Below are 115343 nucleotides of genomic sequence, written 5' to 3' on the forward strand. Positions count from 1 at the left end.
CAACTTCACCGCGGCGATGGCGGCTTCGAACTTGGCCCACTGGGCATCAGTCAAGACTTGCAACATCTACCCCTGCGAAAGCCGCAGAAAGACAGCACGTGCGCCGATTCGCCAAGTGATGAAATGCGAACAGGCCCTAGATCAGAGCTGGAGCGATGCAGCCTACTGGTTTCACGAGGGATTAGCGGAGCCCATCGACACCATCGCCATCACGAAATTCGAGACGGCGATAGAAGTGCTTCTCTCGGCTGAAAGTTCGAAGCAGAGCGCTAATCGCCTTCATCTGGCGTTTTCAGCGTTTTACGGCATGCCTCCTGACAGCTCCTACCCATCTGGAAGCTCGCGGACCGTTAAGGATTTAGTGAAAGCCATCGTAGAAAGTCGATCCCGTATTCTCCATGGGACATTGTCAACATTGACAGCGGACTCTCTAGCTACCGATGAGCATGGCGGAAGAAAGTTAGTCGAATTTTTATCGATGGACCTGCTAATAAGCTTCTCGTTGAGGCTTGATCAGTACGCAGTAGAAGGCGGAGTGAAGGATAACGTGGCAGCTTTTTTGCAGTTTGTTTCCGCGATGCGAGAAGCTGGCACAGCCCGCCAACCGTAACGCCTCCTTTTTATTTGCTGCCCGGTCAACGGCCGCTTCTGACGGTCTTGCCGAGTCAAGGGGGCGCCAGGAGCCTTGCCGCGCCGCCACAGCCGACACATGTCTTGCCGACCCGCTATCCGAGCGATCCGCCATGTCCCCGCGCGCGCCGCAGACGACCTCAGAGACAGCATTTGAAGCCTGGTGCAGTCATCCGGGCTTGGACTTCGTGCGCATGCGGGAAGCGCGAGCAACCGGCCAAAAGCGGCCAGACTATGCCCACTCGATTCTCTCAACGCATCGTAACGCGCTGATTTTTAAGCGCAAAATATTTCTTCTGACGGTCAAAGCCCGACCATCGAGCCGTCGAAATTTTTCGCTTATGATTTCAAAGGAAAATTCGCGCGCTTCGAATTCAGCGACGTTTCAGCGTCTATCGACAACGATCGGTCGATTTTTTACGCCATCGACTTTGTAGCGCATCATGCGCCGACAAAAGGAAAAGACCGTCAGCGTTCATAGCACAGCGCGTTCGTGCTCGCTATGCTCATCGCTCATTGAGCTTGATGGAAAGCGGGCAAGCGAATAGACAAACGCCTCTGGCTGCGGCGGTGTGGAAGGACACATGGCCAGCAAAGGTCCGAGATGGTGACGAGAAGGCAGCGGCGTAATGGCTCGGTGCGCTAAGCCCATCCACTAGCCGGTTTCGAGTCCGGTCCGCAGCACATCAAGGCGGCTTATCAAATCGGCGGCAGTGCAGCGCGAACCAACAAGTCGTTGAGGCGAGCCAGACACTCATGGCGACGACGTTCAAGATCGCATCTGAGACGATGATCCCGTACGTCGAGGTATCCGTGCCGTTGTTCTAGACGACCGTCCTTGATCCCGGCGACGAGCAACCCCCGCAGCTCGGTCAACTCATCGTCAAGGTCTCTCAGACCCGCTCTCCAAACCGGTTCCTCAAGATAGCGCCAACCGCCAACGGCCTTGCGGATTACGTGACGACTCTGACGGTCGACGAGCTCCCCCGTCCGAAGCGCCGCCTGAGTGTCCTTCAAAGCTTGCAGGAAATCATCGAAATGTTCCTGCCCGAGCGGATCAGTAAACGCAGGGCGATGGAAGGCCGTTGCGATTGTCTCGAGGATCAGGCGATCCTGGTCGTGTGCGTTCCGGATACCAATGATCTGGTCGTAGTATCTCTGCTGGAGATCTGAATACGCATTTAGCCACGTCACGTAGTCGTCCCAAAACCAGAGCTGCACCTGGAAGTGGCCTGCCGCTCGATGCTCCTCGTCGAGCAATCGGGCTTGGCGCTGTATCCCAGCGTCCCGCTTTGCCGTCGTCGCTAAGACCCAGACGTCGAGTTTCGGCCGAAACGCGAGCGCTTTGTCCGCTTCCAATCTGAGCAGCTTTCGGTCGATCGGTCCCCCGGGAAGAGGATTATTGTTCGCATCCAAGTCGTCGAGCCGCTTGCACTGCACGCCGATTGCGCCGGCGCGAGTTCTGGCGGCGTAGACATCGACCCCATTCTGGGCCTGTCCAGGCCGGCCGATCTTATCCGCCATCGCGATTCCATAAGCGAGTTCGACGACCGATTGGGTCAAATCCTCGAACTGCTGCCAATAAAGTGGCGGCTGGAAAAACTGAGTGACCTGCCCCATTAGCGAGATGTCTCCGATCGATCGAGCGGCGGCATCTCTCCGGTCGCTGCAGACACAACTCCGTGAAGCTGAAACAAGCGATCGAAGAAGCGTTCGATCAATGCTTGCGCTCCGGCGCCCACAAGTTCGTTCGCGCCAAACCGAAAAATCTCATAGCCCGCCAACCGTAAGTCGCGATCTGCGGACACCATCTCCGAATAAGCGGAAAGCGATGGCTTGTCGTTACGAGTAAAGTGATGCTGGCCGTCGACTTCGATCACTATCCTTGCGCTATTGGAGAGCAGCAGGAGGAAATCCATGCGCTGTCGCGGAAAGGACGCACGGTGCCTCAACGTTCGCACCACTGCCGGATCGTAATGTAGATAGACTTGGGGAATAAGCGCAGGCAGATTGGACTTCAGCATCGGTCGATAGCGGCGGAAGTAGGTGTCGAAGAGCCCCTGCTCGGCCAAAGAATCCAGCGAGGCACGCAGACGATGACCAAGCGATTTGGCCGCGTCGGCTTCATCCGGGTGCTGGTCACCCCACCAACCCACGAGCTCTGACCACAAAAGGCCATCTCTCCGTATCGGACGGTCGTAGATCAGGCAGTGCTCGGCGCCGGCCAGGATGACGACGTCGTTGTTGACAGCGTCGGCGAAGCCCAGCTCGGGCTTTGGCCCCGTCGAGGCGAAGATCAGGTTTTTTGGCGCACCCGCGACCCCTCGGTGAATGCGCGAAAGAGCATAGACCGGATAACCGGAGGCTTCGCCTGTCGTTTCAAGTTTGTAGCCGTCGCGCCGAAGTATCTCGTTCAGTTCACTGGCAAGGCGCTGGGCCTCAGGGCCTCGGCGCGCCAGCGGGTGCATCACCGCTTCGAGAAGTCGCGCAAAGCGCGAGCGCGAGCAGGTAAACGCGCCGAGCTCAGCGAACAGATGCTCGGCATCCCAGTCCATCGGATTGAGGATCATGTGCTGCACGATCTGCTGCGCGAGCGAGCGGCTGGAAAAGAAGCCGTCGCTCATGTTGTCGATCGGCCACAGCGGTTTGAGAACGTCGTCGATCGCACGTTCGCCGGCGAGATCGTACCCGAACAATTTCGCGATATCGCGCCGCGTGATCTCACTGATCGGCGAATCCCCTTCTTCAAGAACAAGGCATCCGGTTTCTTGCAGATCGAAATCGGCGAACCGTCGTCCAACGCGCTCGGCAATTGCACCAAGGGTTTTGCGGTCGACAATCTTAAGGCCGGCGAGCGCGCGATCTCGCTTTGAGGCTGCCTCGCCAACGCTGAAACCTACATCCTCGGCTACGCCAGGCAACGTTTCATGGGTGCATCGGTTCTTCAGCATCTCGGCAATGCGAAGCGCGAGCGCGTTGTTTCCCGGAGTCAACATGCCACCTCCGGCACGCCAGCCGCAGTCAGCAAGGCATAGAGGTCGGCGACGCGGGCGCGTTGGCCGCGCTCGCGGCAGAAGGTGAAGACTGCGCGCTGCTTGGCGCGCGACAACGCTACAAAGAAGGTCGCGATCCCTTCAGGATTGCCAGCGCTATGACTCCACCACATTGCATCGTCGAGACCGACGAAGACGATAGTGTCGTATTCCAGCCCCTTGCTCTTGTGGACGGTCATCAGCGGCACCTGATCGACACCCGCGAAGCGATCGAGGCAAGTCACCCAATCGGGGCTGCCGTCCGCACACGCAACGAGGTGCAGTCGAAAAGCTTCAAGCGCGATGGCGAGCGCTTCACCCGTCGCATATTCCGAAAAGGGCCTGGCAAGCGCGCGCGGATCGACGAAGCCGAGCACTTGATCAGCAAGCGCTTGCGCCGCTGCGGTCGAAGGCGGCGCTGCCGCCATGGTGGTGCGCAACCACCGCAAAAATGTGCTCAGACCTTCTTCCGCGCGCAGACAAGCCAGCTCGTCGTCAGGATCGACGTCGCGCAGCCGAAGCACTGCGTCCGACGCCACCTGCCATGACTCTGGCGCGCGACGGATAGCGCCAAGGCGCAGCAAGGCTTGCGCAATTCCGGCATAGGCGTCCACAAGGAGATCCTGCAGCGTAGTCCGCCCTAGCGCACGGCTTTCGTTCCGCAGGCGAAGGTTGAATGCCGCCAACGCAGGCGCAAGCTGCTCCTCGAACCGATCGGCGGTTTGCCGCACGAGGATCGCGTAATCGCGGGGCCGTGTGCCGCGAGAGGCCATGTCTTGCGCCAACCACCGCGCCAGGTGCTGCGCCTCCCCGGCCGCGGTGGGGCATGTCCAGACCTGAGCAACATCACCATCCACGCGTCGACCAGATTGGGCGACGGTTGGGATTGCGCCGGCGTCGAGCGCCTGCGCGACGACGTGCTGAATACGCACCAGATCGGGCGATGATCGGAAATTGAACAATAGCGGCACGCGCTGGGCGGCGAATTCCGCTTCGAAACGATCGAACGCATCGGTACGCGCGCCCGCCCAGACCATGATGCGCTGCTTGTCGTCGCCAACGGCGGTTACGGTGATGCGCGGTTCGCCAAAGGCGGAAAGTAGAAAGTCATACTGCGCGTGTGTCGTGTCCTGGAACTCGTCGACGAACACGAAGGGATAGGTCGCGTGCAAGGCGCGCGCGATTTGCGGTCGAGCGCGCAGGAGCAACTCCGCCAATCGGTTGAGCATGATGAATGTCAGGAGCGAGCGGCCGGGCCGGCGCAGCAGCTCGGTCCACCAGCGCTCGACCACAAACTCGATCGCCGTCGCAGGCGCCATCGCCTGAAGCGGCAAGCGAAAAGAGCCGACAATTTTGGATTCGAAGTCGGCCGGGCCGAAGCCGGCGATGGTCGCCTGCGACGGTTGAGGCGCGGCAAGGCGCGCGCGTATCAGGAAATCTTCCACCTGGCGGCGTTTGGGGAAGTCGATCTCATAGGGCTTGGTCGGGCGCCAGTCGACTGGAAGCGCCAGCAAGAAGCGGTCGACAAGGCTCTTGGTGAACGCGTCGAAGGTCATCGACACGAACCGATCGGCTTGTGCGCGGTCGCAACGCTCGCGCACACGGGTTGCGAGGTTTTCGGCGGCGTCCGTCTTGAAGGAGATAGCCAAAACGCGGTGGGGCGCTGGACACGTGCCGGTTTCCAGAAGGTACGCGGCGCGTTGCGCCAAAAACTCGGTCTTGCCAGCGCCGGGGCCCGCAACCACGCACGTATTTCCCTGACGGCGGAGAACATGCCACGCGTTGGGCTCGAGATCAGCGATGCCACGTGGCCGCCACGCATTCGTTGCGACGAGCGGCATTGTTACCTCACCGGCGCGACGCCGAGCGCGGCGATGACATGATTTAGAAGTGCTCTCAGTTCTTCCGGGATGCCGGCTTTCAGGGTTTCCGTATCGAGTCGGGCCAGAACGCGCACATGGGTGCTGGGCTTGCCGCGGCCCAGAAAGAGATATCGATACCAAAGCAGCACCGCATCATATTGCGGATCGTAAAGCGCGGGCAGACCTTCATCGCCGAGCACCGCCGGCCGCGGCTCACCTGCGCGCGGTCCGCGCATACCGGGCTCGAGTTGCTGGTAGGCCGTAAAAAACGCCGTGAGCATGGAATAATCGAGATCAAGTGGCGCAGAGAAAAAGACGCCGAAGGGCCGAAGCGCATTGATCGATTGCAGCAAGCTTGCGGTGTCACGCGGATCGCGCGCTGCGATTTGGGCAAGGCGCGCCGCAATCTCGGCAGCCCCGAGTTCGGCTCCGAACACTTCGGTTGCGGTCCGCCCAACCGCCAGCAACTGCTCGCAGGTCGTCTTGATCCGGCCCCAACCACCGCCGTCGCGCCCCCAATCGAGATCCAGGAGCGTGGCGTAGGGTATCGCGAGCTCGCTCAGCAATTGCCAGAGATGATTCACATGGCGGCCGCCCAGCGGCACCATCGCGACGAACGACCGATCGATCGGAAGGTCCAGCGCCTCCGCGAGGCGCGGCAATACCACCTCTTCCGACGCTCCCTCACCGAGAATGACGAACCGCGCGAAATAGAGTTCGGGATACGTGCGGACAGCTTCCCGCACGAACTTGGCGGCGTCTTCGTCATTCTCGGGTAGCCGAATTCCTCTGACGCGCGCGGTTCGATCGGCGGGCTCAAGCCGGAAGTGCCGGACCTGGCCGGGATCGACGCGGGCGAGGATGCTCGCCGAATGACTCGAGATGAAAGCCTGCGCCCTCCCCGCAGCGGTCAGTTCCTCGATCTGGCGCACGATGCGCGACAGATAGAAGGGCGCGAGATTATTCTCGGGTTCTTCGACCGCTATGAGGGTCAGCGCCGGCAACGGGATGCTACCGGCCTGGAAAGCAGCGCCGGCAGAGCCATCGGCGATCCGCCCCTCAACGTCGAGGGTCGCCGCGGTCATCGCGAGATGGAACAGCGAACGCTGGCCGTCGCTCAGATCCTCCAGCCCGCGATCGCGTCCTTCCTCGTCCGGATGAAATACGACCTCAACCTTGCGGATGAACTCTTGGAAACGAAGATCAACAGGCCGGAATACCGGCTTTGTGTCTGTGCCGGCGCTGTGGACCTGCTGCCAGCGCCACTCCACAGCCTTGGAAACCAAATCGACGGCGGCCTCGTTGCCAAACGCGCCGTTGAGGCGTCCACCTGCGTCCAGGAAGACGTCCTTCATACCCTGCGACCAGGTAATCGCGCGCCACAGGCGACCGCGTAAAAAAGCGCTTACCTGCGAGGAGCCGTCCCGACTCGCTGGGACGTAGATCATCTGGATGCGGGCGCGATCAGTCGGTCGCAGGTCCGAGCGATCCCCATCCTCGAAATTGCCGAGCGCGCGGATGGCCTGATATTTCTGTTCGATCACGCCCTCGAGCGAACCGTCATCCGTCCAGCGGCCCTCAAGTCTCAGCCGGCATTTCAGCCGCCCGTCTTCCTCGCAGGCCATTTGGTGAAAGAACTCTGGCACCGCAGCAGCGTGGCCGTCTGCGCCGTCGAGTTCCGGAAAAGACAAGATTGCCTCGACCACGAACTCGCGCTCGAGCGGCGCTCCCGCTTCAGCGCTGGGCACATGAAAATCTTGCCGGCGCAATCGTCGATGCTCCGGCGTGACACCGAACAGCCTCAGCATCGCCTGCATCACCGCAGTCTTGCCCGAACCGTTGACGCCCACGAACGCGGTGAGACCACGCGCCATATCGATCGTCGTCGTCTGTGGTCCGAAACACCGGAAATTCGTCAGAAGAAGTCGTTCGAGATACATAAGTAATCCACAAATTTTGGAGCCGACCGGCGATCCATTACTTGCCAGAAGCGCACAATCAGGAGGCGAGGAACGCCTTCCTCTGCTATCAAGGCGGTTCGGAACCGCGTACCCGGCCAGGATGACCCCTCGCCGGCGCTGTTGGGCGAGACCGGGGGCAATGGAACCGGAAGGAGAGAAACCAGAGGAGACGGTGATCGGCGACTTCGATGCCGCCGACGAACTGCTTTTTGCAGCCGAGAGCGGCGATTTGCCCGGTCTGGGGGCCATTCGCGTGCAACGGTCGGGGCAGATCGGGCCCTTGGTCGAACTGGTGCGCGCGCGGCTGCGATACCCCGAAGCCTTCGCATCCGTGGTTCTCGAAGCGCCGTTCGTCGCGACAATTGAGGCCGCGCTCGATCGTGACATGGTGACCGGCACCGAAAAGAACGCGCCGGCGGGCGTCTTTCCACTTCAGCGGCTCGGCGCAGATGGCGAACGATCGGACCTTTGGCAGCTTTGGGCGAGCCGAGCCGATCAGGCTGCTCTCGCCGCTGGCTTCCCAGCGCAGATCGCGGCCGAAATTGTCGGCGCGCTCGGCGAGCTCCAAGACAATGTCTTCCGCCACAGCGATGCGGCGCGCACAGGCATTGTTGCGTTTGCCGCGCGGCCGGGCGCGTTCGAAGTCGTCGTCAGCGATAACGGCATCGGCGTGCTCGCGAGCCTGCGCTCGCATGCGGACTATACAGGCATCGAGGACGCCGGCACGGCCTTGAAGGTCGCGGTGGCCGACGGCGAGTCCCGCTTCGGCCGCGACTGCGGCTGCGGCTTCGGTATGGGACAGATGTTCCGCGCGCTGGCCAACCATGACGGCGATCTACGTTTCCGCAGCGATGATCACGCGCTTGAGGTCCGCGGGCATAGCCCGAGCCTCCAAGGTCGCGTCCAGCTCCGCCAGAAAGCTCCCCTGCCCGGGTTGACCGTCAGCGTGCTGTGCCGACCGACGAGCGTTCCGGGCCGGACGCTCTGACTGCGCCGTTGGCGCGAAGTCAGAGAGCAACAGCGCCGTGCGCTTGGTGGCGATGTTGTGGGCGAGCAGATCGTCGATTGGCGCCCCTCTGGGGGTCGCTATCCGCGGCCAACGCAGGCGGCCAGCCTCGGTGAATTCCGCCCGGCGGCGCTTGAGAGTGCGGGCGAAGGCATCGGTCTCGATCAGAATGACGTGGCCAAAGTGACGCTTGAGGCGGCGGAGAACCTGGGCGCCCCCGCGCACCACGAGCGTGAGCGGGCGTTCCGCTGCGTCGGCGATCCGGCACAGACGATCGACGTGCCAATCGATCCGGCTCGGCACGCCAGCGCCGGTGCGGAACTCGAAGGCGACGATCTCGACTTCCGAGCGCTCCCGCACGAAACGCATCCAGCGGGCATAGTCTTGGTCAGTCCGTGCGTTGAGGTGCAGCGCCGCCGGAATCCCGGCTGTCATCAACTCTGCCCAGCCGAGCGCGATGCGCTTCATGCTGTGCAAATTGTCAGGCCGCGGCACGTTCAAGAACAGGCTGAAATTCGGCACGGTCACCAGCGCAATCCCAAGATCGCGCAGCGTCGACATGATCAACGCGCGATCGGCAAACGCCCACCAAGCCTCGAGCTTGATGTCCCGATCGACGCCCGAGGCGATCACTGTCGCGGTTTCGGGGATGCGGAAGCGCTCGGCGAGCTCGGCACGGGTGCGAACATGCGGCTGGCCGCTTCGCATGTGGAATAGCTCATACAAGGGAACGGCGACAGCCGATTCTTTCAGGACCGATTTGCGGCTGTATTTGTGCCCGATGAGCGGGATGACCGACGGCAGCTCCAGCGTCAGAAGAGCGTCGACCCGAGGCGTCGACTCGAGCTCAAAGCCGCCGATCTCAAGATAGCGCTCGAAGAACTGGTCGGGCTTGTTGCGGCACACGGAGTCACAGGCAGCGCGGTCCTCGCACGAGCAGAAATCGTTGCAGTCGAACACGCCAGCATCGGTGTGAAGGCCTCCGCAGGTCTCGAAGTCCGGGCAACCGCCGCAGCCAAGCGACGGCGCATAGAGCGCGGCGTCGTCGCGAAGCCGATGGGACGGCTTGAAATCGCGTGTGGGCTCCTGCGGGGCGCGACGGGTCATTTGAGTTTGATCTCCGCAGTCGCTCCGAGAATTCCTACACGCTCCACGACGGCCGGAGCCATGCCCTGTCGCGCGTCAACGGCGGCTCGCACGGAGGGTGGCGCGTTGGTGATACTCGCCACCTGCCGAAGCCCGTCGAACACGACCAGATCCGTCCCCTTCGACTGGATCAGCACCGTGGCGCCCTGACATGCCGCTCCCTTCGTGGTGAGCTTCGCCGTGAGCGTGCGGCTCTCCTCCGACGTGCTGACATCCATCAGGCTCGGCGCCCTGATGCGGTCGATGCCCCTCGCCCAACGCTTAGTGTAGGGCTTGCCGCTAGCATTCCGGATGAATTCGATTCCCATCACGCGACCTCCAAGACAGGTGCAAAGGTTTTGGTTTTCCCCGATCGGCGTTCGATCAGAAGACCGCGCGCGGCCAGATTGGATAAGCGGTTGTTCCAGGCCGTCGGCGCCAGGCTCTCTTGGCTCTGCGCCGCAAGGCTCGGCGCGCTCGCCGTACCCAGGCGCGCCACGAGATCGAAGGTCGAGCGGTGCGCCTCGTCGAGCTCCCCCAGAATCTTGGGGTCGCGCACCTCGCCCGTCGGCGTCAGGTGGCAGACCCACATCGCATCCTTTCGATGCCGCAGAAAAAATTCGAGCTCTTCGGTCACCGCCGGCGAGGCATTGGCGATGACCGGGTAGAGTCCCGGCAAGGTGGCGCGCGCATAATCGCGGAAAGCGATCACACCCTCGCGCAGGAAGGAGGCGGTCGCGACGGTGACGCCATCGAAGTCCAAATAGACGGGCTCCGGTTCGGCCGGCGGACGCGCGGCGGCGACCAGCTTTCCGAGAAGCTGACGGCCGGCTTGCACCCCGCTGAGCACTGGCTGGCCACCGGCCAGAACAACAATCGACAACTTCACTTTTCCATCCTCATTGAGTTCAGTGAAGATGGAGAGCACGCCGCCTGTTGTCAAGGGCCGCCGATTTTATCCCAATTTTCCCCAGCGCCGGCCAAAGACGAAAAGCTGGGTGACCGACGGTGATATGTTGTTAACCTTTCGGTTCTCTAAGAAATGTAAGCTTCGTGCTACACAATCGTCCAATCTGTAGAGCGACGGTGCCAAATTCTCACCCCACGCCCCGGCCGCCGTTCGGAGGGGCCCTGCGCAAGTTCGGCGCCGACATCCACGACGCCCGCCGGCGTCGGCGGCTGCCGATGCGGCCGTGGCCGAGCGTGCCTTTACGTCCGCTCGACCCTGCAAAGAGTCGCGGCTGGCGACACAGCCGGTTTCGGGCCCGGTCCGCAGCCCCACTTTGCTTTGGTTTTTGGACTAACCAGCCAGCGAGCCCATGTCATTCGCCTAGTACCATCTCGAAGGCGTAAAGGCATGATCATCGTCGTCGCCGAACAAATGCTCGGCCGCGAACCGATCCTCTATCGCCTGAGCAGAAAGACGCGCTTCACGCCTTGCCAAATGATCCCGTGCCCAGGAGAGGAACTCCAAGAGGCGCGGTGTCGGTTCGGTCGGGACTTCTGTGGTGAGCATGGCCATGAGCCGGCGCAGCCGACCGAGCTCGTCGAGTTCCGCCAAGATTGCCTCAAGTCCAGCAATTCGACGATCCTCGATATGCTTGGCACGCTCTACGAGTTCGCGCCGGCGTCGCTCTTCATCCCTTCTCCGCTCCTCGGCTTCCCTTTTTAGGCGTTGCTCTGTCTTTGCGGCGGCTAGGACCGCGAGTCCCACGCCGATCTCGCTCGCCATGTTCTCGAGCCGTTGGATCTTGGCGTCGCGGAAGCTGCGACGAGGTGCCGTGCCTCCTCCGAACACATAGACCTGCTCAAACTCGAACGAGAGCTGACCTGTCGGGTGGTAGTCCCATTCGGGAAATTGCGGCCTATCGAAGAATGCTGAATCCCAGCCGTTGCGCCGTGTCACTAGGTCACGCTTATGTTGCCAGGCCTCTTCCTTGGCGCGCTCAGCATCCGTCAGCACATGCTTTTCGCGCTTGACCAGCTCAGAGATCGAAAAGCCGATCACTTCGGTCTCAGATTTGAAGTGAGCTGAACCCTCACCGCCCACAAGCTGAAATCCCTGCAATGAAGCCGTCTGTACAATCCGCGGCAGGATAACTGCGAGGCGATCGACAGATCGCGGTGCGACCTCGCACTTGATGAGCCCACCTTCGCTGACGGCGATCAAGCCGATATCGGATGGTTTCTCCTTTCTGAGCTTGGCGATGGTGCGATCCGCAATCGGGTGCGGCGGTACAGCTACGTTGTCGTCGCCTTCGGATGCCACAATGCGTGCCTGTTCGCGTGCGGCCGCGAGATTGGTGGATTCACGACCGAAATCACCATCAGTAATCGTGATCCTGTCAGGAGCGCCGGGCTTTGCTTCCGGCAGCGGTATTTGCGTTACCTTCTTTCCAGCCGCCTTCTTCGCCCACCACCCGAGCGGCGGGTTCGGAATGCCATGCTTTCTGCAGATCTTGTGGAGGGCGACATCGGAGATGGCGAACTCTTTCGCGAGGTGCGTCATCGGCTTGGACCAGACGAGCTCGTAAAATTGCTCCCGCGTGAATACTCGAGCCACTGATTGTTCTCTCTACGAGGCCAGGCTGACTCTTCGCGCGCGCTCCCGGTGGCGTGCAAGCCGACGCCGGTGCTCATCCGTCAGCGGAATGGGGGTGCTCCAGCGCAGTTCGGCACGCGCTTGCTCGCTCAGACCGGACGAAAACTCCGGCTTGCCCTCGTCGTCGAAGGTCACGAGTGCGCGGTCGAATGCGGCGTCCCACAGTGCTGACAGCAGTAGGCCGTTGTGCACGTTGAGCCGATCGGCATCGCTTCCGCAGTCGGCCCACGGGATGATGTGCGAAGCGCGTAGCAGGGCTGGTTCGGAGATCCCCGTCAGGGGACAACGCCGTTGCCAGTAATCCATCAGGCGGTCGCGGAAGATGTCTTGCCCTATCCTCTGCAGGATCAGCCGCTCGGCCTCCGTACCGCCAGGCAAACCATTGACTTTAGCTTGGAACTCTCGAAGCGGAGCGTCAGGTAAACTGGCTGCCAACTGATAAATGCGCGACAATGCGGCGTAGAGTGAGCCAAGTGAATCAAAGCTATAGTGTGCAAGCCCAGGTCCGGGCATGTCGACCAAAGGACCGCCGAGTTCCCTGATCGCGCCAGCATGATCGGCTGCGAGAAACCATGGGCCGGACGTGCCTTGGGAAGCAAGCCAAATGGTTCCTGGCACGGTCGTTGATTGAAATGCCGCCCAGCCGCCCACCTCACCCAGTGGGCGGCGAAAACCATTCTGTTCAGCCGCCTTTTGGCATTCAGTCGAGACAATAAAGGACTGAGGGGTTGCGATCATCAAAAGTCCAGAGCGAACAGCCGTACCTCAGCAGGCGTGGATGAAAGTTCTAAGCGCATCGCGTCATGATTGCGTGCCCGTTGAGATGGAGCAGTAGTAGTCGTAATTATGTATTGAAACAGAGGCAGGGTCGCCTTGTCTTCCAGGCCCAGAACGAAGTCGAATAGATTGGAGTATATCTCGGCATCCAGATCGGCCTCCCGTGGGCTGTCATGCACGAGCAAGGGTGGCATCCTCGCTTTGCCGTTTACAGAAAGGATCATCGCCGCCAGATCGAAGGCTACGATCTTGAATGACTCAACTGCGGCCGTTGATAGTCCGACGCCACGGTCCATCAGTATCTCTGTGTGCAGTCCGTTTCCGTCGAGACGGATTTTTCCATCACATCCCTTGGGCATCAGGCTCGCGACCAGTTGCTGAAATACTATCTCCAAGTCTCCGATCGTTGATGCAACGCTTTCGCGCTCCAGTTTGATCGAATCTCGTCGTCCTTCGATCCTGGCCTCAATGTCCTTTAGCCGCCTCGTTTCCTCATCTCGATCAGCCATCTTGCGATCGAACCAGCGGACTTCTCTCACAAGCTCCCTTGCTTCCTCTACTTTGCGACCCGCGACCGTAAGCTGTTGTTCGAGGCTCTCGAATTCGCGATCAATATTCGCCAGCTCGCCACTAATCTGGTCAATCTGCGAGGCAAGTTCGTTGATAGTGCCAGGCAGAGAGGCTTTCTGGGCCTCAAATTCCTTTATCCCTTCTTCTGATTGCTGGATTCGGCTTCGCACGGCATCGAGATCGCATCGCTCCGTGCTGATACGGCAACCCTTGGCAAGGACCTCGTCAATGTTCACTTGGCAGATGGCGCATCTAACGACCACCCCGCTTTCGAGGCGCGCTTGTTCAACGCCCTGTTCTGAGCGGGCGGCAGAAATTTGTGCCGGCAAGGTTTTCAGAAGAGCCTGCGCGTCGGCATGCCTCTTTACTGCTTCATCCTTCTCCGCCTGGAAACGCATTCTCTTCGATGTTAGATCGACTCTAAGCGGTTGCCCCTTCGTGTGTGTAACGCCGATTGCCTTCGCCACTTCTTCATCGGCTTTGTCTATCAATTCCTTTCTGACTATTGTGTCGGACGGATCACGATCCTTGGGCAGTGAGAGCTTCTCGCATAATTCGTCGAAGCGGTTCTGCTGAAACCAATGGAGATGCCCGAGCTCTTGTCGCAATTCATCCCTTTGTCGGACAAGACTCCGGACTTCCGATGCTATGGAAATTTCGTTAGCCGATAACGCCCCAATGGCAAGGCGAACGACCGCAAGCTTTGTATCGAGAGAAAGCTCTTGTGCCGGAGATCCGGACCCCGAACGTTTGGAGCGCCAGTCGAAAACGTCATCCAAGCGGCATTCCTGATCACGCGCGAGCCAAGCCAGGATGACGTCCCAAACCTGGTCCGGCGACAAGTTGTCCGGCACTTGGTTTCGGTACTCGGTACAGAATTTATCCGAAATTACTGGCGCGATCGTAGACGGATCGGTGTCTACCAGCAGCTGATCGAATGTGTCCTCGATCCGCTCCGCCTTGGAACTACGAGAGGGAACATTCATTCCGATCGGGCGTGTTACCACCCAGCATTCACCGTCGATAATGATCTCGGCTCCGACGAAGCCGTGGGGCAGCTTTTGCTGCATCAGTGGTCGTTGCTCCTCATTGGCGAAATGACGCTCGCCAAGGCAGTACCGGATCAGTCGACAGAAGGTAGATTTGCCACTTCCGTGCGGTGTGGAGCCCTTTCCGTTGGTTGAAAGATCTGGTGACCAGATAATGTTTACCCCTCGACGCAACGAAATGTCCCGCAGCAATGTTGAAGCGTCCTTCCAGATTGCGAGGCGCCTCACCCAAAGCCGCGGTCCAAAATCTTGGTGACGAACAATGAACTCGATCTCCTGCGGCTCGAAAAGTTTAAGCTGCAAGGCGGCCCTCCCTTATGAAAGGGATGATCTCCGCAGTGACTTGTGTCAGCCCCTGGTCCAGATCGACCGACTGCAGCCTTGACCAGGCGAATAGAGCACGCCCGACAGAGGGATCCTCAACATGCAGGGTGGATCTGTCCAGCCTCGGTCCCGCGCTCCATTCACTGCCATCTGCCGAAACATCCAGGACAGCCGCCGAAACCAATTCATTATAGGCGGCGCCCCAAGCAGCATTCGTTGGCGGCGTCATCGTAGCGACACTCTCATTGGGCCTTGCTTGCTGCCCCACGACACGTTGCCATTCGGCCAGGTCCGACGATGACAAGAAGTTACCAAGAAGGCGAGGATTCAGACACGCGAGTGTGGCCAGCCGAACGCGGCGAGCATCTGCAGCACTCGGAAGAATGCCGACCATTGCTCGAAGTTGGGCGCGGACACGGTCCCGTTCATCCAATCCATGGGTCCAAGCCCAAGCGCCATTCGACACGTCTTCGAGAGACGGCAATTCGACTGGGACGGGAAGCGCATCAGAGGGCCGCTCTGCCTCCATCCGCTTCCACGCCTCCATGACCAATCGCCCGGTGCGATATTCGCCGTAGAGCCGGACTTCCTTTTCCTTCAGGACGCGGAAGGTCTCGGAGGGGTAGTCACCGCCTTTGACCTGGGCTGGGTCTAGGACGTATCGCTGTTCTTCCTCGGTCAGGCCGTATTTCCGTGCGAAGAAGACATCAAGGTCAGCGCGCAATTGAGCGCGACGATCCTCGTTCCACACAAAGGGCCGACCGGAATATCCTAGATCCTCCGCCCAAGCCTTCATGGCGTGGCTGGTATAGGTCAGCTCCAGCAAGCGTGGCCGGATGAAGGCAAGATCGTCTGTGGAAAAGGCCGAAGGTGGAAGCATGGGAAACTGGTTCAAATAGCCAAAAGTCAGATGCGTGCCGCCGATCTTTTGACGAGCGATGAAGTCAAGCACAACGGACGACAGGTTAGCGAGAAACGCGCCACTGAGCTCCGCGTCAGCGTTAAGAAAAAACTGGGGCGATGTATGCCCCACCGCCACCTTCGGGATCACACTCGCGATCACCGTCCGCTCATCAGTCGATCGGCAGATATCGCGCCACCCCATGAGCCAACGAGGCTGTTTGGCTGCAATCAGCAGTTCAGCGAGGGCGAGCGCATCGCTCGGTCCCTCGGCAATGTAAGTGAGATCGACTTCCAGCAGCGGTGTCTCGCGCTGCATGTCGGCTCCGGCGGCAAGTGTCTTGGGATCTAGCAGGAAGCGTTCGGGCGACGCCTTGAGCGCTCCACGCCAATCCTGAGCACGGCCGAGGAAACGGACGATTTCGGCCTCTCGCGCTGGCTTTCCTTCAAGGGCGGGAATAGCACCAGCCAGCCAGATCACAAGCGCCTTGAGTGCAACCGCGCGAGCGCCTTCCTGCGCATCGGTGTCTGATTTCCGGCGCCCCTTTCCGCCTTCGTCTCGCGCCAGCCTGATGGCACTTTTCAACGCCGACGGCACGCGGGCGGCGCGTAAGATGACCTCTTCCTCTGGCACCCAGTAGCGCGGCGAGGGTTCGAAGTCTGGACTCTGCTTTTCGGCAAGAGTGCAGTCGCGTGCGGCTTCTTCATCATCGCTTGCGCTCATGCCATAAGTGGCCCAGCGATGATCGAAGTGGTGGATCATCTTTGCTTCATAGAGCGGCACACGGCGTTCGGCGCCCGTCGCCGTCTCCAGCACCCAGTCGGGGCCGTCGCGCCGCCAGCCCTCGGCTGCCAACTGGTCTGGTGCCTGAAACCACGCGGCGTCTTCCGCCATGTGCCAGATTCGGCTGTAAAACGTGGCACCCCAAGGATTCCCCTCCGTCCCCTTCGCCTCTTCGATCAGCACGGGTGTACGCGCGTAGAGCTTCGCCGTCAGCTCCGCGTCCGCTCGCGAGCGGAAGACGGGCGCCGTCTTCGTGTTCGGATTGATGCGGGCGATCTCTTCCGGCGTCAGCGTGAAGTGCCGTTCGCTTTGCGCAAGCTGGGGCGTATTGGTGATGAAGAAGGCGAAGGAAGCTCGATCTGCTGGCCCCATGCTGAGGATGCAGAACTTGTAGCTGCGATGAACACTGGGGAAGATGGCTTCGCGGTTCTCGAAGTCGATAAGTTGCGCGAGCCGCTTGCTGGTGACGAGATTGCCGAAGAAAAGCGATGTGGACGAATCGGTCGCGATGCCAGTCGGCACGATTACACCCGCTCGACCGCTGCGTTTCGCGAGGCACGAAAACAATTCGGCGAAGAGCGCATAGGTGTTCACGTCGCCGCGGCCGGTGAACGGATAGCGGCTCGATGAACGGGCAAATTCGCTCGCCGCCTCAGCCGTGCGCTTTGCGAAGACGAAATCCCGCCACAGGCGTCCATCTGCGCTGTCAGGATCGGCCTTTTCGAGAGCGTCGATTAGCTTCTGGCGCTCTGCCTTGTTGGGCGCGCCGGCGAGCGCTGGCGAGCGCGCGGCGAAGAACTCCTGCTCTTGGAGCTTTATACGCTCCCACGGCGGATTCCCGATGACGACATCGAAGCCGCCATCACGCTCCATGATCTCTGGGAATTCGATGAACCAGTGGAACGCGCCGACTTTCTCGGAGGTTAGGCTCGCTCCCCGGCGAAGATGCTCGGCGGGCGCATGGCCTCCCGCCGCCTGCCATACATGCTCGGTGAGCGGCATGACGTCCGTCCCTGCGACGCCGGCTGATTTCGGCGTGAAGAAGGCAGCCATATAGAAGTTGGCCGAGATATAGAGGTCGCTAGCCGTCTTCAAGCGCTGCCAATCATCCGATGCGCGTATCGCCTCGAAGCCACGCGCCTTCGCCTCGACACTACTCAGATCGTCCTGTGCGATCTCCTTGAGCCTGTGATCCTGCTCGGCAAGGATTTCCGGCGGCGACCAGTTCTTGAACAGTAGCGGATGACCTTTCGCCCGATCGCGCTGTTCCTTGTTGAGGCGGGCGTAGCGGCGGGAAAGTTCCTTGTCGTCACCTGTCAGCGGCTTGTAGGCCTCGTCCGGCAATCCCTCTCGCAGCATCGCGCGATCAAACACGCCGATCAGGCTGTCACCGCAGCGGATCTGCGCATCGAAGAAGGCGAGCGGCCGACCCGGCTCCAACGCCTCAATCCAGAGTGCAACCTTGGTCAGCTCGACCGCCATGGGGTTGCGATCCACACCATAGAGGCAGCGGCAAGCGACATCGCGCAAAGCGTGGCGGCGGTCCTCCTCCGATGGGAGGCCGCCAGTACGCATTCGGGCGACACGCTCAGCAATCCTGTGCGCTGCCGCCAGCAGGAAATGGCCCGATCCGCAGGCCGGGTCGATGACAGTAAGCTTCAGGAGGTCTTCTGCCGGATCGCCGGCTCGAGCCTCTGTCTCGTCGAGTATCGGATCGAGCGTCCTATCCAGCAGGAGCTGAACCAAGCTGTCCGGCGTGTAGTACGAGCCGGTCGTCTTGCGCTGATTGCCCCGTTGCTCGGCAGCCTCCGATGCGAATAGGAGGGTCTTGCCGTCGTCACCGAGTTGCGGCTGCAGTTCGAGTAGAGATTCATAGACCGACCCCAATTCCTCAGTCTTCATGAGGCGCCAATTTACCGGCACCATTCCGGCTTTGTCGGAGAGCCAGGCAAGGCGGTAGATCGCCTCCATGAAGGCACGGTTGCGCAGGCGAGCGGTTTCGAGATGCGGCAGCTTGTCGGCGCTGAAAAGACCGCCAAGCGCCGGCAGGGCAAGCGCCTCCTGCCCGCGGGCAAGACCGCGGAAGACTACCTTGATGCCTTCATAGCGGTCGTGGTGCTTGTCCCAGGTGGCTGCGCGTACCGCTTGCGCCCGCAGCGCGGCGAGGCCGTAGCCCTCCGCATAGAGCTTGCGAGCAGCAAGCTTCTTTGCGCGCTGCGGATCATCTTCCTTGATGGGCGGGTGCAGTGAATCCCGATCCTCAGCCACCATCAGGAAGATGAGGCGGTAGACGAGGCGCAGAAGCTCGTTGAACCACTCGGTCAGATTGACTTCGCCCGATTTCAGGCGTGCGGCGAGAGCCGGATTAGCTTCGAGGAAACCAGAGCCGAGCACTTTCAGTGCGGTTTCGACCTGCGCCGCCAGCCGGTCGCGAGCCGCTTCGCCTTCGCGCGAGCCAGCTTCGCGCCAGCGTTCGAGCGCGCAATCGGTGACGGGCGTGCCGGCGAGCCCAAAGCGGGTCCGGTGGATCAGAGACCAGAGGACCGCGAAGGAGGCGGCATCCTCGTTCGTGAAGATTTGGGCCAGATCGGCTTCGATGTGGGCAGGTCGGGTCAGCGAGGCGTTGTCACGCATGAGGCGGAGGACGGCGCCGTTTGTGACCAGGCCCCACAGCGCATCATCGCTATCGTTGAGACAATCCTGAAGCGCGAAAGCCGGAGATCGCGAACGATCGGTCGACAGCGTCGCGCTGCGCCTGTCGAGCTCCTCTTCGGAAGGCGGTACAACGACGATGGGGACGCGGCCGCCAGCCAAGAAAGAGATCACACGATCGGCTGGAGCGAGATCGTCGAAGCCGAAGGTTTCCGCGAGGAAAGCTCGGACGAAGCGCTGTGTCGCCTCGACCGAGGGATTCTGAAGCTTCGCGAATTCATCGAAATGCGACTGACCGACACGGAAGGCGGTCGAGATCTCCTCGCGGATCGTCAGTCCCTTGCGGATCCTGTAGTCCTCCTCCGTCTGCTCGGAGGCTTGTCGGCGGTCGATGCTGGCAACCATGGCTGGCGCGATGAGGTTGCCCTCGAGGGCAAGTGAGGGCCAGGCCGACATGTCAGTGACGGGCTTGCGCGCCATGGCTCACGCCTCTCCCGGCATGAGCACGAACAGACCTATGACGTCCGGTGGCATCACGGGCTCCACGGTGACACGCGAGGCAGACCCTGACGCGGCGCGAAGACGAGCATGATCCGACATGAGCTCGTGCGCGCGTGACCGGACGAATTCGGCGATCGTCCCTTCGAGCAGGCCCAGGAGATCTTCCTTCGCTCTCGCGATAAACCTGTCGCGTGCGACAGGCGCGAGGTCCGACGTGGCTGGTGCACTGAGCCATTCCCGAGCGATTTCCCCAACTGCCACGATCCGACCGCTCTGGATCGCGACAAGGGCTGCCTCCTCCGCCAGCAGCAGCCGTTCCTTGCGGGCGTGGACGGTCAGCTTGAAACGGATACGCAGGAGGGCCAGGCGAGTCATTTGTTGGACGCCGGCGGTCGGCCAGGCGCCAACCCGGCCGATGCCGAGACCAGAAAGGGACTCCGGATCGAGCGAAGCCTCGACCAGCGCCTCGGCGAGAGTCGATGTCAGGGGATGTGTCCTGGTCAGCAGCGCGGTCCCCGACGGCGCCGGCTCGGTCGTCGCTAGGCGCACCGATCCGCTGAGATCGTGCTCCGCCAAACGCTCTCGCAGACCGGCATCAAGGGCGTCGACATGAGCCAGGAGCACCGCTTTCCGGCTCTCCAGGGGTACGCCGAAGCGTGCCATCGCCCTTTCGACAAAGAGCCTGGCATCCGCTGGAGAGCCGAGAAGCGTGCGGACCTTCTCCCATTCCGGGGCGACTTCCTCTGGCTTCATCGCGTTCTGGGCGAAACGCGCGCGAGACTTCTTCTCGTTTTCGGCCGTGTCGCGCCACCGCGCCTCCATGACCTTGGCACCGTCGTCGAGGCGAAGATCGAGCGTGAGCTGACGGGACACGCCTCGGCGCAGCATCATCGACGCCATCAGCGCATCCGTCACCGGCCCTCGCTCCTCGGGGAGCGGTACAGTCACGCCTGTCGCTTTTCGGATCTCCTCGGCTTTCCGGAGGATGACTTCGAGCACTGCGCCATCGATCGCGCTGTCCGGTGAGAACATCATGATCGATCGGACGAGTTCTGCCGGCTGGCCGAAGCGGTCCACTCGTCCTTCGCGCTGCTGGTGACGCGTCGGATTCCAAGACAAATCGTAGTGGACAACCGTGTCGAAGAGCTGCTGGAGGTTGATACCTTCGGATAGGCAGTCCGTGGCGACGAGGATGCGTTGGACCGGCTTTTCGTCGTCGAGCGTCGCCATGTCGGCGACGCGATCGCGGCGCTCATCCGGCGTAAGAACGCCCGTCACCGCTTCGATCTCCAGTTTCGGGAACGCCTTGCGCAGGCCATTACGGACATGCTCGGCCGTCGCCAGATAGCGGCAGAAGACGACGGGGTTGACGCCCTTCTTAATAAGTGGCGTCAGTGCGTCGACTAAAGCGGATAGCTTCGGGTCTGGCTTGCCGACGACGTCCTCGGCCTGTTTCACCAGAGCGAGAAGCTCCGGGTCGGCGTCAAAGGTCGTACCTGGTTCGATGTCGACCGCGTCCTCGTCGTCGCTGTCCTCATCGTAGATTTGTGGCTCGAGCCGATCGCTATCGGTCGCCATGCGGTTTCGCAGGGCGCTCAGCGCCGCGGCCGGCGACGAACCAACGCAGCGCATCAAGGCGAGCGTGCCCCAGAAGGCCAAGCGCTGCTCCCGCTGCCCCGATCCCACACGCGAGACGATGCCAAAGCAGTAATCGAGCACCGCCTCCTGAAACCTGCGATGGGCCTCGGATAAGCGATATGCGAACTCCGTCGTCTCATGCTTCGGGAAGGCGCGATCTTCGTGCCAGTCCCCCGAAACGAGGTCGATACGGCGTCGCTGCACGAAGTGCCGTGCAAGGCGCTCACGGTAGCGAACGTCGTCGAAGTCCATCGACGCATATGACGGCTCGATCAAGGAGAGCAGGCGTGAGAAGGCGTCTTCGTCTCCGGAGTGCGGCGTTGCAGTTAGAAGGACCATCCGCCGCTCTGGATTTCGGGCGAGCCCCGACAGAAGCTCGAAGCGCTGCTGTCGTCCCTGATGCGTGCCGACGCAGGCATGCGCTTCATCCACGATCACGAAGTCCGGACAAGCGCGCGCAAAACCTTCGCGGCGCTTCTCGGCCTTAATGTAGTCGAGGCTGACGACCGTGAAGGGATAGGCGTCGAACAGGGTTTGGGCGAGCGGCAGGCCACGCTCCAGCCGGCTCGCTGTGCCGGATGTGACTGCGACAGCATCGATCCCGAAGCGACCCTTCAGCTCTCCCACCCACTGCTCAACAAGATGCGGCGGGCAGAGCACCGAGAAGGCTTCCACCTCACCCCGATCCATCAGCTCGCGCAGGATCAGGCCAGCTTCAATCGTCTTGCCAATTCCGACATCGTCCGCAATGAGAAGGCGCGGCACCGACAGGCGAAGGGCCATCAACAGGGGCACGAGCTGGTAGGTCCGCGGCTCGAAGGCGAGCTGCGCGGCGGACCGGAAAGGTCCGGCACCTCGCCGCAGCGTCAGACGCATCGCATCCGCCAGCAGTGCTGCCTTGGCCTGAACCGTCGCGGCAGCATCGGCAGGCAGATCGAAACGAGCAGGCTGGACCGGGAAGATCTCGAGCTTCGGGTCGAGGATCACCGCATCATTCTCGCTGCCCGAGAGGGGGCGAAGCGCCAGAACGCCATCCTGCGGCGACGGCAACGCAACCCACTCACGCCCGCGGGCACGGACCAGATCTCCGGGGGCGAAATTCACCGTCATTGGGACGTCCCCTCAAAGATCGAGATCATCGCGTCGGGCACACCCGTAGCAATCGATCCCGGCAACTCAAACAGCGTCCACCCCTTGGATTCAGCTTCCTGGCGGGTGACGTTCGTCAGAGAAGAGACGCAAGCAGCGACGAAGTGGCTGCGCCAAACGAAACTCATCTCCTGATCAGAAAAGCTGATGCTGGACCCATCTGGAGGCGGAAGCCCGGCGTCCTTGAAGGCATTTATCCAGCCCCCGCCCTCGACCGAATGACTCGGCACTGGGGCAAGCACTACCTGCCCCCGCGCCAGATCGATCAGCATCTGTTTCGCTTCATCGCTCGTTCGATCGATCAACTCGTGATCGGGCTGGTTAAAGTAGGAGAGCAAACAGCGATAACACCCGCGAACACAGGCTTCGCCATCACGGTTCACGAGCAGCTTGGCATTGCCGGCTGTAATTGCTTCATCGACCTTCTCGAAATGCATCAGGGTTAGCGCTTCGCGGGCAACGTTGCCGAGCGCTTGCGGATCTTCGATCAGGCGGCTCAACACCCCGGCGCCGCCTTCTGTGGCTTCATAGGCCAGGACGGCCCGACGGTTATCGCGGTCGGGCAACGGCTCCCCAAGAACCTCGCCTTCCTCGAGCTGGAAGACGACTCCGACGCCCCTCATGAGGGCATGCTGGACCGTCGCAATTGTTGTTGGCGCATACGCGGTAGGGTCATTGAAACGTAAGAGCAGCGCGTTTTTATGGTCACGGACGATGGGGACAATCCGAACTGGCTTGACGACATCCGGCGGTACATCGACATCGGGATCTTCGTCATCCGATTTCGCCCAGTAGCCGCTGCGCGGATCTATATAGAAGCCGAAAACGGTTTGATTTGCGCGCCGCTTCAGTCCCTTGTTGATGCGGCTGATCTCGGCACTGTTTGCATATTGCAGATTAAAGATCGAAGTGTCCTCGCAGCGAAAATCAGCCTCGATGATCTGCACGCGGCCGTCCCGTTTCGGCCAGGAAAAGACGGTCTGAATGTCAAATCCCTGCCGGACGCGCTCTTCGTCATTTGCCGTGATCCGCTCAGCAGGGGCAGCTTCAACGTTGTCGATCCTGAGAGTCCGCTGTACTGGCATCTCGTCTGCCATTGGACTGTTGCACGCGTGACAGCGCTCCACCTCGCTGTCATGACAGGCGCCGCAGTTCGAGCAAATGTAGATATCTCGGGTCGCAAGTTCCGCTCCGTCCCCAGTTCGGACTTCCGGTGGCAATTTCGCCTTCATGACTCTGTAGGCACGGCCTTCGTGGTAGATCAGACTCCGTGGCCCGAATTCTGAGATGGCAAGAAAACGGGCGCGCTGGAGAAACGACCCAGTCTTTCCTTCGCCCGGAATGAAGGCATAGAGAGGCAATCGAGGGAAATTGTAACCTGGAAGGAAGCCTTCCGTTGCGAGATAGCGATAGGAGTAGAAGTCGGAGCCGTTTGAGGCCTTCCCCTGCTCCAGGATCGTGATCTGGTCGCTTGCCTGCATCTGCGCAGCTTTGATTCGACGACGGTCGGCACCCGAGAGACCTGTGATCTCTGATCGCGCGTTAGCTTCCATCAGTTGCGTTCGGGCTGAATTATAGAGCTCCCGCCAACGACCGAAGGCACGATCAAACTCCAGAGGCGCGCGCTGGGCCACCTGGGCGACAAACTCATCGGGCTCGATCATCCACGCCGGCTTCCGGCCCTCCATAGAAGCGAGAATCTGATCGAGAATCCGCTTCATCGGGGCGTGCGCTGCTATTGCTAGCTCGGGCCGGTCGATGGCGTCGTGAATTTCCGGCTTCAGCGGGTAGCCGGTCTGAGCCAGATCGAGGATCTCCGGAATGTCCGGAGACAAGGCGAGTTTCGTCTCGGCAAGCCAGACTGCGTGTAAGTGCGAACGCACGAGCTCTTCATTGGTGATGTCCAGCGCCGGCGGACGGACAACGCCGGCCACCATCTCGTTGCGCCGTTCGAAAAAATACTGGTCGTGCGGTGATTGAGCCGCGCAATAGGCCACGATAACAGCGGCCTGCCCGGAACGCCCGGCGCGACCAGCGCGCTGAGCATAATTCGCTGGCGTAGGCGGCACATTTCGTAAGTAGACGGTATTGAGCGCCGAGATGTCGACGCCGAGCTCCATGGTCGGCGAACAGAACAGTGCGGGCAGAAACTGCTCCGACTCGCCAGCCGCCTTGAGATCGGCGGCATTCTTGGCGAGATTCTGCTGATCGTCCCTTTCGAATCGAAAGCGCCACTCGCGCCATTCACGTTGTCTCTGGGACACTTGCGCTGTGTGTTCGCGCCCCTCGAGGCCCCAAAAGCTGCTCTGGCCAGCTTTCAGATCGGCAGCGATCTCATGATAGAGATCGTGAAAATAGCGGTTGCCCTGCGCTGCACCGCTCCGAATGGCTTCGCCGGGCACAATACGGACGCCTGATGGCGACAGGCGCCACCCTTGCAGGTCTTCCTCCAAGTCGACACGCGACACCAATCCTTCTCGTGCGAGGAGGCCCATTAGCCCGGTCATGACCGTCAGGTAGTCGGCCCTGCCGAGTTTGATCCCGATGACACTCTTGCGATTGATGAGGCGTCCAATACGGGAATTGTGGCCGGCGCGAACAATCGTCTGTTCCTCTCGCAGGCTGACCTGGTCTTTGCCAGGGGCCTGAAGGAACAGAGTCGTTCGGCTCCGGGGCGTCTCCTTAATGTCGATTGCCCACGGGGCGCGCAACAAGTTACGGGACTTCTGGGCAACTCCCTCGAGAACCGTCGGATCGAGAGCTTCCGTTCCGGCGGCCAGGCCGTCGAGCATCGAGGCGAGAAGGAGTTTGAGCATTGCCTTGCGCGCGCTCGCGTCGAGCGCGCCGAACTCCGGCCGTATGGCTGTCAGGCGCGCGGTATCTTCCGCGATTTCATCGAGGCCGATGAACTCGACATCGATCAGCTTGAGAACGGAGAGGCTCGGGTTTGTGTAGCGCCATCCTCGGCGTAGATCCGTCCAGAGCCGATGAGCAAGGACCTTTTGGAGGGAACGTTGAGCGTCCTCCCGAACAACTGCTCCAGCCTCGGGATCCTGCATCCAATGGACGCGTGCATCTCGATTAGCGGCGGTGAAGCCGAGCGCCCTCACGGTCCGCAAGCCGAATTCGTCCTCGGTCAAGCCCTCGTCGCCTGCATCTAAAACGGCCCGAAGGATCGCGCCACGCAGGAGGCTGACAAACAAGAAATCGTTGAAATGCCCGGCCTGGAGGGCGGCATCCTGACGATTGTCCGTGAACCCGAGGAGCTTGCGCTTTTCTTTAGGGACGCCACTGTCGCGCCTGTTCATCCATTCGAGTGCGGTCGCAACGAGAAGCGTCGTGGCCGAGCTTCGACCCTCGCCCGACAGGCCCGCCAGTTTAGTGCGCTCCCGCATATTGGGATGCGGCTGATCGAGACAGCATGGGCAGAACCCAAACTTGCCGGGTATGAACCAGAAGCTCTTCCCCGATGAACCGTAGCGTCCGTCGGGCAAGACCGTCACCATCTGAGGCGCCCGGCGTTTTCGGTTCGCGCGGAGCCGTTCGACGCCGTTGCGCTCCTCGCGCCAGTCCTCGGGATAGGATTCGATCTCACCCGTGAACGCATAGTCAGGATCGCCGTCGCCCGTGGGCGTCAGATAGCCCGCAGCATCTCCCTCCTGATCATCGAGCGGCGCATCGTCGATATTCCTTGGCAGAAATAAGGTGCCTTCGGCGTCCTCAGACTTGGTGACAACGTGGGCCTCATGTCCGCATTCCCGGCAGAAACGGGTCGGATAAAGACGGTGGCCGGGCGCGTTGGGATCTTCGAGCTGACCTTCAAACAGAACATTTCTGGGCTTTTCGGCCAGCGTGGTGAAAACCTCGCCTGCACCGGAGATGAACTGATGGAGTTTGAACGCCAGGAACGCGCCTGTTCCCGAACCGCCTCGTTCAGTTTCCGGCAGGCTGATGCGCGTGAGGAATGCCTCAAGACTGCTTCGGCAAGTTTCGCTTTCCACGCCACTATCTTTTGACAGCAGCGCTACAGCTTCTTCAAAAGGAATTGGCTTCTTGCGCTTGAGCTCCTGCGCGTCATCTAATCCGATCGCCAATTCAGTCCAAACTGCGAGCGGATGCTCTCTCAGAATCTTGTCGGTCAACACATCGGGGAGTACAGAGGTCAGTATGGGCGCAAGCTTCGGGCGTACGTCATCGAGTTTCAGCCGATCATCGGTCGCCCGTTCAAGCGACTCATCGATAACGGACTCTGGCCCGATGGACGTCCCGAAAAGACGCGATGCGACGTCCGCCACGGCTTGCGTTCGGTTACTATCGGATCCTTCGCTGGCCATGGTGGCCGAAGTCCCGATGCAGATTGGCGCCTTGTCCGGAGTGCAGCGATTGCGAAGGCGACGAACGAGAATGGCGACATCGGCACCTTGACGGCCGCGATAAGTATGCAGCTCATCAAGAACGATGAAGTTCAAACCTTTCGCGTTCTCTATAACTTTTGTGTCGAGGCTATCCTGCCGCGTCAGCAGCAGTTCGGCCATCATGAAGTTGGTGAGCAGAATATCCGGTGGGTCGTCCGCAATCCGCTGCCGTTCCTCCTGACTTTCCTGCCCGGTGTAACGTCGCACAACCGGCCGTAGCTCGGCGGGCAGGCCGGACTGGGAGATGAATTTCTCGATCTCGTTGATCTGACTGTTCGCCAGTGCATTCATCGGGTAAACGATGATGGCGCTGGTTCTGCGAGCCTTACCTGTCTTTCGCGCGCGAACGATTGTGTCGACGACGGGGATGAAAAAGCAGAGCGACTTGCCCGAGCCGGTTCCGGTCGTAACCACATAACTTTGGGCTGCCTGAGCCTTGGCGACGGACTGTGCTTGGTGGCGATGTAACCGCAGCGGAGCCGATCCAAACCGGAATATTTTGCCTGTCGCTTCGTCGAGAACGCCTGAAGCGACGAGATCGTCGACGGTTGGCCCCTGAAGGTATCGAGGGTTGAGCGACAGAAGCGCCTCCGGCCAGAAGCGTCCGGCATCGTACTGTCGATCAATCTCTGACTTCAGATCATCAGATCGAACAGTGCTGAAAGACCGCGAAAAACGGGCATAGGAATCGACGAGACGATGGTCGAATTCAAATGCCTTCATTTCTGAGCCCCCCGCTTCTCTCTGTTTCTTTAAGACGCGTACAGCATTGCAGCATTAAATTAATCGAACAGCCGCCGGATATCAGTCATCGGCCGAAATAGCTTCATAGGTTGATCCGGAAACGGCAAAAAACTCTCTCGTTCGTAGAAGCGGCGGGCGTTTTCATCCTTTGCATCCACGATCACCGCGAACGACGCAATCTCACTGCGGGCCGCCCGGTGTAAAGCATCGCCCAAGAGAAACCGGCCGTAACCTTTTCCTTGGTGGCGCCGGTCTACAGCGAGGCGGCCCAAAAGCGTCGCCGGGACCAGCGGATATTTCGGCAGCTTCCTCACCGTTTGCGCCGGCAGCTCGGCGAGTTGCGCCGACGTAGAGGACAGCGTGTAGTAGCCCGCGATTGTCCCCTCAGGCAGGACCAGTACAAATGGCGCGGCCATATTCTTCCGCGCGTCCTGTCCTGCCTGCGTCCGAAAATATCGGTCGAGCGATTCTACGCCGCTCTCAAACTCTGATCGGTCGTGGCTCGAAACCAGCGGCTCGACGCGGAGACTCTCTTCAATGCCACCGGCCACGCGTCAAACGCCGGCTCGCTCGCGATAACGGCGCACCGTGTCACGGAGACGATCATTGACTGGTTTCGGGTTTAACAGCGCATCAACGAAAGCCTCGCTGTCACGCACCGAGAGAGTGAGTTGGCTGTGTTCCTCGATCGCGCGCCGGGCAGCATCCTGCACGCTTGTCAGCACGAAGTCGGTCACGGTCCGCCCCTGCAGTGCCGCAGCGCGCTCAATGAGATTCTTCTGCTCGGCGGTCACGCGGGTCTCGAGACGTTCGCCACGAACCCGGCTGCGAGCCGACTTCCGTATAGCTTCTGTCATCTGTTCAGCTCTCCCCTCGGTTGTGTATAATGTACGGCCAATGGCCGGGCGTTTCAAGTGCTGCCGCCAAAGCAGCGGCGGGGCGCTCCTTCCCGGTAGAGAATTTGTAAGCTTCATGCTACATAAATAGCGTCTTGGTAGCATAAAGAACACAAAATGCCGACGCCACACCATCCTCCTGCCGCCGTGCGGCGCGTCCTGCGCAAGCTTGGCGCGGACATCCACGACGCCCGTCGTCGCCGACGGCTGCCCATGGCGGTCGTGGCCGAGCGCGCCTTTACGTCCCGCTCGACCCTCCAGAGGGTCGAAGCCGGCGACGCCAATGTCAGCATCGGTATTTATGCCGCCGTCCTGCAGGCGCTTGGCCTGCTCGAGGGCCTGGGCGAGATCGCCGACATCGCCCGCGACAGCGTCGGCCAAGCCCTGGCCAGCGCGGAGCTGCCGAAGCGCGTACGTCTCAAGCGCCCCCCGAGGCCGACCGATCATGGCTGACATCGAAGTCCATATCGACCTCAAGGGACGCACACGTCCGGTCGGCCTGGCGCGCAGCAACAAAGTGCGCGGCACTGAGACTGTCGTCTTCGAGTATGCGCCGGAATGGCTCGCCGATCCGGAACGCTTCTCGATCGAGCCTGCCCTCGCGTTGACCCGCGGCGGCTTCGCGCCGCCGGCCGGACAAGCCATCTTCGGGTCCCTCGGCGACTCAGCCCCCGACACCTGGGGGCGCCGCCTCATGCAGCGCGCCGAGCGGCGTTCGGCCGAGCGCGAAGGCCGCGCGGTCCGAACCCTCGCCGAAAGCGATTATCTTCTCGGCGTCGCCGATGAGACCCGTCTTGGCGCGCTACGATTCCGCTGGGCAGGCGATAACGTGTTTCAGGCGCCGCTTCGCGCGGGCGTGCCCGCCCTGATCGAGCTCGGGCGTCTCCTCGCCGTGACGGAGCGCGTTCTTCGCGACGAGGAGACGGACGAGGATCTCCAGCTCATCTTCGCACCCGGATCATCGCTTGGGGGTTCACGCCCCAAGGCATCGATCATCGATCAGCATGGCCACCTCTCCATCGCGAAGTTCCCCAAGGAAACCGACGACTACAGCTTGGAGACCTGGGAGGAGATTGCCTTACGCCTGGCGGCGCGGGCCGGCATCGCCACGCCCTCCCACGAATTGCTGCGGGTCGGCGGCAAGGCGGTGCTCCTGTCTCGGCGCTTCGATCGGCACGGCGCCATTCGCATTCCCTTCCTCTCCGCCATGGCGATGACGGGATCGAAGGACGGCGAGCGCGGCCGCTATCCCGAAATCGTCGATGCGTTGACGCGGGACGGGGCGCAAGCGAAGACCGACGCGCAGGCGCTGTATCGTCGCGTCGCCCTCAACGTGCTGATCTCGAATGTGGATGATCACCTGCGCAATCACGGCTTCCTGTGGCTCGGCAAGGCGGGCTGGTCGCTCTCCCCGGTCTATGACCTCAACCCCGTCCCGACCGATCTCAAGGCCCGGGTGCTGACGACGAATATCGATCTGGACGAAGGCACCTGCTCGATCGATCTCCTCGAGGCGGCCTCCGAGTACTTCGGCCTCGGCCTCGCGCCAGCGCGCGCCATCATCAAGGAAGTTGCGGTCGTGACGGCGACCTGGCGGGAGATCGCGAAAGAAGCCGGCGCCCGGCCCGCCGAGATCACCCGCATGGCCAGCGCTTTTGAGCACGACGATCTCAAGCGGGCGTTGGCGCTGTGACGCGAACCTTTATCCATAGCTTCGACCCTGCATCTGCCAGCCCCGTCGCTGGCCCAACCGTCGATCTGGAGGTTTCTGAGATCGAGGATGCTGGCATCCGCGAAGTGCTTCAAACTCCCGGCGCTGCTTATGGCGCCTGGTCCATTCTGGATGCCCTGCTCGCAGCGACTGGTCCGGGCACGCCCTTCATCTTCAAGGAACCTCTGGGACAAGCGCGCGAGGTGAAGGTCGCGCTGTCAGGTCTGTTCGGGCGCTTTGTGGCGCGCGCGTATCTCGAGCGCTATCTCAACCTTTCCATCTTCGCGCACCTCGCGAGCCGATCGCTGCTTCTTGATGGTCGGCGCCGCATCGACATCGTCCGCCGCTTCCGCGGCGATCTGCCGGATTGGGTGGCCTGCGCCGCCGATCTCACTTCCCTGACGGTGGCCGAGGCCAAAGGCTGCCATGACCCCAGCGGTCCCGGCAAAGCGCTTACGAGGGGATGGACGCAGGCCCAGCGCATTGACGTGACGGCCAGAGGACGGAAGGTGACGATCAAGCGCGTGGCGATCGCGACGCGCTGGGGCGCAGCGTTAAATGGGCCGGCGCAGGCATATCTGTCGGTCCGCGATCCGGTCGACGAGGGTGAGCCGATCGATGCGGAAGACAAGGACGCCGTCTTCATCGGGCTCCTTCGTCACCACATCGCCAACCTCATCGACCCCCTCGGCCATGCCGAACTCGCCGGTGCGCTTCGACGCCTCGCTCGCGAACGCATGCAAAGCGGGCTTCAGCGCGACGTCGCGAGCGCCCGAGTTCTCTTGAATGCTGCGCCCATACGGGAAGTGGATGGGCCGAGCGCTATTGACGGGCTCGTGGGTGGAATCGTGACACGGGCGGGACCCCTGACCGACGCGACGGCAGGTCCTGTCGATCAGGACGTGCTCGCCCGCCTCAACCTACGCCCGGTCTTTGTCGGCATAGAGCGGAATCTCATCGACGCGGCAATCGAGGGCGAGACTAACACGGTGCGCGAGCGGTTAGTCACCAGCACGCACGATGAATTCGCGCGTCCCGATCGCGCCGGCGGATGGGTGATCCCGCTTGGCGCGGGCCGTCGCATCATCGGAAGCGCTTAGCGACGTTCATCAATGGCAGCGCCGAGCGTAGACGCAGCCGTTTTTGATCCTGTTGCCTCGATCGATATCGGTCGGCCAATTCTCGGCAAACGTCACCCGCGAATGAGTATAGGCAGCTTCTAACAACGGAGGTGCAGCATGGAGATGGCGTATCGAGAGCGGTGGCAAGCTGAGATTGCCGAGCTGCAAAGGATATTGTCCAAGTTCGATCTTCGTGAGGAATGCAAGTGGGGAAAGCCCTGCTACGCGCTGGATGGAAAAAACGTCGTCATTATTCAGGACTTCAAAGAATATTGTGCGTTGGGCTTCTTTCAGGGTGCGCTGCTGAAGGACACGAAGAAGCTGCTGGTGCAACTCGGGCAGGTTCACGCGGCGCGGGTGATGAAGTTCACCAGCGTCGGGGAGATTGCGGCCAAGACAGCCACCATCAACGCCTATGTGCGCGAGGCCGTGGCGGCCGCGCAGGCCGGAATGAAGGTCGAGACGAAGCCCCCCAAGATTCCCGTACCCAAGGAGTTAAAGGAGAAGTTCCGCGACGACCCGCGATTCAAGCGCGCCTTCGAGGCGCTGACGCCAGGTCGGCAAAGGGGATACCTGCTTCACTTCGCCGGCGCGAAGCTGTCTGGGACACGGGTCGCGCGAATTGAGAAGGCGATGCCGGCGATCTTCGAAGGACGGGGGTTCCTGGAGCGGCGATAGACCGAATTGTTTGATTTTGTTGCCGCTGTCGTAGCTCAACTACGATAACTCATCCTTTCTCAAATGGGGAAAGCCCTTTCCCTGCGGTCGAGCCTCAAGAGGTCTCAGCCAACCCTTCAGCGGCGATACTCTCGCGCCGCCGAGCGGGAGCGTGAAGAACCGACCGACGCTATCGGTCGTGGCGTCCGCAATCCTGAAGTGTTCACTTCGGTGGAAACTCCGGCACGCTTTCCATCAAATGAGTCTTATGTTCGAGCACGTCATCAGCCACGAGCGCGAGGCCAGCATTGTATTGGTCGCTCGTTCGCCACTCATCAAGCGCGCCGCGATTCTCCCACTTGGCAGGCGACCAGAAGAAGCTGGCCTTCTCGACGTCTCGATACACCGTCATCTTCCCTGGCCCTAAGGCACCACAATTTTTCAAGAAGTGTGCTTCTCTTTCTGGCTTCACAATCCAGGTATCGACTGTCCAGATGGGCTCGCCTGCATCTAGCTGTGGCATCGTTCCGACCTCGTCGACATTAATCTATCCGGGGTAAAAGTTCGATCTCTTGACGCCGTCTGGCAAGGGCCAGGTCCAGAACAGCCGAGCACAGTTGATGGCATCCATGTGCCTCTAGTTCCCTTGCCTGATAGGGGAAAGCCTTCCCCTGCGGCCGAGCCTCGGTCTCGGCCGACCCCTTCTGCGGGGAGACCCCCAGGCTGTGCAAGAACTTGATACCACGTGATCGACTGCGGCGGCTGCAAAGCGGGCTTGCGGTTCAGCTCGGCGTGATCGCCGCAGCGCCGAAGGCATTCGCGGCGTGGAGGATATTGAACGCGAGGACTGAGAGTGCCGCTTCGGCCTTCACCGCCCTCAGTCCTCTAGTTAGGAATCTTCCGCCACCTGACATACGCTTGATTGTCCCGAACGGGTGCTCGACCGTGCACCGGCGGATCCTCATCAGGCTGGGGTTGGCGTAGATTCTCGCTTCCATGCGATCGAGCGCCCCCTGATCGACCAGGCGATGGATCGTGCGCTGGGCGCCTGGCGTACATCGCGGTTTCAGGCGGCAGCTCGCACAAGCCGGCGTGCGATAGCGGATCGCCCGGTTCCGTGTATGGAGGCCGGACGGTCGCAGCGTCTCTCCGGCCGGGCAACGGATAGTGTCGCTGGCGTCGTCGTAGACGAACTGGGCCGGTCGGAAATGATCGGAACTCATAGCGCCGCGTTTGATCGGAGCGGCCACCTCTATGCCCTCTCGCTCGCAGCGGGCGATCTCCTCAGCATTGGAGTAGCCACCGTCCGTCAGGACCTGGATCTCATCGACCTCCAGCACTTTCTTTGCCGCCGCCGAGACGGGATGCAGCATGTGGCTGTCGTTGGCGTCGTTGTAGACGTCATGATGGACGATCAGTCCGCTATCGACGTCGACCACGCTCTGAAGATTATACGATGGCATCTTGGGCGCGCGGACGTAGCCCATCGGCTTCGCCTCAGGCTCGCCGAAGACCAGCACCTTTTCTTCGCGGCGTTCCAGCTCCTGCTGCCGTCGGACCAACCGATCCTTCCGTCTCCGCAGGGAAGCGATGGCTGCGCTGAAGCTCTCCCGATGCAGCGGCTGATCGTCGAAGCCCTGGGCCACCGTCTCGTCGATGATGTCGAGCCGGTCGAGATAGTAGGCGATCTCCTTTTCGGTGTGCGCGATATCGCGGCCGAGCCGTTCAGCGCCCGCGATGTTTTTTGGGCTCGCCACTGCCCGCATCTTCGTGCCGTCGATCGCCACAACGCGGCCACCCACAAGCCCATGCTCTCGGCAAAATTGAACGAAAGCCGCACTGGCTGCGACGATCGCCTCCGGGTTGTCATGCCGAAACGCGGCGATGGTTCGGTAGTCGGGAGCCAAGCGCCGCAGGAGCCACATGGCCTCCAGGTCGCGCACGCAGGCTCTTTCGAGATGACGGGATGAACGGACTTGGTTGAGGTATCCCCAGATGTAGAGTCGGAGCACGTCACCGGGCTGGAATCCCGGCCTGCCCGTCGCGGCCGCGATGACCCGGTCGAAGCCCAGTTCGGCCAGGTCCAGACTCGCGACGAAAGCATCGACGACGCGGACGAGAGCGTCTGGCGCTACGTAGTCGTCGATGCAGGGTGGCAGCAGGCTGATCTGATCTCTGCTATCGCCCTCGATGAAGCCCACAGCGCACCTCCACCACCATCAAGGCGTTGATTCTACGATGATTTGCGAGTTTGGACCAATCTAGTGAATGGGGTGCCGCGAACGAAGAGAGGCAAGCGCTACGAACATCCAGTTTGCGGAAGGATGGCCGGCGGCACTATCGACCCTAGTGGGCTGTCGGGAGCGGCTGCTTGCAGGCATAGGCCGAGAAGCTAACCTCCCTCGGAAATGAGCCGTCGGGCGTTGCAATGAACCGGAGCGTCAAACACTGGGATGGACCGGGCGTTGAAGCTTGGTGCGGAGCATGGACCCCCGCCGAAGTGGCTCAGAAGCTCGTGGGTGTGGAAGTTCCCTGGTGCGTGGTTGGTGGTTGGGCCATCGACCTGTTTCTGGGCCGCCAGACCAGGCCGCATGGCGATCTGGAAATCGCCGTGGCCCGGTCTGACTTTCCGGCAATACGAGCCTGCCTCGATGCCTACGCGTTCCACGCTGTCAAGTCAGGTGAGGTGAGAGCGCTATCCCCAGAAGAACCGCTACCCGCGGAGGTGAACCAAGCTTGGGCCCTCGATCGCGAAGCTCAGCTATGGCGCGTTGACGTCATGCAGGAGCCTGGGGATCGCGACACATGGGTTTTCCGCCGCGACGAGCTCATCACTGCGCCACGGCGCGCCCTTGTCTCATCGGACGCCGCCATCCCACATCTCCGACCGGAGGGCGTTCTCCTGTACAAGGCCAAGGCGTGCCGCCCGAAGGACGAAGCTGATTTCGCAGCATGCCTTCCGAGCCTTGATTCCAGCGCGCGTAGATGGCTAGCACAGGCGATCGAGAAGTCGCACCCAAACCACGCGTGGCTGGCTGCGCTAGTCTAGAGCGTTTTCCGGTCGAGTTGAATCGTTGAGGATTCTCAAGAGGCGCGTGTTCTGATTCAAACGGTCTGCCGGATCGGAGGCCGGCAGGCATGGCTCGCAGCTTGTCTCTGGATCTTCGCGAACGGGTCGCTACAGCGGTTTCAGGCGGGATGTCGCGGCGCCAGGCTGCGGAGCGTTTCGGGGTGAGCGTATCGAGCGCGATCCGCTGGTGCGCTCGCGACAATCAGATGGGCAGTCCGGCTGCGAAGCCGCGCGGCGGGGACCGGCACTCGGCGCGGATCGAGGCGCAGAGGGAGCAGATCCTTGCCCTGGTCGATGAGCGCGACGACATCACGCTGGCCGAGTTGCAGGCGCATCTGGCCGAGCGGGGACATCGCTTCGGCATCGGCACGCTATGGCGCTTCTTCGCCCGCCATGGGCTCACTTGGAAAAAAAGACCGCGCACGCGGCGGAGCAGGAGCGCCCCGACATCCTGAAGCGGCGCCGGGACTGGTTCGAGAGCCAGCCCGATCTCGATCCGCAGCGCCTCGTCTTCATCGATGAGACCTGGGCCTCGACCAACATGGCCCGGCGCTACGGCCGCAGTGCTCGCGGCGAGAGACTGCGCTCGGGCGTGCCGCACGGCCATTGGCGGACGACGACCTTCGTGGCCGGCCTGCGGCTTGCTGGCATGGTCGCGCCTATGGTGCTGGACGGTCCGATCAATGGTGCAGCCTTCCAGGCCTATGTCGATCAGGTGCTCGTGCCGGAGCTGAAGCCCGGCGACATCGTCATCATGGACAATCTCGGCTCCCACAAGGGCGCCGGCGTGCGCGCGGCGATCGAGGCCGCAGGGGCGAGCCTGCTCTACCTGCCGCCCTACAGCCCCGACTTTAACCCGATCGAGAACGCCTTCTCGAAGCTCAAAGCCCTGCTGCGCAAGGCCGCAGAGCGAACGCGCGACAGTCTCTGGAGCAGGATCGCAGACATCATCCCGCTCTTCTCATCAGCCGAATGCGCCAACTTCTTCAAAGCCGCGGGATATGACCCAGAATGACCGGAAAACGCTCTAACGTCCGCTTGCCACCCCGACAAATGTTCGACTTGTCTGCCTAGCGTGCAGTGGCTCTGCGTTCGGGTTTTCGCACAGCCTGCCCCGCAACGCCCCCTTTAGAGTGAGAGTGCGGACCGGCTTTGCCGTGACGGGTTGAGGGCTGGAGGAGAGGCCTCCGGCGCCCGTCGCGGAGAACCGCGATGTCCAGGCATGAACGCAATGCTCGCTCCGGCGCCGACCGGACGAGCCTTTACGACGACATCACCAACAAGATCATCGCCGAGCTGGAGGCCGGGCGCGTACCCTGGTCCAGCCGTGGGGCACGGCGGCGGCGAAGGCGCCGCTCGCCATGCCGGCGAATGCCGTGACCACGCGGCAATATTCCGGCATCAACGTGCTGATCCTCTGGGGCACCGTGATCGAGCACGGCTTTCCGATCCAGAGCTGGCTGACCTTTCGCCAAGCGCTGTCGGTCGGCGGTCACGTGCGCAAAGGCGAGCGAGGCACTACCGTCGTCTATGCCGACCGGTTCATTCCCGATGAAGAACGGCGACGCGCGGAGGAGGCCGGCGAGGAAGCGCAGGCAATTCCGTTCCTCAAACGCTTCACCGTGTTCAACATCGCTCAATGTGAGGATATGCCCGGCGACCTCGCGGTCGCGCCGCCTGCGCCCGAGCCTGGCATGATCGAGCCACGGGTCGAGGCACCGATCAAGGCGACCAGCATCGACTTCCGCATCGGAGGCAATCGCGCCTTCTACATGCCGGCGGCCGACTATGTGCAAGTACCTCCCCCGCAGGCGTATTTCGAAACCATCAATTGGCATCGCACCGCGCTGCATGAACTCGGCCACGCGACAGGCCATGCGTCCCGTCTCGGCCGCGACCTTTCCGGCTCCTTCGGTTCGAAAAAGTATGCCTTCGAAGAGCTGGTCGCCGAAATGAATGCGGCCTTCTGCTGCGCCTCCATCGGCATTGTCCCGACCGTGCGCCATGCCGATTACATCGGCTCGTGGCTCGAGGTGCTGCACGAAGACAATCGCGCGATCGTACGTGCTGCATCGCAGGCCAGCAAGGCGGCCGACTGGCTGCTTGCGTTTCTCCCCGAGGCCGCAACAGGCAGCGTATCCGCGAATGACAGGAGGGCGGCATGATCCTCCTCACCGATGACCTGCGCGAGCGTCTGCTCGCCAACGGACGTGATCGCGGGGCCGACCACCTGCCCGTGGTCAAGTTCTTCAACCCGCTGGGCGAAGGCGTCTGGCTCGCGACCGAGCTGGACGCAGACGGGGACACGCTCTTCGGCCTCGCCGATCTCGGCTCGCCCGAGCTAGGCAGCTTCTCGCTCGAGGAAATCGCTTCGATCCTCCTGCCGTTCGGCATGGGAATCGAGCGTGACATTCTCTTTATCGGCGACTTTCCGATCTCGGTCTGGGCGGAGGCCGCCCGCGAGGCGGGAAGCATTCGAGCGGCCGAGCGCATTCTCTACCGAGCTGCTTCGCCACGTCGTGGCGGCGCGTGAGGCGCACATCCAGAAATCCGCAAAGCCGGAAACGCACACTTCCGTATCTCCGCCTCTGCGGAAAACCGGATCATCTGCTGGCGGCGCCGTCCTCAGAGGTAGAGGGCGACGCTTCGCTTCGTGACGGGTTGGAAGCCGAGAGAGAGGCTCTCGGCGCCCGTCGCGGAGTAACCCGACATGGCAAAAGCTGCCAAGAAGATCGTCTTCTCGCGCTCGCGCGACATCCCCTTCAACAAGCTCGTGCTCTCGGAAGCCAACGTCCGGCGAACCCGGCCGGAAGCCGACCTCGACGAGCTGGTCCACGACATCGGGAGACGCGAGGACCTCGTCCAGGGCCTCAACGTCCGCGCAATTCTCGACGAGGACGGCAACGAGACCGGCATGTTCGAGATCCCGGCCGGCGGGCGCCGCTATCGCGCCATCGAGCGCCTGGTAAAGGCCAAGCGCTTCCCGAAGGACGGACTCGTCCCCTGCGTCGTCCGGAAGTCCGACACGAAGATCCTCGCCGAAGACGACTCCCTCGCCGAGAACCTACTGCGCGCGGGTCTTCATCCACTCGACCAATTCCGCGCGTTCCAGGACATGCTCGACAAGGGCATGACCGAGGAGGAAATCGCCGCGGCTTACCTCACGACCGTGCAGGTCGTGAAGCAGCGGCTGCGTCTCAATGCGGTCTCGCCCGTCCTGCGCGACGCTTATGCCCAGGAGAGCATGACGCTCGACATGTTGATGGCCTTCACCGTCAACCCCGATCATGAGCGTCAGGAACAGGTGTGGGAAGCCGTGCAGCATTCGTACAATCGGCAACCGTTCCATATCCGCCAGTTGCTGACCGAGACCACGATCCCGGCCTCCGACAAACGCGCACGCTTCATCGGCGTCGACGCATATGTCGCTGCCGGGGGCGCGGTGCTGCGCGACCTGTTCGAAGACGATAACGGTGGCTGGCTTCAGGACCCAGCGCTGCTTCATCGCCTGGTCGGCGAGCGGCTCAAGACCGTGGCCGAGGAGATCGCCAACGAAGGCTGGAAGTGGGTGAAAATCGACCTCGACCTTCCGCATGGCTACGATCAAGGCTTGCGCCAGATCACCGGCTCTTTCGTCGATCTCAGCGACGAGGAACGGGCCGAACGCGAGACGCTGCGCGCGGAGTACGATCGGCTCGAGGCGGAGTATGACGGCGCCGACGAGCTCCCGGACGAGATCGATCAGCGGCTGGGCGAGATCGAGGAGGCTCTCGACGCCTTCGAGAAGCGCCCGGTCGTCTACGATCCCGCCGAGATTGCTCGCGCCGGGGTCTTCGTCAGCGTGGATCGCGACGGCGACATCGTGGTCGACCGTGGCTATGTGCGGCCCGAAGACGAAGCGCCCGTTGCCGTCGGCGGGGGCGACGCCGAGATCGATGGCGAGGACGGCAGGATTGATGCTTCCGCATCACCGTCCGTTCAGCGCGCTGTCATCACCATCGGCGGACAAGACCCGGAGAGCGACGACGATGAGGACGATGCTGGCGTCAAACCGCTGCCCGAGCGCCTGGTCATCGAGCTCACCGCGCATCGCACGCTGGCGCTGCGTGAATCAGTCGCCAACAACCCGCACGTCGCTCTCACGGCGCTCCTGCACAAACTGGTGCTTGACGCCTTCAAGCGCAACGCGCACGGCTCCGCCGTTGAGGCAGCGGTTCGGGAGGTCCACTTCCCCGTTCAGGCCACCGACCTGAAGGACAGCGCTTCCGCCAAGGCCATCCAGGCCCGTGTGGAAGCGTGGAAGGCTGACATGCCGCTCGAGGACGACGAGCGGCTGTGGGACTGGATCGCGGCGCTTGACGATGCGAGCCGTCTCGCACTGCTCGCGCACTGCGTCAGCTACGGGATCAACGCTCTTTATGAGCGCCCGAATCCCTATAGCGGCAACGGGGTCTCCCAGCACGGGCTCGACCGGCGGATGCGCGACGCCGATCGGCTCGCGCGCGCCACGGGCCTCGACATGGTGGAGGCTGGCTGGCGTCCGACCGTTGGGAACTATCTCGGCCGCGTCACCAAGAGCCGGATCGTCGAAGCCGTGCGGGAAGCGCTCGGCGAAGAGAAGGCGCAGCTCATCGACCACCTCAAGAAGGCCGACATGGCCAAGGAGGCCGAGCGTCTGCTCGCGGATACCGGCTGGCTACCGGAGCCGCTGCGTCCCGCCGATCCCGACGCAACGAGCACGGCGGACGCGAGCCAGGCCGACGGTGACGATGCGCTGCCGGCCTTCCTCGCCGACGATGAGGACGAGCAGCCGGGTGACGGCGAAGTCGACGCCGACGACCCGGCGATGATCGCCGCCGAGTGACGCGCCCGCGGCGGGGGCGGCTTCGGTCGCTCCCGCCATTTCTCAACAAGGAGCATTCCGATGACCAAGCACAGCTCGGCCACGCCGCGCCGCGTCGTCTTTCAGTATCTCGTGCCCGTCCATGTCGAGGTCGAAGACGGCCTCGTCTGCGCCGTGACGGTGATCGACGAAACGCCCGTCGAGAACCCGACCTTCGTCGAAGGGCACGCCGACTATCTCGATGAAGCGGTGAAGGCCGCGGATGACGGTCAGTCCTGGCCCTCGTGGGAGTTCGGCTACTAGCCAGCTCCCTCCCCAATCAACCCTCAACCGCCCGGCCCTCGCGCCGGGCTTTCTCGTTTCAGGAGTCTCTCATGCCCACTTACACGATCGAGACCACATACCGTGTGCCCGTCTACAGGCAGCGGACTTATGACGCCGCGACACCCGCTGAAGCCTGTCGCCAGGCCATCGAGGACGATGACTGGTCCAACGACAAGCTCGACTACGAGGCCGCTGGTGAAACTTACGTCACCGGCATCTGGCTCGGTGCCGACGCGGCCTATTCGGGTGAGACCGTCCCGACCCCATCGCACTTCGATGAGGCCATCCAGCGCAAGGCCGCGCACTTCGAGGTGTTGTTCGGTCTCCTCAAGATCGTCGTTGCAGACCAGACCGCTGAGCGACGGACAGACGCCTATTGGCTCAGGCGAGCCACCGCGGCAATCGCAAAGGCCGAGGCGATCATCGAGGGCGCCCGCGATCCTGACGAACCCGTCGCGGCGCCGCGCCCCTCTCACGTGCTCGCGCAGCTCCAGGAGGATCGCGTTCGCGACCAGATCGGGTCGATCATCGAGACCGATTCCGACTTCGCAGGTCTGACGGCAGACGCCGTGTCGGATGACGACGTTCACGCCGCTTGCCTGTCCGTCGCCGCCAGCATCGACCTCACCGAGGAAATTGGCGCAGCGGAATTCCGCGCGGCGCTCGCCGCCCTGCGAGCGGCCCAGCAGGCGAACGGAAGCTGAAATGTACGGCACCTATCTCCGCCTCGACGTCACGGTCTGGGCCAGCAGCCGAGCAATGATCCGCGCTGCTCGGCGCAAGCTCACGCGATCGGCGCGACGTGATCCGGCGAAGCGGGAGGCACGCAAGCGCTTCTACCGCGAGATGCTCGAGCATCACGCCAACGCACAGCGGCTCGTCGCCGATTTCCGGCTCTGACGCTCCAGCCGCAATCCCAACCCCTCAACCAGCCCGGCTACCGCGCCGGTCTTTGTCATTTCAGGAGCCTGTCATGGCTGACTTCTTCACCCACTTCTCCTGTCTTCTCGACGTCGGCACGCCGAAAAACGCCGCCCGTGCGCTCGATCTCTACAATCGCATGATGGAGGAGAACGCGGCGGAGGACCCGCCCTCCGAAGCGTTCCTCCTATCCATCCAGCCCGAGCACGGCGGGACACAGCTCTGGATTCGCGATGACACGACCGGCGATCCGCAGGCCGTCATCGACTTCGTGCTCCGCTGCGCGAAGGAATTCGGCCTCAGCGGACGCTGGGGTTTCCAATGGGCGAACACCTGCTCGCGCCCACGCGTGAACGCCTTCGGCGGCGGCGCGCATGTACTCGACCTCGGTCGTCGCAAGACCGTCGCATGGGTCGCGACCAATGGCTGGCTCGATCGCACAATATCCGCCCGGCCGGGAAAGCGAGGTGCGCTATGAGCATTCCCCGTCACGCGCGGGCGAATCTCGCGACGCTGCTGCGAGCCGCGGCCGGTGGCAACCTCGCGCTCATGGAATGCGCCGATGCCGTCACCGGCGAGCCGCGCTACGTCATCTGCGCCTTTGGCCGCGACGGCACGGATTTCGTGTTCACGCTGTTCGGCCTCTCACCGACGGCAATCCCTTCGACGCCTGCGTGCCGCCGTCCGCAACCCAGCCAAACGAGCCGACTCTCTGATCCCTTGCGTCGTCGCCTGTCTGGACGCGGCGGCTCGACGGTCAACGGACGAGCCGTTTCCGCATCGCGCGCGATGTGACCTGCCGAGCCTCAACCGCGTCCCGTCGCCAGTCCGCCGCAACGGGATCAGGAGACAGTCGGATGTGCAGGGTTCTCAACAAGCATCACGCAGGCGTACCGACAGGCGCCGTCTACATTGGCCGCGGCAGCAAATGGGGCAATCCGTTCCGGATCGGCCCCGACGGCGATCGCACCGCCGTCATCGCGAAATACGAGCGCTGGATCGCGGATCAGCATCACTTGCTGTGCGCGCTCGACGAGCTGCGAGGTCGCGATCTCGTCTGCTTCTGCGCGCCGCGTCCTTGCCACGGTGATCTGCTGCTGCGGCTCGCCAACGCGACGCGCGACGAGCGCATCGCGTGGTGGCGCGCGGTGAAGGCAGCGGCGTGACGAGAGGGAGAGCCTGGCCGGGACGGGTTTGAGCCGGTGCGGTCCAGAGAGAGCGCCGGCCGGCTCGCCCGTTCCTGCTCTCCCGAGGTTCACCGACATGACCGCATCCACCGCTCTCGCGGCCGCGCCTGCGGCGACGCCGCCGCTTGCGTCGCTACCTGACATCGCCCGCCGCATCGGCGCAGCCGCGCACCATCTCCTTTCGCATCTCGAACAGGGCCGACAGGTCGACGCGGCGATCCTTCGTACCGCGATGGAGAGAGCCTTCGGCGCCTCCGATGCGTCCGGCGCCTGGGACTGGAAAACGGCCTACGACGTCTGCGAGGTTGCCACCGTCCTGTTTCTCCGCAAATACGGAAAGGCGCTTTTGCGCAAGGCCGGCTCTCCGGCCCTGGCCCTCCCCATGCTGGAGAAGATCGTCGGCCTCCTGCCCACGCACACGCGCCGCTCGACCGAGAGCGAGGCTCTCCAGCAGTTCTCGACGCCGATCCCGCTCGGCCTCGCGGTCGCGGCGGCCGCGGCCGTCACGCCAGCCGATCGCGTTCTCGAGCCTTCTGCCGGCACCGGACTGCTCGCCATTCTCGCGGAGATCGCGGGCGGAGCGCTCGTCCTCAATGAGCTGGCCGAGACCCGCGCCGGCATTCTCTCCTTGCTGTTTCCGAACATCGCCGTGAGCCGCCACGACGCCGCGCAGATTCACGATCACCTCGACGCCGCCATCGTGCCGAGCGTCGTCATCATGAACCCGCCGTTCTCGGCGATGGCCAACGTGCAGGGGCGCATGGCCGACGCCGCGCTCCGCCATATCGCCTCGGCGCTGGCGCGCCTTGCCGACGGCGGCCGCCTGGTCGCGATTACGGGCGCCAATTTCGCGCCCGACGCTCCGGCCTGGCGCGACGCCTATGTCCGGCTGCAGGAGCGTGGGCGCGTCGTCTTCTCCACCGCCATCGACGGGCGGGTCTACACCAGGCACGGCACGACGTTTCCGACGCGGCTGACCGTCATCGACAAACGCCCGGCCGACGATCCCACCGCTTTCCCGGCTGCGCCCGGGGTCGCGACGGACATCGCCACGCTGCTGGCCTGGATCGTGGGGCAGGTTCCGGCGCGGCTGCCGGTCCACGCCTCTGTGGCTGTGCCCACCGTCACCACGCCGCGCACCGTTCGCGGCTACCTCGCACACGCCGCATCGCGTCCAGCAAGCGTTGCTGAGCCGGAAGGCATCGAACTCACCTATGAGACGGTCGACTGGACGCCGCCACAGGGCGCGCGCCTCACCGATTCCATCTACGAGGACTATGCACTCCAGAGCATCCGGCTTCCGGGCGCCCAGGATCACCCGACGCAGCTCGTCCAGTCGGCAGCGATGGCCTCGGTCACGCCGCCGAAGCCGAGCTATCGTCCGCGCCTTCCGGCGAACATCCTCAGCCTGCTCTCCGGCGCGCAGCTCGAGACCATCATCTACGCAGGAGAAGCGCACTCCGATTATCTCGCCGGCGCCTGGACCGTGGACGACACGCTCGACGTGGTGACCGCCGCGGCGGAGGACGCCAAGGGTGCGGTCCGCTTCCGTCGCGGCTGCATGATCGGTGACGGCACCGGCGTCGGCAAAGGGCGCGAGTCCGCCGGCATCATCCTCGACAACTGGATGCAGGGCCGACGCAAGGCGGTGTGGATCTCCAAGTCCGACAAGCTCATCGAAGATGCGCAGCGCGACTGGTCGGCCCTCGGCATGGAGCGATTGCTCATCACGCCGCTCTCGCGATTCCCGCAGGGCAAGCCGATCACGCTTCGGGAAGGCGTCCTATTCACCACCTATGCCACGCTACGCTCCGACGACCGTGGCGAACGCCTTTCCCGCGTGCGGCAGATCGTTGAATGGTTGGGCTCCGACTTCGACGGAGTGATCATTTTCGACGAAGCCCATGCCATGCAGAACGCGGTCGGCGCCAAGGGTGAACGCGGCGATCAGGAGGCCTCGCAGCAGGGCCGCGCCGGCCTGCGCCTGCAACATGCGCTGCCGGATGCTCGGGTTGTGTACGTTTCCGCCACCGGCGCGACGACCGTGCACAACCTCGCCTATGCGCAACGCCTTGGCCTCTGGGGCGGCGAAGACTTCCCGTTCTCGACCCGGGCCGAGTTCGTGGAGGCGATCGAGGCTGGTGGTGTCGCCGCCATGGAGGTCCTCGCCCGCGATCTGCGCGCGCTCGGCCTCTACACCTCGCGCTCGCTGAGCTTTGCCGGCGTCGAATACGAGCTGGTCGAGCACGAGCTGACGCCCGAGCAGACCCGCATCTACGACGCCTACGCCGACGCGTTCGCGATCATTCACAACAACCTCGACGCCGCCATGCAGGCGGCCAACATCACGGGCGGAGGCGAAGGCGGATCGGGCACGCTGAACCGGCAGGCGAAGTCCGCCGCACGCAGTGCGTTCGAGTCCGCGAAGCAGCGCTTCTTCGGGCACCTGCTCACCAGCATGAAGACGCCGACCCTGATCCGTTCGATCGCGCGCGATCTTGAAGACGGCCATGCCGCCGTCGTCCAGATCGTCTCGACGGGCGAGGCTCTGATGGAGCGGCGTCTCGCGGAGCTGCCGACCGAGGAGTGGAATGACGTTCGCGTCGACATCACGCCGCGGGAATACGTCCTCGACTACCTCGCCCATTCCTTTCCGGTCCAGCTCTACGAGCCGTTCACGGATTCGGAAGGCAAGCTGTCATCGCGCCCGGTCTATCGCAACGACCAGCCGGTCGAAAGCCGGGAGGCCGTGCAGCGGCGGGATGCGCTGATCGCCAAGCTCGCGAGCCTGCCCCCCGTTCCCGGCGCGCTTGACCAGCTCGTGCAGCATTTCGGCACCGACATCGTCGCCGAAGTGACTGGCCGCTCGCGCCGCATTGTCCGCAAGTCGGGCTACGGCGCCAGAAGCGACCGGCTTGTCGTCGAGACCCGGGCCGCCTCGGCCAATCTCGCCGAGGCGCAGGCGTTCATGGACGACCAGAAGCGCATCCTCGTGTTCAGTGACGCGGGTGGCACCGGCCGCAGTTATCATGCCGAGCTCACGGCCAAGAACACGCGCCTTCGCGTGCATTATCTTCTCGAGCCCGGCTGGAAGGCGGATACAGTCATCCAGGGCCTCGGCCGCACGCATCGGACCAACCAGAAGCAGCTTCCGCTGTTCAGGCCCGTCGCCACGAACGTCAAGGCCGAGAAACGCTTCCTCAGCACGATCGCGCGGCGTCTCGATACGCTAGGCGCGATCACGCGCGGTCAGCGCCAGACTGGCGGCCAGGGCCTGTTTAGGCCGGAGGACAATCTGGAGTCCCACTACGCACGCGACGCCTTGCGCCAGCTCTATCATCTGCTCGTGCGAGGCAAGATCGAGGGCTGTTCGCTGCAGCGGTTCGAGGCGGCGACAGGCCTCAAGCTCATGGACGTGAACGGCATCAAGGACGAGCTGCCGCCGATCACCACGTTTCTCAACCGCATGCTCGCGCTGACCATCGAGCTGCAAGGCGTCCTGTTCACCGCCTTTGAGCAACTCCTGGACGCGCGCATCGAGGGCGCCATCGCCGCCGGGACCTACGACATGGGTCTGGAGACGCTGCGGGCCGAAAGCTTCATCGTCACGGACCGCGAGACGATCTACACGCATCCCGGCACCGGCGCCGAGACCCGGCTGCTGACCATCAAGCAGCGCCAGCGCAACCGGCCGCTCACGCTCGATGAAGCGCTGAGCCGTCTACGCGAGCGCGGATCGCGGCTTCTCATCAACGAACGCTCCGGGCGCGCCGCTGTGCAGGTCCACGCGCCTTCCGTCATGCTTGACGATGGCGAGGTCGAATATCGCGTGCGCCTGATCCGGCCGATGGAAGCGCCAAACGTGCCCGTTCGCATGATGGCGGAGAGCCATTGGCAGGAGGCGGACGAGAAGGCTTTCGCCGCGGCCTGGACCGCAGAACTGAATGAGGTGCCGCCGTTCGCAGACTCGACCATTCACATGGTTGCGGGTCTGCTCCTGCCGATCTGGAAGCGGCTGCCGAATGAGTCGACGCGCGTCTACCGGCTGCAAACCGATGACGGCGAGCGCATCATCGGCCGCCGGGTCTCGCCGGCCTGGGCGGCCACGGCCACCGCGACCGGCCTGCCTTCGCTGACGCCGGAGGACGCCTTCGCGGCCCTTCTCGAAGGCAAGACCATCATCGACCTCGCCGAGGGCCTTCAGCTCCGCCGCGTCCGGGTCATGGGCGGCTATCGCATCGAACTGTCGGGCTTCACCGACACGATGCGCGAGCGGCTTTGCGCCTACGGTCTCTACGCCGAGATCATCTCCTGGAAGCTGCGCCTGTTCGTGCCGACCGGCGCCAGCGGTCCCGCGATCCTCGCCAAGGTGATGGAGCGCTATCCGGTCGAACGCGTCGGCGAGCGGGAGGCGGCATGATGTCCCGGCTCGACGCTTCCGAACTGGCGCACCGTCTCGCGCGCAATGCCGAGGCGGTGTGCCGTCACTATCTGCCCAACGGCCGCCGCGAAGGCCGCTACTGGATGGTCGGCGACGTGCGCAACACGCCCGGCCGCTCGATGTTCGTGCGCCTGACAGGCGCGGAGAGCGGCAAGGGCGTGGCAGGCAAATGGACCGACGCCGCCACCGGCGAGCATGGCGATCTGCTCGACGTGATCCGAGAGTCCTGCGGCCTGGTCTACTTCGCCGACGTCGCCAACGAGGCACGCGCCTTCCTCAGCCTGCCGCAGCCCGAGCCGCAGGCGAGCGAGCGTCGGCGCACGATCCAACCGGCGCCCACTGGCTCCCCCGAAGCGGCGCGGCGGCTGTTCGCCATGTCGCGGCCGATCCATGGCACGCTCGTCGAGGCATATCTCCGCAGACGCGGCATCACGTCTTTGCACGGAACCGGATCGCTCCGCTTCCACCCGCGCTGCTACTACCGTCCCGACGAGCATTCCGCGACCGAGACCTGGCCCGCCATGATCGCCGCCGTCACCGATCTCGACGGCCGACTCACCGGAGCGCATCGGACCTGGCTCGATCCCGACGGGTTCGATCCCGTTCGGCTCGGCAAGGCGCCGATCGACACGCCGCGCCGCGCGATGGGCGATCTTCTCGGGAACGCTGTCCGCTTCGGCATCGCCGGCGAGGTCATGGCCGCGGGGGAAGGCATCGAGACGATGCTTTCGCTCAGGCTGGCGCTACTCGACATGCCGATGGTCGCCGCTCTGTCGGCCGCCCATCTCTCGGCCATCCTGTTCGCGGACACGCTGCGCCGCCTCTACATCGCGCGCGACGACGATCCGGCCGGCGACGGTGCGATGGCCGCGCTGATCGAGCGTGCGTCCCAAGACGGGATCGAGGCGATCGTGCTGTCGCCGCGGCTGGGCGACTTCAACGAGGATCTCCGCATGCTCGGCCCCGACGTGCTGGGTGCAGACCTTCGGGCCCAGGTCGCGCACCGGGATGCCGCCCGCTTCATGGCCGACGCCGCATAGAGCACGCGACCGTGAACGCAGGGCCGGAACGAAGGTGAGGTCCGGAATCTCGCCTGCGACCAATGCTCCGAAGCGCCGGAGAGAGCCGCACCCTCGGCCTTCAAGAGGGCGATCGGGACGGCAAACGGCCCGGCCCGGCAACCTTGGTGGCCGACTATTTTCCGTCGGCGGCAGAGCCGCCTTTACATCGCGAGGCAAAATAGTCGGCCCCCTGCGGTCCTCCGCTGCCGCTTCGGCCCTGCGCTTCGCTCCGGGTGCAGGGCCGGCCCGCCCGCCGTCTTCCGTCGCCATGAAGGCCGCGAGGGTCGCGGCCAATCCAGCGACGGAGCATCCCATGTCCACCGACGACGACTTCGAACCCCACCACACCTCATCTCCGACCGACCACGTTCTCGCCGAGCTGCAGCTCTACGGCTTCCGTCCCTTCCAGGACGAACCGGACCCCCGACCGCTTCCCGAAGGCAACCTCGTTGCCGGCGCCATCGCCGACATCTTCGATGCTCTCATCGCTACGCTTGGCGACACGCGCCTCGAACCCGATCTCGAAGACCTGCTCTGGTCGACCACCAACGTCTTCCATCGCGCCGCCGACCGCATCGCGCGAGAGCTCGACGACAACGAGCAGGCGCAACGACGCAGCCAGCGCGAACAGGACGGCACCGAGGTCAAGTCCGTCGAACTCGAGCGACTGATCGCGGAAGGACAGACGCTCATCGAACGACGCGACGCATTCGAGCTGATGCGCGATCAGGCCTGCGAGCATTTCGAGCGCCACACCGGCTCGGCCTGGCGGCCGCGCAACGGCTCACTCGTCAACCACCGGGCCATGACCGCGGCTATGATCGACAGCCGGGACTTCCTCGCCGCGAAGAAGCGGTCCGAGACTGAGGTGATGTTGCCGCCCGGACCGAAGGTCGCGCTCAGCGGCGGTCTCGACTTCAACGATCATCGGCTGATCTGGGATCGCCTCGACCAGGTGCACGCGAAGCACCCTGACATGGTCCTCATGCATGGCGGCTCGCCCAAGGGCGCCGAGCGCATCGCTGCCCGCTGGGCCGACCACCGCAACGTGCCGCAGATCGCCTTCAAGCCCGACTGGACCAAGCACGCCAAGGCAGCACCGTTCAAGCGCAACGACGCCATGCTGGCCGTCCTGCCGATCGGCGTCATGATTTTTCCGGGCACCGGCATCCAGGAGAACCTCGCCGACAAGGCCCGCAAGCTCGGAGTTCCCGTCTGGCGCTATGGCGACGGGCCGAAGTAAGCGCCGTCAACACCAGCCGGAATCAGAGCGCCGCGGCGATTTCAACTCGCCGCGGCCTTCGATTTTTTTGCTATAGTGCCGTCCGCGCCGTGGTGGTGGTGGTGATGGAAGGCGCGACCGTCAGATGCTTCTCACGGAGGCCACCATCATGATTGTCGTCAGCATTCTCGCAAGCATCGCCGCCATCGGCGTGATTTGCTGTCTCTTGTTCTACCTCGCCGTCTATGCACTACCGCTGTTCGCGGGCGTGACCGTCGGCGTGTGGGCGTATGGCAGCGGCGCCGGCTGGCTTGGAGGCATCGCGGTCGGGTTCATTGCCGGCCTCGCGACGCTCCTGGTGGGGCACCTCCTGCTCACGTTCGTCAAACCGCTCTGGCTACGCATCACGATCGCGGCGGTCTTCGTCGCGCCAGCGGCCGTCGCCGGCTTCCATGCGACCCACGGCATCGTAAAACACACGATGCCCTCGGAAACCTGGCAGATGGCCTTCTCGGTTGTCGGGGCCGTCGTCGTCGGCATTACTGCCTTTGCCCGCCTCGCAACTCTGGCCCCGCCCGGTCAAGCCGGCCAGGGCGTGGTCCGCGCCTGACACCATTTCAGCGCGGTAGCATGACCAGACCACGCCGCCTGCGATTTCTCCTCGTCAGTTGGCACTTCGGTGCGCGGAAGAGCGCCCGAGCGCGTCGAGCCATTGGTCGCAGGCCACATCGGAACGCAGGGCCGGGTCGCGCAATGAACGTCAACGCCCAAAAGGGCAGCGGCTCGGATCGTTCGCAAATCTCTACACATCGGGAGCGTTGATGCGGGGGGCTGCTTGGTTCGACCTGGTGAAACACTGGCCGCCGCCGCGGTCGGATCTCTCTGGCTGCACGACGGGATCGCGAAATTCTCCTTGACCCTCTCTGTCTGATCGAGCGCTCCAAGCGGCCTCTTTGATGGGCTGATCTGGCCGAACGCCGGCTTCGCCTCGATCGCCTATGCCGCAATGGCGCCGATCGACTTTCTTCCCCTGGGCTGCGCCCATTCCTCGCGAAACAAGAAAGTCTCACGGCTGCCATCCTCCGCTACGCTCCGGCCTGCACGCAGGTGCGGCGTCAATCGCCTCCGGCCAGCCGATCGCCATCGAGGCCGCAATGGTGCGGGCTCGAAACAGAGATCAAGGAGAACTACCATGGCGACCATCGGCACCTTTAAGAAGTCCGGCAACGAGTTCGTCGGCCAGATCGTCACCCTCAGCGTCCAGGCCAAGAACGTCCGCATCGTTCCCGAGGCCAGCCGCTCGGGCGAAAACGCCCCCAGCCACCGCGTCTTCGCGGGCCGCGTCGAGATCGGCGCCGCCTGGGCCAAGCGCTCCAACGAGGGCCGCGACTATCTCGGTCTCAAGCTCGACGACCCGTCGTTCACGGCTCCCATCTACGCCAACCTGTTCGACGACGAGGAAGGCGAAGGCTACAGCCTGATCTGGTCCCGCCCCAACCGCCGCAACGGCGAGTGAGGCGAGAGCCCCAGGCCCCGCCCGGGAAGACCGGGCGGGGCCTGGCCCGTTCGGAAGGGCCACTCGTCGAGCGACCGAATCAGTTCGCGCCGATCCGACCAATATCCCGTCTTTGTCCGTCATTTTCGCTCGCTTCCTTGACCAAGAACGACTATTTTAGTCGTAGTTCTGGCGCGCTCGGTCGGCCCGGTGGGAGGTGATCATGCATGATCACCGCCCGACAATCGCGGGCCGCTCGCGCGTTGCTGGGATGGACGCAGGAAACGCTTGCTGACCGGGCCGTTGTTTCGCTGACGGCGCTGAAGCGCCTCGAATCCGGTCATCGCGCCGTCTACGAATCGACGGAAGATCAGGTCCGTCGGACGCTCGAGACGGCGGGCATCGTTTTCCTGTCGTCCGACCAGGGCGAAGGAGTGATGCTTGTCCGCGCGAAAGTCGAGGCGCGCAGCCGACGTTGACGCCGCACGATCGGCCGGCCATCCCAGCTTCGTCCAGGCTCCCTCCTTTGCGCTTTGCGTCGGACCGCGTAGCGTTAACAACTCGTTGAGGCGCCGATGCGTCGACCGGCGGGTTTCGATTTGACACACGATCCGTTCATGGATGAGCCGCCGCAGAGCATGGTCCTCACCAGCTACGACCGCACTCACGTAAAACTCTACCTGCGTCTCCTCGACGCCGAGAGCGACGGCGCCAACTGGCACGAGGCGGTCGAGGTTCTATTCGGGATTGATCCAACAAAGGAACCCGAACGCGCTCTTCGCGTGCATCGCAGTCACCTTGCTCGAGCTCGCTGGATGACCGAGCACGGCTATCGACAGCTCGTCCGCGAAGGCGGAGCGTCGTCGCAATGACGCAATGATGGTGCCGCCACGGCATCACCTGTTGCCGCGACTTGGACTTCCCGGAAATCGCTCAACTGGCAATCGTGTCGTTCCTTCGCGTTCAGGATGTTGCCGAAGGGAGGAAGGGGCATGCGACCTGACACGACGCGGTGGCGATCATCCTCATCATACGACTACGTGGACGACCTCTATGCTCCCGATGTCGCGTGGGAGGCGCTCAGGCGTAACAGGCGCTATCAACAAGACTACGGACAAAGCGCACATCGCACCGCCGACGCTGACCGTCTCGTAGAACTCGTGCGCCAGCGCTGGGGGTTACGCTTTCCCGGTTGACCCGTCGCTTGCCGCGACCGACACGACCGTGTTTTGGGCGCCTGAGGTAGATCCAGGCACCGTCATCGTCGCGTCGGTGGTGCAGCTTCCGCCCGTCGAGCCAAGACCTCTCGGAGACCTCGCAAACCGCGCGCGTAGCAGCCCCGATGGCCGGAGTATATTGTACGGCAATGGTCCCACATCAATCCGCGTCTTTCTGACGCCGAATACTTCACCCGAACAACCCATCGTTGCTGTCGTGCCACTTGGCCCCGATGGCCATGATCGAATCGACGCCGTCATGCGCCTCTGGCGAGCGATGAACAATCGCCGCATCCCGCCCGATGCTCCTCGACTGACAACTCAGCAGCGACGCAGGCTCAAACGCATGCTGCAGGCCGTCGACGGTCACGATGACGGCGCCAGCTACCGCGAGATCGCGGAAGCCATCTTCGGAACTGACCGCATCGCTGAAGGACCCTGGAAGACTTCGGCCCTGCGCGACGTGACGATCGATCTCGTGAAGGACGGCCTCTCGCTGATCGACGGCGGCTATCGCGCGCTCCTGCGTCGGCGCCGACGTCAATAGCTTCGGCGTCCACCTTATCCTTCGGGGGTGCGATTTGGGCATTCGCATCTTCGCCATCCCCCACGCTGCTTTTCCTCCGCCACTGTGGCCTTCGCTCGCCGGCGCCCGCCGGCAACTTGAGCGAACGCCCGGAGGTGCGACATGACGAATCTCGCCGGCTTGCCGCCACGCTTCTTGCGGACGCCGGAGGCCGCCGACTTTCTCGGACTCTCCAGCCGGACGCTCGAGAAGCATCGCACCTACGGCACCGGTCCGGCTTATCGAAAGCTGGGCGGCCGCGTCGTCTATGCCCTCGACGACCTCAGGGCCTGGGCCGACCGCGGCGCGGTTACCTCGACATCCGACCCGCGCGGCTCCGTGCTGCCGGCCAAGCGTCACGACCCGGCCTCCGCACAAGCCGGCCGCAGCCGTCGTTGAGGCGCGGCGCATGTCCCCGGCGCAACGCAATAGTGAACGCGAGCAGCTCGACCTCTTCCGGGCGCTGCCGGGTGATCTCGCGCCGCGCGACGCGCAAGACCTCATGGCCTATCCGTTCTTCTCGCTCGCCAAATCGAAGCGGCTGACGCCGATCGACTTCAAGGCAGGCACGATCGTTATTCGCGTCGAGGCGGTTGCAGAACACGGCATGGCGACCATCTGGGACGCCGACGTGCTGATCTGGGCGGCCTCGCAAATCGTCGAGGCGCGCGATCTCGGCCTACGGCCGTCACGCCTGATGGCGGCGACGCCATACGAAATTCTCTCCTTCATCGGCCGCGGCGCGAGCGTACGCGACTACGACCGTTTGAAGGCCGCCTTCGATCGCCTGCAATCGACCACCGTCGCGACCTCGATCCGCCAGCCAAGCGAGCGGCGGATGCATCGCTTCTCCTGGATCAACGAGTGGAAGGAGCGCGCGGACGCGCACGGCCGTCCGCTCGGCCTCGAACTGATCGTGCCAGACTGGTTCTACGCCGCCGTCCTCGACGACGCGCTCGTGTTGACCATCGATCGCGCCTACTTCCGTCTCACCGGCGGGCTCGAACGCTGGCTCTACCGCCTCGTGCGCAAGCATGGCGGCCGCCAGCAGCACGGCTGGAGCTTCGACGTCGCCTATCTCCATGCGAAGTCCGGCAGCCTCTCGCCGCTCAAGCACTTCGCCTACGACCTGCGCGAGATCGTCCGCCGGCAAACGCTGCCCGGTTATCGGCTGACGATCCAGCAGCCGCCGGATGCCCCCGAACGCCTTTCATTCGCACCCATCGATCCCGCTGCCCTCGCTTCGCTGGGGCAGCGCAGGACCTCGCGCGCTGCGGATAAGCTGTGAATCGTCTCGTGCTATCGGGGACCGGACCTATCGTGCCATCGGGGACCCGATCCTCGTGCTATCGGGGACCGGAATCATCGAATCCCGGTGCCGATTCAAAGCGTTGCGCGCGGCGTAACTCTTCTAACCAAGATTCCTTCGGAATCTTTCTAACGGCCGCTCCGAAAGCCAAACCTGTGCGTGAGCGCCGCCGAAAACGGGGCGCGCCATGATCGTCGCGCTGCTCAACCAGAAAGGCGGCGTCGGCAAGACGACGCTCGCTCTGCATCTCGCCGGCGAGTGGGCGCGGCGCGGCCAGCGCGTCACCGTCATCGACGCCGACCCGCAAGGCTCCGCCCTCGACTGGTCGCAGCAGCGCGCACGCGAAAGCCTTCCCCGCCTGTTCGGCGTGATCGGCCTGGCGCGCGACACGCTTCATCGCGAAGCACCCGAACTCGCGCGGAATGTCCATCACATTGTCATCGACGGCCCGCCGCGCGTCGCCGGGCTGATGCGCTCGGCGCTGCTGGCGGCCGACCTCGTCCTGATCCCGGTCCAGCCATCGCCGTTCGACGGCTGGGGCTCGGCCGAGATGCTCGCTCTGCTCGGCGAGGCGCGCGTCTACCGGCCCCAGCTCGTTGCCCGCTTCGTTCTCAATCGATGTGCCGCCCGCACCATCATCGCCCGCGAGACCGCGCTGACGCTCGCTGATCACGATCCGCCACTGCTCACTTCCAGGATTGGCCAGCGCGTCGCCTTTGCCGACGCCGCGCAATCCGGCCGCCTCGTCTGGGAAGCCCACGCAACGAGTGCGGCGCGCGAGATCACTGCCCTTGCGAGCGAAGTTGGGAGGCTGTCGCGATGAAAGAGCGCTCCGCCAAACGCGCCTTCATCGCGCGGCCGGCCGATCCCGAACGCTGGATCAAAGCGCCGGCGCCGCGCTCCAACAGCAACGGCGACGCGGCCACTTACACCGCGCGGCTGACGATCGACATCACGCCGGAACTGCGCGGCCACATCAAGATCGTCGCCTTCCAGCGCGGCCTGACCGTCGCCGACATGCTGCGCGACCTCCTCGCCCGCGAATTCCCTCCAGCCGAAGGAGACCTGCCATGAGCAGCGCATCCCACCTGCGCCTCGTGCCGCCGCTTCCCGTCGACGGCCTGACGCGCGTCGAACTGACGTGGATCGAGAAGAAGGTCGAATACTGGATTCGCTTCGGCAAGGAGAAGGAGGAGCAGATCCTCGACCGGCGCCGCCGCGTCCTGGGCTTCACGCCCAACAGCATCTTCGCCCTCGTTCGCTGGGCGTCGAACGACCACGGTACGGTCATCTCGCGTATCGACATCGTGCGCGCGATCACACCCGGCGAGCATTTCCAGACCCTCCCGTTCGTACGTCCCGGCGGTGACATCCTCCTCAAGATGGAAGGCTGGCCGAAGGTCGAGCGTGTCCTTCAGATCATCGATGCGATCGAGGCGATCGGCATCGATCCGGCTGAGGTGTCGCCGCATCACTGGCGGCACGTCCACAACCGCCTGACCGCCGGCCAGGAGCCACGCAGCTACACCGTCGAGCAGCATCGGGCGATCCTTCTGCGGCAGAGCGTCGAGCCGTGACGCGCTTCGGCTACGTCATGACGGCGTACTTCGCCGTGCTGGCGGTCGGCGTCTTCTCCTTCCTTCCGGTGGCGCCGAAGCTCATCTGGAATGCATCCGCCAGCGTGCCGCTCGGCCTCTACTCCATCGAGCCGGCGCGTCACCTAGAAGTCACCGACCTCGTCGCCGTCCGCACGCCCGAACCGCTCGCGTCCTTCATGGCCGAACGCCGCTATCTGCCGCGCGGCGTGCCGCTGATGAAGCGCGTCGCCGGTCTTCCGGGGCAGCGCGTATGCCGTGACGGTGCGCATATCACGATCGACGGCATCGATATGGGCGAGGCGTTGGCGCGCGACCACGCGGGCCGCGATCTGCCGACCTGGCACGGCTGCCGCCGCATCGCCGACGGCGAAATCTTCCTCATGAACTGGGCCGCTCCCGACAGCATGGACGGCCGCTACTTCGGTCCGCTCCCCGCCAATTCGATCATCGGCCGCGCGATCCCGCTGTGGACCGACGAGGAGGGAGACGGCCGGTTCGAATGGCGCGCCGCAACGCGGTGACGGCGCACCAAACGCATCCTCCTCACCGCACATAGGAGCTTTCAATGCCACAAATCGGAGAGTTCACACGCACCAAGAACGGCTACGCCGGTCATATCCGCACGCTCTCGCTGAATAGCGAGACGGTGCTGATTCCGGCCGAGCATTCCGATGCCGAGAACGCACCGGACTATCGCGTGCACCTTGGTGACAGCGACGGTCCCGAGATCGGTGCGGGCTGGAAGCGCACCGGCGAGAAGGCCGGCGACTACGTCTCCGTCCAGATCGACGACCCGACGCTGGGCCAGCCGATCCGCGCCAACCTGTTCCAATCGGGCGACGCAAAGTCCGTCTGGGGACTGCACTGGAGCCGCCCGCAAAAGCGGCCCGAGCGGGACTGAGGAGATGCTCATCCGCTCGATCTCGCGGAGCAGTCGTGAAGCCGCCGGGCGGGCCACGCTCGCCCGGCGTCTTTCCGCTCTTCTCCTTTCCGGCCTGCTGATCGCGGGTCCGTTCCCTGGCGTTGCGCTTGCGCAGAGCGCGCCAGCCGCACGTCTGCAGCGCGCGCATCCGATCTCCGACTCCATCGCGGAAGCCGCACGGCGCTTCGGCGTGCCGGTCCCATGGATACGGGCCGTCATGGGCGCGGAAAGCGCCGGAGATCCGCGCGCCGTCTCGCGCAAGGGCGCGATGGGCCTGATGCAAGTCATGCCCGACACGTGGTCGGAGCTGCGCGCCCGGTATGGCCTCGGTCGCGATCCGTTCGATCCGCACGACAACATCCTGGCGGGCGCCGCATATTTGCGCGAGATGCACGACCGCTACGGATCGCCGGGCTTCCTTGCGGCCTACAATGCGGGGCCTCAGCGCTACGACGAATATCTCGCGGGCGTTCGCGCGTTGCCAGCCGAAACGCGCGCCTATGTCGCTGTGCTCGCGCCCCTTATCGGCGGCAAACCGCTCGATGACGCGGCCACGATTGCACCCGATCCACTCGCGTGGACCCGCTCCCCTTTATTCGTCGTGCGCGCGAACGGCAACGCGAATGCAGCACTGCCGCGAGAACAGCGCACGCCCGGTGACAACGCGCCGACACCACGAGCGCATGACGCGGCGGCGCTTTCACCGCGCTCCTCCAGCCTCTTCGTCGCGCAGACAGGTCCGGACCCGCAACAATGACGCGCCTGTTGCCAGATCGCGGTATGGCGGACCCCAGCGCACGAAAGAGTGTCGTGAGACGGGAGGGCGCAACCACAACCGCACGATGGCAGGATAAAGGGGCGCGATGTGCGCGCCATGACGGTTGTGCTTTTTCAATGGGTTACATGCCGAAACCGCGAGGTGCGCGATCCCCGCGCAGCCTGCGGCTTCGGCACTTTCTCAGCAATTTCCGTCGCTTGGCGCGATGTGCGGGGCGGCAGCCATGAGCACCGAAGACGACTTCCGCATCCGGCCTGGCCGCATCCGCTCCACCCGCGCGCAGCGGGCGCGGTCCTTCATCGCGCAGGCGCTTGCCGCCGCACAGCGGGCGGGCGGCTCCGTCTCCCGTAAGGGGACGATCGGCCCCGGCCATCGTTCGTGCTTCGGCCGCGGCCAGCGCGCCTCGGTGCAGGCCAACCGGCTCATTACTTCGCGCTCGCGCGGCGCCGTCGTGAAGGCGCGCGTTGTCCGCCACAGCGCGCGCGGCGCACCGCTCGCGACCCATCTCGGCTATCTGCGGCGCGAGGGCGTCACCCGGGACGGGGAGAAGGCGCGGCTCTTCGGTCCCGGCACCGACGAGGCCAACCCCAAGGCCTTCGCCGATCGCTGTGCGGACGACCGTCATCATTTCCGCTTCATCGTCTCGCCGGACGACGCGATCGAGATGTCCGACCTCAAGCAGTTTACGCGCGAGCTCGTCGGCCAGATGGAGAAGGATCTCGGCACCACACTGGACTGGGTCGCCGTCGATCACTGGAACACCGAGCATCCGCACGTCCACCTGATCGTTCGCGGCGTTCGTGATGACGGCGAGAACCTCGTCATCTCGCGCGACTACATCAAGGAAGGGATGCGCGACCGCGCGCGTGACCTCATCACCCAGGAGCTCGGCCCGCGCACCGACCACGACATCCGCACCACGCTGGAGCGCCAGATCGATGCTGAGCGCTGGACAAATCTCGACCGTCAGCTCGCGCGCGATGCTTATCGGACTGGTGTGATCGATCTTGCGCCGCACGTGGACCGCCAGCCGGACGAGTTTCATGCGCTGAAGGTCGGGCGCCTGCGCAAGCTAGAGGCTCTCGGGCTCGCCGATCAGATCGGGCCGGGCCAATGGGCCATTTCCGAAACGGCCGAGAAGAGTTTGCGCGCGCTCGGCGAGCGCGGCGACATTATCAAGCGGATACATCACGGTCTCGCGGAGCGCAGCCTCGAACGTAGCGCGGCCAGCTACCTGCTGGCCGGCGAAAGCCTGGATGAACCCATCGTCGGCCGCCTGCTCGCGCGGGGGCTCGACGACGAACTGAAGGGCAGCGCCTTTGCGATCGTCGACGGCGTCGATGGCCGCACCCACCACATCAAGCTCGCTGACCTCAATGCCGCCGGAGACTCCGCCCCCGGCTCGATCGTCGAGCTGCGCCAGTTCGATGACGCCCAAGGCCGGCGACGTGTGGCGCTCGCTGTCCGATCGGACCTTCCCCTCGAGCAGCAGATCACGGCGAACGGGGCTACCTGGCTCGACCGCCAGGCCATCGCACGCGAGCCGGTCCCACTCGGCGGCGGTGGCTTCGGCGCCGAGGTCCGTGACGCGCTTGACCGCCGCGCGGAGCATCTCATCGGCCAGGGCCTAGCCGAGCGGCAAAGCCGCGGCGTCAGCTTCAGCCGCAACCTGGTCGAGACACTGCGGCGTCGTGAGCTCGACACGTTGAGCGAACGTCTCGCGGCCGAGACGGGACAAGCGGCCGTCAAAGCCGGCACCGGTGAATACGCCGCCGGCACCTATTGTCGCCGCTTCGACCTCGCCTCCGGCCGGTTCGCCATGCTCGACGATAGCCTGGGTTTCCAGCTCGTGCCGTGGTCGCCGTCCCTCGAACAGCATCTCGGCCGCCATGTCTCCGGCATCACGCGCGGCGACGGCGGGATCGATTGGAACTTCGGCCGCAAGCGGGGAATCGGCCTGTGACATAGCCATTTGACAAGGAGCGCGGGTGATGTCCGCAACCAAGATTCTCTGGGGCCAGATCCTCGTCGTCGCGCTGATCATCCTCGCCACGTCGTGGGGTGCGACCGAGTGGACCGCGTGGCGACTGGGCTTCCAGGCGCAACTCGGTGAGCCTTGGTTCACCATCCTGGGATGGCCCGTCTATTATCCGCCGTCATTCTACATGTGGTGGATCGTCTACGACGCTTACGCGCCGGCGATCTTCGTCGAGGGTGCCTATATCGCGGCGTCGGGCGGCTTCATCGCGATCGCAGTCGCGATCGCCATGTCAGTGTGGCGGGCTCGTGAAGCCAAGAACGTCGACACCTACGGCTCCGCTCGGTGGGCCCGACCCGATGAAATCGAGGCCGCAGGCCTTCTCGGCCCCGACGGCGTGGTGCTCGGCAAGCTCGGCCACGACTATCTCCGACACGACGGCCCCGAGCACGTTCTCTGCTTTGCCCCGACCAGGAGCGGCAAGGGCGTCGGCCTGGTCATCCCCTCGCTTCTCACCTGGCCGGGCAGCGCGATCGTGCATGACATCAAGGGGGAAAACTGGCAGCTCACCGCCGGCTTTCGCGCGCGATACGGGCGCGTGCTGCTGTTCGATCCGACCAACGCGAAGTCTTCCGCCTACAATCCGTTGCTCGAAGTCCGGCGCGGCGAGTGGGAGGTCAGGGACGTCCAGAACATCGCCGACATCCTCGTCGATCCGGAAGGCTCGTTGGACAAGCGGAACCATTGGGAGAAGACCTCCCATGCGTTGCTCGTCGGCGCCATCCTCCACGTGCTCTACGCGGAGGAGGACAAGACGCTCGCCGGAGTCGCGTCCTTCCTTTCCGATCCCCGCCGCCCGATTGAGTCGACGCTCGCTGCGATGATGAAAACTCCACATCTTGGCGAGGCTGGACCGCATCCGGTCATCGCGAGCGCGGCGCGGGAGCTGCTCAACAAGTCGGACAACGAACGTAGTGGCGTGTTGAGCACCGCCATGTCGTTTCTCGGCCTCTATCGCGATCCTGTCGTCGCCGCCGTCACGCGCCGCTGCGAGTGGCGGATCATCGACATTGTCGGGGCGGGGCGGCCAACAACGCTCTATCTCGTCGTGCCGCCGTCTGACATTGCGCGCACCAAGCCTCTGATCCGTCTGATCCTCAACCAGGTCGGACGACGCCTGACCGAAGATCTCCATGCGAAGTCGCGCCGCCATCGCCTGCTTCTCATGCTCGACGAGTTTCCCGCGCTTGGCCGCCTCGACTTCTTCGAGAGCGCACTGGCATTCATGGCCGGCTATGGGCTGAAGGCGTTCCTGATCGCGCAGAGCCTCAACCAGATCGAGAAGGCCTATGGACCCAACAACTCAATCCTGGACAATTGCCACGTCAGGGTGTCTTTCGCCACCAACGACGAAAGAACCGCCAAGCGGGTCAGCGATGCGCTTGGCACCGCGACCGAGCTCCGCGCAATGCGCAACTACGCGGGTCACCGGCTGAGCCCCTGGCTAGGGCACCTGATGGTGTCGCGCTCCGAGACGGCCCGGCCGCTGCTTACGCCTGGCGAAATAATGCAGCTTGCCCCGACCGATGAGATCGTGATGGTCGCGGGCACCCCGCCTGTACGCGCCAAGAAGGCGCGGTATTTCGAGGACCAGAGATTTCATGCGCGCATCTTGCCGCCGCCGACCTTGGCGAAGCCGGACGACCCGCAGTCGAACGACTGGACCGGCCGGCCCTTGCCTCCGCGACCTTTGCAGGAGGTCGCACCACCCGTGAGCAACACGGACGATGAGGACACGACGGGCTCCGAGAAGCGGCGTCAGCCGGAGCTCGATCGCGCAGCACCGATCGAGAAGAAGGCTCCGATCGACAACGAATTCGAGATCGATCCCAATGAAGACGAGCCGGACGATGCCGCGCGGCTGAGCCGCATGACCCGTCTCGTGCAAGGCGTCGCGCGTCAGGTATCGCTCGATCCCAACGACGGCATGGAGCTGTAGACCGCCATGCCGAATCCGAACAAGAAGCGGCGGCTTTCCGTCTATCTTGAGCCAGGCGTGACAAAGGCACTCGCCGAGTACGCCGCGCGACGTGCGCAGCCGCGTTCGCTCATCGCCGAGGCCGCGATAGCATCGTTCCTTTCGCCGGACGCCGCGGAGCGGCAGGAGGCAGCCCTCACCACGCGACTCGACCAGCTCGACCGGCGGATGGCACGCCTCGAACGTGACCTTGGCATCGCCGTCGAGACGCTGGCGGTCTTTGTGCGCTTCTGGCTGACCACCAACCCGCCACTGCCCGAGCCTGCGCAGGCGGCCGCACGCGCGCAGGCCGGCGAACGCTACGACGCCTTTGTCGCCGCACTCGGACGTCGACTCGCCAAAGGTCCAAAGCTTCGGCAAGAGATCTCCGAGGACGTTCCGGCCAACGCGAGTAGCGAATAGGCGCGATCAGGCCGCTCGCAAGCCGTCATCGACTTCGCCGTTTCCCTGTATTTCTACGCCACGCTACGACGACCCCATCAGGGTTGTTGCGCCGCCCCATTTTCTGCCTCTTCTACTCATCCCCGATCCAGGGCCGCTCGCGAGCGGTCCCGCGCAGAACGGGGGCGAAGTGGCAGTGTCATTCCAACAATCCGAGGCAGTTCTTCGCGGCACACGGATGCTGCGCACGGCCCTCGGCCCGGCCATCGCCGGCTTCCTGGAAGACCCGTCGATCGTGGAGGTGATGCTCAATCCCGATGGGCGGCTCTGGATCGACCGGCTCTCGGAGGGCTTGGCCGACACAGGTGAGCGCCTATCGCCCACCGACGGCGAACGCATCGTTCGGCTGGTCGCCCATCATGTCGGCGCCGAGGTTCACGCCGGAAGCCCGCGTGTTTCGGCGGAGCTGCCCGGAACGGGAGAGCGTTTCGAGGGCCTCTTGCCGCCGGTGGTGGCCGCCCCAGCGTTTGCGATCCGCAAGCCGGCCGTCGCCGTGTTCACGCTGCAGGACTATGTGGCCGCCGCGATCATGACGGCCGACCAGGCGGAGATACTTCGCCAGGCGGTCACCGATCGCCGCAACATTCTCGTCGCCGGGGGAACGAGCACCGGCAAGACCACGCTCACCAACGCGCTCCTCGCTGAGGTGTCAAAATCGGCCGATCGCGTCGTCCTCATCGAGGACACACGCGAGCTTCAGTGCGCCGCGCCCAATCTTGTCGCCATGCGCACCAAGGACGGCGTCGCCACGCTGTCCGATCTGGTGCGCTCTTCTCTGCGCCTGCGGCCCGACCGCATCCCCATTGGTGAGGTGCGCGGCGCCGAGGCACTCGACCTTCTGAAAGCTTGGGGCACCGGCCATCCGGGAGGGATCGGCACCATCCACGCGGGCACCGCCATCGGTGCGCTGCGCCGCCTCGAGCAACTCATCCAGGAAGCCGTGGTCACGGTCCCGCGTGCACTGATCGCCGAGACCATCGATCTCGTCGCCGTTCTGAGCGGCCGCGGCGCGTCCCGCCGTCTTGCCGAACTCGCCCGCGTCGAAGGCCTTGGACCAAGCGGCGACTACCGCATCACCCCCGCAACAGCAGGCACAGCAGGAGACCACGCATGACCTCGGCTCGACAGCCATCATTCAAGCAACGCCTATTCGCCGGCCCGATTCTCGATCGGATCGGCACCATTGGTCTGACGGCGGCAGGGTTTCTCTACGCTGCGCCAGCCTATGCCAGCGGCTCGTCCATGCCCTGGGAACAACCGCTTCAGCAGATCCTGCAATCGATCGAAGGTCCGGTGGCGAAGGTCATTGCGGTGATCATCATCATCGTCACCGGCCTGACGCTCGCCTTTGGCGACACCAGCGGCGGCTTCCGCAGGCTGGTGCAGATCGTGTTCGGCCTATCAATCGCGTTTGCCGCGAGTTCGTTCTTCCTGAGCTTCTTCAGCTTCGGCGGCGGCGCGCTGGTATGACCACGGCTGTCATCGACGGTGCCGAAGTGCCCGGCTTCTCAGTGCCGGTCCATCGGGCGCTGACCGAACACATCCTCCTCGGCGGTGCGCCGCGCTCGATCGCCATCCTCAACGGTACGCTCGCCGCTGCGCTCGGACTCGGGCTGCGGCTCTGGCTCGTCGGCCTCGGCCTCTGGGCCGTTGGCCACTTCGCAGCCGTCTGGGCGGCGAAGCGCGACCCGATGTTCGTCGAGGTGACGCGCCGGCATCTGCGCATTCCGGGCTTCATGGGCGCATGAGGCGGCCGATGATGAACCTCGCAGAATATCGCCGCACGTCCTCGCGCCTCGCCGATTTCCTGCCCTGGGCAGCGCTCGTCGGAGAGGGCGTCGTCCTCAACAAGGACGGCAGCTTCCAGCGCACGGCACGCTTTCGCGGCCCCGATCTCGACTCCGCCGTGCAAGCCGAGTTGGTCGCGGTTGCCGGTCGCCTCAACAACGCGTTCCGTCGCCTCGGGTCGGGTTGGGCGATCTTCGTCGAAGCGCAGCGTCACGGCGTCGGCGCCTATCCGTCGAGCCGCTTTCCTGACGCCGCATCCGCCCTGGTCGACGCGGAGCGCAGGGCAGACTTTGAGGAAGCGACCGCGCATTTCGAATCGAGCTACTTCCTCACGTTCACTTACCTGCCGCCGGCCGAAGACGCCGCCCGAGCCGAGAGCTGGCTCTACGAGGGCAAGGCCGACCGCAGCGTCGATCCCTACGAGGTCCTGCGCGGCTTCGTCGATCGCACCGACCGCGTTCTCCAGCTCATCGAAGCCTTGATGCCCGAATGCGCCTGGCTCGATGACGGCGAGACGCTGACCTACCTGCATTCCTGCATTTCGACCAAGCGGCATCGCGTAGGGGTGCCGGAGACGCCAATGTATCTCGACGCGCTGCTGGCCGACCAGCCGCTCACGGGAGGCCTCGAGCCGCGCCTCGGCCAAGCACACCTTCGTGTCCTGACGATCGTCGGCTTTCCGAGCGCCACGACGCCGGGACTCCTCGACGATCTCAATCGCCTCGCCTTCGGCTATCGGTGGAGCACGCGCGCCATCCTGCTCGACAAGACCGACGCGACCAAGCTGCTGACGAAGATCAGGCGGCAGTGGTTCGCCAAACGCAAGAGCATCGCGGCGATCCTGAAGGAGGTGATGACCAACGAGGCATCCGCTCTCGTTGATACCGATGCCGCAAACAAGGCGGCCGACGCTGACCTCGCACTGCAGGAGCTGGGCGCTGATTACGCCGGCGAGGCCTACGTCACCGCGACGGTGACGGTCTGGGACAATGACCCCCGCGTTGCTGCCGAGAAGCTGCGGCTGGTCGAGAAGGTCGTGCAAGGCCGCGACTTCACGGCGATGCCCGAAACAATCAATGCCGTCGATGCCTGGCTCGGCTCACTGCCGGGGCATGTCTACGGGAACGTGCGCCAGCCTCCGATCTCGACGCTCAATCTCGCCCACATGATTCCACTCTCGGCCGTGTGGGCGGGGCCGGAACGGGATGAGCACTTTGGTGCGCCCCCCTTGCTGTTCGGCAAGACCGAAGGGTCCACCCCGTTCCGGTTCTCTTTGCACGTCGGCGACGTCGGTCACACGCTCGTCGTCGGCCCGACCGGCGCCGGCAAATCGGTGCTGCTCGCGCTGATGGCGCTTCAGTTCCGGCGCTATTCCAACTCGCAGGTCTTCGCCTTCGACTTCGGCGGTTCGATCCGCGCCGCGGCGCTCGCGATGGGCGGCGACTGGCACGACCTCGGCGGCGGCCTGACGGAAGGATCCGCCGAGAGCGTTTCGCTGCAACCGCTCGCTGGCATCCATCATGTGCCGGAACGGGCCTGGGCCGCCGACTGGATCGTCGCGATCCTGACGCGCGAAAGCGTCGCCATCACGCCCGAGGTCAAGGAACATCTCTGGACAGCGCTGACCTCGCTGGCGAGCGCGCCCGTGATCGAGCGCACGATCACGGGTCTCGCGGTGCTCCTGCAATCCAACGACCTCAAGCAGGCGCTCCGGCCCTTCTGCGTCGGCGGAGCGTATGGCCGGCTGCTCGACGCCGAGCACGAGCATCTCGGCGAAGCATCGGTCCAGGCGTTTGAGACCGAAGGCCTCATTGGGACCGGCGCGGCGCCGGCTGTGCTCGCATATCTGTTCCACCGCATCGAGGATCGCCTCGACGGGCGGCCCACATTGCTGATCGTCGACGAAGGCTGGCTGGCACTCGACGACGAAGGCTTCGCCGGTCAGCTCAGAGAATGGCTGAAGACGCTCCGGAAAAAGAACGCCAGCGTCGTCTTCGCCACGCAGTCGCTGTCAGACATCGACAATTCGCCCATCGCCCCAGCCATCATCGAAAGCTGCCCGACGCGAGTGCTGCTCCCGAACGAGCGCGCGATCGAGCCGCAGATCACCGCGATCTACGGCAGGTTCGGTTTGAACGTCCGCCAGATCGAGATTCTCGCTCGCGCGATGCCGAAGCGCGACTATTACTGCCAATCGCGGCGCGGCAATCGTCTCTTCGAACTCGGACTCTCAGACGTCGCTCTCGCGCTGTGCGGCGCGTCCTCTAAGACCGATCAGGCCGCTATCGCCCGCATCGCTGCCGAGCACGGCCGCGACGGCTTCCTGCCTGCGTGGCTGCGCCACCGCGGCGTCGATTGGGCCTCCGACCTCATCCCGAGCCTCACCAACCTGGAGACACCATCATGATTGTCCGACGCACCCGCGCGGCGCTTCTTGCCGCCACGGCTCTTTCGCTTCCGCTTCCGCTTTCGTTTTCTCCCCTCTGGGTCGCGCCCGCTTCGGCGCAGTGGATCGTCTACGACCCGACCAACTACGCGCAGAACGTGCTGCAGGCCGCACGAGCTCTGGAGCAGATCAACAACCAGATCACCTCGCTTCAGAACGAGGCGCAGATGCTGATCAATCAGGCCCGCAATCTCGCGAGCTTGCCGTATTCATCGCTACAGCGTCTTCAGCAGTCCATCCAGCGCACGCAGCAGCTCCTCGGCCAGGCGCAGAACATCGCCTTCGACGTCCAGCAGGTCGACCGCGCCTTCCAGACAACCTACGGCAGCGCCTCGCTGTCGGCATCCGACCAGCAATTGATCGCCGATGCGCGTACACGCTGGCAGAACACGGTTGGTGGTCTTCAGGACGCGATGCGTGTCCAGGCCGGCGTCGTCGGCAATATCGACACCAACCGAATGGAGATGTCGGCGCTGGTCGGCCAGAGCCAGGGCGCTACTGGCGCGCTGCAGGCGACACAAGCCGGAAACCAGATCCTCGCGCTGCAGGCGCAGCAGCTCGCAGACCTCACGGCTGTCGTGGCGGCCGACGGACGTGCACGCGCGCTTGCCGATGCCGAACGCGCAGCCGCCGCTGAGCAGGGGCGCGAACAGCGCCGTCGCTTCCTGACGCCCGGCTCCGGCTATCAGCCCGGCAACGCGCGCATGTTCCCGAGCAACGGCAACTGAGGGCGCTGCGGTGGACGCCAAGCTCCTCGCCCGGATCGGCGCAGTCGCGTTCGTCGCCGTTGCGATCACTGCGACGGTCCTTGAGCTGACCCGGAAAGAGGAGCGGCCTGAGATCATGCCGGCGCGGCCGACGCAGGCGGGTGCCGCGGACCCGCTGCGAGCAGAGCTGTTGCGATGCCAGGAACTCGGCGAGGCCGGGCCACGCGATCCGGCATGCCTGCGCGCCTGGGCGGAGAGCCGCCGGCGTTTCCTGATGCCGCGCAGCACACCTTCGACCAGCCCGTCGCGTGCGAGCCGAGCCAGCGGCGAAACGCGCGGCGAAGGCGCCGCGCCGAGCGACGAGTAGCATCATGGGCGGCACGGGCGTCATCGACCATTTCCTCGAAGTCTTCACCCGCTACATCGACAGTGGCTTCGGATTGCTCGGCGGGGAAGTCGCGTTCGTTGCGACCACGCTGATCGTGATCGACGTGACGCTTGCCGCGCTCTTCTGGAGTTGGGGCGCCGACGACGACATCCTCGCCCGCCTGGTCAAGAAGACGCTGTTCGTCGGCGTGTTCGCTTACCTTATCGGCAACTGGAACAACCTCGCACGGATCGTATTCGAGTCCTTCGCCGGCCTCGGCCTGAAGGCGAGCGGGACAGGCTTCACGACCGCCGATCTTTTGCGCCCTGGCAAGGTTGCGCAGACCGGCCTCGATGCCGGCCGCCCCCTCCTCGATTCGATCAGCGGCCTCATGGGCTACTGGTCGTTCTTCGAGAACTTCATCCAGATCGCCTGCGTTTTCCTGGCCTGGGCGCTCGTCCTGCTCGCTTTCTTCATCCTCGCGGTCCAGCTCTTCGTCACGCTCATCGAATTCAAATTGTCGACGCTGGCAAGCTTCGTTCTCATCCCGTTCGGGCTGTTCGGACAGAGCGCGTTCATGGCCGAGCGCGTGCTCGGCAACGTGATCAGCTCTGGCATCAAGGTGCTGGTGCTCGCCGTCATTATCGGCATCGGCTCCACGCTGTTCTCCGAGTTCACGAGCGGCTTCGGCGGCGCCAGCCCGACAATCGACGATGCAATGGCGATCGTCCTGGCCGCGCTCTCGCTACTCGGCCTCGGGATCTTCGGGCCCGCAATTGCCAATGGCCTGGTCAGCGGCGGCCCGCAGCTCAGTGCTGGCGCGGCGGTCGGTACTGGCCTCGCCGCGGGCGGAGCGATGGTTGCCGCAGGTGCGGCCGGCGGACTCGCCTTGCGCGGTGGCGCGGCCGCGATCTCGGGCACCGCTGCCGCGGCACGCGGCGGGGCTACGCTCGCGGGCGGTGCCGCCACGGCCTACAGCCTGGGAGCCGCCGGACAGTCGGGCGCGGCTGGGGTCGCGTCGGGGCTTGGCGGCATCGCGCGTGCCGCAGGCGGCGCAGCCACTTCGCCGCTTCGCCGGGCCGCGAGCCGTGCCGCAGACAGCATGAAGGAGAGCTTCTCCGCAGGTGGTCGTGCCGCCTTCGAGGCGACTGGAGGCACGTCAACGATGGGCACGATCGGCGGCGGTAACTCCGCCGGGAGCGCCAGCGCGGCGACAGAAGGTGCGCCCGCCTGGGCCCGCCGCATGAAGCGTTCGCAGCAACTCAATCACGGCGTCATGGCTACCGCGCACGCGATCCGCGCCGGTGACAGCCACGGCGGCGGCAGCTCCGTCAACCTTTCCCAGCGAGACCAGTGATGTTCAAGCGACCCTCCACGCATTACGGCAAGACACCCGAGCCCGAGACGCCCTATCAGCGCGCCGCACAGATCTGGGACGAACGCATCGGCTCGGCGCGCGTGCAGGCGAAGAACTGGCGACTGATGGCCTTCGGCTCGCTGGCGTTGTCGGCCGCTTTCGCCGGCGCACTCGTGTGGCAATCGGCGCGGGGCACCATCGTGCCGTGGGTGGTCCAGGTCGACAATTTGGGTCAGGCCCAAGCCGTCGCGCCCGCCGTTGCCGACTATCGCCCGACCGATCCCCAAATCGCCTTCCACCTCGCGCGCTTCATCGAGCAGGTCCGCTCAATCCCGGCCGATCCGATCGTGGTCCGGCAGAACTGGCTGCGCGCCTACGACTTCACGACCGACCGTGGCGCCGCGGCTCTGAACGACTACGCGCGCGCCAACGACCCCTTCACGAAGGTCGGCAAGCAGCAGGTCGCGGTCGACGTATCGAGCGTCATTCGAGCCTCGCCCGACAGCTTCCGCGTGGCGTGGAGCGAGCGTCGTTACGAGAACGGCCAACTCGCATCGACCGAGCGCTGGACCGCCATCCTCACCATCGTCGTGCAGCCGCCGCGTGACGCGGAGCGGCTGCGCGCCAATCCGCTCGGCATCTACGTCAATGCGATCAACTGGTCGCGGGAGCTGGGGTAAATGAATCGACAGACCGTCCGCGCCGCAAACGCGGCATTCCGCAAGTCCGCAATCCCTGCCGCGCTCCTGTCGGCGACGCTGCTGAGCGCGTGCGCCACGCAGAGGCCGCCGCAGATAAGCTATGATGCCGATGTCCCGCCGTTGCCGGCCGTTCCGGCGGCAGTCGTGGACGACCGGCCGCGGCCGCTGCACATCCCGCCGGCCTGGTCACCTAGTCACGGTGGCACGGCCGCCAGTTCTCCGACCGCTCGGGTGGCGAATGCTAACTCCGCCGCCCGCGTCGAGCCGCGCCGCGAGGGCTACTACAATGCCATTCAGATTTACCCGTGGTCGGAAGGCGCGCTCTACCAAGTCTATACCTCGCCGGGCCAGATCACGGATATCGCGCTCGAGCCCGGCGAGAGCCTGACCGGCGCCGGCCCGATCGCCGCCGGCGACACCGCCCGCTGGATCATCGGCGACACCGAGAGCGGGTCGGGCGTCACGCGCCGCGTGCATGTGCTGGTAAAGCCGACACGCGCCGAGATCACGACCAACCTGGTCATTACCACCGACCGCCGCATCTACATGCTCGAGCTGCGGGCCGGCGCCAACCCGTACATGCCGGCGGTGGCGTGGGCCTATCCGCAACTTCCCGCTTCGCAGCGTGCGGGGCTACCGGCGACGCCGGTCATCCCCGCCGCCACCGCGCGCAACTATCGCTACGCTCTGAGCGGCGACAATCCGCCTTGGCGGCCGATAGCGGTCTATGACGACGGACGGCGGGTCTATATCGAATTCCCGCGCGGCATCGTGCAGGGCGAGATGCCACCGCTTTTCGTCATCGGCTCGGAAGGCGAGCTCCAGATCGCCAACAGCCGCATTTATCAAAACATCCTGATCGTCGATCGCCTCTTCGGCGCCGCCGAGCTTCGCCTCGGTAGCGGCGACCGCCAGCAGAAGGTCAGGATCTCGCGCAGCGACGGGAGGCCATCGTGATGACCAACTCTGACGTTCCTGGCCCCGATGCCGAGGCCGATCGAGGCCCAACCGATGCCGTAGCACCCATGCGGCTGCGCGGCGATCCGCCCCGTGTCACCCGGCTGTCCCACAAAGCGCTGGCAGGGATTGGCCTTGTCGCATCGATCGGTCTCGGCGGCGCCCTCATCTACGCGCTGCAAACCCGCAATGCTGGACCTCGGAACGAGGAACTCTATTCCACCACCAACCGGCCCACGGCCGACGGACTCGCCGGCCTGCCACGTGACTATTCCGGCCCACGGCTTGGCCCGCCGCTGCCAGGCGATCTCGGCCGTCCCATCGTGAGCGCACAGCATCGCGGACAGCCAGTCGTGCCACCTGCCGTCCAGCCGACCGTAGATGCAGCGGAGCAGCGTCGCCTCGCCGAGCAGGAAGCCGCGCGCACCAGCCGCGTCTTCTTCCAGACCGAAGCACGGACGCTGGCCGCGTCGCCTGCACCTGGCGGTGCCACCCCCAACGCGAGCCTGACCGGCCTCGGGGTCCCCGGGCAGCTCAACATGCCAACGGCACAAGAGCGCGCACAGGATCGGCAGCTCGCATTCCTCAACGCCGCTGCCGATCGCCGCACCGTCGCTCCGGATCGCGTGATGCCGCCGGCGTCGCCCTACGTGCTGCAAGCCGGGGCGGTGATCCCAGCCGCCTTGATCACCGGCATTCGCTCCGATCTTCCCGGACAGATCACGGCTCAGGTGACCGAGAACATCTACGATAGCCCGACCGGCCGCATTCTCCTGGTTCCGCAAGGCACGCGGATCATCGGCCAGTACGACAATGCCGTGCAGTTCGGCCAACGCAGAGTGTTGCTGGTGTGGAACCGTTTGATCTTCCCCAACGGCCGCTCGATCGTCCTCGAGCGCCAGCCGGGGGCCGACGCGGCCGGCTATGCCGGCCTCGAGGATGGCGTTGACTATCACTGGTGGGACGTCGCCAAGGCTGCGGGCCTCTCAACGCTCCTCAGCGTCGGCGCCGAGTTGGCGATCGACGACGACGACCGACTGCTGCGCGCGATCCGCAATGGCGGCCAGGACACGATCAACGATGCGGGTCAGGAGATCATCCGACGACAGCTCAACGTCGCCCCGACGCTGACCATCCGGCCCGGCTTCCCAGTGCGGGTGATCGTCACCCGCGATCTTGTGCTCGAACAGTATGGAGGATCAGAATGGTGAGGCTCAAGCTCGGGCCGATTGTGGACGACAAACCGGTCAAGGTGGCCATCGAGCTTCCCGCGCAGCTTCATCGCGATCTCAAAGCCTATGCCGACGCCCTCGGGACAGAACAGGGCGTTCCCATTGCAGATCCGATTAAGCTCATCGTGCCGATGTTGGAGCGGTTCATCGCGACCGACAGAGGATTCTCGAAGGTGCGTCAGAGGGCTCGATCTCGTGGATAACGAAGGTTTACTCCAGGCCGGCGCAACCTAAGTGAACCAGAGAGCGCACCGGGACAAAACGATGAGAGAGAGTAAGAGTGATGATCTACTCCAAATGAACAGCAGATCGCGAGAGAGAGGACGGGAATGGGGCGGTGCTGAGGGCGGCCCCCAAATAGCCGGAGGATATGTCCGTTCTTGGCACAACATAAGACGAAATCAGCGATCCCTCGCACAATCACCCAACGGCATCCTTAGACCCGGTGTATCTGTGCCGAACCGATAACGAGTAGGTGGCAACTATGAAGTTGACCAAGAATGCCTCCGCTGCTGCAGCGGAGCGCGACGTAATCTTGCAGAAGATCATCTTATGGGCCCAGGATAATAGCGCGATTCAGGCTCTTATACTTACTGGCTCGCTCGCAAGAGCTGACCAACTCGCCGACGCTCTGTCCGATATTGATATCGAAATCATCATTGATGATCCCACTTTGCTTATGTCCGACTTCGGATGGCTGGGTGAGATCGGACAGTTGGTTACTGTATTGCCTCTGGATCCTTCTCCCGAACAACATTGGGCAACTCGCCTTGCGATTTATTCGGGGGGCACGAAAGTCGACTACACGCTCGCCGGGTCCGCCCGCCTATGTGAAATGGCGAACCATCAAAAGCTCGAGCCGCTGTATGAGCGCGGCTATAAGGTCCTGCTAGATAAGGCAGGCCTGACAAATGATTTGCCACCACCGAGCGGACACGCTCCGACCCGAACATTGCCCTCGAACGATGCCTTTCGCGCATCCGTGCAAGAGTTCTGGTTCGAAGCGGCCCACATCCCGAAGTACCTTATTCGTGACGAACTATGGTTGGTTAAACAGCGTGATCAGACGATGAAAGCCCTGTTGCTTCAGATGCTCGAATGGCATGCCGCGTCATCGCGCCCTGTCGATGTGTGGCACATCGGGACACAGATGAAGCAGTGGGTCGACAAAGCGACGTGGGATGAGCTGCAGCAGGTGTTTGGACGTTTTGACGTTTTAGACTCGAGCAGGGCCTTCAAAGCGACTGTGGCGCTTTATAGCCGGATTGCGAAAGACGTCGCGCGTTCTGCGGGACTTGACTATCCAGATTCTGTTGAAAGTGGGATCATGTCAATTTGCGATCCCCTGCTTGCATGCTTAGAGGGGACACGTACGCCCAACGAGGATTCTCCATTCTCGCCTGTCGAGCCCTAGTGATCTATTCTACTCCGGAGTCCCGACTGAATTGTTCAAGAACCCGTCTACCGGCTCCATTAAGCGCATCGCGTCTCCACACCGCATGCAATTCAAGATTAAGCCACGACCGCGGAAGCTGTCGGAACACCAATCCGGCCACATCCCAGTTTGACATATTAGATTGAACTATTGTGTAGCCTATTCCTTCACGGACCATTGCAAAGCTGGCTGCTATATCAAATGTCGCGTGAGCGGTGACGCTGGCGGCGCCGCGGCTGGAAAGCAAGTCGCTAAGCGTCTGCCAGACCTCAAGTGGCGGTCCGACCCACACTTCGTCCCTTAAATGCTCTAGCTTCAATCGTTGGACGCGGGCCAATCGGTGCTCGGAGGAAAACACTGCGGAATACGGCTCTCTTGATAGAAGGCGGCACTCAAAATGCCTTTCAGTTGGAGGGCTGCTCAAAATCCCAATATCTATCTTTGAGGCTTCGAGCGCTCTTAGTTGCTCTACTGTCCGCATCTGATTGATCAGGAGACTGATACCACTATTTGGGCCGAGACGCTTAACTACCCTTGGTATCATCCCATTCAGGATCGCTTCTTGAATATAGCCTACAGCAACGGGCCCAGCGTTCGGCGATGCAAGGCGCTTGCCTTCACGCTCTACGGTTTCAGCGCTCTCCAGTAGTCGTCGAGCCCGACCGAGGAAATCGCGACCTGCGGTGGTCAGCTGGAGTCGCTTACCCACTCGATCGAAGAGTTCGAGGCCGAGCTCCTCCTCTAGCTGCCGGATCTGACGGCTCAGCGGAGACGGCGAGATGTGGAGGCGCTCTGCCGCTGAGCCGACATGTTCCAATTCACCTACGGCCACAAAGCAGCGAAGTCGCCACAAGTCCAGCATCATGCCCTTCATTAGCACATTTATCGACCAATTATGTCCTTCGGTGCATGCTTCCACAAGAGTACGATGCCGCGCGAGTGCTGACACCACCGGGTTGAGCCCTTTCGGAATAGAACATTGATTTCTGCGATGATGGTTGGGTTGGGCACGCCAAGAATCTTTGGAGCCCCGACGTAGAACTGTGGCAATGAGCACTGCGGGTGAACCACAGCATGGAGCTACGCCATCTCAGATACGCTCTTGCAGCGGCCGACTATGGGAGTTTTCGCTGCGCCGCACGGGTGATTGGGATTCAAGAGTCGGCGCTTAGTCGGCGCATCCGCGATCTTGAGGACGAGATTGGCGTCTCCCTATTTGTTCGGCATCATGGCGGCGTCCACCTAACCCAGGCTGGAGAGAGGTTCATATGCCAAGTGCGCGCCGCGCTAAACCAAATTCGCTACGCGACGACCGATGCTGGCACGATGGGACGGGGAGAGTGCGGTGCAGTGAAGGTCGGCATCTATTCTTCGCTTGCCTCAGGTTTTCTTGCCGACCTTTTCAACACGCATCATGAGGTCGAACCGGGGGTACGACTGGACTTGGTGGACGGCATCTCTGCTATGCACGTGATGGCTGTCCGCCGGCACCATATCGACGTAGCGTTTGTTGTGGGACATCCACCCTTTTTGAATTGTGACGCGGAGCATTTGTGGAGCGAACGGGTTTTCGTCGTGCTTCCACAACGTCACGAATTGGCAGAACGCGACGCGATTTCCTGGGATGAGCTGCGCGGCCAAGCCTTTATCGTCAGCGAAACAGAGCCGGGCCCAGAAATACACGACTATCTGCTCAAACACCTATCAGACTTAGGATATCGCCCAACCATCGAGCGCCAAGCTGTCTTTCGCGACACACTACTGCAAATGGTGGCGCTTGGCCGTGGGTTGACGCTGACCAGCGAGGCCACGACCGCGGTGCCCGGCGCCGGCATTGTCTACCGGCCGTTAGACGCCAGCGAATTGCCATTCAACGCGGTTTGGTGTCCACGGAATGATAATCCCGCGCTCCGCCGATTTCTGAGCCTCGCCAGAGCGGTGAAGCGTCGGCGTCAACATGCGCCGGCCATTGCGTTTCCACGATCCGAGCGCAACATATCGCAAATTGACCACCACATAGAAGGCTCGTGCGGCGCGAATTAAGTGCTTGCACAGCCGCGCTCGTACGGTCGCGATCACACTTGCGAATCCGCTGGAGGGCTTCGGCAGAGGTTTGAAGGGCGATCGGCGATTCAACATTCGCAGCTTTGTTCAGCTCGCGGAGCTAAGCGGACGTGACGGTAATGATCCGGTGCGCTTGAAAATCATTCAAACACACGCACCGTGAAGATGCGTGATGATGATCACAAATCGGGCACATCTTGCTGTCCCCCAATGCCCCCTCTCATGTTTGTTGCCCGAAAAGTCACGTGCATTCAATACGACATCTGCCTGAAGACGGTTTCGCCATGACTTCTATTTCCACGCCATGCCATCCAGTTTTTCGACTCCACAACTTCTGCCCTTCCTTTTCGAGACCTATCGCGCTCATTTCCTTGGGAACGGCAGCTAAGGAGATGATGAATGACTTACGGAGAAGGTACGCCAATTAAACGAACCATCCGTCGACAGCAGTTGCGCGAAATGGTGCCCCTTGCCGATAGCACCATCTATGAGATGGAACAGCGCGGAGAATTTCCGCGACGCTTCGCCCTCTCGCCCCGCTGTGTCGTCTGGGATCTGGCGGAGGTCGAAGCTTGGCTGGCTTCCCGCCGATCAGCCCCAATAGCGCGCGCGCAGCCTCCTGACGTCAGACAACGGCGCTCACGCCCGGTTCAAGCGCCGGGTCTGGCTCAAGCAGCGGCATCGAAGGCGGGATGAGTACCGGGACGCGCTTCTTCCCAGCGACCCAGGCGTCGATGATATCCGACCACTCCTGCATCATGTGGCGACGCTGAACTTCGTACTCCGCCTTGTTATAGACGCCGCGTGACGAACGACCATCCTCGTGGGCAAGACACTTCTCGATCCAGTCGCTATTGAAACCCAGCTCGTTGAGCAGTGTGGATCCCGTCCTTCGGAGATCATGAACCGTGAATGGCTCGAGTGGCAGGCCTTCCTTCTTCGCCAGTTCAACAACCGAGTAGGTTACCCGGTTGAACGTCGCGCGCGACATCGGCGCATCCGCGTCGTACCGCGACGGCAACAGGTATCGCGAATTCCCTGCGCAGGTCTTCAGCGCGATCATGATGTCGAGGGTCTGGCGCGACAGATAAACGTTGTGCGCCTTCGAACGCTTCATCCGCTCTTTCGGGATCGTCCAGACAGCGTTCTCGAAATCGACCTCATTCCATGTCGCGTCCTGCAGCTCGCTCTTGCGCACCATGGTCTCCAGATAGAGGCGCATGCCAAGCCGGATTGTCGGAAGCGTTGCCACCTTTTCGATCAGCTTGAGCATGATCCTGATTTCGGTCGGCGAGAGCGACCGGTCCTTCGGTACGAAGGTCGCGATCGAAGATGGCCCCACATCGTCGGCGGGATTGGCGACCTTCTCACCGTGAAGGATGGCGAAGCCGTAGATCTGCTTGACGATGTCGCGGACATGGATCGCCGTCGCCGGCGCGCCGCGTTCGACGATCGCGCCGCAAAGAGCCCGGAGGTCATCCGGCGTGATCTCGGTCAGCAGCCTGGTGCGCCACTTCGGCAGCAGCTCTCGCTCAAAGATCGACCGGCGCATCGCCCGCGTGCTGTCCGCCATGGTCGGCGCCGTGGTCAGCCACTTCTCGCCGAACTCGCCGAAGCTCTTCGCTTCCAGGAGCCGGCGCTTCTCCCGCTGCTTCTCGATCGCCGGTGATCGTCCCTCGCTGATCGCCCGCTTGGCGTCGATGCACAGCTCCCGCGCCCGGGCGAGCGACAGCCCAGCCGGGCCGTACTTTCCGAACGTGACGGTCTCGCGCCGCCCGTTCATCCGGTAATCCAGCCGAAAAGTGAGGGTCCCCGAGGGTTTCACGAGCACATACATGCCGTCCCGGTCCGTCACCTTGTAAATTTTGTCTTTTGGTTTCAGGTGTTTAAAGGCTGCATCCGTCAGCATTTGGGTTGCCTCCTCGAAAAAGACCGTCAGGCCATTTTCGGGCGTCCTCGCGACAAAATCACTTTTTCTTACAGTATCTTAGGTCGAAAAAAAGACCGTCAGAGGCCACTCAGACCCTGACGGTATCGGACGAAAACGATTTCGCAATGGGAAGGCGGACCGTCGGAGGGTCCGTCAGCGGCGATCTCTGCCGGCCGATAGTCCTCGAACACCTCTGAGTGATTCTATTTTGTTTATCAGCGTGTTATGGGGGTCTTCGAGACACTGCAGGATAGTCCCGGATGGGCCTGAATCACTCCCACTCGATGGTCCCCGGCGGCTTCGACGTAACGTCATATGTCACCCGGTTGATCCCCCGCACCTCATTCACGATCCGCCCGGCCACCCGTGTCAGGAAGCCGACATCGAACGGATACACATCCGCTGTCATCCCGTCCGTGCTGGTCACAGCCCGTAGCGCACAGGCCATGTCATACGTCCGGCCGTCGCCCATCACGCCCACCGTCCGCACCGGCAGAAGAACGGCAAATGCCTGCCAGATCGCGTCATACAGGCCGGCGCTGCGGATCTCTTCCAGGTAGATCGCATCCACCTTGCGCAGCAGGTCCGCCTTCTCCCGCGTCACCGCGCCGGGAATGCGAATCGCCAGGCCTGGGCCGGGGAAGGGATGCCGGCCGACGATCGTTTCGGGAATGCCAAGCTCACGGCCCAGTGCGCGGACCTCGTCCTTGAATAGCTCTCGCAGCGGCTCGACCAGCTGCATCCGCATCCGTGCCGGCAGGCCGCCGACATTGTGATGCGACTTGATTGTCACCGACGGACCGCCTGTGAAGCTGACACTTTCGATCACGTCGGGATACAATGTTCCCTGCGCCAGGTAATCCGCCCCGCCAATCGCCGTCGCTTCTTCCTCGAACACCTCGATGAACAGCCGGCCGATCGTCTTCCGCTTCACTTCCGGATCGGTCACGCCGTCCAGCGCTGCAAGAAACAGGTCCGAGGCGTCACGATGCACCAGCTTGATGTTGAAGCGGTCCCGGAACGTCTCCACCACCTCCTGCGCCTCGTTCTGCCGCAGCAGCCCGTGATCGACGAAGATGCAGGTGAGCTGATCGCCGATCGCTTCATGGATCAGCACTGCCGCGACCGAGGAATCCACCCCGCCCGACAACCCGCAGATCACGCGGCCGCCGCCGACCTGGGCGCGGATCCGAGCGACCTCGGTGGTGCGGAAACCGGCCATGCTCCAGGAGCCGCTGAGGCCGACGACATCGTGGGAAAAATTGCGCAGCAGAGCGGCGCCGTGCGGTGTGTGTACCACCTCGGGATGGAACTGCACGCCATAGAAGCGCCGCGAGTCGTCCGCGATGGCGGCGAAGGGGGCGCCCTCGCTGGTACCCACCACGCGAAAACCACGGGGCAGGCGGGTCACGCGGTCGCCATGACTCATCCAGACCTGTTCGTGGCTGCCCTTCGCCCAGACGCCCCGGAACAGCGCGCAGTCATCCACCACGTCGACATAGGCGCGCCCGAACTCCCGATGGCTGTGCGCCTCAACCGCGCCGCCCAACTGTTGGCACAACAATTGTTCGCCGTAGCAGATTCCCAGGATCGGCACGCCCATCTCGAACACGCCGGCCGGAGCCAGCGGCGCGGCAGCCTCGTGCACCGAGGCCGGACCGCCGGACAGGATGACGCCGCGGGGCGCCCAGGCTGCAATCCGCTCGAAGGCAGCATTGAACGGCCAGATCTCACAATATACGCCGGATTCGCGCAGCCGGCGCGCAATCAGCTGCGTGACTTGGCTGCCGAAGTCCAGGATCAGGATCTTCTCCGGGGTGTCGGCGGGATCAGGCAGAGATTCGGTCATGATGAGCTCCGGCGCTTGATCCGCGGCGTTGGAGCACGCGGCAATCCGCCTTGCAAGCGGCAGAAAACCACGCATGGCAGCTTCTCGCGGATCGGGGAACGACCAGACACGCAGGAAACCGTGACTGGGAAACGCAGGCTCCGCATCCAACATGCACATCACCCCGCTGGGGTATCTGCCACGATGACGTCTCGTTTGGGGGGCAACTTGCAGCTCGCTTCAATCACCGGCGGATTGGCCACCATTGCTTCCACTGTCAGCTTTGCCCCGCAGGCGTGGCGTGTCATCAAGACGCGGGACACCAGGGACCTGTCGGCCGGGACCTATGCGATCACCGTTTGCGGTTTCTCGCTCTGGTTGGTCTACGGGCTGATGCTCGGGGCCTGGCCGCTGCTGGTTTCCAACGGCGTATGCCTGCTGCTGTCCGCTTTCATTCTGGCCATGATCTTGCTGTCGCCGGCGGCGAAGCAGGCGGTGGCAGACTCACTGGATCCGGAGATGGAATGAGGGGCGGTTTCCCTCACGCACTGTTGTGATACCGGACACGAGGTCGGCAGATTAATTTGATCCTCGTCACCCTATCTGTGGACCGTAGCTTGTACTCACGGGGATGATCATGTCGACATTGTTTTCGCGCGCGGCTCACTGGTTCGCGGAAATGTGCGGGCGCCCGGTCGCTTTCATGATTGCCCTCCTCGCAATCGTCATCTGGGCCACGACCGGCCCGATGTTTCATTATTCCGATACATGGCAGCTTATCATCAATACCGGAACGACCATCGTTACGTTCCTGATGGTCTTCGTGATTCAGAATACGCAGAATCGGGATACCGCGGCGATTCAGCTCAAGCTCGATGAGCTGATCCATTCCAGCTCCGATGCACGAGACCGCATGATGTGCCTTGAGGATCTGACGGAGGAGGAACTGAAGCGTCTGAAGGAGACGTTTGTCCAGATCGTCTCCCATGCGCGTCCCGAGACACAATCGGTGGCGGCGGCGGAGTAGTGGCCCGGCCACGGAACTGGTCGTCAGGGTCACGGGCTCAACCTCGCTCTGTTGCGTCTGATCCTGGTGAGTCGATCTGACCTACTAACCGGTCAGCAGTTCCCGCACCTTGGTCGCCAACGCCTCAAGAGCGAAGGGCTTCGCCATCATTTCCATGCCCGGTTCAAGGAACTGGTTCCGCTGGGCGGCTTTCTCCGCATAGCCGGTAACGAACAGGATCTTCAAACCGGGCCGCTTTTCCCGTGCGATTTCGGCGAGCTGGCGGCCGTCCACCAACGGCAGGCCCACATCGGTGATCAGCAGGTCGATCGGCCTTTCCGAGTCCAGGATGGGAAAGGCGGTCGCGGCGTCCTGTACCTCCAGCTTCTGGTAGCCCAGATCGCGCAGGACTTCGCCGATCAGCAGCCGCACCGCCGGTTCGTCCTCCACCACGAGAACCGTTTCACCCCGGCCTTCCGGTGGCGCCTTCTCGATGCAAGGTTCGCTATTCGCTGCGTCGTAGGCTGCGCGCGGCAGATACAGCGTCACCGTTGTGCCGACGCCGACACGGCTTTCAATCTCCACGTGGCCGCCTGATTGCCGCGCGAAGCCATAGATCATCGAAAGGCCCAGGCCGGTTCCGGCGCCGATCGGCTTCGTGGTGAAGAATGGATCGAACGCCTTGGACAGGATGTCCGGGGACATGCCTTCACCATTGTCCCGTACCGCGATCAGGACATAATCCCCCGGCGCCAGTTCCTGTGCAGCCGTCTGTGCCGCCGACAGGTGGCGGTTCCGTGTCTCGATCGCCAGGCGGCCACCACCTGGCATCGCATCGCGCGCGTTGATGGCCAGGTTCAATAGCGCGCTCTCAAACTGGTTGGCGTCGGTCAGCGCCGGCCAAAGTGCCGGGTCCAGCTCCGTCGTCACCTCGATCGTTTCGCCTAGAGCGCGGTTCAGCAAGTCGGCCATGCCGCTGATCAGTGTATTGATGTCCTGCGATGTGATGTCCAGCGACTGCCGCCGAGCGAATGCCAGCAGCCGGTGGGTCAGCGCGGCCGCTCGCTGTGCGGAATTGATGGCGGCGTCGATGAACCGATCCAGATCGTCGCTGCGCCCGGCGGCCAGGCGCCGCCGAATCAAGTCCAGGGAACCGGAAATGCCGGTCAGCAGATTGTTGAAGTCGTGGGCGATGCCGCCGGTCAGTTGACCGATCGCTTCCATCTTCTGAAGCTGCCGGATCGACTCCTCTGCCACCATCAACTCGCGGGTCCGTTCCTCCACCCGCTGCTCCAGCTCCGCATTCAGTTCGGCCAAGGCCCGTTCGGCCCGGCGCTGTTCCGTGACATCGACGACAACCCCAGGAAAGCGCAGCGGTTCACCGGTCGGCGAGCGCTGACATTGGCCGCGGGCAACGACGTCGCACACCGCGCCATCCGGCGAAAGCAATCGATATTCGGTGGACAGCGGCAAGCCAGTTCGCAATGCGGCGGCGATTTCCTGCTTCAACCGGGACCGGTCCTCGGGGTGGACGCCGTCCAGGAAGGCACGGATAGAGGTGCCGCTGGTTGCCTGATCCGGCGTTACGCCGAACATGCGTGCAAATCGCTGATCGACGACGATCCGATCCCGCCGGACGTCCCAGTCCCACAGGCCGATAATTTCCGCATTCGATAAAGCGAGATTCAGCCGCTCCTGCACCTGACGCCGCGCGTCCGCGCCACGCACCGCCTGATACGCCGCGGCGGCGAAATGAGAGATATTGCAAAGGAAGCGCTGGTCTTCCCGGTCAAAGACCTGTTCGGCCGAGTGACAGATCGCCCAGACGGTGCCGACCGGCCTGCCGTCCAGGGAAAAAGGTGCCAGCAGAACTTCGACTATCGGAAATTCCGCATCCGAGAATGGCGCAAAGAACGGGTGGGAACCGGGAAAAAGAAGCGATTGACCGGTTTCCACCACAATCCCGCATGGGCTCGCGTCGCGCGGCATGGTGCCTCCGACATAGGCCGCCCAGGCACCGGCAACCGCCGGCCAAAAGAAATGTTCGGCACCCTCATCGCCGGCAATCAGGCTGATGCCGGCCGAACCCGCATGGCAAAAATCGACGACAACCTGACAGAGTGCCTGCAGAACCGTTTCGGGACGCTGCGCGAGTTCATCCATCAGCGCCAGAAAAGCTCGGTTCTCGGCGCCCAGATCACGTGGACGCGCGGTACGACCCGCGATGGTGGCCTCCGTGGAAGCCGCTAGGTCACGCGCCATGGCCGCCCGTTCGTCCCGGCTGAGCATCAAACCCAATCCGCAATCAAGGCAACTCGCCCGCGCCAGCCTCGTCGCATGGTCTGACCTGTCTCGCCGGGGGCACGCGGCATCACCATGTCGTGTGCATGTCGTAACCCGGGGGAAGGCGCAAGGTCGCGGGCAATGCCAAATTCGTGATCGGCATCACGAAACGGTGCGTCGCGTCGGTCGGGCGCGGCGCACCGCCGGGAAGGCTGCCGCTACAGGATGAATCGGCTCAGGTCGCCCTTCTGCGCCAGTGGCGCTACCCGATCATTCACATAAGCCGCATCAACCGTGATCGCTTCGCCGGACCGATCTGTCGCAGTGAAGCTGATCTCCTCCAGCAGTCGCTCCAGCACCGTGTGAAGGCGCCGAGCGCCGATGTTCTCGATCCGCTCATTGATGTCGGCGGCGAGCCGGGCCAAGGCATCGACAGCGCTATCGTCGAAGACGAGGTCGACATTCTCGGTCTTCATCAGCGCCGCGTACTGCTTCAGCAACGAGTGCTCCGGTTCGACCAGGATACGCCGCAGGTCGTCGCGGCTCAGCGGTGCGAGCTCGACGCGGATCGGCAACCGACCCTGCAGCTCCGGCAGCAGGTCCGCCGGCTTCGCCAGATGGAAGGCTCCCGAGGCGATAAACAGGATATGGTCTGTCTTCACCAGGCCGTACTTGGTGTTGACCGTGGTACCTTCGATCAACGGCAGCAGGTCACGCTGCACGCCTTCGCGCGACACATCACCGCCGCGGAACCCTCCCTCGGAGCTGCGGGCGCAGATCTTGTCGATCTCATCCAGGAAGACGATGCCGTTGTTCTCGGCATGCGCGACCGCGTCGCGCGTGAGCTGTTCGTTGTCCAGCAGCCGGTCGGCTTCCTCGGCTTCCAGGACGCGTCGAGCGGACTCGACGGTCATGCGCCGCTTCTGCGGGGGACGGCCGCCCATCATGCCCTTCATCATTTCCGACAGGTTGATCACCTGCCCAGGCGGCATGCCGGGGATATCCAGCTGGCCGATCGGGTTGGTACCCGGATCGGTGACCGCGACTTCGATCTCCTTCTGCTCGAACTCGCCATTGTGCAGCATGCGGCGGAACTTGTTGCGTGTGTCGGCCGCTGCCTCGGCGCCGACCAGCGCGTCCAGCAGTCGCTCCTCGGTAGCGGTCTCGGCGGCAGCCTGGACCTGCTTGCGGCTGGCGTCGCGCAGCAGGTTCAGGCTGGCATCCACCAGGTCGCGGACGATGCTTTCCACGTCGCGGCCAACATAGCCGACCTCGGTGAATTTCGTGGCCTCGACCTTCAGGAATGGTGCCTGCGCCAGCTTTGCCAGCCGGCGCGCGATCTCGGTCTTACCGCAGCCGGTGGGACCGATCATCAGGATGTTCTTGGGAACAACTTCCTCGCGCATGCCTTCCGGCAGCTGCTGGCGCCGCCAACGGTTGCGCAGCGCGATCGCCACCGCGCGCTTGGCGTCGGACTGCCCGACGATGAAACGGTCGAGCTCCGATACGATCTCGCGTGGGGAGTAGGTGGGGACGTCCATATTCAGATCGACTCGATGATGATGTTGCCGTTGGTGTAGACGCAGATGTCGGCGGCGATCCGCATCGCCCGCCGGGCAATCTCCTCGGCCGTTAGGCCAGGGACCTCGATCAGCGCCCGCGCGGCTGACAAGGCGTAGTTGCCGCCCGATCCGATCGCAATCACCCCATCCTCGGGCTCCAGCACGTCGCCGTTACCGGTCAGGGTGAAGCTACGGTCCTTGTCGGCCACCGCCATCATCGCTTCCAGCCGTCGCAAATAGCGGTCGGTCCGCCAGTCCTTCGCGAGCTCAACGCAGGCGCGTTCAAGCTGGTTCGGAAAGCGCTCCAGCTTGGCTTCCAGGCGCTCCAGCAGCGTGAAGGCGTCCGCGGTCGCGCCCGCGAACCCGGCCAGGACCGCGCCGCCGGCTCCGATGCGGCGCACCTTGCGCGCATTGCCCTTGACGATGGTCTGACCCATGGAAACCTGGCCGTCGCCGGCCATTGTCACGTGACCATCCCGCCTGACGCACAGGATGGTGGTGCCGTGCCACCCGATAGGGTCTGCTCCGGCTTGGTATGAGTTGTGCATGGCGCCTAGATGGCGAGCCTGCCGCGGCGGCGCAAGGCCCTCGAAAGCACCATGGGAAAGGTCCGATGGACGGCGTCCGCCCCGGTCAGCGTGCCGGCCGGGGGAAGCGGCTTTCCTCGGTCCCTGGGAAGCCGTAAGGAGGGCGAAACCCGGTTGGGAGAGGGATTGCGCATGACACGTCCGCTGAAGATCGCGGTGCAGATGGACCCGATCGAGAGCATCAACATCGACGCGGACTCGACGTTCGCCCTGATGCTGGAGGCGCAGGCCCGCGGTCACGCATTGTGGCATTACGAGGTTCGGCACATGGCACTGAAGGAGGGCCGTGCCACCGTCCACGGGGCTCGGACCGAACGACTGTTCGCGCGGGGGCACAAGGTGACGGTGGAACGCCGCCAGGGCGCGCACTACAGCTTCGGGCCCATGGAGACGCTGGACCTGGGCACGATGGATGTCGTGCTGATGCGCCAGGATCCGCCCTTCGACATGGCCTATATCACCGCCACCCATATGCTGGAGCACATCCAGCCGGGCACATTGGTGGTCAATGATCCGGCCGCGGTGCGCAACGCGCCGGAGAAGATCCTCGTTACCAAATTTCCGGATCTTATGCCGCCGACTATGATCACCTGGGACCTGGAGGCGATCCGCTCGTTCCGTCAGGAATACAAGGACATCATTGTCAAGCCGCTGTTCGGCAATGGCGGCGCGGGCGTGTTTCGCATCAAGCCCGACGATGAGAATCTGGCGGCCCTGCTGGAGATGCATTTTGCCCGCTCTCGCGAACCGCTGATGTTCCAGCGCTATGAACCCGCCGTGCGCAAGGGCGACAAGCGGATCATCCTGGTGGACGGTGAACCACTGGGCGCGATCAACCGCGTGCCCGCCGAAGGAGAGGCGCGATCCAACATGCATGTCGGCGGCCGACCCGAAAAGATCGGGCTGTCAGCCCGGGACCGCGAGATCTGCGCCGCTATCGGACCAACCCTGCGTGAGCAGGGCATGATCTTCGTCGGCATCGACGTGATAGGCGACTACCTGACCGAGATCAATGTCACCTCCCCAACCGGCCTGCAGGAAATCACCCGATTTGATGGCGTAAAGATCGAGCAGTCGATCTGGGACCGAATCGAGGAGCGGGCCGGCCGGAATTGACGGCCTGGCAGAGCGATGGAATCCTCCCTGACCTGGGTACAACCGTCAGGCCAAGGAGCGTTCCATGAAAATCCTGCGTTCATCCGCGCGGAAAACCAACGTTGCGCCGGCATCGAATTTCACCGGCACGGTGTTTTCAGATGAAATCGTCGCCGGGACCAGCCCGTCACGCATGCGTGCCTCGGTGGTGTCGTTTACCCCGGGTGCGCGGACGGCCTGGCACAGTCATCCCGTCGGCCAGACATTGTTCTGCCTGTCCGGCGCCGGGCGGGTGCAGCGGGAGGGAGAGCCGGTGCAGGAGATCCGCGCCGGGGATACGGTGATCATCCCGCCCGATGTCCGTCACTGGCACGGTGCCGCACCCGATAAGCTGTTCTCACACCTCGCCATGTCGGAGCTGAACGACAAAGGCGAGGGCACAGCATGGTTCGAGCATGTATCGGATGCCGACTATAATGCCAAGCCGGCACCGGTGACCTGACGGCCGGTAGGGTTCGCTCTGCGTTACGTGTCTGCAAGGCAGGAGGCAGGCAGGACCTGGTGATCGGCTGTCATTCGCCTGATGCGGAAGGACGTTGTCACACCGGCTTCAGGCCCCCCAGGAACTGCTTCGCCAGCGCCCGATAGACGATGGCATTGCGGTCGAAACGCCTGCGCTCCTCCGCATCCATCACGCGGCGCAGCTTCGCCGGTGAACCGGTCCACAATTCGTTCGGTCCGATCACCTTGCCCGGCGTCAGCAAGCCGCCAGCGCCCAGCATGCCACCTTCCTCGATCACCGCGCCGTCCAGCACCGTCGCGCTGATCCCGACGAAGGCACGGTTCTTCAGCGTGCAGCCGTGGATGACGGCGTTGTGGCCTATGGTGACGTCATCGCCGATCACCGTCGCCGCGCCGCCGGAGTCGACATGCACGACGACATTGTCCTGGATGTTGGTGCGCGCGCCGATACGAATGATGTTCATGTCGCCACGGATCAGCACGTGGAACCACACACCGGTCTCGGCGCCAATCGTCACGTCGCCGATCACCGCGGCGGTGGGCGCGATAAAGGCTGTCTCGTGGATCTGCGGTGCCACGCCATCCAGCGAGAACACCGTGCCCGGCGGCCAGTGCTTGGCCACGGCTAGGCCGTCGCCAGCGCGCGGGCGCCCACGCCTGTGCGCAGGCCCAGCATCAGTGCGATGTTCTGGACCGCGGCGCCCGAGGCACCCTTGCCCAGATTGTCCAGCCGCGCGACCAGGATCGCCTGCCGCCGGTTTTCGTTCGCCACCACATACAGCTCCAGCCGGTCGGTGTCGTTCAGCGCCTCCGGCTCCAGCTTGCCATCCGCCGGCGAGTCCACCACACGCACCAGGTCACACCCCTGATAATGCGCCGACAACGCCGCGCGGAGATCGGCGCCGGTCGGCTTGGCCGGCAGCGCGTCCAGGTGCAGCGGGATGGAGACCAGCATGCCCTGCCGATAGTGACCGACCGAAGGTACGAAAATCGGCCGCGTCGTCAGCCGGCCATATGTCTGCGTCTCGGGTACGTGCTTATGCTCGAGCCCCAGCCCGTATAGCTCGAAAGCCGGTCCGCCGGTCGCTTCATGCGCCTGGATCATCGCCTTGCCGCCGCCCGAGTAGCCTGACACGGCGTTGATGGTGATGGGATGGTCCGGCGGGATCAGCCCGGCATCGACCAGCGGCCGGATCAGTCCGATCCCGCCGGTGGGATAGCAGCCCGGATTGGCGACCCGCCGCGCGGCGGCGATACGGTCGGCCTGGCCGGGGACCATTTCGGCGAAGCCATAGACCCAGCCCGGATCGACGCGATGCGCTGTGGACGCATCCAGCACCTTTGGGGCCGCGTTGCCGAGTGAGGCGGCCATGGCGGCGGACTCCTTCGCCGCATCATCAGGCAGGCACAGCACGACCAGGTCGACATCGGCCATGATCTCCCGCCGAGCGGCTGGATCCCGTCGGCGGTCGGCCGGCAGACTCCTGAGCGTGACGTCGCGCAGTGCGCCCAGACGCTCCCGGATGCCCAGGCCCGTGGTGCCGGATTCGCCGTCGATGAAGACCGTTGCCATTGTCCCGCGTTGCTCCTGTCAGCCTGCGCACCGTTGCGGGGACGCGGAGGAAATGCAAGAGGTGCGCGCGATCAGGAGCGTCTTACCTGGATCGGGACACCGGCACGGCGGGTGTCGCTGCCGCGCGCGATTCCAGGGCCGGATGCACGGCGACCGGGACGCGTGGCGCCAGCAGCGGCCGGCGGAAAGGTACGTGGGATCGGCGCGGTCGTGATGCCGCGAGCGACGCGTCGCATAGGCCCGTCGGCAGCAATCGTCTCGGCCGTGCTTTCGTCATCCCGCTGTTCAGCTTGACATCCTGTTGTCCCACCACTACCTAGCGCGCCTTCACGCGCGCCCGATCGGGCGGCCCAACCAGGATAGCGAAGCCCGCGTCATGAGAGTCCGTAACAGCCTGCGCTCCGCCAAGGTGCGCGACAAGAACTGCCGCGTGGTGCGTCGCCGCGGGCGGGTCTACGTCATCAACAAGAAGAACCCCCGGATGAAGTGCCGGCAGGGCTGATTCCGCCTGGGCGGTCGTTGGCGACCGTCCGCTAACCAGCCCCCTGGCCGGCGGCTACCGCCAGCAGCACGTCTTCCAGCATCTTCGATTGCAGCGATGCGTTCAGGTTGGTCGCGACCGCCTGGAACGCGGCGGCGCCCAACCGTGCCTGCAGCGCCGTATCCACGTCCAGTGACCGCATCGCGGCGGCCAGGGCCGCGGCATTCCCTGGTGGCACCAGCAGCCCGGTCTCGGCGGACCGCACCGCCTCGGCGATTCCTCCCTGATCCGATCCGATCACCGGACAGGCCTGCGCCATGGCTTCGGGAATGACACTCGGCAGCCCTTCGGCGTCCCCATCAGCCGCGATCACACTGGGCACCAGCAGTGACACGGCCGAAGCCAGATGCGGTTGAACCGCCTCGGGTGCCAGCCAGCCGGTCAGGGTAATGCCGGGCACGTCCCGAGCGAGTGACTCCAGGGCGGGGCGCAGCGGGCCATCGCCTATGCAGACCAGTGGAGTGGCATCGCCCTCGGCGCGCAGGAGACGCATCGCGTCGGCCAGGACAACGATCCCCTTCTTCTCCACGAACCGGCCAACGAACACATGCGCGGTGCGTGGGACAGGTGGCGGCGGTCGGGCAGGGACCTCCACACCGATCGGCAGCACCATGATCTTGCTTGCCGGCACGCCGCGGGCCAATGCGGCCTCGGCCACCGCGCGAGAGACGCAGACGAACCATGCCGCGTGCCGGGTCAGCGCCGGCCAACGCCGGGACAGCACCGTGTTGCGCCAGTTCTTGCGCTTGCTGACATCGCCGCCATGCAGCGTCACCACGAGGCCGGCGCCAAGGGTCCGGGCCAGCGGCAGGGCCAGCGCTCCGCCGCGGGCGAACTGCGCGTGCACCACCGGCGCCAATCCGCGCACCGGGATCGGCGGCGGCACGCCCAGGTGCCGGAACAGCAATCGGCGCAGCGCGCCGGTCGGACCATCGCCGCCCAGCCGCAGCATCGAACCGCCGATGGCGGGCGCATCCGGCAACAAGGTGCGCCCCGTCCATATCGGCCGCAGTCGCGTAAACCCGACATATTGCCGGCGCAGGAACGACAGCTCGGATGGCGCCCCGATCCGGTCGCGATACACTAGGAAAGGGAAGGGTGCGTCCATGCGGTCCGGCGCTGTGGCACCTCCCGTCCCGCTTGGCAAGCATCCACACCCGGCGCAGTTTGCCGGACGGATCAACCGGAGGAAACAGGACCGATGCGTATCGCCAGCCTGGACACCGCGCTGTACCGCATCGAATTGCCGGTGCCGCTATCCGACTCGACCCACGGCACGATGACCCATTTCGAGCTGGTGACGGTTCGCCTGCGCGACGCGGAGGGGGCCGAGGGTGTCGGCTACACCTACACGACGGGTGCCGGCGGTGCGGCGGTGCACGCGCTGATCGATGAGGCACTCCGGCATGTGTTGATCGGCGCCGAGGCCGACCGGATCGAGGCGCTGTGGCAGCGCATGTGGTGGAAGCTGCATTATGGCGGCCGCGGCGGATCGGTGAGTCTGGCTGTCTCGGCGGCCGACATTGCGCTGCACGACCTGCGCACGCGCAGGTTGAACCAGCCGCTCTGGCGCGCGCTGGGTGGCTATGACCCGTCCGTGCCCTGCTATGCCGGCGGTGTGGACCTGGAATTCACGCTCAACGCGCTGCTGAGGCAGACCGACGACAATCTCGCCAAAGGGTTCCGGGCGATCAAGATGAAGGTGGGCCGGGCGCGTCTGTCCGAGGATCGGGAGCGGGTGCGTGCGATGCGCGCCCATCTGGGCGACGATTTTCCCCTCATGGCCGATGCAAATATGCGCTGGACCGTCGATCAATCGATCGCCGCCGCGCGCGCCTTTCGCGACTTCAACCTGACGTGGCTGGAGGAGCCAACCATTCCCGACGATGTCGTCGGCCATGCCCGCATCGTGCGGGAGGGCGGCGTACCGATCGCGACGGGCGAGAACCTGCATACGCTGCACGAATTCACCCAGATGATCAGCGCCGGCGGCGTAACCTTCCCCGAACCGGACGTGACCAATTGCGGCGGCATCACCGTGTTCATGAAGGTCGCGCACCTTGCCGAGGCATTCAACCTGCCGCTGACATCGCACGGCGCGCACGACTTGACGGTGCATCTGCTCGCTGCCGTGCCGAACCGCTCCTATCTGGAGGTGCATGGCTTCGGCTTGGACCGCTACATCGCCCAGCCGATGGAGATTCACGAGGGCACTGCCATCGCTCCCGATGACCGCCCCGGCCACGGGATCACGTTTGACTGGGCAGGGCTGGAAAAGAGCCGGGAGCGCTGATCTGGTGACCGTCGGGCGCAGCGTGTATCACTCCGGCTCATGATGAAGACGCTGCTGGGCACTGTCCTTTTCACGCTCCTGCTCGCCCTGTCTCCCGCGCGGGCGAACGACGCGCTCCGCCTCGGCCTGTTGCACACGCTGTCGCCGGCGCCCTTCTACATCGCCCAGGAGCGCGGTTATTTCGGCGACGCGGGTATCGACGTAACCTTCCGCTTTTTCGAGGCAGCACAGCCGATTGCCGCGGCCGCGGTGTCCGGCGACATCGATGTCGGCGTCACCGCCCTGACCGGCGGCTTCTTCAATCTGGCTGAGAAGGGCACGCTGAAGGTCATCGCCGGAGGGCTGCATGAGGAAAAGGGCTATGCGGGGTCAGCCTTGCTGGTTTCCAACGCCGCCTACGATGCCGGCCTGACCGACCCGTCCAGGCTGCCAGGCCATAGCGTCGCGATCACCCAGTACGGGTCCTCCTTCCACTACATGCTGGGCCGCATCGCCGATGCCAAAGGGTTCGACATCAAGACCCTGACTCTACGGCCAGTGCAGCAGATCTCGAACATGGTCGCCGCGGTGACCTCGGGGCAGGCGGATGCGACGATCGCCATCGCCTCCATGGCCAAACCGCTGGATGCCGCGAAGCAGGCGCATATCATCGCCTGGGTCGGTGACATCGTGCCGTATCAGATCACCGCCGTGTTCACGACGCCGGCGCTGCTGGACGCCAAGCCGGATCTGATCAAGCGCTTTCTGACCGCCTACCGGCGCGGCGTGGCGGACTATCGGGAGGCCTTCCTGCGCAAGGACACGGGCGGCCACCCGGTCGTTGACGGCAAGACCGATGCGGTGATTGCGCTGCTGGAGAGATACGTGTTCACCGGCGATCCGAAGGCGCGGGACAAGATCCTGGCGGGTGTCGGCTATTACGACCCCGATGCGACGCTGGATGTGACGGATGTCCTGGCGCAGATCGGCTGGTTTCGCCAGCAGGGGTTGGTGAAGGGCGATTCCGATCCGAAACTGGTGGTGGACACGCGATTCAACCCGACACGATGAGCCTGGGGGCTCGGGACACGATGGCCGCGGCATCCCGCGATATGGCCGGCGCGGGCTTGCGGCTGGCGGTGGAGGCGGTCAGCCACGCCTATGGCGCGCTGCCGGCGCTGGATGCGATCACTCTGACTGCCGAACCGGGCGAGGTGATGGTGCTGGTCGGTCCTTCGGGCTGCGGCAAATCGACGCTGCTGGGCATCATGGGCGGGCTGCTGACCCCCGATATGGGATCGGTCCGCTGCGCCGGTGCCATCTCGGCCGACTGCCTGAACCCGCTGACCTATGTGTTCCAGGATTTCTCCCTGCTGCCCTGGCGCACGGTCGCCGGCAACGTCGCCCTGGTGCTGGAAGGCCGTCTCCCCCGGTCGGCCGTCGCCGATCGCGTCACCCAGGTGTTGACCCTGACCGGCCTGTCGGATTTCGCCCAGGCATTGCCCAGGCAGCTCTCGGGCGGCATGCGGCAGCGTGTCGGCATCGCCAGGGCGCTGGCCGTGCGTCCCGCCTGCCTGCTGCTGGATGAGCCGCTTTCGGCGCTGGACGCCCAGACGCGTGACCTTCTGCTGGAGGAATTGGCCCGCATCATCCTGACCGCCGGCACCACCACCATCTATGTCACCCACAACCTGGCCGAGGCGGTGCGACTGGGGCATCAGATCGTCGTGCTATCGCGCCGGCCGGGTCGGGTGCGCGACATCATCCGCGTGGAGCGGCCCCTGGACCAGCGTGCCGCCGCGGATCCGGATCTGCTGGCGATCGAGCAGCGGGTCTGGCGCATGATCCGCGACGATGCGGCCGAAGCGGATCGGGAGCGCTTGCATGCCCCGTCTTGACGGCCGGGTTCCATTCCGCGGCGGTGGTTTCGCGCCGAAGGACAGCGCGTGGACCGCCGCGACGACCCTGATCGGATTGATCGCGCTGTGGCAGGCGGCGGCTTCGGCGGGACTGATCCGGACGCTGTTCCTCCCGGCGCCGCTCGCGATCGGCAAGGCATTATGGTCGCTGACGGTCAGCGGGGTGCTTTGGCAGAATCTCTCGGTGTCGCTGGTCCGTCTGGGCATCGGCTGGATCGCAGGCACTGTGCTGGGGATCGGTATGGGACTGGCGGTCGGCCTGTTCTCCGCCACGCGTTCGCCGGTCATGGCGGTGGTGGCGGCGCTGTTCCCGATTCCGAAGATCGCCCTGGTGCCGCTGTTCATCATCTGGTTCGGCATCGGCGAGGGCTCGAAGATCGTCACCCTGGCCGCCGGCGTGTTCTTCCCCACCGTGATCGCCACCGCCGGTGGCGTGGACAATGTGCCGCGCGGGCTGATCCGCATGGGTCAGAGTTTCGGCCTGTCGCAGGCGGCGATCATCCGCAAGATCGTGCTGCCCGCCGCGCTGCCGGCGATCCTCAGCGGCTTCCGGGTCACCGCCTCCATTGCCATCGTGCTGCTGGTCGCCGCCGAAATGATCGGGGCCGAGAAGGGCATCGGCGCCTTCGTGCTTCAGGCTGGCAACCTGTACGATACCGACAACCTGCTGGCCGGCATCGTCGTGCTGTCGCTGCTGGGTCTGCTGGTGTCCTGGGTGATCGGTCGGCTGGAACGGGCACTGCTGAACTGGCGGTAGGCCGGGCCTGCCGCTGCATCCGGGTGGGCCGCCCGGCAGTTTGATGTGTGACAAAATGTAAATATATCGTAACGGAACCGTCGCGGAATCGGGCATGTGCGCGTGCCCTCCCTCTGATATCCGGCCGATAGCCTGTCTATCTTCGGACATGGGACCGATGCGGAGATCATACGATGCGCCTTTCGATCAGCCTGGCCGCGCTTGCCACCGTACTGGCGGCCACCTCCGACCCGGCGCTGGCGGTGCCCAGCACGTTGACTGGCGCATTGCCGCTGGTGATCAATCATCGTGGTGCCAGTGGCTACCTTCCGGAAGAAACCGTGCAGGCCTATCAACTATCGGTGCAGCAGGGAGCCGATTTCCTGGAAGGGGATGTCTATATTACAGCCGATGGTGTCGCTGTGATGCTGCATGATGGTACGTTGAACGCCACTACGAACGTGGTTCAGTATGCCGCGACGCATCCCGAGATTGCGGCGCTGAAATCGGCGAACGGTTCCTATGACGTGACGAAATTCACCTATGCCCAGTTGATGGAGTTGACAGGAACATTCCGTAATACCAACGGGTATGGTACGGACCGTACCTATTATGACCCGTCCGTGCACTATCAGATTGCGACCTTGAGCCAGGTGGCGGACATCGCTTATGAAAATTACCTCGCGACCGGGACCAAGACGGGCATCTATCCCGAAGCAAAGCAGAGTGGCCTGGGCGTTGCCGATGCTATCCTGTCCGTACTGAACGACCCGAAATACAACGGCTATTTCAGCAGCAGCAACGGCACCGCGATCCTGCAGTCCTTTGATCAGAGCCAGGTTGCCTACATGAGCAGCCTGACCGATATTCCGGTGACCTATTTGGGCGTCTGCCCGAGCACGGCCGCCCAGGCGGCACAGATTGCCACGTTTGCGGATGGAGTGGGCCCTTCGACCAGCCAGACCGATGCGAATTGTGTCGCCCTTGCACATGCTGCCGGCCTGTTCGTCGATCCGTATACATTCCTGTATGCCGAAAGCACGTACGTCACCTATTACAACATGGGAGTCGACGGTGTGTTCACGAACTTCGCGCCGATCGCCGAGGCGGTGCGCGATCAGGTGTTCGCCGCACCGGAGCCTGCGAGCCTGGCGGTCCTCGGTCTTGGCGTTGCCAGCCTGCTGCCGCTGCGTCGCCGCGGCCGGGGCTGAAGCAGTCATCGGAGCTTCAAAAAATGCCAGCGATCCACCATCCGGGCTGAGGATCGTTCCGCCGGCGTCCCTCTCTCGGCCGCCGGCGGCCGGCTTGCATCCCGGGCCGCTTCATGAGCAGCATCCGACATGGCTGCCAGATGCCATCGACAATCGCGCCCACCCTGATGCGCCGGTTGCCATGCGACGACATCGAGATGCCGCATGGAGAGGCCGCGCAGGTTGCCGGCCCGTCTCCCTCGGCGCACCGGCCGGATCGCTGGTCGTGGCGGCAGAACCCGGGCTGGCTGGCATGTTGTCGCAGTGTTCACGGGTGATGCGGATGGGCAGGGAAGACAACGTCAGGGGAAACAACGTGGCGACGACGACGGACGGTGGCTTCTTCATTCCGATGGTCCGGGTGGCGTGAATGGCCGGCCGCACCCACACCTATCACACGCACCTGGCCTGGACCGGCGCCGCGGCCGGATTGCCGTTTCGCAACCACCGTCGCGACTATCGCATCACCGCACCCGGCAAGCCGCCTCTGGAAGGTTCCTGCGACCCCGTCTTTCGCGGAGACCCGTCTCGCTGGAACCCCGAGGACCTGCTGGTCGCCTCGCTGTCCGCCTGCCATCAACTCTGGTACCTGGGCCTGTGCGCCGCGGCCGGCATCGAGGTGCTGGCCTATGAGGACGTCGCGGAAGGCACCATGGTCGAGGAAAGCGCGGGCGGTGCCGGCCAGTTCGCCGCCGTGGTGCTGCGTCCGCGCGTGACGGTGGCGAACGAGGCCGATATCCCGCGCGCCATGGCACTGCATAAGGACGCGCATGATCGCTGCTTCATCGCGCGGTCCGTGAATTTTCCGGTGTCGCACGAGCCCCAAGTCTGCGTGGGCTGATCAGCCTTGTTATGGGCCATATTATGGGCCGTGCGCGATCGGCTGGGTGTGATTCACCGGGCGTTAATCTCGCGGCGCTATGCACCGGGGTATGCGCTGCCTCGTCGGCTTCTTTGGCATCACGCGGTCCCTGCCGCACACGATCGGGTCGATCCGGACGCATGTGCTGGCGCCGTTGCGGGCATCGGGGATCGCCGTGGCGACCGCCGGTCATTTCAATCTGCCGGGTACATGGACCAATCCCCGGTCCGGAGAAGTCGGGATCACTCCGGACCGCTGCGACGCCGCCCTGCTGGATCTGGACGTTTGCCAGGTGGAACCGCAGTCCGATGCGATGATCGCTGACGAACTGGCGGCGATCCGAGCGGTGCCCGATCCATATGGCGACGGCTATCGCAGCCTGACCAATCTTTGCCACCAGCTGCGCAGCCTGAATCGGCTGTGGTCCCTGTTGCGCCTGTTCGGTCCGGGGCCTGGCGACCTCGTGCTGCTGCTGCGCCCGGACCTGCTTTATCTTGACCGGCTGGAGCCGGCGCGCGACCTGGGATTGCTGACCGCGGGCAAGGCCGACCTGATCGTGCCGGCATGGCAAAGCTGGGGCGGGCTGAATGACCGCTTCGCGTTCTGCACCGTGCGCACCGCCCGCGCTTACGCCACCCGTCTGCGCCTGCTTTCCGAGGCATGCCAGGTGCTTGGCGGGATGCACCCTGAAATCTTCTTGAGGGTCATCGCCGCCTGGCATGGAATGCGCGTCGGACTGACGGAGCTTCGGGCAGTGCGGGTGAGGGGAGACGGGCGGGTGGCGCCGAACGACCGGTCCATGTTGTCTGCCGCGGCGGATGTCGTTGCGTAGCCGCGTCGCCGTATACCGTCCCGCGGGCGTTCTCGCCGGCGTTCTCCCCGGTGTTCTCCAAGGCAGCTTCCGCGTTATCGCACCGCACCAAAAAGATAGGCGCTGTCCTTTGGTTCCAGGCGCGAGCGCGATGGATCAACCGGCAATTCCGTCCACTGCCATCGCTCGCCGGTTCGTTCTGTCAGGCCGTGGAAATAGGCGCGGTTGTCATTGTCTTCGAAGCGCGGCTGATAAGCCAGCAGGGCCAAGGCCGTGCCATGCCAGGCGAAAAACGGTTCGATGTCCTGGCGCACCGCCAACGGCATCTCGCTCATCGCCCAGGTCGACATCAGGCTGACGCGCGGCGGCTGCGTCCGATCCAGCGCGGCGCGGATCAGGTTCAGGTCCGAGCAGAGCCAGATGTGCGCCGACGCGTCGAACGATGCCTCGATACCGTGCAGGCCGAGGTAGTAGCGCTGTAGCGCCAGCACCGGTGGCAGGTCGAATATGACATACCGGCCGCGGAAGCCCAGGGCGTGGATCGTCCGACACATTGAGCCGAAACCGCCGCCGAACTCGATCACCCAGTCGGCGTCGAACAGGTCACATCCCATCCGTTGGCCAAACCGGTACAGATGTGCGGCGTGCTCTATCGCCATGGCGTTCGTCGAGAGCATGGGAGCGAAGGGGGGTGGATGGCCGTGCTGCCTGTGGCGCAATGCCGGTGCCCAGCGTGTCTTCCAGGCATCCGACCGTCGCAGCAGAGACAGCATGCGGAAGGTCACCGGTGCCGCTCCATGCACCATGGTCGCGCCAATCGGCGGCCAGCGCAGGAAATAGCGCGGATCCTGCGTGCGTGCCCGGTGGCTCAGATCCTGGCAGATATCCGCCCAGAAGGGCGAGGCGTCGCCATCCTCGGCACCGGCCTTGGCAAGATCGTCCACCAACCGGTCCGCCAACGCCGTCTGCTCCGGTGTCGCGGGCACCTTGCGCAGGTCCATCAATGTAGCCAGACCATCCTCGGTCCGGCGCAGGAAGCGTTGCAGGATCATCGCGTCGGTTCGGGCATGGTGGCCGCACTCTACCAAAGCGGCGGATCGTTTCTGAAGCGTGAAGTGCGCCCATGGTGTCGCGGCCGACGAATTTGCTTGGCCCGACGCGCCGGCCGGCGCCATCAAGCGGTCATGGCCAAACCCGTCTCCCGCTATGTCTGCCAGGCTTGCGGCGCCGTCACGTCCAAATGGGCCGGCCGCTGCGAGACCTGCGGCGAATGGAACACCATCCAGGAAGAAACCGTCGCCGCCCGCCCGGGGCCGGCGGCCAAATCCGCATCCGGCCGTCCGGTCGCCTTTGTCGGCTTGTCCGGAAGCGCCGAACCGCCGCCGCGCGCACCCACCGGCATCGCCGAACTGGACCGGGTGCTGGGTGGCGGGCTGGTGCCGGCTTCCGCCGTGTTGGTGGGCGGGGATCCCGGCATCGGCAAATCCACCCTGCTGCTGCAGGCCGCGGCTGCCCTTGCCAGAGCCGGCCGCCGGGTGCTGTACGTCACCGGCGAGGAATCGATCGACCAGATCCGCCTGCGCGCCCGCCGGCTGGGTGTTGCCGATAGCACCATCGAACTCGCCGCGGCGATCAACGTGCGCGATATCGGCGCGGCGCTGGAAAAGGCGGGCAACACCACGCTCGTGGTGATCGATTCGATCCAGACCATGTGGGTGGACGCGATCGACAGCGCACCCGGCACCGTCGCCCAGGTGCGCGCCAGCAGTTTCGAGTTGATCCGCCTGGCCAAGGCCGGCGCGTTCGCCCTGGTGCTGGTGGGCCATGTCACCAAGGATGGCGCCCTGGCCGGCCCGCGTGTGCTGGAGCACATGGTCGATGCGGTCCTGTATTTCGAGGGCGACCGGGGGCACCAGTTCCGAATCCTGCGTGCGGTAAAGAACCGCTTCGGCGCTACCGATGAGATCGGCGTGTTCGAGATGACGGAGTTGGGACTGGCCGAGGTCGCCAATCCCTCTGCCCTGTTCCTGGCCGAACGGCGCGGCAACATCGCCGGCAGCGCGGTGTTTGCCGGCCTGGAGGGTACGCGGCCGGTACTGATGGAGGTTCAGGCGCTGCTGGCGCCGAATCCCGGCGGCTCTCCACGCCGGTCGGTCGTGGGCTGGGACAGCGGCCGGCTGTCGATGCTGCTGGCGGTGCTGGAGTCGCGGGCTGGGCTGCGGCTGAACCAGACCGATGTCTACCTAAACATTGCCGGCGGGCTGAAAGTGAATGAACCCGCAGCCGATCTGGCCGTTGCCGCCGCCATTGCGTCTGCCGCGTTTGAGCAGTCGACCAGCCCCGGCATGGTGTTCTTCGGGGAAGTCGGCCTATCCGGCGAGGTCCGGCAGGTCGCGCAAGCCGAGGCTCGGCTGAAGGAAGCCGCCAAGCTTGGATTCGATGCCGCTACGCTGCCGCGCCGGCTGGCGCATGGGAATCGCCGCCTGCTTGCGCCGGATGGGCTGCAACTGTCCGAAATCGGCCACATCGCCGACCTTGTTGCGCGGTTTGCCCCCGCATCGGCACCGGAATCCGACAGGTAACGGCTTGGCGGCGGGGGCAAGACCGGTCAAAACCGCCGCGATGTCTCTGCTGGCGATGGAATGACCTGGGTTGATCTCGTAGTCATCGGGCTGTTGCTGCTGTCCGGCCTGTTGGCCTTTGTACGCGGTTTCGTGCGGGAAGTGCTGGGGATCGGCGCCTGGGCTGGTGCGCTGGCGGCCGGGCTATATGGTCTGCCCCTGATGCGCCCCTACGCCCAGCGCTATATTGCCACGCCGACCTATGCCGATGCCGCCGCCTTCCTGGCCACCTTCATCGTCAGCCTGATCGTGCTGATGATCATCGCCTGGATGATCGGCAGCCTCGTCCGCAATTCCGTCCTCGGGGGGGTTGACCGCACGTTGGGGCTGGTATTCGGCCTGGTACGGGGTGCGGTCATCGTCGTGATCGCCTATATCCTGGCCGGCATGGTGTTCCCGATCGACCGGTGGCCGCCTGTGGTGCTGGAGGCGCGCTCGATCGGCCCGGTTTATGAGGGGGCGGTCTGGGCGCGTGCGCAATTACCGGAGGAGTACCGGCCGCGCATCTACGCGCCGCCGTCGGTTACGCCGGGTCTCAATGACTTGATGCAGCCCGTTCCGCAGGGCAGGGCGACAGGGCAGCTTCCTGTCAGGGATTAGGAGTTCAGCGATGGCGTTCCATGCAGGCGGTGCCGAGGACGACTCGCTGCACGAAGAGTGCGGCGTTTTCGGTGTCTGGAATGTCCCTGACGCCGCGGCTGTCACCGCGCTGGGCCTGCACGCCCTGCAACATCGTGGACAGGAGGCGACAGGCATCGTCACCTTCGATGGCGCGCATTTCAACTCCCACCGCGGCACGGGGCTGGTTGGCGACAATTTCGGCGACCGGCGCATCATTGAGAAACTGCCCGGCAGCATCGCGATCGGCCACAACCGCTACGCCACCACGGGTGACACCATCCTGCGCAATGTGCAGCCGCTCTACGCCGATTTCGAATTCGGCGGCTTCGCTGTCGCCCATAACGGCAACCTGACGAATGCCCATATCCTGCGCCGGGCATTGGTGCGTCGCGGCTGCCTGTTCCAGTCCACGACGGACTCCGAGGTATTCATTCACCTGATCGCGATCAGCCTGTATTCCACCGTGGTGGACCGGCTGATCGACGCGCTGAAACAGGTGGTCGGTGCCTATTCGCTGGTCGCATTGTCGAACGAGGCGTTGCTGGGCGTGCGCGACCCGCTGGGCGTGCGGCCGCTGATTCTGGGCCGCATCGGCAATGAGGGCACCGGCGGCTGGGTTCTCGCGAGCGAGACCTGCGCACTGGACATCGTCGGTGCCGACTTCGTTCGCGATATCGAACCGGGCGAGATCGTCGTGATCAACGACCAGGGCGTCCACAGCATCAAGCCGTTCGGCAAGGCACGGGAACGGTTCTGCGTCTTCGAATACATCTACTTTGCCCGACCGGACTCGGTGATGGAGGGCACGCCGGTGTACGACGCACGCAAGCGGATCGGCGCGGAATTGGCCCAGGAGGCGCCGGTGATGGCGGACGTGATCGTGCCGGTACCGGATTCCGGCGTGCCGGCCGCGATGGGCTATGCGGCGCAGAGCGGCATTCCGTTCGAGCTGGGCATCATCCGCAATCATTATGTCGGACGCACCTTCATTGAGCCGACCGACCACATCCGACATCTGGGCGTAAAGCTGAAGCACTCGGCCAATCGGCCGGTGCTGCAGGGCAAGCGGGTCATCCTGGTGGATGACTCGATCGTGCGTGGCACCACCAGCAAGAAGATCGTCGAAATGGTGCGGCAGGCCGGCGCGCGGGAGGTGCATATGCGCATCTCCTCACCACCCACGACTCACTCCTGCTTCTATGGCATCGACACGCCGGAGCGGTCGAAGCTGCTGGCGGCAAGCCACAGCGTCGAGGAGATGGCCGACCTGATCGGCGCGGATAGTCTGGCCTTCATCTCGATCGAGGGGCTGTACCGAGCGCTGGGCAAGCCGGGGCGGGACGCGGCGGACCCATATTATTGCGACGCCTGCTTTACGGGTGATTATCCGATCGCTCTGCCCGACCAGCAGGATAACGCCGAACGCCAGCTGAGCCTGCTGACGGCGAACGACTGATGTCCGACAGGCTGGATGGCTGCATCGCGCTGGTCACCGGCGCGAGCCGGGGGTTGGGAGCCGCCGTGGCGGTGGAGCTTGGGCGGCTGGGCGCCCATGTCGTGCTGACCGCGCGTACCCAGGGCGGGCTGGAGGAAACGGACGATGCCGTGCGCGCCGCGGGGGGCCAGGCATCCCTGTTGCCAATGGATCTGATGGAGGCGGACCAGATCGATGCCATCGGGCCGTCGCTGTATCAGCGTTTCGGCCGGCTGGATGTGTTGATCCACAATGCCGCTGCGCTGGGGCGGCTGACGCCCGCATCCCATATCATGAACGATGACTGGGCCACGGTGCTGGGGGTCAACCTGAACGCGGGCCTGCGGCTGATCCGCACCTGCGATCCGTTGCTGCGCCGCGCACCGGCGGGCCGGGCGGTGTTCGTGACCGATGGTGTTGCGCGCCAGCCCTATGCCTATTGGGGCGCGATCGGCGCGGCCAAGGCAGCCATGGAAAATCTTGTCCTGTCCTGGGCGCATGAAATGGCGAATTCGCCGTTGCGTGTGAACCTGTTCGATCCGGGACCGATGCGCACGCGCATGCGCACCGCGGCGTTTCCGGGTGAGAATCCGGAGTCGGTGCCGCTGGCCGCTACGGTGGCACCGGTCCTGGCGGCGCTGTGCCTGCCGTCGGAGACGCGGACGGGAACGCTGGTGAAGGCAGCATCTTAGCCCGCCGAGGCGCCTGAAGCATGGAGGGTCGGCAGTGCGGCGGCTGATGCCGCCGTCATGCGTCGGCGAGCCTCGACGTGGCCGGCTTTACCGTGGCACCGCCGGCACAAATCCAGGCGGCTGTGCGTAGACAACCGGAGGCTGCGGCATCATGACTACCGGTGGCGGTGTCACAAAGACTGGTGCAGGCGGCACCAGTGCCGGCAGAAGGCCCAGTCCGAGCCAGGGAAGCGCGCCGGCCCAGCCCCATCCCCAGCCACAGCAGCCCCATCCGCCGGGCGGAGGTGGACCGCCCCATCCTGCTGGCGGACCGCGCCAGCCACCAGGCGGCGGTCCGCCGGCCCATCCGCCGCGAGGAGGTCCCCCACGCCAGCCGCCACCGCCGTGCCAGCCGCTACCACCTGGCGGGGATCCGCCACCGCCGTGCCAGCCCCCTCCACCACCCCCCGGACCACCTCCGGGTGGGCCGGCAAGAGCCGCCGGGTTGAGCAAAGCGGGAGCGGTGGCCAGTACGCAGCCAAAGGCGGCTGCCAGGCCAAAACGCGCAATCATACGGTGGCGGTAGAGGCGTCTCATGACACTGTCTCCTGCGTTGGAGACTAGCACTCATCGAGCGCAACCGAACCAAAATTATCGATGGTGCGCAGCCCGTATCTGAAATTTCTTTTGCTGGATCAATACCCTGGCATGCCGAGGCAACGCAGTGGGGCATTACGGCACATGTCCGTGTGCCGGCTGGCGATCACGACCGTTCCCAAGGAATGCCCATGATCGCTGCCCCGATCGCCACGGATCCGAACGTTACCACCATGCCGAAGGTCAGCAGGGCGAACGCGATCCAACCGCCTTCCGTGTGGATGACGAGGTCCCGCAAGCCACCCAGGTTGGTCGCGACCACGCCGCTGGCGGCGACGATACCGGCGATGCAGCCTGCCAGCAGGTGCGGCAGAACATAGCGAAAGATGTCGACACGCCAGAACGCGCCGACATCGTTCCATCCGGTCTTGTCGTCCCGACGAGGGTCCATGCCGGCATCCTCTGCGGTTTCAGTCGCCGGCTCCCACGATCGTGCCGGTCGGCGCATGCTCTAGACGCGCATCATGCCGCAGCGCCAGAACAATGACCATGCCCATCACCGCACAGGCCGAGATCACCCACAACCCGGCGCTGAAACCGCCCGTCAGGTCCTTCAGCCAGCCCATGATGAACGGACCGAAAAATCCGGCCAGATTGCCGACCGAGTTGATCGCCGCTATGCCCGCCGCTGCCGCCGCGCCAGTCAGGAAGGCGGTCGGGAAGGTCCAGAAGATCGGCAGCACGGCAAAGACGCCAAAGGCGCCGATCGACAGCAGCACCATTTTTGCTTCCGGCGAATCGACCAGGGTCGACCCGGCGATACCGATCGCCGCGAGGGCGAAGGCGATCGCGGCATGCCATTTCCGCTCCATCCTCGCATCGGAGCGCCGACCCCACCAGATCATGCCGATCGTGCCGACGATATACGGGATCGCGGTCACGAAGCCGACCTGGATATTGGTCAGACCGAAATTCTTGACGATCTGGGGCAGCCAGAACGCGGTGCCATAATTGGTCGCCACGGCGCCGAAATAGACCAGGCACAGCGCCAGCACCTTCGGATTGACCATCGCCTGCAGCACGCCGAGACCGTGGACCTCCTCCTTGCGCTTGCCCTCTGCGGCCAGACGGTTGCTCAGCCAGTCCCGCTCCTCGGACGTCAGCCAACGTGCGTCGGACGGGCGGTCGGTCAGGTAGTACCAGACGACGAAGGCCAGGATGACAGCCGGCGCCGCCTCGATGATGAACAACCACTTCCAACCCGCAAGGCCCATGAAGCCGTGCATTCCCAGCAGCAGGCCGGAGACCGGCGCGCCGAGGACCGAGGACAGCGGGATTGCCGCCATGAACCAGCCGATGATCCGGCCGCGGTAGGTGCCTGGGAACCATAGCGTCAGGTAGAAGATGATGCCCGGGAAGAAGCCGGCCTCGGCGATGCCCAGCAGGACGCGGACGATGTAGAAGCTGGTCTCTCCCTGCACCAGCGCCATGCAGCCTGACAGGATGCCCCAACTGAACATGATGCGGGCGATCCAGCGGCGGGCGCCGAATTTTTCCAACATCAGGTTGGATGGCACTTCGAAGATGAAGTAGCTGAAGAAGAAGATGCCGGCACCGAAACCGAACGCCGCATTGGAGATTCCCAGCTCCTTGTTCATCTCCAATGCGGCGAACCCGACATTGACCCGATCCAGGTACGCGACAAAGTAACAAAGCATCAGAAACGGCACGAGGCGCAGCGAGACCTTCCTGATCGTGCGCTTCTCGAGTTCGTTCATGAACGGCTCCCGTCTAGCGGCCCGTCCAGACGGGCTGTCCCGATGAATGTCCCGCGGCAATAGGGACCGACCCAGGCAGCGTCAACCCGCTGGATCGTTTTCTGCCAGAATCGTGCCGGACCGGAAGACGGACGCCTGGCTGGATATTGCCGGATCTTCAGCCCATCCGGCCAGCGACCTTGGCTGAAGCCATGGTTCCGCCACCTCGGCCATGGTCAATCGGGACTGCCATGCGCCGGGCGCGGCGCCAGGGCGCGCCAGCGGGCGACCGCTGCCTCGTGGGTGTCCAGTGTGCGGGAGAAAGTGTGGCCGCCGGTGCCGTCGGCGACAAAATACAGGTCATCGCTGGCCGCCGGATGCAGCACGGCGTCCAGGCTGGCGACACTGGGGGAGCAGATCGGGCCCGGTGGCAGGCCGGCATTGCGGTAGGTGTTGAATGGATTGTCGCGGGCGAGGTCAGTCTTGCTGAGTGGGCGATCCAGTATGCCAGTGCCGCCCGACACGGCATACACGACGGTGGGATCGGCCTGCAGACGCATGCCTTCGCGCAGCCGGTTCAGATAGACGGCGGCGATGTGCGGCCGTTCCGCCGGTTTCGCCGTCTCGCGTTCCACGATGCTGGCCAGTATCAGCGCCTCGCGCGGATTGTCCAATGGCAGGTTGGGGGCACGTCCCGTCCAGGCGATATTCAGCGCTCGGTCCATGGCCGCTTGTGCGCGCGCGACAATGGCGGCCGCGCTGGTGCCGTATTCATAGCTGTAGGTTTCCGGCAGCACGGAGCCATCCGGGAAGTCCGGGACCTTTCCCGTCAGGGCATCCGCTCGTGCCAATACCGCACGCATTTGCACGGCCGTCAGGCCCTCCGCGAGGGTCACCTTGTGTTCGACCGGCCTGGCGGTGCGCAGGATCGACAGCACCTCGTCGATGGAGGCCCGCGCCGGAAAGGCGAACTCGGCCGCGCGCAACGGGCCGCGGTCCCGGCTGATCCAGGCGGCGGCGCGGAACAGCAGCGTATTGTCGATGATCCCGGCCTCAGCAAGCGCGTGTGCCAGGGCTTCGGTCCCGCCGCGCGGCACGACGATCGCCTTGGCAACCGGTAACGGACCGGGCTGCGCGAGCGTGCTGCGCAGCCAGACGGTCGCACCCAGTGCGCCACCGGCCAATAGGATGAAGCCAAGAATGATCGCCAGGACCCAGCGTCTCATCGCCGGCTCCCTCCGTGCTGCCGAACCAGGGCGGGATCAGGGGCGCAGCGGCCCCGGATCAGGCCAGCGCCTTGAAGATGATTGACGCGTTGGTCCCGCCGAAACCGAAGCTGTTCGACAGGGCAACGGAGATCGGCCGCTCCTGCGCATGCTTCGCCACCCGATCGATCACGCTTTGCGTGCTCGGCTCGTCCAGGTTCAGCGTGGGGGGCGCGACGCGGTCGCGGATCGCCAGGATCGAGAAGATCGCCTCGATCGCGCCCGCCGCGCCGAGCAGATGCCCGGTGGAGGATTTCGTGGAGGACATTGCCAGGCCGCGGGCGTGTTCGCCGAACAGGCGCTCGACCGCTTCCAGCTCCAGATCGTCCCCCAGCGGCGTGGAGGTGCCATGGGCGTTGACATATTGGATGTCGGCCACGGTCAGCCCGCCGTTGCGCAGCGCCGCCTTCATCGAGCGGAAAGCGCCGTCATGTCCCTCGGCCGGCGCGGTGATGTGGTAGGCGTCGCCGGACATGCCGTAGCCGCCGATCTCGGCATAGATGTTCGCGCCGCGCTTGCGAGCGTGTTCGTAATCCTCCAGCACCACACAGCCCGACCCTTCGCCCATGACGAACCCGTCGCGGTCCTTGTCCCAAGGGCGGGACGCGGCCGTCGGGTTGTCGTTGAAGGCGGTGGACAAGGCGCGGGATGCGCAGAAACCGGCGATGCCCAGCTCGCATACTGCCGCCTCGGACCCGCCGGCCAGCATCACGTCAGCGTCGCCCAGCGCGATGAGCCGAGCGGCGTCGCCGATGGCATGGACGCCGGTGGCGCAGGCGGTGACGACCGAATGGTTTGGACCCTTGAAGCCGTATTTGATCGACAGATGGCCCGAGGCGAGGTTGCTGAGTGCCGAGGGGATGAAGAACGGCGACAGCCGCCGCGCCTTGCCCTGCGACACCAGGATGGAGGCATCATAGATCGACTCGAGGCCGCCGATCCCGGAACCGATCATCACGCCCGTGGCGCACCGATCGTCCTCGTTCTCCGGGTGCCAGCCGGCATCCTCGACGGCGAGGGAGCCGGCGACCATCGCCAGATGGATGAAGCGATCCATCTTCTTCTGGTCCTTGACCGGGATCCACTCATTGACGTCCAGGCTGCCCGTCTCGCGCGAGCCGGCGGGAACCTGGCCGGCGATCTTGCAGGGCAGATCCTTGGGATCGAAGCGGGTGATTGTCCCGATGCCCGATTCGCCGTTGATCAGCCGGCGCCAGACATGCTCGACGCCCACGCCCAAGGGGCAGGCGATCCCCATGCCCGTCACCACAACACGCCTCATCCCGGCCGTCCCTTTCGCGCTGCTGGGCCGCTTGACCTTACTTGCCCTGCTTTTCGATGTAGTCGATCGCATCCTTGACGGTGGCGATCTTCTCGGCGGCATCCTCAGGGATTTCCACGTTGAAGGCTTCCTCGAACGCCATCACCAGTTCCACCGTGTCCAGGCTGTCCGCGCCCAGATCGTCGATGAAAGAGGCTTCCGGGGTCACCTTGGACTCTTCAACGCCCAGGTGTTCGACGACGATCTGCTTGATCTTCTCTGCGACTTCGCTCATCGGCTCCGCTACTCCGTCTGCTGCTTGCTTGAAGTTATGCTGCTTCCAAACTATCCGGCTCTTCTCAAACCGCCGGCTCCCGGCCCCGGTGCGTGAAGCGGTCCGTCATGAAGCGGCGCGCTTAGCATGGTTTCAAGGCGAGGGGAAAGGCCGGCGGTCCCTTGGCGATCAAGTCTAAAGCATCGCCATGCCGCCATTCACGTGCAGTGTTGCGCCGGTGACCCACCCGGCTTCATCCGATGCCAGATAGCAGACCGCGGCGGCGATGTCCTCTGGCTGGCCGATGCGGCGTAGCGGGATCGCTTCGGCCAGCTTGGTCCGCTGCGCCTCGTTCAGTTTGTCGGTCATCGCGGTGGCCACGAAGCCGGGAGCGACGATGTTCACCGTCACGCCGCGGGAGGCGACTTCCTGCGCCAGCGCCTTGCTCATGCCCTCCAGCCCGGCCTTCGCGGCGGCGTAGTTGGCCTGACCGGCATTGCCGGTGGAGGCGATGATCGAAGAGATGTTGATGATCCGGCCCGCGCGGCGGCGGACCATGCCCAGCAACACCGCGCGCGCAAGACGGAACGGGGCCGACAGGTCGACATCCAGTACCGCCTGCCAGTCCAGATCGGACATGCGCAGCGCCAGCATGTCGCGGGTCATGCCGGCATTGTTCACCAGAATGTGCAGCGGCCCGGCAGCCTTTTCCGCCGCCTCGATCAGCGCCTCCGGCTCGGCCGCGTTGCGCAGGTCGGCGGGGCAGACGTGCACGCGTTCGGCCAGGTCGCGGGCCAGCATGTCCAGCGCGTCCTGGCGCGTGCCGGACAGCACGACAGTGGCACCCTGTGTGTGCAAGGCGCGAGCAATCGCGGCGCCGATTCCGCCCGAGGCGCCGGTGACCAGCGCGGCCTTCCCATCCAGTCTGAACATCGCGGGTCCTTCCCGTCCTTGACGCGCGCGGCCGCCGCCGGCGCGCAACATGATGGTTCTCTCCGGACCGTCGTCACCGCTCAGACAGGGTGAAAATGGCCCGGCTTTCTATGAGCCGTCGCCGGAAGCGCGACCCGCCGACGTCCTGCCCGGGCGGCTGCCGTTCAGCTTGCTCCCTCCCGCAAGCAGGCGTCGCCTCACCATTACAGCGCTTTCAGCACCGTTTCGATATCGGCGGGCGTCCCCGCCGACAAGCCCGCGGCTTCGGGCACGATCCGCTTGACCAGGCCAGTCAGCACCTTCCCCGATCCCAGCTCGATGAAGCTGTTCACACCCATCTCGGCCATCGCGGCGGCGGATTCGCGCCAGCGAACGGTGGCCGTCACCTGCTGGACAAGCAGATCGCGAATGCGGCCGGGATCGGATTCGCGTCTCGCCGAGACATTGGCCACCAGCGGCACCACCGGCTCGCATGCCGGGCTCTTCTCCAGCGCCTCCGCCATCGCCTCGGCGGCGGGGGCCATCAGCGCGCAGTGGAACGGGGCGGAGACCGGCAGCAGCATGGCACGCTTCACGCCCTTGGTTTTGGCGATCTCCACCGCGCGCTCGATCGCGGTGCGATGGCCGGAGATGACAACCTGTCCACCGCCGTTGTCGTTCGCTGGTTCCACCACCTCGGTCCTGTCCGTTTCCGGCACCGGCGCCGCCTCGGCGCAGATCTCTCGCGCCAGGTCCATCTCGGCGCCCAGCAAGGCGGCCATCGCGCCCAGGCCAGCGGGAACGGCCTTCTGCATCGCCTGGCCGCGCAGCTTCAGCAGGCGGGCGGCAGTGGCAACGTCGAACGCCCCGGCGGCGGCCAGTGCGGAGTATTCGCCGAGACTGTGGCCGGCGACCACCAGCGCCTTCTGCCGCAGGGCGAAGCCACCTTCCTTCTCCAATACCCGCAGCACTGCCAGCGAATGCGCCATCAGCGCCGGCTGGGTATTCTCGGTCAGCGTCAGCTCTTCCGCCGGCCCCTCGAACATCAGGCGGGAGAGTTTTTGCTTCAGCGTTTCGTCGACTTCCTCGAACACTTCCCGTGCGGCGGAGAAGGCGGCGGCAAGATCGCGGCCCATGCCGACGGCTTGGCTGCCTTGGCCTGGAAAAATGAACGCATGCACCGGCATCGTGGATGACTTTCGGGATTAGCGCGTTACGGATTGGTAGGATTGGCGCGCGGCACTACCGGCGGGCCGGGGGGCTGTCAAGGCGGCCGGCCGGAGGCCGGGGCCCTGGGCACGGCGGTCGCGGCCGGCCGGCGCATGGCTTTCCAAGCCGTCATGCACCCGCCGGATGACCGATGATCCGCCCCCGCTATCCACAGCCGTCCACAGCCTTGGGCGGCTGCGCCGCTCGTTTGAATCGGGCTACCATGGCGGCGATGAACACCGTCGAGTCGCCATTATTCGGCCTGTCGCAGCGCCTGCCGCCGTCCAATATCCAGGCGGAGCAGGCGCTTCTCGGCGCCTTGCTGGCCAACAACAAGGCGTATGAGCGCGTTTCCGAATTCCTGATCGCCGACCATTTCGCCGATCCGGTCCATGGCCGTATCTTCCAGGCGATTGCCCGCCGGATCGAGGCCGGGCAGCTTGCCGATGCGGTCACGCTGAAAGCCGAGTTCGAGCATGCAGGCGTCCTGGAAGAAGTCGGCGGCACCGCCTATCTGACCCAGTTGCTGTCCGCGATGGTCGGCATCATCAACGCCGGTGACTACGGCCGTGTCGTCTACGACACCTGGCTGCGCCGGCAATTGATAGACCTCGGCGAGACCGTGGTGAACAACGCGTACGGCGCCAATTCGGACCTGGACGGCGTACAGCAGATCGAGACGGCCGAGCAGGCGCTGTTCGACCTGGCGGCCGACGGCGGCAGCACCGGTGGCTTCATCGCGTTCGAGCGCGCGCTGACCGAAGCCATCCACAGCGCCGAGCGGGCGTTCAAACGATCGGGCCATGTCACCGGCCTGTCCACCGGCCTGCGCGACCTGGACAGCAAGATGGGCGGCTTGCATCCGTCCGACCTGATCATCCTGGCCGGCCGCCCTGGCATGGGGAAGACGGCGCTCGCCACCAAGATCGCCTTTGGCGCCGCCAAGGCGATCATGGCGGACGCGCGCGGCATTGACCCGAATGCCTTGCCGAAGCAGTCGGTCGCCATCTTCTCCCTGGAAATGAGTGCCGAACAGCTCGCCACCCGCCTGTTGTCAGAGGAGGCTCGTGTCTCCGGCGATCGCATCCGCCGCGGCGATATCGGCCAGAAGGATTTCGATAAATTCGTGCAGGTGTCGCGAGAGATCGCCTCGCTGCCGATCCAGATCGACGACACGCCGGCGATTACCATGTCGGCGCTGCGTACCCGCTGCCGGCGGCTGAAGCGTACCAAGGGCGTGGCACTGGTGATCGTCGATTACCTGCAGCTGATGCGCCCGGCCGCCGGCACCAGGCCGGAAAACCGCGTGCTGGAAATCAGCATGATCACCCAGGGTCTGAAAGCGCTGGCCAAGGAGTTGGCGATCCCGGTGATCGCGCTGTCCCAGCTGTCCCGCCAGGTGGAGAATCGTGAGGACAAGCGGCCGCAACTGGCCGATCTGCGTGAGTCCGGCTCGATCGAGCAGGACGCCGACGCGGTGATGTTCGTGTATCGCGACGAGTACTATCTGGAACAGAAGATGCCGAAGGAAATCGCCTATGAGGGGAACAGCGACAAGTTCCATGCGGCGATGGAGGATTGGCAGCAGCGCATGGCGAAGGCGCACAACCGGGCGGACCTGATCATCGCGAAGCAGCGTCACGGGCCGACCGGGACGATCCCGCTGCTCTTCGAGGGCGAATTCACCCGCTTCGGCGACCTGGACCTGATCCATACCGAGGATGGCTATGGCGGCTGACACCGCGCACGCGGTGCTGGAGGTCGACCTCGGCGCCATCGTCGCCAATTGGCGCGATTTGGGGGCGCTGCATCCCTCCGGCCCGGTGGCCGGCGTGGTCAAGGCGGATGCCTACGGCCTGGGCGCTCGGCCCGTGGCTGCCGCCCTGTACGCAGCGGGATGCCGGCATTTCTTCGTGGCCTATCTGGACGAGGCGATCGCCATCCGCGACCTGCTGCCCGACGCCATGCTGGCCGTCCTGTCCGGCCCGATTCCCGGCACCGAATCCGACTATGCGGAGCACGGGCTGACGCCGGTACTGGGATCCTTGATGGAAATCGAGGCCTGGGCGGGTCGCGGCCCGGCCATCCTGCATGTCGACACCGGGATGTCGCGCCTGGGCCTGTCCGCGGCCGAACTCGACGTGCTGGAACGGAAGCCCGGTCTGCTGGCAGGGTTGCCGATACGTTTTATCATGACACATCTCGTCGCGTCCGAGGAACCGGACGAACCGGTCAATCTGCGTCAATGCCAGGTGTTCGCCGCTGCTCGCGCGCGACTGCCCAAGGCGCCGGCCAGTTTCGCGAACTCTTCCGGCATTCTGCTGGGGCCCGATTTCGGCACCGATCTCGCGCGGCCGGGGGCGGCCCTGTATGGCGTCAATCCCGCGCCCGGCCGGCCCAACCCGATGCGGCCGGTCGCCGCGCTGCGAATCCGGGTGCTGGAAGTTCGGGACATCCCGTCCGGCGCCTCGGTCGGCTATAACGCGACCTGGACCGCGTCCCGCCCGTCGCGGATCGCCACCGGCGCGCTGGGCTATGCCGATGGGTTTCATCGCGCGCTATCGGGCAAGGCGAAGGCGTGCTTTGACGGCACCCCCGTCCCACTGGTAGGCCGCATCTCCATGGACCTTTCGACTTTCGACGTTACCGACCTGCCGGCGGTGCGGCCGGGCAGCTGGCTGGACATCATCGGTCCGCATCAGACGGTGGACGACCTCGCCGCGCTGGCCGGTACCAACGGCTATGAGATCCTCACCTCGCTGGGCCGGCGCTTCCGCCGGGTCTATCTGCCGGCGTGACCGTCCTGCTTGACCTCCTGGCTTTCATCGGACGGGGCGTCCTGGGCTGGTGTCGCGGCGCCGGGAAGCTGGCCTTGTTCGGGCTGGAAGGATTGTCGCACCTTGCTCGACCGCCCTTCTATGTCCGCCGCTTCCTGGTGGCGTTGGCGGAGATCGGATATTACAGCCTGCCGGTGGTGGCGCTGACGGCGGTGTTCACCGGCATGGTGCTGGCGCTGCAGGCCTATACCGGATTCGCGCGCTTCTCGGCGCAGGGGGCGACCGCCAACCTGGTGGTGCTGTCGGTCACCCGGGAGCTGGGGCCGGTGCTGGCGGGGCTGATGGTGGCCGGCCGCATCGGCGCGGCAATGGCCGCGGAACTGGGGACGATGCGTGTCACCGACCAGATCGACGCCCTGTCCACGCTGTCCACCAACCCGATGAAATATCTCGTGACCCCGCGCCTGCTGGCCGGCACGATCGCGCTGCCGCTGCTGGTGGTGATCGCCGACATCCTGGGCGTGCTGGGCGGCTTCATCGTTTCGACCTTGAAGCTGGGCTTCAACCCCAGCGTCTACCTGACCGCGACGATGAACTTCCTGGAAGCGCAGGATGTCGTGTCGGGCCTTGCGAAGGCAGCGGTGTTCGGGTTCATCATCGCGCTGATGGGCTGCTACAACGGCTACAACAGCCGGGGTGGCGCGCAAGGCGTAGGGTCGGCGACGACCATGGCGGTGGTCAGCGCGTCGATCCTGATCCTGGCCTTCGACTATGTGTTGACCGAAATGTTTTTCGCGCGATAAGCCGCGATCCGGCCCGACCGCATGTGGGAACTTCGCTGGCGGGCGGATCAGCCGCCTGCCGGCCCACCACGGGCGGCGCCGCGCTGCCGCCACCCCGACAGGGATGTGCAATCTTGGGGTGCGGCCATTGGCAGGCCCGGCGCTCACGGGTACGCTCCCCCCATAGAGCAATCAGGAGCGTTCATATGCAGCCACTTGCGGGCAAGGTCATTCTCGTCACCGGCGCCAGCCGCGGTATCGGTGCCGCCGCGGCCGAGGCCTTGGGCAAGGCGGGTGCGACCCTGGTGCTGACCGCACGCGATGCCAAACGGACACAGGCGGTGGCCGCGGCGATCGGACCCTCGGCCAGCGCCGTGGCTTGCGACGTATCCGACTATGCCGCCTTTGCCGCGCTGGTGGAGCAGACCGTGGCCAGGCACGGCCGGCTCGATGTGCTGGTGAACAATGCCGGCGTGATCGAGCCGATCAGCCGCATCGCCGATAGTGACCCGGTGGCCTGGGCGCGCAACATCCAGATCAACCTCGTTGGCGCCTATCATGCCATCCGCGCGGTGCTGCCGAGCATGGTCGCGGCGGGCGGCGGAACGATCATCAACCTGTCCTCGGGCGCGGCAATCCGGCCGCTGGAGGGATGGAGCAGTTATTGTTCCGCCAAGGCCGGGCTGCACATGCTGACGCGGGCGGTTGCGCTTGAAACGCTGGGGCAGGGGATTCGGGTCTTCGGTTTCCAGCCCGGCACGACCGACACCGACATGCAGGTGCTGATCCGGGCGTCGAAGATGAACCCGGTCAGTCAGATCCCGCGGGAGAAGCTGACGCCGGTGGCGCTGCCGGGGCGGGCCATCGTCTACCTGTGTTCGCCGGCCGCGGATGATCTGATCGGCCAGGATTTCAGCCTGAACGACGCGGCGTTCCGCGCGCGTCTGGGAGTCGCGTGATGCCCGAGAAGACCAGGACCGGACCGCTGCACGGGATCAGGGTGCTGGAAATCGGCCAGGCGCTGGCCGGACCGCTGGCCGGTGTCATCATGGCCGACATGGGCGCCGAGGTGATCAAGGTGGAAAAGCCCGACGGGGGCGACGATGCCCGTCTGTGGGGGCCTCCTTTTGTCGGTGGTGATTCGGTGATGTTCCACAACACCAATCGCGGCAAGAAGTCGGTCACGCTGGACATCAAGGATTCCGCCGACGTTGCGAAGCTGAAGAAGCTGGCGGCGGAGTCCGATATTCTGATCCAAAATCTGCGTCCGGGCATCGTCGATGATTTCGGCATCGGGCCGGAGGCACTGACGGCGGAATTCCCGCGGCTGATCTACTGCTCGATCTGGGCATTCGGACATACCGGCCCGCTGAAGCGCGCGCCGGGCTTCGATCCGTTGCTGCAAAGCTATGGCGCGGTGGTGACACTGACCGGGCGACCCGAGGATCCGCCAACCTTCTGCGCGCCGGCGATCAATGACACCTCCACCGGCATGTGGTGCGTGATCGGCGCCCTGGCGGCGTTGCAGCGGCGCGCGGTGACGGGTCGCGGCGGCATCGTCGATGCCTCGCTGTTCGAGAGTGCGGTGGCCTGGGTGCAGGGGCCGCTGAACAACTACAACGTCACCGGCAAGGTGCCTGCCCGGCATGGTGCCGCCTCGGCAACGCTGGCGCCGTATCAGATCTTTGAAACCAAGGATCGACCGGTCTGCATCGCCGCCGGCAATGACCGGCTGTTCGTCAAGCTGGCGAAGGCCATGGGTCATCCGGAATGGTGCGATGATCCATTGATGAAGGACGGCCGCCAGCGCGCCGCCAACCGCGAATACGTGGTGGCGGCGATGCAACCGGTATTGTTGACCCGCACGCGGCAGGACTGGCTGGGCCTCATCGGCGAGGCCGGTGTGCCCTGCGCGCCGGTGAACGATATCGCCGAGCTGGCGCGGTCGGAGCAGTTGCACGCGATGGATATGCTGCGCACCCTGCCGGGCAGCGGATTGTCCGTGGTGGGCCTGCCGATCAGCTTTGAGCGGGAACGGCCGTATCCGGCCGGGGATTCCCCGACGCTGGGCCAGCACAATGCCGAGGTATTCAAGGATTAGCCCATGACCGACGAGCTTCTGTATGAGGTGCGGGACGGCATCGGCCGCATCACCTTCAATCGGCCCCAGGCCCGCAATGCGCTGACCTTCCCGATGTATGAGCGGCTGGCCGAGGTTACCGCTGATCCGGGCGATGTGCGCGTGCTGATCCTGACCGGTGCCGGCGATAAGGCGTTCGCCGCAGGCACCGACATCAACCAGTTCCGGTCCTTCTCCTCCGGCCAGGACGCCCTTGACTACGAAGCTCGGATTGATCGCGTCGTCGGTACGCTGGAGCGGTGCCGTGTGCCGACCATCGCCGCGATCGCCGGCGCCTGCACCGGCGGCGGCGCGGCGATCGCGGCCGGATGTGACCTGCGCATCGCCGCGGCCAATGCGCGTTTCGGTTTTCCCATCGCGCGCACCCTGGGCAACTGCCTGTCGATGTCGAACATCGCTCGTCTGGCGGCGCTGATCGGTGCGGCACGCGTGACCGAAATGATCTTCACCGCCAGGTTGTATAGCGCCGCCGAGGCACAGGCTGCCGGGTTGGTGTCGGAGGTGTTGCCCGACCAGGCCGCGCTCGAGGCACGCACGGCAGAACTGGCGACGCTGCTGTCGGGTCACGCCCCCATCACGATGCGGGTGACGAAAGAGGCGTTGCGCCGTCTGCGTGAGCACGGCCTGCCGCCGGATGAGGACTTGATCCGGATGGCATACGAAAGCCAGGACTTCCGAGAGGGGATGGACGCGTTCCTGACCAAGCGCACGCCGGCTTGGCGGGGCGCTTAGAAGTGGCGGGGGCTTGGAGTGCGAGGCTTGACGACGGCGGGCACGAGGCCGGGCTCGCTCATGACGGCCCGGTCAGCGGTCGAGGCTTGCAAGGAAGTCTCCCAGCACCCCAATGAACCCCAGCGTGTTCTGCCCGTGCACGTTGTGGCCGCAGTTCGGCACCGTCACCAGCCGCCCGCCCGGCATGGCGGCTGCGAAGCGTTCCGCGGCGTCGGGCTCCAGGATGTTCGACGTCTCGCCGCGTACCAGTAGCACCGGCAGGCGGAAATCGGTCGCTTCCTCCAGCGTGATATTCTCCATCGGACCGCTGGGGCGCACGATGCCCAGCCGGCGCGGCGCGGAATCGCACTTGCTGATGTATTTGCCGTCGGCGCGTTCCAGCATGTTGTATTTCACCGTCCGCTCGATGTGTTCACGCGGCCGGTATGGGTCGTATTTGCGCACCGCGCTGACGAAATGCTCCAGATCGTCGAATTCCTGCGCCGCCTGGACAAAGCCGGCGATTGCCGCTCGGCCCTTTTCCGAGACTTCCGGCCCGACATCGACCACAACCAGCGCCTTCAGCAGTGCCTGGTTGCGCCGGGTCAGCAGCATGGCGTTGCGTCCACCCATGGAATGGCCGATCAGGATCGGCTTCTCCAGCCGCATGGCCTGAATGAACGCCTCGGCGTCCAGCGACATCTCGTGGTTGGAATACGTCACGTCCCGCGACCATTCGCTGTCCCCATGGCCGCGCTGGTCCAGCGCCAGCACCCGGTACTTCTGCGCCAGATGCAGGCTGACCAGGTCCCAGGAATGGGCCGACTGGTGGCCGCCATGCAGCAGCACGATCGGTGGCGCGTCCGGCCTTCCCCATTCCAGGAAATGGAAGCGCATCCGCCGCAGCACGATATTGCGGGACCG

The 115343-nt window shown here is 64.2% G+C and carries 105 protein-coding genes and 3 pseudogenes (1 of these 108 running past the window's edge); 72 read left to right on the forward strand and 36 right to left on the reverse strand.

Annotation, left to right across the window (positions count from 1 at the left end; translation table 11 throughout):
- A pseudogene (locus VHC04_RS08190) lies at window positions 1-610 on the forward strand (hypothetical protein); the annotation flags it as partial.
- 719 nt (window positions 611-1329) lie between these two features.
- On the opposite strand, the gene VHC04_RS08195 reads toward VHC04_RS08190, so the two are convergent.
- The 15 genes from VHC04_RS08195 to VHC04_RS08265 all read right to left on the reverse strand — a co-directional run bounded on the left by VHC04_RS08195 (window position 1330) and on the right by VHC04_RS08265 (window position 28578).
- Window positions 1330-2250, reverse strand: coding sequence for a hypothetical protein (locus VHC04_RS08195; protein ID WP_325679913.1), 921 nt, complete (start codon window positions 2248-2250; stop codon window positions 1330-1332).
- The gene (locus VHC04_RS08200) at window positions 2250-3626 is read right to left on the reverse strand and encodes a hypothetical protein (RefSeq protein WP_325679915.1); all 1377 of its coding nucleotides are present in this window, start codon (window positions 3624-3626) and stop codon (window positions 2250-2252) included. The genes VHC04_RS08195 and VHC04_RS08200 overlap by 1 nt, the downstream gene beginning before the upstream one ends.
- Window positions 3620-5503: an ATP-dependent helicase gene (locus tag VHC04_RS08205; protein WP_325679916.1), complete on the reverse strand. Its 1884-nt coding sequence runs from the start codon at window positions 5501-5503 to the stop codon at window positions 3620-3622. The genes VHC04_RS08200 and VHC04_RS08205 overlap by 7 nt, the downstream gene beginning before the upstream one ends.
- Before the next feature lie 2 nt (window positions 5504-5505).
- Window positions 5506-7464 carry an ATP-dependent nuclease gene (locus tag VHC04_RS08210; RefSeq protein WP_325679918.1) on the reverse strand — a complete coding sequence of 653 codons (1959 nt, stop codon included), beginning with the start codon at window positions 7462-7464 and terminating at the stop codon, window positions 5506-5508.
- 856 nt (window positions 7465-8320) lie between these two features.
- Window positions 8321-9598 carry a hypothetical protein gene (locus VHC04_RS08215; protein ID WP_325679920.1) on the reverse strand — a complete coding sequence of 426 codons (1278 nt, stop codon included), beginning with the start codon at window positions 9596-9598 and terminating at the stop codon, window positions 8321-8323.
- Window positions 9595-9945 carry a hypothetical protein gene (locus VHC04_RS08220; protein WP_325679922.1) on the reverse strand — a complete coding sequence of 117 codons (351 nt, stop codon included), beginning with the start codon at window positions 9943-9945 and terminating at the stop codon, window positions 9595-9597. Before VHC04_RS08220 ends, VHC04_RS08215 begins: the two co-directional genes overlap by 4 nt.
- Entirely contained in the window at window positions 9945-10544 is a 600-nt protein-coding gene (locus tag VHC04_RS08225; RefSeq protein ID WP_325679924.1) for a hypothetical protein, read from the reverse strand. Before VHC04_RS08225 ends, VHC04_RS08220 begins: the two co-directional genes overlap by 1 nt.
- 402 nt (window positions 10545-10946) lie before the next feature.
- Window positions 10947-12179 carry a hypothetical protein gene (locus VHC04_RS08230; RefSeq protein ID WP_325680278.1) on the reverse strand — a complete coding sequence of 411 codons (1233 nt, stop codon included), beginning with the start codon at window positions 12177-12179 and terminating at the stop codon, window positions 10947-10949.
- A gap of 12 nt (window positions 12180-12191) precedes the next feature.
- Complete coding sequence (locus VHC04_RS08235; RefSeq protein WP_325679925.1) at window positions 12192-12956, reverse strand: HNH endonuclease; 765 nt, start codon at window positions 12954-12956, stop codon at window positions 12192-12194.
- On the reverse strand, window positions 12956-14917 hold the full coding sequence (locus VHC04_RS08240) for a hypothetical protein (RefSeq protein ID WP_325679927.1): 1962 nt from the start codon (window positions 14915-14917) through the stop codon (window positions 12956-12958). Before VHC04_RS08240 ends, VHC04_RS08235 begins: the two co-directional genes overlap by 1 nt.
- Entirely contained in the window at window positions 14907-19754 is a 4848-nt protein-coding gene (locus VHC04_RS08245; RefSeq protein ID WP_325679929.1) for an Eco57I restriction-modification methylase domain-containing protein, read from the reverse strand. Before VHC04_RS08245 ends, VHC04_RS08240 begins: the two co-directional genes overlap by 11 nt.
- 3 nt (window positions 19755-19757) lie before the next feature.
- Entirely contained in the window at window positions 19758-22523 is a 2766-nt protein-coding gene (locus tag VHC04_RS08250; protein WP_325679931.1) for a DEAD/DEAH box helicase, read from the reverse strand.
- Window positions 22520-27700: a DEAD/DEAH box helicase gene (locus VHC04_RS08255; protein WP_325679933.1), complete on the reverse strand. Its 5181-nt coding sequence runs from the start codon at window positions 27698-27700 to the stop codon at window positions 22520-22522. The genes VHC04_RS08250 and VHC04_RS08255 overlap by 4 nt, the downstream gene beginning before the upstream one ends.
- Window positions 27701-27759: 59 nt before the next feature.
- Window positions 27760-28272: a GNAT family N-acetyltransferase gene (locus tag VHC04_RS08260; protein WP_325679935.1), complete on the reverse strand. Its 513-nt coding sequence runs from the start codon at window positions 28270-28272 to the stop codon at window positions 27760-27762.
- 3 nt (window positions 28273-28275) lie between these two features.
- Entirely contained in the window at window positions 28276-28578 is a 303-nt protein-coding gene (locus tag VHC04_RS08265; RefSeq protein WP_325679937.1) for a DUF1778 domain-containing protein, read from the reverse strand.
- A gap of 156 nt (window positions 28579-28734) precedes the next feature.
- Here VHC04_RS08265 and VHC04_RS08270 point away from each other — a divergent pair, with 156 nt between their 5' ends.
- The 4 genes from VHC04_RS08270 (at window position 28735) to VHC04_RS08285 (ending at window position 32127) form a co-directional block, all read left to right on the forward strand.
- Entirely contained in the window at window positions 28735-29070 is a 336-nt protein-coding gene (locus VHC04_RS08270; RefSeq protein WP_325679939.1) for a helix-turn-helix domain-containing protein, read from the forward strand.
- Window positions 29063-30310: a type II toxin-antitoxin system HipA family toxin gene (locus VHC04_RS08275; protein ID WP_325679941.1), complete on the forward strand. Its 1248-nt coding sequence runs from the start codon at window positions 29063-29065 to the stop codon at window positions 30308-30310. Before VHC04_RS08270 ends, VHC04_RS08275 begins: the two co-directional genes overlap by 8 nt.
- A complete protein-coding gene (locus VHC04_RS08280) occupies window positions 30307-31428 on the forward strand; it encodes a hypothetical protein (RefSeq protein ID WP_325679943.1) in 1122 nt (373 codons plus the stop codon). Before VHC04_RS08275 ends, VHC04_RS08280 begins: the two co-directional genes overlap by 4 nt.
- Before the next feature lie 138 nt (window positions 31429-31566).
- Complete coding sequence (locus tag VHC04_RS08285; RefSeq protein WP_325679945.1) at window positions 31567-32127, forward strand: YdeI/OmpD-associated family protein; 561 nt, start codon at window positions 31567-31569, stop codon at window positions 32125-32127.
- Between the two features lie 202 nt (window positions 32128-32329).
- Here VHC04_RS08285 and VHC04_RS08290 read toward each other — a convergent pair whose 3' ends face one another.
- On the reverse strand, window positions 32330-32629 hold the full coding sequence (locus VHC04_RS08290; protein ID WP_325679947.1) for a hypothetical protein: 300 nt from the start codon (window positions 32627-32629) through the stop codon (window positions 32330-32332).
- A gap of 259 nt (window positions 32630-32888) precedes the next feature.
- A complete protein-coding gene (locus tag VHC04_RS08295; protein ID WP_325679949.1) occupies window positions 32889-34307 on the reverse strand; it encodes an IS1182 family transposase in 1419 nt (472 codons plus the stop codon).
- Between the two features lie 227 nt (window positions 34308-34534).
- Between VHC04_RS08295 and VHC04_RS23035 the strand changes: the two genes are divergently transcribed.
- From VHC04_RS23035 to VHC04_RS08500, 43 genes and pseudogenes are all read left to right on the forward strand, one after another.
- Window positions 34535-35155, forward strand: a complete 621-nt coding sequence (locus tag VHC04_RS23035) for a nucleotidyltransferase domain-containing protein (protein WP_408903793.1) — start codon at window positions 34535-34537, stop codon at window positions 35153-35155.
- Between the two features lie 89 nt (window positions 35156-35244).
- Window positions 35245-36191 (forward strand): IS630 family transposase gene (locus VHC04_RS08300; protein WP_325679951.1). Its coding sequence is split into 2 segments (ribosomal slippage): window positions 35245-35584 and window positions 35584-36191, totalling 948 coding nucleotides; the frame shifts between segments, so codons are not numbered across the junction.
- 197 nt (window positions 36192-36388) lie between these two features.
- A pseudogene (locus tag VHC04_RS08305) lies at window positions 36389-37341 on the forward strand (ArdC family protein).
- Entirely contained in the window at window positions 37338-37709 is a 372-nt protein-coding gene (locus VHC04_RS08310) for a DUF2958 domain-containing protein (protein ID WP_325679953.1), read from the forward strand. The pseudogene VHC04_RS08305 and the gene VHC04_RS08310 overlap by 4 nt, the downstream one beginning before the upstream one ends.
- A gap of 177 nt (window positions 37710-37886) precedes the next feature.
- Entirely contained in the window at window positions 37887-40040 is a 2154-nt protein-coding gene (locus VHC04_RS08315; protein WP_325679956.1) for a chromosome partitioning protein ParB, read from the forward strand.
- 60 nt (window positions 40041-40100) lie between these two features.
- Window positions 40101-40322 (forward strand): hypothetical protein, encoded by a 222-nt coding sequence (locus tag VHC04_RS08320; RefSeq protein ID WP_325679958.1) that lies wholly within the window; start codon window positions 40101-40103, stop codon window positions 40320-40322.
- Window positions 40323-40393: 71 nt separating this feature from the next.
- The gene (locus VHC04_RS08325) at window positions 40394-41047 is read left to right on the forward strand and encodes a hypothetical protein (protein ID WP_325679960.1); all 654 of its coding nucleotides are present in this window, start codon (window positions 40394-40396) and stop codon (window positions 41045-41047) included.
- Window position 41048: 1 nt separating this feature from the next.
- Window positions 41049-41243, forward strand: a complete 195-nt coding sequence (locus VHC04_RS08330) for a hypothetical protein (RefSeq protein ID WP_325679962.1) — start codon at window positions 41049-41051, stop codon at window positions 41241-41243.
- A 73-nt stretch (window positions 41244-41316) separates the two neighbouring features.
- A complete protein-coding gene (locus VHC04_RS08335; protein ID WP_325679964.1) occupies window positions 41317-41742 on the forward strand; it encodes a hypothetical protein in 426 nt (141 codons plus the stop codon).
- Complete coding sequence (locus VHC04_RS08340; RefSeq protein ID WP_325679966.1) at window positions 41739-42059, forward strand: DUF6117 family protein; 321 nt, start codon at window positions 41739-41741, stop codon at window positions 42057-42059. Before VHC04_RS08335 ends, VHC04_RS08340 begins: the two co-directional genes overlap by 4 nt.
- A 62-nt stretch (window positions 42060-42121) precedes the next feature.
- Window positions 42122-42430: a DUF4326 domain-containing protein gene (locus tag VHC04_RS08345; RefSeq protein WP_325679968.1), complete on the forward strand. Its 309-nt coding sequence runs from the start codon at window positions 42122-42124 to the stop codon at window positions 42428-42430.
- Between the two features lie 97 nt (window positions 42431-42527).
- Window positions 42528-46871, forward strand: coding sequence for a bifunctional class I SAM-dependent methyltransferase/DEAD/DEAH box helicase (locus VHC04_RS08350; protein WP_325679970.1), 4344 nt, complete (start codon window positions 42528-42530; stop codon window positions 46869-46871).
- A complete protein-coding gene (locus VHC04_RS08355; protein ID WP_325679972.1) occupies window positions 46871-47932 on the forward strand; it encodes a DUF7146 domain-containing protein in 1062 nt (353 codons plus the stop codon). The genes VHC04_RS08350 and VHC04_RS08355 overlap by 1 nt, the downstream gene beginning before the upstream one ends.
- Before the next feature lie 334 nt (window positions 47933-48266).
- Window positions 48267-49196, forward strand: a complete 930-nt coding sequence (locus VHC04_RS08360; RefSeq protein WP_325679974.1) for a DUF2493 domain-containing protein — start codon at window positions 48267-48269, stop codon at window positions 49194-49196.
- A 148-nt stretch (window positions 49197-49344) separates the two neighbouring features.
- The gene (locus VHC04_RS08365) at window positions 49345-49785 is read left to right on the forward strand and encodes a hypothetical protein (protein WP_325679976.1); all 441 of its coding nucleotides are present in this window, start codon (window positions 49345-49347) and stop codon (window positions 49783-49785) included.
- Window positions 49786-50367: 582 nt separating this feature from the next.
- The gene (locus VHC04_RS08370) at window positions 50368-50691 is read left to right on the forward strand and encodes a DUF736 domain-containing protein (protein WP_325679978.1); all 324 of its coding nucleotides are present in this window, start codon (window positions 50368-50370) and stop codon (window positions 50689-50691) included.
- A 206-nt stretch (window positions 50692-50897) separates the two neighbouring features.
- The gene (locus VHC04_RS08375) at window positions 50898-51149 is read left to right on the forward strand and encodes a helix-turn-helix domain-containing protein (RefSeq protein ID WP_325679980.1); all 252 of its coding nucleotides are present in this window, start codon (window positions 50898-50900) and stop codon (window positions 51147-51149) included.
- Between the two features lie 138 nt (window positions 51150-51287).
- On the forward strand, window positions 51288-51542 hold the full coding sequence (locus tag VHC04_RS08380) for a DNA -binding domain-containing protein (RefSeq protein WP_325679982.1): 255 nt from the start codon (window positions 51288-51290) through the stop codon (window positions 51540-51542).
- A 120-nt stretch (window positions 51543-51662) separates the two neighbouring features.
- Window positions 51663-51866, forward strand: coding sequence for a transcriptional regulator domain-containing protein (locus tag VHC04_RS23040; RefSeq protein ID WP_408903794.1), 204 nt, complete (start codon window positions 51663-51665; stop codon window positions 51864-51866).
- 238 nt (window positions 51867-52104) lie between these two features.
- Window positions 52105-52434 carry a DUF2285 domain-containing protein gene (locus VHC04_RS08385; protein ID WP_325680268.1) on the forward strand — a complete coding sequence of 110 codons (330 nt, stop codon included), beginning with the start codon at window positions 52105-52107 and terminating at the stop codon, window positions 52432-52434.
- 141 nt (window positions 52435-52575) lie between these two features.
- Window positions 52576-52851 (forward strand): helix-turn-helix transcriptional regulator, encoded by a 276-nt coding sequence (locus tag VHC04_RS08390; RefSeq protein WP_325679984.1) that lies wholly within the window; start codon window positions 52576-52578, stop codon window positions 52849-52851.
- Window positions 52852-52861: 10 nt separating this feature from the next.
- A complete protein-coding gene (locus VHC04_RS08395; protein ID WP_325679986.1) occupies window positions 52862-53740 on the forward strand; it encodes a replication initiator protein A in 879 nt (292 codons plus the stop codon).
- 208 nt (window positions 53741-53948) lie between these two features.
- A complete protein-coding gene (gene parA, locus VHC04_RS08400) occupies window positions 53949-54584 on the forward strand; it encodes a ParA family partition ATPase (protein WP_325679987.1) in 636 nt (211 codons plus the stop codon).
- Entirely contained in the window at window positions 54581-54835 is a 255-nt protein-coding gene (locus VHC04_RS08405; protein WP_325679989.1) for a hypothetical protein, read from the forward strand. Before parA ends, VHC04_RS08405 begins: the two co-directional genes overlap by 4 nt.
- Window positions 54832-55338: a DUF2840 domain-containing protein gene (locus VHC04_RS08410; RefSeq protein WP_325679991.1), complete on the forward strand. Its 507-nt coding sequence runs from the start codon at window positions 54832-54834 to the stop codon at window positions 55336-55338. The genes VHC04_RS08405 and VHC04_RS08410 overlap by 4 nt, the downstream gene beginning before the upstream one ends.
- 17 nt (window positions 55339-55355) lie before the next feature.
- Window positions 55356-55880 (forward strand): S26 family signal peptidase, encoded by a 525-nt coding sequence (locus VHC04_RS08415; RefSeq protein ID WP_325680270.1) that lies wholly within the window; start codon window positions 55356-55358, stop codon window positions 55878-55880.
- 44 nt (window positions 55881-55924) lie between these two features.
- Window positions 55925-56260 (forward strand): DUF736 domain-containing protein, encoded by a 336-nt coding sequence (locus VHC04_RS08420; protein WP_325679993.1) that lies wholly within the window; start codon window positions 55925-55927, stop codon window positions 56258-56260.
- 4 nt (window positions 56261-56264) lie between these two features.
- On the forward strand, window positions 56265-57038 hold the full coding sequence (locus VHC04_RS08425; RefSeq protein WP_325679997.1) for a lytic transglycosylase domain-containing protein: 774 nt from the start codon (window positions 56265-56267) through the stop codon (window positions 57036-57038).
- Between the two features lie 244 nt (window positions 57039-57282).
- Window positions 57283-59022 (forward strand): relaxase/mobilization nuclease domain-containing protein, encoded by a 1740-nt coding sequence (locus VHC04_RS08430; protein ID WP_325679999.1) that lies wholly within the window; start codon window positions 57283-57285, stop codon window positions 59020-59022.
- A gap of 28 nt (window positions 59023-59050) precedes the next feature.
- On the forward strand, window positions 59051-61036 hold the full coding sequence (locus tag VHC04_RS08435; RefSeq protein ID WP_325680001.1) for a conjugal transfer protein TraG: 1986 nt from the start codon (window positions 59051-59053) through the stop codon (window positions 61034-61036).
- A 6-nt stretch (window positions 61037-61042) separates the two neighbouring features.
- Window positions 61043-61477 (forward strand): CopG family transcriptional regulator, encoded by a 435-nt coding sequence (locus tag VHC04_RS08440; protein WP_325680003.1) that lies wholly within the window; start codon window positions 61043-61045, stop codon window positions 61475-61477.
- Window positions 61478-61694: 217 nt separating this feature from the next.
- Window positions 61695-62630: a P-type conjugative transfer ATPase TrbB gene (trbB, locus tag VHC04_RS08445; protein WP_408903796.1), complete on the forward strand. Its 936-nt coding sequence runs from the start codon at window positions 61695-61697 to the stop codon at window positions 62628-62630.
- Entirely contained in the window at window positions 62627-62986 is a 360-nt protein-coding gene (locus VHC04_RS08450; protein WP_325680007.1) for a TrbC/VirB2 family protein, read from the forward strand. Before trbB ends, VHC04_RS08450 begins: the two co-directional genes overlap by 4 nt.
- Window positions 62983-63264 (forward strand): VirB3 family type IV secretion system protein, encoded by a 282-nt coding sequence (locus VHC04_RS08455; RefSeq protein ID WP_325680009.1) that lies wholly within the window; start codon window positions 62983-62985, stop codon window positions 63262-63264. The genes VHC04_RS08450 and VHC04_RS08455 overlap by 4 nt, the downstream gene beginning before the upstream one ends.
- Window positions 63265-63272: 8 nt before the next feature.
- On the forward strand, window positions 63273-65711 hold the full coding sequence (gene trbE / locus VHC04_RS08460) for a conjugal transfer protein TrbE (RefSeq protein ID WP_325680010.1): 2439 nt from the start codon (window positions 63273-63275) through the stop codon (window positions 65709-65711).
- Window positions 65708-66478 carry a P-type conjugative transfer protein TrbJ gene (trbJ, locus tag VHC04_RS08465; RefSeq protein WP_325680012.1) on the forward strand — a complete coding sequence of 257 codons (771 nt, stop codon included), beginning with the start codon at window positions 65708-65710 and terminating at the stop codon, window positions 66476-66478. The genes trbE and trbJ overlap by 4 nt, the downstream gene beginning before the upstream one ends.
- A 10-nt stretch (window positions 66479-66488) precedes the next feature.
- Entirely contained in the window at window positions 66489-66824 is a 336-nt protein-coding gene (gene trbK-alt, locus VHC04_RS08470) for a putative entry exclusion protein TrbK-alt (RefSeq protein ID WP_325680014.1), read from the forward strand.
- Between the two features lie 4 nt (window positions 66825-66828).
- Complete coding sequence (trbL, locus tag VHC04_RS08475) at window positions 66829-68181, forward strand: P-type conjugative transfer protein TrbL (RefSeq protein ID WP_325680016.1); 1353 nt, start codon at window positions 66829-66831, stop codon at window positions 68179-68181.
- The gene (gene trbF / locus VHC04_RS08480; RefSeq protein WP_325680018.1) at window positions 68181-68861 is read left to right on the forward strand and encodes a conjugal transfer protein TrbF; all 681 of its coding nucleotides are present in this window, start codon (window positions 68181-68183) and stop codon (window positions 68859-68861) included. Before trbL ends, trbF begins: the two co-directional genes overlap by 1 nt.
- A complete protein-coding gene (gene trbG, locus VHC04_RS08485; protein WP_325680020.1) occupies window positions 68862-69839 on the forward strand; it encodes a P-type conjugative transfer protein TrbG in 978 nt (325 codons plus the stop codon). It begins immediately after the preceding gene.
- Window positions 69839-71050 (forward strand): TrbI/VirB10 family protein, encoded by a 1212-nt coding sequence (locus VHC04_RS08490; protein WP_408903797.1) that lies wholly within the window; start codon window positions 69839-69841, stop codon window positions 71048-71050. The genes trbG and VHC04_RS08490 overlap by 1 nt, the downstream gene beginning before the upstream one ends.
- Window positions 71044-71274 (forward strand): DUF2274 domain-containing protein, encoded by a 231-nt coding sequence (locus VHC04_RS08495; protein ID WP_325680022.1) that lies wholly within the window; start codon window positions 71044-71046, stop codon window positions 71272-71274. Before VHC04_RS08490 ends, VHC04_RS08495 begins: the two co-directional genes overlap by 7 nt.
- A gap of 281 nt (window positions 71275-71555) precedes the next feature.
- Complete coding sequence (locus VHC04_RS08500; protein ID WP_325680024.1) at window positions 71556-72485, forward strand: aminoglycoside 6-adenylyltransferase; 930 nt, start codon at window positions 71556-71558, stop codon at window positions 72483-72485.
- Window positions 72486-72489: 4 nt separating this feature from the next.
- Here the strand turns inward: VHC04_RS08500 and VHC04_RS08505 are convergent, their stop codons facing one another.
- Window positions 72490-73368 carry a LysR family transcriptional regulator gene (locus VHC04_RS08505; protein WP_325680026.1) on the reverse strand — a complete coding sequence of 293 codons (879 nt, stop codon included), beginning with the start codon at window positions 73366-73368 and terminating at the stop codon, window positions 72490-72492.
- A gap of 200 nt (window positions 73369-73568) precedes the next feature.
- On the opposite strand from VHC04_RS08505, the gene VHC04_RS08510 reads away from it, so the two are divergent.
- A complete protein-coding gene (locus VHC04_RS08510; protein ID WP_325680028.1) occupies window positions 73569-74549 on the forward strand; it encodes a LysR family transcriptional regulator in 981 nt (326 codons plus the stop codon).
- 420 nt (window positions 74550-74969) lie between these two features.
- The gene (locus tag VHC04_RS08515) at window positions 74970-75266 is read left to right on the forward strand and encodes a helix-turn-helix transcriptional regulator (protein ID WP_325680030.1); all 297 of its coding nucleotides are present in this window, start codon (window positions 74970-74972) and stop codon (window positions 75264-75266) included.
- On the opposite strand, the gene VHC04_RS08520 is transcribed toward VHC04_RS08515, so the two are convergent.
- Both VHC04_RS08520 and guaA read right to left on the reverse strand, forming a co-directional pair.
- Window positions 75196-76479 carry a tyrosine-type recombinase/integrase gene (locus tag VHC04_RS08520; RefSeq protein ID WP_325680032.1) on the reverse strand — a complete coding sequence of 428 codons (1284 nt, stop codon included), beginning with the start codon at window positions 76477-76479 and terminating at the stop codon, window positions 75196-75198. The two genes, VHC04_RS08515 and VHC04_RS08520, sit on opposite strands and share 71 nt — an antisense overlap.
- 292 nt (window positions 76480-76771) lie before the next feature.
- Entirely contained in the window at window positions 76772-78349 is a 1578-nt protein-coding gene (gene guaA, locus VHC04_RS08525; protein ID WP_325680034.1) for a glutamine-hydrolyzing GMP synthase, read from the reverse strand.
- Window positions 78350-78364: 15 nt separating this feature from the next.
- Here guaA and VHC04_RS08530 point away from each other — a divergent pair, with 15 nt between their 5' ends.
- Window positions 78365-78856 (forward strand): SemiSWEET family sugar transporter, encoded by a 492-nt coding sequence (locus tag VHC04_RS08530; RefSeq protein ID WP_325680036.1) that lies wholly within the window; start codon window positions 78365-78367, stop codon window positions 78854-78856.
- Window positions 78857-78965: 109 nt separating this feature from the next.
- Window positions 78966-79355: a low affinity iron permease family protein gene (locus VHC04_RS08535; RefSeq protein WP_325680038.1), complete on the forward strand. Its 390-nt coding sequence runs from the start codon at window positions 78966-78968 to the stop codon at window positions 79353-79355.
- An 84-nt stretch (window positions 79356-79439) separates the two neighbouring features.
- On the opposite strand, the gene VHC04_RS08540 is transcribed toward VHC04_RS08535, so the two are convergent.
- From VHC04_RS08540 to hslV, 4 genes and pseudogenes are all read right to left on the reverse strand, one after another.
- Complete coding sequence (locus tag VHC04_RS08540; protein ID WP_325680040.1) at window positions 79440-81062, reverse strand: ATP-binding protein; 1623 nt, start codon at window positions 81060-81062, stop codon at window positions 79440-79442.
- A gap of 69 nt (window positions 81063-81131) precedes the next feature.
- Window positions 81132-81623: pseudogene (locus tag VHC04_RS23045) on the reverse strand (GAF domain-containing protein); the annotation flags it as partial.
- Between the two features lie 212 nt (window positions 81624-81835).
- Window positions 81836-83158, reverse strand: coding sequence for an ATP-dependent protease ATPase subunit HslU (gene hslU / locus VHC04_RS08550; protein ID WP_325680044.1), 1323 nt, complete (start codon window positions 83156-83158; stop codon window positions 81836-81838).
- A gap of 2 nt (window positions 83159-83160) precedes the next feature.
- On the reverse strand, window positions 83161-83727 hold the full coding sequence (gene hslV, locus VHC04_RS08555) for an ATP-dependent protease subunit HslV (RefSeq protein ID WP_325680046.1): 567 nt from the start codon (window positions 83725-83727) through the stop codon (window positions 83161-83163).
- 171 nt (window positions 83728-83898) lie between these two features.
- Here hslV and gshB point away from each other — a divergent pair, with 171 nt between their 5' ends.
- On the forward strand, window positions 83899-84882 hold the full coding sequence (gshB, locus tag VHC04_RS08560; RefSeq protein ID WP_325680048.1) for a glutathione synthase: 984 nt from the start codon (window positions 83899-83901) through the stop codon (window positions 84880-84882).
- Window positions 84883-84946: 64 nt separating this feature from the next.
- Complete coding sequence (locus VHC04_RS08565) at window positions 84947-85363, forward strand: (R)-mandelonitrile lyase (protein ID WP_325680051.1); 417 nt, start codon at window positions 84947-84949, stop codon at window positions 85361-85363.
- 97 nt (window positions 85364-85460) lie between these two features.
- Here VHC04_RS08565 and VHC04_RS08570 read toward each other — a convergent pair whose 3' ends face one another.
- Window positions 85461-86006, reverse strand: a complete 546-nt coding sequence (locus tag VHC04_RS08570) for a gamma carbonic anhydrase family protein (RefSeq protein WP_325680053.1) — start codon at window positions 86004-86006, stop codon at window positions 85461-85463.
- A 2-nt stretch (window positions 86007-86008) separates the two neighbouring features.
- Window positions 86009-86956, reverse strand: coding sequence for an N-acetyl-gamma-glutamyl-phosphate reductase (gene argC / locus VHC04_RS08575; protein ID WP_325680055.1), 948 nt, complete (start codon window positions 86954-86956; stop codon window positions 86009-86011).
- A gap of 376 nt (window positions 86957-87332) precedes the next feature.
- Here argC and ykgO point away from each other — a divergent pair, with 376 nt between their 5' ends.
- A complete protein-coding gene (gene ykgO / locus VHC04_RS08580) occupies window positions 87333-87458 on the forward strand; it encodes a type B 50S ribosomal protein L36 (RefSeq protein WP_158933077.1) in 126 nt (41 codons plus the stop codon).
- A 31-nt stretch (window positions 87459-87489) separates the two neighbouring features.
- Here the strand turns inward: ykgO and VHC04_RS08585 are convergent, their stop codons facing one another.
- Window positions 87490-88605: a glycosyltransferase gene (locus tag VHC04_RS08585; RefSeq protein ID WP_325680057.1), complete on the reverse strand. Its 1116-nt coding sequence runs from the start codon at window positions 88603-88605 to the stop codon at window positions 87490-87492.
- 93 nt (window positions 88606-88698) lie between these two features.
- On the opposite strand from VHC04_RS08585, the gene VHC04_RS08590 reads away from it, so the two are divergent.
- The 7 genes from VHC04_RS08590 (at window position 88699) to VHC04_RS08620 (ending at window position 95368) form a co-directional block, all read left to right on the forward strand.
- Window positions 88699-89790, forward strand: coding sequence for a mandelate racemase/muconate lactonizing enzyme family protein (locus VHC04_RS08590; protein ID WP_325680059.1), 1092 nt, complete (start codon window positions 88699-88701; stop codon window positions 89788-89790).
- Between the two features lie 39 nt (window positions 89791-89829).
- Window positions 89830-90840 (forward strand): ABC transporter substrate-binding protein, encoded by a 1011-nt coding sequence (locus VHC04_RS08595; RefSeq protein ID WP_325680061.1) that lies wholly within the window; start codon window positions 89830-89832, stop codon window positions 90838-90840.
- Complete coding sequence (locus VHC04_RS08600; protein ID WP_325680063.1) at window positions 90837-91667, forward strand: ABC transporter ATP-binding protein; 831 nt, start codon at window positions 90837-90839, stop codon at window positions 91665-91667. Before VHC04_RS08595 ends, VHC04_RS08600 begins: the two co-directional genes overlap by 4 nt.
- The gene (locus tag VHC04_RS08605) at window positions 91654-92445 is read left to right on the forward strand and encodes an ABC transporter permease (protein WP_325680065.1); all 792 of its coding nucleotides are present in this window, start codon (window positions 91654-91656) and stop codon (window positions 92443-92445) included. Before VHC04_RS08600 ends, VHC04_RS08605 begins: the two co-directional genes overlap by 14 nt.
- Window positions 92446-92618: 173 nt before the next feature.
- The gene (locus VHC04_RS08610) at window positions 92619-93635 is read left to right on the forward strand and encodes a glycerophosphodiester phosphodiesterase family protein (protein ID WP_325680067.1); all 1017 of its coding nucleotides are present in this window, start codon (window positions 92619-92621) and stop codon (window positions 93633-93635) included.
- A gap of 409 nt (window positions 93636-94044) precedes the next feature.
- Window positions 94045-94515 carry an OsmC family protein gene (locus tag VHC04_RS08615; RefSeq protein WP_325680069.1) on the forward strand — a complete coding sequence of 157 codons (471 nt, stop codon included), beginning with the start codon at window positions 94045-94047 and terminating at the stop codon, window positions 94513-94515.
- 91 nt (window positions 94516-94606) lie between these two features.
- Complete coding sequence (locus tag VHC04_RS08620; RefSeq protein WP_325680071.1) at window positions 94607-95368, forward strand: hypothetical protein; 762 nt, start codon at window positions 94607-94609, stop codon at window positions 95366-95368.
- A 74-nt stretch (window positions 95369-95442) separates the two neighbouring features.
- Here the strand turns inward: VHC04_RS08620 and VHC04_RS08625 are convergent, their stop codons facing one another.
- Window positions 95443-96399, reverse strand: a complete 957-nt coding sequence (locus VHC04_RS08625; RefSeq protein WP_325680073.1) for a hypothetical protein — start codon at window positions 96397-96399, stop codon at window positions 95443-95445.
- A 132-nt stretch (window positions 96400-96531) separates the two neighbouring features.
- Between VHC04_RS08625 and radA the strand changes: the two genes are divergently transcribed.
- Genes radA through VHC04_RS08645 form a run of 4 tightly spaced genes read left to right on the forward strand, consistent with a single transcriptional unit; the run spans window position 96532 to window position 100755 of the window.
- Window positions 96532-97929 carry a DNA repair protein RadA gene (gene radA / locus VHC04_RS08630; protein WP_325680076.1) on the forward strand — a complete coding sequence of 466 codons (1398 nt, stop codon included), beginning with the start codon at window positions 96532-96534 and terminating at the stop codon, window positions 97927-97929.
- Between the two features lie 60 nt (window positions 97930-97989).
- Window positions 97990-98568 carry a CvpA family protein gene (locus VHC04_RS08635; protein WP_325680078.1) on the forward strand — a complete coding sequence of 193 codons (579 nt, stop codon included), beginning with the start codon at window positions 97990-97992 and terminating at the stop codon, window positions 98566-98568.
- A 10-nt stretch (window positions 98569-98578) separates the two neighbouring features.
- Window positions 98579-100045, forward strand: a complete 1467-nt coding sequence (gene purF / locus VHC04_RS08640) for an amidophosphoribosyltransferase (RefSeq protein WP_325680080.1) — start codon at window positions 98579-98581, stop codon at window positions 100043-100045.
- The gene (locus tag VHC04_RS08645; protein ID WP_325680082.1) at window positions 100045-100755 is read left to right on the forward strand and encodes an SDR family NAD(P)-dependent oxidoreductase; all 711 of its coding nucleotides are present in this window, start codon (window positions 100045-100047) and stop codon (window positions 100753-100755) included. The genes purF and VHC04_RS08645 overlap by 1 nt, the downstream gene beginning before the upstream one ends.
- A gap of 742 nt (window positions 100756-101497) precedes the next feature.
- Here VHC04_RS08645 and VHC04_RS08650 read toward each other — a convergent pair.
- The 7 genes from VHC04_RS08650 to fabD form a co-directional block, all read right to left on the reverse strand.
- Window positions 101498-101782, reverse strand: a complete 285-nt coding sequence (locus VHC04_RS08650) for a hypothetical protein (RefSeq protein ID WP_325680084.1) — start codon at window positions 101780-101782, stop codon at window positions 101498-101500.
- 19 nt (window positions 101783-101801) lie between these two features.
- Window positions 101802-103109, reverse strand: a complete 1308-nt coding sequence (locus VHC04_RS08655; RefSeq protein WP_325680086.1) for an MFS transporter — start codon at window positions 103107-103109, stop codon at window positions 101802-101804.
- A gap of 215 nt (window positions 103110-103324) precedes the next feature.
- Window positions 103325-104314, reverse strand: coding sequence for an endolytic transglycosylase MltG (gene mltG, locus VHC04_RS08660; RefSeq protein ID WP_325680088.1), 990 nt, complete (start codon window positions 104312-104314; stop codon window positions 103325-103327).
- A 58-nt stretch (window positions 104315-104372) separates the two neighbouring features.
- Entirely contained in the window at window positions 104373-105635 is a 1263-nt protein-coding gene (fabF, locus tag VHC04_RS08665; protein ID WP_325680090.1) for a beta-ketoacyl-ACP synthase II, read from the reverse strand.
- A gap of 37 nt (window positions 105636-105672) precedes the next feature.
- Window positions 105673-105909 (reverse strand): acyl carrier protein, encoded by a 237-nt coding sequence (locus tag VHC04_RS08670; RefSeq protein WP_325680092.1) that lies wholly within the window; start codon window positions 105907-105909, stop codon window positions 105673-105675.
- Window positions 105910-106083: 174 nt separating this feature from the next.
- Entirely contained in the window at window positions 106084-106821 is a 738-nt protein-coding gene (gene fabG, locus VHC04_RS08675) for a 3-oxoacyl-[acyl-carrier-protein] reductase (protein WP_325680095.1), read from the reverse strand.
- Between the two features lie 203 nt (window positions 106822-107024).
- Window positions 107025-107987, reverse strand: coding sequence for an ACP S-malonyltransferase (gene fabD / locus VHC04_RS08680; RefSeq protein WP_325680098.1), 963 nt, complete (start codon window positions 107985-107987; stop codon window positions 107025-107027).
- Window positions 107988-108241: 254 nt separating this feature from the next.
- Between fabD and VHC04_RS08685 the strand changes: the two genes are divergently transcribed.
- From VHC04_RS08685 to VHC04_RS08710, 6 genes are all read left to right on the forward strand, one after another.
- On the forward strand, window positions 108242-109747 hold the full coding sequence (locus VHC04_RS08685; protein ID WP_325680100.1) for a replicative DNA helicase: 1506 nt from the start codon (window positions 108242-108244) through the stop codon (window positions 109745-109747).
- On the forward strand, window positions 109737-110807 hold the full coding sequence (alr, locus tag VHC04_RS08690) for an alanine racemase (protein ID WP_325680102.1): 1071 nt from the start codon (window positions 109737-109739) through the stop codon (window positions 110805-110807). Before VHC04_RS08685 ends, alr begins: the two co-directional genes overlap by 11 nt.
- Window positions 110804-111589 (forward strand): MlaE family ABC transporter permease, encoded by a 786-nt coding sequence (locus VHC04_RS08695; protein ID WP_325680104.1) that lies wholly within the window; start codon window positions 110804-110806, stop codon window positions 111587-111589. The genes alr and VHC04_RS08695 overlap by 4 nt, the downstream gene beginning before the upstream one ends.
- A gap of 185 nt (window positions 111590-111774) precedes the next feature.
- Window positions 111775-112527: an SDR family oxidoreductase gene (locus VHC04_RS08700; protein WP_325680106.1), complete on the forward strand. Its 753-nt coding sequence runs from the start codon at window positions 111775-111777 to the stop codon at window positions 112525-112527.
- On the forward strand, window positions 112527-113669 hold the full coding sequence (locus VHC04_RS08705; protein WP_325680108.1) for a CaiB/BaiF CoA transferase family protein: 1143 nt from the start codon (window positions 112527-112529) through the stop codon (window positions 113667-113669). The genes VHC04_RS08700 and VHC04_RS08705 overlap by 1 nt, the downstream gene beginning before the upstream one ends.
- Before the next feature lie 3 nt (window positions 113670-113672).
- Window positions 113673-114440 carry an enoyl-CoA hydratase/isomerase family protein gene (locus VHC04_RS08710; RefSeq protein WP_325680110.1) on the forward strand — a complete coding sequence of 256 codons (768 nt, stop codon included), beginning with the start codon at window positions 113673-113675 and terminating at the stop codon, window positions 114438-114440.
- A 72-nt stretch (window positions 114441-114512) separates the two neighbouring features.
- On the opposite strand, the gene VHC04_RS08715 is transcribed toward VHC04_RS08710, so the two are convergent.
- Window positions 114513-115343 carry the 3' portion of an alpha/beta fold hydrolase gene (locus VHC04_RS08715; RefSeq protein WP_325680112.1) on the reverse strand. Its footprint extends 123 nt past the window's final position, so the window shows 831 of its 954 coding nt (coding positions 124-954); its start codon lies beyond the right edge, outside the window; the stop codon is at window positions 114513-114515.

It is taken from the genome of Rhodopila sp., assembly GCF_035548095.1.
GTDB lineage: Bacteria > Pseudomonadota > Alphaproteobacteria > Acetobacterales > Acetobacteraceae > Rhodopila.

Bases quoted from the DNA above. Each gene is read 5' to 3' on its own strand.
- VHC04_RS08710 (WP_325680110.1), top strand. From the start codon at position 113,673: ATGACCGACGAGCTTCTGTATGAGGTGCGGGACGGCATCGGCCGCATC.
- VHC04_RS08265 (WP_325679937.1), bottom strand. From the start codon at position 28,578: ATGACAGAAGCTATACGGAAGTCGGCTCGCAGCCGGGTTCGTGGCGAA.
- trbB (WP_408903796.1), top strand. From the start codon at position 61,695: ATGCTGCGCACGGCCCTCGGCCCGGCCATCGCCGGCTTCCTGGAAGAC.
- VHC04_RS08250 (WP_325679931.1), bottom strand. From the start codon at position 22,523: ATGACGGTGAATTTCGCCCCCGGAGATCTGGTCCGTGCCCGCGGGCGT.
- VHC04_RS08245 (WP_325679929.1), bottom strand. From the start codon at position 19,754: ATGGCGCGCAAGCCCGTCACTGACATGTCGGCCTGGCCCTCACTTGCC.
- VHC04_RS08375 (WP_325679980.1), top strand. From the start codon at position 50,898: ATGATCACCGCCCGACAATCGCGGGCCGCTCGCGCGTTGCTGGGATGG.
- trbG (WP_325680020.1), top strand. From the start codon at position 68,862: ATGAATCGACAGACCGTCCGCGCCGCAAACGCGGCATTCCGCAAGTCC.
- VHC04_RS08435 (WP_325680001.1), top strand. From the start codon at position 59,051: ATGTCCGCAACCAAGATTCTCTGGGGCCAGATCCTCGTCGTCGCGCTG.
- VHC04_RS08320 (WP_325679958.1), top strand. From the start codon at position 40,101: ATGACCAAGCACAGCTCGGCCACGCCGCGCCGCGTCGTCTTTCAGTAT.
- VHC04_RS08600 (WP_325680063.1), top strand. From the start codon at position 90,837: ATGAGCCTGGGGGCTCGGGACACGATGGCCGCGGCATCCCGCGATATG.
- VHC04_RS08360 (WP_325679974.1), top strand. From the start codon at position 48,267: ATGTCCACCGACGACGACTTCGAACCCCACCACACCTCATCTCCGACC.
- VHC04_RS08200 (WP_325679915.1), bottom strand. From the start codon at position 3,626: ATGTTGACTCCGGGAAACAACGCGCTCGCGCTTCGCATTGCCGAGATG.
- VHC04_RS08350 (WP_325679970.1), top strand. From the start codon at position 42,528: ATGACCGCATCCACCGCTCTCGCGGCCGCGCCTGCGGCGACGCCGCCG.
- VHC04_RS08635 (WP_325680078.1), top strand. From the start codon at position 97,990: ATGACCTGGGTTGATCTCGTAGTCATCGGGCTGTTGCTGCTGTCCGGC.
- VHC04_RS08585 (WP_325680057.1), bottom strand. From the start codon at position 88,605: ATGGACGCACCCTTCCCTTTCCTAGTGTATCGCGACCGGATCGGGGCG.
- VHC04_RS08355 (WP_325679972.1), top strand. From the start codon at position 46,871: ATGTCCCGGCTCGACGCTTCCGAACTGGCGCACCGTCTCGCGCGCAAT.
- VHC04_RS08505 (WP_325680026.1), bottom strand. From the start codon at position 73,368: ATGCTGGACTTGTGGCGACTTCGCTGCTTTGTGGCCGTAGGTGAATTG.
- VHC04_RS08405 (WP_325679989.1), top strand. From the start codon at position 54,581: ATGAAAGAGCGCTCCGCCAAACGCGCCTTCATCGCGCGGCCGGCCGAT.
- VHC04_RS08390 (WP_325679984.1), top strand. From the start codon at position 52,576: ATGACGAATCTCGCCGGCTTGCCGCCACGCTTCTTGCGGACGCCGGAG.
- VHC04_RS23035 (WP_408903793.1), top strand. From the start codon at position 34,535: ATGAACCGGAGCGTCAAACACTGGGATGGACCGGGCGTTGAAGCTTGG.
- alr (WP_325680102.1), top strand. From the start codon at position 109,737: ATGGCGGCTGACACCGCGCACGCGGTGCTGGAGGTCGACCTCGGCGCC.
- VHC04_RS08275 (WP_325679941.1), top strand. From the start codon at position 29,063: ATGGCTGACATCGAAGTCCATATCGACCTCAAGGGACGCACACGTCCG.
- VHC04_RS08310 (WP_325679953.1), top strand. From the start codon at position 37,338: ATGATCCTCCTCACCGATGACCTGCGCGAGCGTCTGCTCGCCAACGGA.
- VHC04_RS08380 (WP_325679982.1), top strand. From the start codon at position 51,288: ATGGATGAGCCGCCGCAGAGCATGGTCCTCACCAGCTACGACCGCACT.
- VHC04_RS08495 (WP_325680022.1), top strand. From the start codon at position 71,044: ATGGTGAGGCTCAAGCTCGGGCCGATTGTGGACGACAAACCGGTCAAG.
- VHC04_RS08415 (WP_325680270.1), top strand. From the start codon at position 55,356: ATGACGGCGTACTTCGCCGTGCTGGCGGTCGGCGTCTTCTCCTTCCTT.
- hslV (WP_325680046.1), bottom strand. From the start codon at position 83,727: ATGCACAACTCATACCAAGCCGGAGCAGACCCTATCGGGTGGCACGGC.
- VHC04_RS08285 (WP_325679945.1), top strand. From the start codon at position 31,567: ATGGAGATGGCGTATCGAGAGCGGTGGCAAGCTGAGATTGCCGAGCTG.
- ykgO (WP_158933077.1), top strand. From the start codon at position 87,333: ATGAGAGTCCGTAACAGCCTGCGCTCCGCCAAGGTGCGCGACAAGAAC.
- VHC04_RS08365 (WP_325679976.1), top strand. From the start codon at position 49,345: ATGATTGTCGTCAGCATTCTCGCAAGCATCGCCGCCATCGGCGTGATT.
- fabG (WP_325680095.1), bottom strand. From the start codon at position 106,821: ATGTTCAGACTGGATGGGAAGGCCGCGCTGGTCACCGGCGCCTCGGGC.
- VHC04_RS08430 (WP_325679999.1), top strand. From the start codon at position 57,283: ATGAGCACCGAAGACGACTTCCGCATCCGGCCTGGCCGCATCCGCTCC.
- VHC04_RS08290 (WP_325679947.1), bottom strand. From the start codon at position 32,629: ATGCCACAGCTAGATGCAGGCGAGCCCATCTGGACAGTCGATACCTGG.
- fabD (WP_325680098.1), bottom strand. From the start codon at position 107,987: ATGCCGGTGCATGCGTTCATTTTTCCAGGCCAAGGCAGCCAAGCCGTC.
- purF (WP_325680080.1), top strand. From the start codon at position 98,579: ATGGCGTTCCATGCAGGCGGTGCCGAGGACGACTCGCTGCACGAAGAG.
- trbF (WP_325680018.1), top strand. From the start codon at position 68,181: ATGTTCAAGCGACCCTCCACGCATTACGGCAAGACACCCGAGCCCGAG.
- VHC04_RS08590 (WP_325680059.1), top strand. From the start codon at position 88,699: ATGCGTATCGCCAGCCTGGACACCGCGCTGTACCGCATCGAATTGCCG.
- VHC04_RS08270 (WP_325679939.1), top strand. From the start codon at position 28,735: ATGCCGACGCCACACCATCCTCCTGCCGCCGTGCGGCGCGTCCTGCGC.
- VHC04_RS08420 (WP_325679993.1), top strand. From the start codon at position 55,925: ATGCCACAAATCGGAGAGTTCACACGCACCAAGAACGGCTACGCCGGT.
- hslU (WP_325680044.1), bottom strand. From the start codon at position 83,158: ATGGACGTCCCCACCTACTCCCCACGCGAGATCGTATCGGAGCTCGAC.
- VHC04_RS08565 (WP_325680051.1), top strand. From the start codon at position 84,947: ATGAAAATCCTGCGTTCATCCGCGCGGAAAACCAACGTTGCGCCGGCA.
- VHC04_RS08520 (WP_325680032.1), bottom strand. From the start codon at position 76,479: ATGCTGACGGATGCAGCCTTTAAACACCTGAAACCAAAAGACAAAATT.
- VHC04_RS08705 (WP_325680108.1), top strand. From the start codon at position 112,527: ATGCCCGAGAAGACCAGGACCGGACCGCTGCACGGGATCAGGGTGCTG.
- VHC04_RS08450 (WP_325680007.1), top strand. From the start codon at position 62,627: ATGACCTCGGCTCGACAGCCATCATTCAAGCAACGCCTATTCGCCGGC.
- VHC04_RS08605 (WP_325680065.1), top strand. From the start codon at position 91,654: ATGCCCCGTCTTGACGGCCGGGTTCCATTCCGCGGCGGTGGTTTCGCG.
- VHC04_RS08410 (WP_325679991.1), top strand. From the start codon at position 54,832: ATGAGCAGCGCATCCCACCTGCGCCTCGTGCCGCCGCTTCCCGTCGAC.
- VHC04_RS08340 (WP_325679966.1), top strand. From the start codon at position 41,739: ATGAGCATTCCCCGTCACGCGCGGGCGAATCTCGCGACGCTGCTGCGA.
- trbJ (WP_325680012.1), top strand. From the start codon at position 65,708: ATGATTGTCCGACGCACCCGCGCGGCGCTTCTTGCCGCCACGGCTCTT.
- VHC04_RS08220 (WP_325679922.1), bottom strand. From the start codon at position 9,945: ATGGGAATCGAATTCATCCGGAATGCTAGCGGCAAGCCCTACACTAAG.
- VHC04_RS08215 (WP_325679920.1), bottom strand. From the start codon at position 9,598: ATGACCCGTCGCGCCCCGCAGGAGCCCACACGCGATTTCAAGCCGTCC.
- VHC04_RS08255 (WP_325679933.1), bottom strand. From the start codon at position 27,700: ATGAAGGCATTTGAATTCGACCATCGTCTCGTCGATTCCTATGCCCGT.
- trbL (WP_325680016.1), top strand. From the start codon at position 66,829: ATGGGCGGCACGGGCGTCATCGACCATTTCCTCGAAGTCTTCACCCGC.
- VHC04_RS08645 (WP_325680082.1), top strand. From the start codon at position 100,045: ATGTCCGACAGGCTGGATGGCTGCATCGCGCTGGTCACCGGCGCGAGC.
- guaA (WP_325680034.1), bottom strand. From the start codon at position 78,349: ATGACCGAATCTCTGCCTGATCCCGCCGACACCCCGGAGAAGATCCTG.
- VHC04_RS08425 (WP_325679997.1), top strand. From the start codon at position 56,265: ATGCTCATCCGCTCGATCTCGCGGAGCAGTCGTGAAGCCGCCGGGCGG.
- VHC04_RS08345 (WP_325679968.1), top strand. From the start codon at position 42,122: ATGTGCAGGGTTCTCAACAAGCATCACGCAGGCGTACCGACAGGCGCC.
- VHC04_RS08535 (WP_325680038.1), top strand. From the start codon at position 78,966: ATGTCGACATTGTTTTCGCGCGCGGCTCACTGGTTCGCGGAAATGTGC.
- VHC04_RS08395 (WP_325679986.1), top strand. From the start codon at position 52,862: ATGTCCCCGGCGCAACGCAATAGTGAACGCGAGCAGCTCGACCTCTTC.
- VHC04_RS08620 (WP_325680071.1), top strand. From the start codon at position 94,607: ATGCGCTGCCTCGTCGGCTTCTTTGGCATCACGCGGTCCCTGCCGCAC.
- VHC04_RS08335 (WP_325679964.1), top strand. From the start codon at position 41,317: ATGGCTGACTTCTTCACCCACTTCTCCTGTCTTCTCGACGTCGGCACG.
- VHC04_RS08500 (WP_325680024.1), top strand. From the start codon at position 71,556: ATGAAGTTGACCAAGAATGCCTCCGCTGCTGCAGCGGAGCGCGACGTA.
- VHC04_RS08700 (WP_325680106.1), top strand. From the start codon at position 111,775: ATGCAGCCACTTGCGGGCAAGGTCATTCTCGTCACCGGCGCCAGCCGC.
- VHC04_RS08595 (WP_325680061.1), top strand. From the start codon at position 89,830: ATGATGAAGACGCTGCTGGGCACTGTCCTTTTCACGCTCCTGCTCGCC.
- radA (WP_325680076.1), top strand. From the start codon at position 96,532: ATGGCCAAACCCGTCTCCCGCTATGTCTGCCAGGCTTGCGGCGCCGTC.
- VHC04_RS23040 (WP_408903794.1), top strand. From the start codon at position 51,663: ATGCGACCTGACACGACGCGGTGGCGATCATCCTCATCATACGACTAC.
- VHC04_RS08615 (WP_325680069.1), top strand. From the start codon at position 94,045: ATGGCCGGCCGCACCCACACCTATCACACGCACCTGGCCTGGACCGGC.
- VHC04_RS08330 (WP_325679962.1), top strand. From the start codon at position 41,049: ATGTACGGCACCTATCTCCGCCTCGACGTCACGGTCTGGGCCAGCAGC.
- VHC04_RS08370 (WP_325679978.1), top strand. From the start codon at position 50,368: ATGGCGACCATCGGCACCTTTAAGAAGTCCGGCAACGAGTTCGTCGGC.
- VHC04_RS08515 (WP_325680030.1), top strand. From the start codon at position 74,970: ATGACTTACGGAGAAGGTACGCCAATTAAACGAACCATCCGTCGACAG.
- VHC04_RS08210 (WP_325679918.1), bottom strand. From the start codon at position 7,464: ATGTATCTCGAACGACTTCTTCTGACGAATTTCCGGTGTTTCGGACCA.
- VHC04_RS08625 (WP_325680073.1), bottom strand. From the start codon at position 96,399: ATGATCCTGCAACGCTTCCTGCGCCGGACCGAGGATGGTCTGGCTACA.
- VHC04_RS08610 (WP_325680067.1), top strand. From the start codon at position 92,619: ATGCGCCTTTCGATCAGCCTGGCCGCGCTTGCCACCGTACTGGCGGCC.
- VHC04_RS08195 (WP_325679913.1), bottom strand. From the start codon at position 2,250: ATGGGGCAGGTCACTCAGTTTTTCCAGCCGCCACTTTATTGGCAGCAG.
- VHC04_RS08655 (WP_325680086.1), bottom strand. From the start codon at position 103,109: ATGAACGAACTCGAGAAGCGCACGATCAGGAAGGTCTCGCTGCGCCTC.
- argC (WP_325680055.1), bottom strand. From the start codon at position 86,956: ATGGCAACGGTCTTCATCGACGGCGAATCCGGCACCACGGGCCTGGGC.
- VHC04_RS08670 (WP_325680092.1), bottom strand. From the start codon at position 105,909: ATGAGCGAAGTCGCAGAGAAGATCAAGCAGATCGTCGTCGAACACCTG.
- VHC04_RS08650 (WP_325680084.1), bottom strand. From the start codon at position 101,782: ATGGACCCTCGTCGGGACGACAAGACCGGATGGAACGATGTCGGCGCG.
- VHC04_RS08440 (WP_325680003.1), top strand. From the start codon at position 61,043: ATGCCGAATCCGAACAAGAAGCGGCGGCTTTCCGTCTATCTTGAGCCA.
- parA (WP_325679987.1), top strand. From the start codon at position 53,949: ATGATCGTCGCGCTGCTCAACCAGAAAGGCGGCGTCGGCAAGACGACG.
- VHC04_RS08205 (WP_325679916.1), bottom strand. From the start codon at position 5,503: ATGCCGCTCGTCGCAACGAATGCGTGGCGGCCACGTGGCATCGCTGAT.
- VHC04_RS08235 (WP_325679925.1), bottom strand. From the start codon at position 12,956: ATGATCGCAACCCCTCAGTCCTTTATTGTCTCGACTGAATGCCAAAAG.
- VHC04_RS08455 (WP_325680009.1), top strand. From the start codon at position 62,983: ATGACCACGGCTGTCATCGACGGTGCCGAAGTGCCCGGCTTCTCAGTG.
- VHC04_RS08325 (WP_325679960.1), top strand. From the start codon at position 40,394: ATGCCCACTTACACGATCGAGACCACATACCGTGTGCCCGTCTACAGG.
- fabF (WP_325680090.1), bottom strand. From the start codon at position 105,635: ATGAGGCGTGTTGTGGTGACGGGCATGGGGATCGCCTGCCCCTTGGGC.
- VHC04_RS08685 (WP_325680100.1), top strand. From the start codon at position 108,242: ATGAACACCGTCGAGTCGCCATTATTCGGCCTGTCGCAGCGCCTGCCG.
- VHC04_RS08315 (WP_325679956.1), top strand. From the start codon at position 37,887: ATGGCAAAAGCTGCCAAGAAGATCGTCTTCTCGCGCTCGCGCGACATC.
- VHC04_RS08490 (WP_408903797.1), top strand. From the start codon at position 69,839: ATGACCAACTCTGACGTTCCTGGCCCCGATGCCGAGGCCGATCGAGGC.
- gshB (WP_325680048.1), top strand. From the start codon at position 83,899: ATGACACGTCCGCTGAAGATCGCGGTGCAGATGGACCCGATCGAGAGC.
- trbE (WP_325680010.1), top strand. From the start codon at position 63,273: ATGATGAACCTCGCAGAATATCGCCGCACGTCCTCGCGCCTCGCCGAT.
- mltG (WP_325680088.1), bottom strand. From the start codon at position 104,314: ATGAGACGCTGGGTCCTGGCGATCATTCTTGGCTTCATCCTATTGGCC.